The following is a 115,343-nucleotide window of genomic DNA, read 5'->3' as shown; positions in this document are numbered from 1 at the left end:
TACAGCCCTTTGGCACTAAAAACTGCGGACGTTCACCCGCAGCTAAGTCCAGCCCTAGCTGAGCTGTCGTCAACACGCCGTGCTCATCAATCATATAAATCGTTAATGACTCACCAGCATGGAAATACCACATTTCATCTGCAGTTAAACGATGAAAGTTCGACACCTCACCAGTACGTAATAAGAAATAAATGCTGGTCCAAAGTGCACGAGTGTCGTCAAAGTTTTGCTCTGAACGATAAGAAGAGCGGAAATAACCACCTTCAACATGCTGCTCTAACTCAAGATGTTCAATAAAATATTCAGCAGTTTGCATTGCAACGACCTTTTATACCGTTAGTTGGTTGTTCTATGTAGGGAATAAAACACTAATTTTACGGCAAATTAGCGACAATGAATGCGACTACGCTTAAATAATTCATCACGCTACTGTTATAGCTGCAACTATAAGCAAAAAATGTCTCTGTAGGAAAATAAAAAGCCAGAGCTATTTGCTCTGGCTTTAAGAGAGGTAATCCACTATCGCTATCGATTACTTGTTACGACGTCTAAAGAAAGCAAACGGTGCTAACACTAAAGCCAACCATGACATGCTACCGCCTGATGAGCCACCAGACTCCGGCTCAACAGGTGGTTGAGGCGCACTACCTTCACCGTTAATGGTGACAGTAACTTGCGCACTAACCTCCTCATCACCATCAGAAACCGTATAGCTAAATGTTTCTGTTGCTGTTTGGCCGTCATACAAATCATTAAATTGACCGTTAGGGCTATATGTCACTGTGCCATCGCTATTATTGACTACACTTCCTTTAATTGAACCGCTATCAATCGCTGTAACAGTTAATTGGTCGCCATCAATATCAGTATCGTTACCAATTACATCAATAGATACATCTGTTGATTTATCGGTCTCAGCTGTGTCAGCCTGAGCTTCTGGAGCGGTATTGGTTCCCACTACCGTAATGGTCACATCTGCACTGCTAACAGCACCTAACTCATCAACAATCGAATAAGTAAATGATTCTGTTTCTGTTTCATCTCGAGTTAACTCTGCAAATTGACCATTTGGATCATAACTGAAACTGCCATCACCATTGTCGGTCAATGTCCCTTTTAATGATTGCTGGAAGCCGCTAATGCTCAGGCTATGACCATCAGCATCACTGTCGTTACTCAGTGGTGTGAATGTTACGGTTTGATCTTCTGCAACAGATACCGTATCGGCATTAGCCGTTGGAGTCGTATTGACCTTAACCGTAATATCTATTTGCCCAGCAACAAAAGCGCCTTTGTTATCTGTCACTAAGTAAGTGAAACTATCAACAATACTTGAACCTTCAGCTTCATTATTAAATGCAGTACCCGGATCATAGGTTAGCGTATCACCATTTTGGCTCACCGAGCCTCTTAACCCTGAAGTATCAATGCTTTCGATAACTAAGCTGTCACCATCTGCATCCGTATCATTAAGCAACGGAGAAATATTAACGGTTTGTCCAACCCAAACTGAAGCGGCATCGGTATTAACTACCGGTGCATTGTTAGGTGGTACGTCAGTATTCAATGGCTCACCCGCACTAATACGGTAGCCACCAAACGTTGCAGCCGCATCTTCGTGCTTCACTTCAACAAAAATACTAGAGTCTAGATCTGCAGCCGCGATCTTATAGAATAAATAGTCAGTAGCTGACGGGTCTGTTGCTACAGTAATGTTTTCAACTATTTTGGTCGTTTCATCCGCTTTATAGATAGTCAATTGTGGCAACATATCTAGACTTAAGTCAGAAACACGAACGACTAAATCTTGCGTAGTATCAACATTAATAACCTGATACATATCAATATCGGCAGCATTATCGATAGCGCCATCAATACCTAAATTGTCAGCGGCTAAATCAACAGCATCTTGGAAGGTGTCGTTATTATCAGAGTTAGGTACATCCGTTACCACTAGTGAAGTCTTAGCAATACGGACAAAGTTTTCATCAATTGTCGGTAAGGCCTCTTCAACAGGCTCTGAACCATCGATCGCAGGTGTGAGTAGACCGGTACTGGTATATTGAGCTGTGTTACTTGCGTTATCAACCTTCACTTCAACTTGATAAATACCGTTTGCCGCATAAGGTGCAATCGCTGAGTAGATGCCATCTCCGGCCACCGCATCGCCATTAAGACCATCGTCTAACATTGGTAAATCAGACTGCTGATAATTAGGCGAAGTAATCGTCGCAACGACGTTAGCCCCAGTAATCAACTTATCTTTGGTCAACGCTGTCGTTAAAATCATTGGGCTTGGATACGCTACGGCATTACCAGCAAATCCTTCAACCGAAACCGTATAACTCCCCTCTAAGCTAGGTTCAGCAATAACGTTCACGCTTGCATCAACATTGTAAGCGCCTGTGCTATTAACCATCTCTAGTTGCCACTCGCCATATCCTGCGGTGGTGATCACGCTGTTCGGTACATTGACATTACAAGACTGGGTGTAGCCCACTTGATTACAATCAAAGGTCACCCCAGTAACCACTCCACCTTGGGGATCTTTTAGATTAAAAGTTAAGTCATTAGTATTGCCATTATGGTTTACAAAAATACTGATATTGTCTAAACCTGAGTCAATAGCAATGCTTTCTACTACAGTGCTGCCACTGGTAATTGCCTGAGATGACGAGATGATATTTTGGTTATCGGTCGCTATCGCATTAGCCTGCAAAAACGCATCTGTAATTTCTGCTAACGTGGTTGGTGACGAGAAATATTTACCACCTGTCGAGTTCGCTAAAGTGAGTAATGGCCCCGTTGGCGAAGCTGAGCCATAACCAAAGCTAAAAATTGGCACATTAGCATTTTGATAAGCAGCAATAACGCTGGATTCTGTATTACTTGAGCTATTGTCATCACCATCCGCTAATACAAATACAACGCCTGGAGCGCCGCTAGCTGAGTTAGTTTGGTAAGTTTCAAGGTTATCAAGCGCCAACTGACTGCCGTCATAAAGCGCTGTCAAACCATTAGCGCGAATGGCATCAATGCTATTTTTTATGGCTGGCTTTACGCTTGTGTCAGCATCAGGGATTTTTTGAATAGCAAAATCTTGCGTTGCTACATTAGAAAACGATACTAAACCGATTGCAGTTGTTCCTTCTGCCACTGCATCAACAAGGGTTCTAGCGGCTTGCTTAGCATTAGTTATTGGTGAACCACCCATACTACCTGAACGATCGATAACAACCTGCATATCAATGTCACCCTCAACCCAAACATAATCGAGCTGATCACGACAGGTCGCCTGCAAGTTTGGTAACTCCTCTTTAACAGGCGTTGCAGCGTCTGGAGCATTAGCAGCTAACGTCGTGAATCGAGTTCGATTAGGCTGAGCAGTTTTACGACCTGATTTAGGGTCATTGCTGGTGTCTTGTAACATCACTTCCCAGGCGCTTTTACCGTACACTCGCCCTTGCGCTGTTCGTGCTACATCACCAATATTGTTCGACGTTGAATGGTTAAGCCATTTCATATCGCCATTTTTAGCTTGCCATTGATTGCTCATGATAGAATCAGTGGCAACATCTGTACTTACAGGGCTACTGGTTCCACCAGAGGCTGAGTTGCCCTTATATTCATCAAACACACCATAAGCATAGTGCCCCCACTCATGTGCTAAGGTATAACCGGCACCAATAGGATCTTGCAGCATGTCATGATCATTTCCAGGGCCAGCGCCATTAGGGAACACATCGCCAAACCAAATATGCATACCATTAGCACCAAAACCGGAAGCGTTAGCGCGAGGCCATTCCCTTTCCCCCCAGATAATATCTGACTTTGAACGATGCTTATTCTGTCTAAATATGCTGACCTTACCTAGCTTATGTTCACCATTTGATTGCTCACAAATACCATCAGCAAAATGACCTAAGATTTCTTCATACTTCTGCTGCTCAGCCCCTTCTGGGTTATTATGCAGAGAAATAGTGATATCAAAGACAGCTTTTGTTGAATCATTCGTGCTGGCTTGAGTTGTTTGTAACTGCGCCGCTGGCACTATCTTCTTAACGTAATCCACAGATTCTGTATTAACGCGTGAAAGCCAACTATTTGCAGCCATAGCTGATGTTGAACCTAAAGCTAGACCTATGCATAAGGCGCTTTTACTCAAAGTAAATTGCTGTTTCATTCTATATCCTTTTAGAAAGTAACAATAATTGAAAGGTATGTTCTCCTTCACTCACAATCAGCTGTTTCTTACGTTGGAGTTGCAACATAAGCTCAGGAAATTGCGCACCAAATAGTGATAATGAAGTAAATTGGAATAAGCGCTCAAAGAGCTGATTACCAAGTAACATGACATCCGCTGGTAAATCAGAATGAACTTTCAAAACGATTACACCCGGTTCAATCGAAAATACCTTGTGTGCTTTGGCTAACACTGGGAAATCAACTGAACTCACGTTGCAATGGTTTACTTGTTGTCCTGTAACTTGATAGCGATATGCCACGCCTAAGTTGGCATTATTAATGGAGGCATGATCAAGACAGGGAACATTAAGAGGAACAAGCAGAGTCGATTGATGCGACAAAATGACCTGTTCAGAATCGAAATAAATTAACTCTGAATACTGATTATCTCGCTCAATCACAATTTGTGTTGTGTAGTAGCGTTTTATGTCTAATGGTGAATTATATAAATATACCACTTTCGCAAATGCAGCACTGCTTAAAGCAAAGCTTAACCAACATAAAACAGTAACAAATACTTTTCTCATCCTTGAAAGCTCATAAAATCATGTTACAAACAAAATAATAACAAACGCACAAGGTCCTTAACAAGCTTTAAATCAAACCTCTGTAAAAGATGATCTAAAACAACTGTATTTAAAGCAAAAATCTAAAGCCTTACTCCCTTATTTAATATTTAGATAAAATATAAAAAGCACAAAGCTGTAGTTAAAGAATCAGTTTCATGGTTAAAAAAAACATGAAAAACAAACATAAAACTATACTTTTAGGCTATTGGACTCAAAAATTGCATGAAAAGGGATAAAAGGATTGAATGCAATATACGCACAAGGGAAAAGTGTCTATTTTCAGAAGCTAAATCAATCCATTGATTTACAAATAGCGATTTTAAGCTCAATACCGATTTAAGGGCATAAACTTTTTAACGCCTTTGAAGCACGCATGAAGACTTATTTATTGTGCCTATCATCGATTTCATGGCTAAAGTTTGCTTGGAAAGTGCATCAAACTAGCAATTTCACCAATCAAACAATCCCCAGCCAAAAGATTGCTTTATGAAACCTCCATCCCGGCTCGTCCCCTCATTAACAGCCAATTACATTACGACAAGATCTGTTAGTTAAATTAATAAACCAAGCACATACACTCCACTAAAAACAACTAAAACTCCTAGTGATGTCTACCTAAGTTGAGTACATACAATGGCGTTAAATAGTGAGTGGTTTAGCCCTGAAACCTTCTCGCCGTTTACCAGCTTAAAACATGCATCACGCTTTTTTGGAGGTACTATGAACAGATCAATCTTGCCTATCGCACTTATTATCGGTTTATCAGGAGGCGTGCTTGCAAATAGTTCCCAACCCGATCCTTCCGATCTCACGGCTGTTAACTCATTTGCCTACGGCACAGTCGACAATGAAGGCAAGTTCAACAGCATGGTTGGCGTCGCGGGAGCTTACTCTGAAGGCAATAACTTTATGGGTCTAGTCGAGCACGCTGTAGCCACCAAAAACAATGAGTTTGGCCAAAAGGCGCAAAACTCGCGCCTACGCTACTTTCAAGTTTTAGACACTAATAGCAGATTACTACCGCAAACAGGCTTTTCAGTTGACTACATGAAGGGCTGGAAGAGTTCAGGTGACGATATCGGCACTGATATCGTTGCTGTTGGCGCTATCGCAAAAATGACTACGCCTTGGGAAGCCATTTCACTCTACCCGAATGTCGCGTATGTAAAAGGCGAAGCTTACCAAAGTTCAGCTAATCGTCTTGATTTAAGTGGTTATCAACTCAACCTGTTTGGATCTATTTCCCTTGGCGATCTTGGTAAATACCTGATAATTCAGCCTCAATTTATGCATCTTGATGGTGAACCTAACAATAGCTCAAGCGGTGAAAAGCTTTCAGCTAATATTTTTAAGGTAAAAACCGGCTTTGGCATGCCAATCAGTGAAAGCGGTCGATGGTGGGCAGAACTGAGTCATACCTATACTCGCAGCGACAGCCAGATAAACATTACAGGCACATCCATCAATGCAACGGATAATGACAATAAGTTTGAATTCGGGATCTCTTACTACTTTTAAGCAACTATCTAAAATAGGTATTAAAGATCAGCGCCCTATTTCCTCCCGTGGTAACAGCAGATACAGATACCTAAAAAACATGCATAAAAATGAGGGCGTTAACATGTTAACGCCCTCATTCCTTGAAGCCTTTAATCATTAGAGCTGAGTTGGCAAGCCTTAGTGCTGGCCTCTAACGCCGTCACGAACCATCTCTTTACCCGTCTCGTATACTTCATCAGTTATCCAACGAGCGTGCAAAAGCTTATGGTTAGCATCAAACACAGCAACAAAATGACGGCCATCTGCATTATTCGTTGCCATACCTACGCCTTCAACACCTTGAAGGCCTAAACCACCGGTTTCAACCGACACTAAAAAGCGTCTTAAATCATCTAGGTTATCGATTACATTCTGGTCGTTACTCATTTTCAAATCTCTTATTGCATTAGCTGCGCATGGCCCATAATTGGCTATGCATTTTATGGAGCGTACTTTACAGATCATAGCGTAAGATTAACAGCGCATCTTACTGCTCACTGAAGTTTAGGTTAACTGATTAAGCTGTTAATTTAAGCAACTACTTATTTAGTCTATTGCTTAGCTCACAATTCATAGCTTATTTTGTTCATTTTCAAAGTGCTCATGTAATACTCCCGCCAATAATGTCCCCTACATAAAAAAGATGGATACACAAAGATGTCTGAGATTAAATTTGCGGTTCTAGGCCAGTTTTTTCATTGCCCAATCAAAGGTGATTTTGAGTACGCAAAAAAAGCGTTAATTCAGGTTGATAATAACGGCACAATCGTATCGGTAATGACTGAAGCAGACGTTGAATTTCAAACTCAAGTCAGCTTTTTTTCAAGTAAAAGTAAGCTTATCGAACTCAGCTCAAGCCAGTATTTAATGCCGGGTATGGTTGATTTACATGTGCATGCACCGCAATTTCCCCAAGCTGGCAAAGGCTTAGACTTACCGCTTTACGATTGGCTACAAGATTATACTTTTCCATTAGAAGCTAAATTTGCTGACATGGATTTTACCAAGCAGATCTATCCAAGCCTAGTGAAGTCTCTGCTTGCTAACGGCACCACCAGCGCGGTGTACTTTGCAACCATTCATAAAGATAGCTCTGTAGAGCTAGCTCGCGAATGTTTAAAACAAGGTCAGCGTGGCTATGTCGGTAAAGTGAATATGGATGAAGCTAGTCAGTGCCCGCCTTTTTATATTGAACACTCAACTGCCGACGCGCTCAAAGACACAGAGCTATTCATTCAAGAGGTGATTGGCCTTGAGGGCAACCAACATCAGTTAGTGTCCCCCGTATTAACGCCACGCTTTGTACCAAGTTGCACTAGCGAAATGCTACAAGGCTTAGGCGAGCTTGCGCAAAAATACCAATGTCATGTACAAACCCACTGCTCTGAAAGTGACTGGGCACGTGATTACAGCCAGCAGATGTATGGCAAAACCGACGCAGAGATCTATCGTGATTTTGGCCTAATGACCAAAAGAACCATACTTGCGCACTCGATTTTCTTGACTGCTGCTGATCACGCAATCATTAAAGAAACCGGCGCCAGTATTGCCCACTGCCCGCTATCAAACATGTACTTTGCCAATGCAGCGATGCAGACCCGCGAGATTTTAGATAACGATTTAAAATGCGGCCTAGGCAGTGATTTAGCTGGCGCGCCAATCCCATCAATCTTCCACACTTGCCTAGATGCAGTCAATCACTCTCGCGTACGTGAAGACGGTACTTCAACTTACCTAGCAGCCGATAATCGCGGCGAAAGTGGCAGTCGTATCTCGTTCCTAGAGTCTTACTGGATGGCGACAGTCGGAGGCGGTAAGGCGATTGATGCCAAAGTAGGTTTGTTCCAAGTCGGCTATGAGTTTGATGCGCTAGTTGTTGATACTGCCGTTAGCGATAGTAATATCTTTATTATTGAAGAAATGGACAGCGATAAAGACAAGCTAGAAAAAATCATTACCCTTAATAATCGCCAAAACATCAGCAAGGTGTGGGTAAAAGGCCAGTTGGTAGTTAACAAATAAAACGCTTTTTATACTAACGAGTGTTTTATTATTCATAAAAAAAAGAAGGGCTTGCCCTTCTTTATTTATATTTCGATCTCCTACACAAAAAAGCCCACGATTAACATGAGACCTCCAGCTAAAATACTATATAAAGCTGGCGTCTTTAATTGTGGAAGTTGTAAGGTTATCACCACCCCACTGATAATACTAAAGCTCAAACTTGCCGCAAAAAGAACCGAAAACCATTTAAAGAATTGCCCTGCAAAACCTTTATGCACTATGAGTAATTGCAATAGTAAGTCATGCTCTTTCACCACAAGTTTTGCTGTATCGCCTGCATCAGGTTTAATTAAAATAACTTCTTGGCGAAAGCCATACCAGTCGTGATTACCATTTTCAAAATAGTAATCCTCTGGTAATGCTTTATGCGATTTATCTAACAAAAAACGGTTAACCAATGGCAGCGCTAACGCTTCGGTCTCAGGCCAACCGTCAGTTAAGGTTACTGAGTATTCATATTCCTTGTTAACGTCACCCTTTATATCAAACATATATAGTGTACCGGTAACTATATAAACTAGGGTTATCGGTAAGAAAAAACAGGCCAAATAAGCATGCAATTTCATCCATAATAATCTTGTCTTTGCTTTCATACTCGCCCCTTAAAGCAAAACGGTAAGCAATAGACATGCTTACCGTTGCTATTTTGAACTATTGTTTGCTCATCGCTGTTATAATGCGACTTTAAAACTGATAGCCGAGTGAAATACGAATATCACGACCCGCTTCATATAATCCTGCAACACCATCCCAGCCAGCAATGTGGTTGTAGTCTCCCACACTTGAATGATCTCTATATTGCTCATCAAATAGGTTTTGAACTGCTAGATTGATATTTAACGTTTCGTCATAAAAAGGGAGCCACTGTACGTATATATCGTGTACTTGATAACTTGGCTTATCGATGAATTGCGTCTGATCTATCCAACCAATTTCTACCCCACGCTGTAAAACCTCAATATCGTTTAACGAGCTAACATAATTAGCATTCCAGCCCATTTGAATGTTATCTGTAAGGGTATAATTAATATTTAATCCGAAGGTGTCGCCACGAGCATTAGCTAAGCCAATGTGCTCATAACCTTCAACGGTTTGTCCATTGAGTTCAGCATCATTATTGCTATAGCTGGCTTGTACGCGCCAATCTTCATAAGCAAATACGCCTCGTAATTCAAAACCTTTGGTTTCTAGCGTTCCGATATTTTCAAAATAAACGCCACGTCCAAGCTGATCGTAAATAACATTGTCGATATCAGACTGATAAACCGTTGCAGTTATTTGCCAATACTCATCATGGTAAGTTAAGCCAACCTCAGTGTTATCAACCTCCTCAGCTTTTAAATCTGGGTCAATTGAAGTCCAGCCAGGCGCTTGCTCTAAAGTAAAGGCATCTCCAACCTCTTTACCACGCATCGCTTGTGCATAACCAGCAGTTAAGCGCCAGTTCTCATGTAAGTCATAATTTAAGCCAATATTACCACTCACCCCGTCGCTATCAGTCGCACCAGTGTAGGTAACTTGCTCAAGAGAGTACTCGTCATAACGCAGGCCAAAACTCAACAATAATTGATTTGCAACTTGCCAATGATCTTGAATATAGATGCCTTTAACTTCGCCCTCTTCTTTGAACTTGCCAACCAATGGATCCCAAGCCCAGTCCTGCCAGACATCAGCTGGTGCTAGATACTGACTACTTACCTCATCTTTACGGTACTCAATACCATAGGTCAAAGCATGTTGCCCCAGTTGGCTAAGATTTCGAATATCAAACCCATAAGTGGTCATGTCAGCACCATATTTACCCCACCGGTCAAAACGGTCTTGCTCTACTGACGATTGAGTGTGATATAACGTGGTTTCTAAATTAACATAGTCGTTAGCTAACCATTGGTGGTTAACCACAAAGGTTTCACGCTCGGCATCCATTGGATAAAGTGTGTCCCCCTCTAGTGTTGGCCAATTTGGTCTAGCACCAAACTCTCCTTGCTCATTTCTATTCTCATAACTCATTGTCAAGCTTTGGTTGTCAGTCAGTTCGCCATTAAGCTTAACAAAACCTAACTTTTGCTTGGCAGAGGTGCCATAAAGTTCATTTCCATCACCATCCTCCATGTTGTTGCGATCAACATACACGTATGAACCTAGCAGACCCCAAGAATCAGTTAAACGACCATAAAATGTGCCACTACCTTTGTAACCATCGTTACTTAAGTAACCTGCTTTTAAACTGCCGCCAAAACGCTCATCAGAGTCGAGTAAGTCATCTATATTTTTAGTTTTAAAGCGAATAGCGCCACCAATGGCGCCAGCTCCGCTGGTTGCTTCCCCCGCCCCAGCTTGTACTTCAACTTCTTTCAGTAACTCAGGTTCAATTGCCACACGGCCAATATGATGAAATAGTGTGCCCGTTTGTGGTGCACCATCTACAGTGACATTAAATAAGGTATCTTCTAAACCGCGGATATATACTTTTTGGGCAATACCAAGTGAGCCACCAACAGATACTGATGGCACAAAACGGAAGATATCAGCCAAATCGTTTGCCTGATATTTTTCTAATTCTTCAGGGGTGATTTCAGTATTAGTTGTTTGCCCAACGACAACAACTGACTCAATGTCATCAAAATGCGTCGTAGAATCATCGGTATCAGCGGCATAAGCATTGCCAGCCCAAAGTGCTAAGCTGAGAGACACAACCAAAGGGTGGAGTTTTTTTCCTGACAGGTAGGGAGCCATAATTTATCCATAACGAGCCTAATTCGTAGTGAGAATTATTATCATATAGAGGTAAAAAAACAGCTCTTTTACAATTGTTACATTTACCGTCTTATTTAGACTGCTATTTAGGAATAATAATCGTCATGCGCAGGCCTACTACTTTGCCATTAATACACTCATTTTCAGCGTTAATTTGACCGCCTATTGCTGCAAGCTGTCTTTTGGCTAACGCTAGCCCTAAACCAAAACTACTTCCATCAGCTGTGCGTGATTTATCAACTCGAAAAAAAGGACTAAAGATTGCCGTTAGATACTGCTCAGGTACCCCCGGGCCTTGGTCAACAATATCAATCTGATAAGAACCGATCACAGCTTTCATCGTCACCCTAACCGCTTGCTGTGTTGGGGTGTAGCGCAATGCATTACGTAATACATTCTCTATCGCTTGACCTGCGGCGCGGTGGTTAGATGCTTCTACTATTGCACTATTTGGTAAATCGCTAATGAGCTGTCGGTCTGGAAACTCAAATTTGGCATCCTCAATTAACACATCTAATAGGTCTACTAGCTCAAGTGTCTCTTGGTTCAATCGCGGTTGCTCATTCTCAAGCCATGCGAGAATTAAGGTATCTTCAACGAGCCGCCGTATATGCTTCGACTCCCGGCTAATTCGATCTAGCACAGTAACGGCCACTTCGCCTTCTTTAACGCCTTCAAGGGCGATATCGAGCCGGGTTAAAGGAGTACGTAATTCATGGGATAAGTCGGCGATCAACTGCCGTTGACTGATAATTTGCTCGCCAATCCGCTGTGCCATATTGTCAAATGTCTGCGCCAGATCTGAAAACTCATCGCTACGATTGCCCATTAATGCTTTAGCACTGATATCGAACTGCCCTCGACTAAACTGGCCCGTTGCTAGTTGCAGTTGCAGCAAGGGCTTCATTATGTGGCGGTATAAAACAAAAGACAGTAAGGCCAATAAGATAGCCGGTAGAATAATCTGGAAGGTGATTTCAACTTGACGCCAGTTGTCCCCGGGGCGCATACGATTGGGTAATTGAATTAAGAAACTCACCTGTTGATTAGCAAAAGGTAACTCCATTATCGGATTTTCAGCAAAGTAGAGATGAACTTTCCAATCAACACTTCGGCCCAAGTTATAACCTTGACTAAACCTATTATTAAGTTCATCACCCGCTATAGGATTAACCTGATAACTGGCTACCGCAACCCAAGTATTTTCTTGCTGCTTTAACTCGCTCAACCATTGTTCTAAGTCTGCTTTATCGCCATTTCTATATAGGTTTTCCGCCGCTTTCCCCCAAGCCTTTAATGTTTGCTGATCTTCATAAGCTAATAAACTCATCCCCTCTTCAGTGCGTGACATAAATAGACTAATCACATAAAAAAGTGCCACTACACCAGTGGCAATGATCAAACATAATTTCCAAAAAAGTTTACGACTCATATTAAGCAATAACCTTTTCCGTGACTGGTTTGCAGACGCTCTCCAGACCAGTTTGCTTGAGTTAACTTACGCCTGACTCGACTTAGATGCATATCAAGGCTTCGATCATAAGCACCTATATTACGGTTAAGCACCCGTTGATAAAGGTAGGCCTTACTGAGCACTTCACCTCTGTGCTGTAGCAACTCCCATAATAATTTGAATTGAATTGGGGTAAACTCAAGTGATTGACCTGCGACGCTAACACTTTGAGCCCGGCTGTTTAATGATAAAGTATCTACCGATAACTCTTGTGTTTGAAAAGGTGGTTCTTGAGAGTAACTACGACGTAAAATAGCCTCGATACGTAAAATCAATTCTGCCGTACTAAATGGTTTAGCTACATAGTCGTCAGCACCTTGGCTAAAGCCTTGTACTCGTTCTTGTTCAGCTCCTTTGGCTGTCACCATAATGACCGGAGTTTGGCAGTTTTTCCGCAGTATTTTTAACAACGAGAATCCATCGCGAACTGGTAACATCACATCCAGTAAGATCAGCTGATACCTGCCCGTTGCCGCTTGTAACAGGCCTTGCTCGCCATCAAAACACTGTTCAACACCATAGCCCTTTTGTTGCAACATCACAGTGAGTTGATCATTTAAAACCCTATCATCTTCAACGACCAGTATATTAACCATTGCCATAACAAATTATTCACCAACGCAAAACAAAATGCTCAGTGTAATTTGTTGACGAGATCATTCAACTATCTTTACTTTTCTCGCAAACCATCAATGACACAAGCACCCAAAAATGAAAAAGGCTCAGAAGCATGCTTCTGAGCCTTTCGGTCTATCTATTTTTAGCCCTATAGACTAATGCCCATCAACAAAGGCAAACTTAATGATAAACAGCAATGCCACAATCGCCACTCCTGGGTGGATTTCACGCCAACGGTTAGTACCCGCTTTTAGCACGCAGTAAGTAATAAAGCCTGCCGCAACACCTTCGGTAATCGAGAAAGTAAACGGCATCATCACTGCTGTAATAAATGCTGGAGCAGACTCTGTTAGATCTTTACCGTCAATTTTAGCCAGCTCTGATGACATCAAAATGCCCACATAAACCAAGGCACCAGCAACTGCATAGCCGGGAACCATTGCCGCCAATGGCGAGAAGAAAATCACTAAAATAAACAATAGACCCGTTACAATCGCCGCTAGACCAGTACGACCACCAGCCGCAACACCTGCCGAGCTTTCAATGTAAGCAGTAACTGTTGATGTCCCCATATAAGCACCAACAACAGAAGTAGCAGAGTCCGTCATTAAGGCTTGTTTCATACGAGGGAAACGGCCACGCTTGTCAGTAAAACCACACTTCTCGGTCACACCAATCATAGTGCCTGAGCTATCAAATAAGCTCACAAGCGCAAATGAGAAAATAACGCCCATTAATGCCACATCAAGTGAACCCGCTAAGTCTAGCTCACCAAAGGTGTTACTAATACTTGGCGGCATAGAAACAATGCCTGTGTACTCAATATCGCCCATCAAAGCCGCAATCGCTGTTACAACTGCAATTGAAACCAACACAGCAGAATGAATACCACGTGATGCCAAAATAACAATAATAAAGAAACCTAATGCGCCTAATACGCACTCCAGTGAGCTTAAGTCACCCACAGTGATCATCGTTGCCGGACTTGCGACCACAATGCCCGCATTACTAAAGCCAACCATAGCGATAAGTAAACCAATACCGCTTGGAATACCAATACGTAAACACTTTGGAATGTTAGTTAAAATCCAAGAGCGGATCCCCAGCAACGACACGATAGCAAAACACACAGCCCCCCAAAAAATGGTGCCCATGCCTATTTGCCAGCTTACGCCCATGCCAACGACCACAGAAAAAGCAAAAAATGCGTTTAAGCCCATTGCTGGTGCTAATGCGATAGGCAAGTTAGCAATTAGCCCCATAGCGATACAGCCTATTGCACTGATCATACAGGTCACCACAAATACCTCACTGGCATCCATACCTGCTGCAGACAAAATCTGTGGGTTTACAAAAACGATATACACCATAGTCATAAAGGTAGTGATACCTGCAATGACCTCAGTCGACACACTGGTATTGTGGCTCGATAGTTTAAAAAAGCGCTCAAACAGACCTGATTTAACAGCTGCTGCGCTTGAGTTTTCTGCACTATTTGCAGCTTTTACATCGCTGTGCGGTGTATTACTTGGCGTACTCATAACTAGACTATTTCCATCTTAACTTCACTATTGCCACAGCAAAAATGGCTTATTTATCGCCATTTTTACGTTTGCGGCGCGCGCACATAGTCCCCAGAACAGTTGTTCTGAAGATAACGATTAAACAATTTCGATTTAGGTTCACGAAAGGGGCGTTATTGTAGTGCAGCCAAAGGGAGAAACATGAGTGATTCTGATCACATATCTATCTATTAGGCATATTAAGTTCACTCTTTAACTAAATAAATGCGCAACCTCTAAACTAGCTCGATATTTAATCTAAATGTTCGCGCTTATGCTCCGTAAAACAAAACACTCATCACAAAATGAAAATATATGGCATTGCCCGCTTAATTTCTGACGCCCTGAACTGAATATATAGGGAGGAGAAAAATAAAAGGTGAATTTAATGGCTTAAAAATCAGATTTATACCTCCAGTAGTACAGATTATATTTTTGTTTATTAAAGTGATTGAGAACAATAAAAATGACAACAAAGTTTGCTCGAAAATTTGCGATTGAAAAATTACAACAAGTACCAGTCTGGTGGGAAGAACTACTCATTAGGCTAAAGCCAAGTGGTGAGGAGCTCGGAGATACAGGACTTAGGCTAGCTGTACGCGATGGCTATCTCAACTTTTATCATCAAGGTCAAGCGATTGCAAAAGTAGGGTTCACTCAAAATAACCTGCTGCGCTCAGAACAACATGTAAAGTATGTATTTGAAAGCGCGACTAGCCAGAAATACACAAAGTTAGTCGGGGATAGCAATTGCATCACCAATCCAGACAATAATAAAGAATTTGCCCAATATCTCGGCAGTGAAACATTAGATTTATGGATAGCACGTTCGAAGAAACACAAGGGTGAAGAAAAAACCTTCGTAGAACAAGTTGTAGCCGCGAATGAAAATATTATAGACATGGAAATGGGCTTACCTGGTTCAGGCTTCCGCATTGACCTTGTAACTATTGAAGAAGACCAAGGGCAAGCTAAAATCGTTCTTTGGGAAGCAAAATTAACATCTGACACACGCTGTCGCTCAAGCATAGACCAACCTGAAGTTATTAATCAGGTTAGCAAATATCGAGCGTTTTTAACTGAAGAAAAAAACCAATTAGAAGTGATTAATGCTTATATTACTGCTTGTAAAGTTCAAACACATATTTGTCAGCTTGCCGGCAAACAGGTATCTAAAACCATTGAAGCTGTAGCCAAAGGTACATTACAGCTTGGTTTAGACACTGAGCCAAGGTTACTCTTTTTACATAATCCCAAAAACACTCAAAAAGATAGCTGGTTACCTCATCAGCAAAAACTTATTGATAACCAAATTAAGCTACAAGTCATGACTGCCGATAGCCATCGAACGCTTCTTTCGGCTGCTGAGCTAGAACAGTATCAAGCAAACCAACATCTGAATAATACTCAGATTCAGACCTCGATAACGATATTGCGCGGAGCCGATACTATTGGCGGTAGCTGCATTAAAATCAATCACGGTAATGACGCTATCGTATTAGATTATGGCGCGCCAATTATGGATAACGCAGGAGCATCAATTGATCCTGAATATATTGCTGAAGCATCAATTAGCAACGGGATCTTATTAGATATTCAACAACAAGATCTCAACCCGCCCCTAGCCTACATTTTATCTCATGCCCATCCCGACCATTATGGTTTGCTTGATACTTTACCTAACGATGCAAAGATCTACCTTTCTAATGGAAGCTATTCGATGATGCATATAGGCAACGTATTTTACCCTCAAGCGCTTAGATTTAATCAACTTGAGCGCTGCTCGCAATATTCACCGGGTAAACCATTCCAGATAGGACCATTCAAAATTACGGCTTATATGATGGACCATTCAGCATTTGGCGCGTGCGGCTTGCTTGTAGAAGTAAATAATAAACAAATCTTTTATAGCGGCGACTTTCGTGGCCACGGCCGTAAAGCCAAAGTAAATGACTATCTATATGCAAATGTAAACCAACCAGATGTCATGCTACTTGAAGGCACCACGCTAGATGATAGACACTCGCAACAATTCCCAACAGAATCGAGCGTTGAAGAAGAGTTTGTTCGTCTACTTTCACAAGAAAAGCGCCCAGCTTTCGTTAGCGCCTCTGGAAGTAACATAGATAGATTAGTCAGTTTATATAACGCTACAAAGCGTACAGGAAAAAAGCTGGTTATCGACCTTTACCAGCTATACTTACTCGATGCATTGAAAAAACATGCTCCAGGATTGCCTCCTCATAAGGACGATCATCTTAAAGTGATATTTCCTTATTCACAGCGCCAAGCAATAGAACAACAATTTGGCACGGATTTTCTTAAATATAGCAATCGCCATATTAACTTAGATAAGTTAACAGGCAGCGATTACGTATTTCGAATTTCAACATCACAAATGCCAAAGTTTATTGATCACTTTATTAAGCAAGATATTCAGCCACAACTTATTTACTCAATGTGGCTAGGCTACAAGGAAAAACAACCCAGCTTTAATTTGATGGAAGCAAAGTATCAATTGAAATGGCAATACGCTCACACCAGTGGACACGCCTACACAACTCATTTAAAAGCGTTTGCTGACTCAATAGACGCTAAATGCTTAGTGCCTGTGCACACTCTGCATCCTGAAAAATTTGTTGAGTACTTTAATAATGTAAAAGTCCTCAGCAATAACCAAAAGTTAAATATCTAACAAGTTTACCTAAGGTCGCTATGTTGGCAGGTTGGTTAGCATAGCGAGCCTCTCTAAATACAAAGTAGTTATTGAGATGATACCAGCCAAATGCTAGTGTCAGCCTCGAGCTTGTTTATATCCAAGGAACCAAAATGCTGAAAAAACTCCTCGCCAGTGTCGGTATTGGCAAAGCAACTGTTGATACTATTTTACTTGATGAACATTTACGTGCAGGCGACAGTTTCGCAATCGAAGTTGTCATTAAAGGCGGTGATGTTGAGCAGCAACTCAATGGACTGGAATTTGCCATTATGGCTGAAGCTAAAGCAGAGCAGCAAGTTGGCGATGAAGAAGTCAAATATAACAAAAGTATGGTACTGCAAAGCTGGCAACCAAGTTTAAATGTCACCATCCAACCGGGCGAAACAATAAAACATCAGTTCACTTTAGATCTACACCCAGAAGTGCCGGCTACCAGTCTATTTGGCCAACGTATTGCTAAAGTGTGGTTGCAAACGGGTTTAGATATTAAAAATGGTATCGATGGTAGCGACAAAGATCCGCTAATCATTGTGCCTTCAAACACTCAACTGGCTGTATTAGAATTTATTGAGAACAGCGGCTACCGTTTATTTAAGTCAGACATTGAAGCAGGTTTCGTACGTGGCCGAGATTTCAGCTCACACCTACCTTGTTATCAAGAGTATGAATTCAAACCTGAGTCTCGTTCTTTCTTTGGCGCTAGAGAGCTAGAAGTAACTTTTGTTGATAACGGCGCAGAAACAGGTGTTTTGATAGAAATTGATCGCGCATTTTCTGGTGATGGTTATCATAGCGTTTCAATTCCAAATCACTGTGATGACGTTGCTAGTGTGCGGCCCTATATTGAAAGATTACTGAGTTAATACCAATTGCTATAAATGCCCCCAAGAAGCCAGCACTCAGCGCTGGCTTTTTTGGATGAATATCTCCTGAACCAACAAAACCTGTTCAAAATTCAACCACCCAAAGCATATATATTTAGATTTTGCGCAGCGCAGCATATTTCACTAAATCCTTACCGAGTCTACCTCTCAACACCATAAAACCTGCTAGCCAGTTCAAATATAAATAAAGATTAATCTGATTTGACCATTTTTTGGTCTACAAGAGATATCCCACAGATAAATAAGTATGGCAGTATAGCTCACCCCCAAATAGGCATGACAATATAAAAATACCTCAACAAAAATAAAAACTTAGTAACAAAAACAAGGTTTTTTTATAACGCCTTTATCTATTTTGCTAGGAGTCATATGAATACAGTTTTTACTATTGGCGAACTAGAGTCGTTTCTAGTCGCGATTTTAGTGCTATTTATTGGCCATATGGTCAATCGCTATATTCCTATTTTAAAAAAATATAACATTCCCGAACCCATTGTTGGCGGGCTAATTATTGCAGCCGTGATCACTGCCCTGCACTTTAACAACATTACCGTTGCCTTTAGTTTGTCGATGCAAAACACCTTGATGCTGATGTTCTTCAGTACCGTAGGCTTAGCGGCAAATTATAAGCTTCTGCTGAAAGGTGGCAGTAAAGTATTTATTTTCTTAGGTGTCGCCTCACTGTTTATCGTGATCCAAAATATCGTTGGTGTCAGCTTAGCCAACCTATTAGGGCTTGAGTCCTTTATGGGATTAATCGCAGGTTCGATTACCCTATCGGGTGGGCATGGCACAGGTGCTGCTTGGGCTGATACCTTCCAAACAGAGTACGGAATTAGCACCCTTGAGTTTGCAATGGCGGCGGCAACATTTGGTTTAGTGATGGGCGGTATTATCGGTGGTCCTGTGGCCCAGCGCCTCATTAATAAAAATAACCTAGTTTCTAGCTATGGTATTGGCGGTAATCACCATACCGACCATCCTGATCTGGTTACTTATGATCAACTTGAAGAAGACAGAGTTACCGCGAAAAGTGTATTAGAAGTCCTATTTATTATGCTTTTATGTGTAGCCGGCGCTAAATGGACCAGCGCTTTAATTGAGATGGTCGGCGCAAGCTGGTTGAAAATGCCAGAGTTTGTTTACGCCCTGTTTATTGGTGTCATCATTACTAACTTCACCGAGCTGTCTCGTAGCTACAAAATTAACAGTGAATGTGTTGATGTGCTGGGTTCAGTTTCGCTGGCGCTGTTTTTATCTATGGCGCTCATGAACCTTAAACTATGGGAAATTTTTGACCTTGCTATCCCACTGTTAATCATCTTAATGATACAAACCGTGGTACTGGCGCTATTTGCCTACTTCGTGACATTCAAGATCATGGGCAGTAATTACGATGCCGCAGTTATGGCTGGTGGTCACTGTGGCTTTGGTTTAGGTGCGACACCAACAGCTGTAATGAACATGGGCGCTTTGGTTTCTAGAACTGGTCCATCGCCACAAGCCTTTATGGTTGTACCGATTGTAGGTGCCTTCTTTGTCGATATCGTTAACGCAATTATCCTAAAAGGTTTTATGATCTTTGTTGGTTAACCCAGATTATATAAGTAAAAAGCCAGCTAATTTAGCTGGCTTTTTTTATCTATTTTTATGCTGCTTTAGCAAGTTCTATCTTAGCCTGCTCAGCCTTAGCATAGCGCCTAGAGAGCTTTATATAGGTAATCAAAGACAGAAAAATAACTCCACCGCCAATCAGCTTTTGCAGCTCTAATGTTTCCCCCAGCACACTAATACTGAGCAATAAGGTCCAAACTGGCTCTAAAATCATTAATAATGCTGCGGTTTCCATGCTGACTTTATACTGGCCCATGGTTTGCAATAGATAACGCACAGAGGTCGCAGCAACGGTTGAAATCACAAACCACACAAGCAATTGATTAGAAAATTGCACCGCATCTGGCTCTGTATACAGGGTATATAACAAGCCCACTAAACCCACGACAAATAACTGCAAGCAGATAGATACTAAAGGCTTAAGCTTGCCGCTAATACGCTTATTCATCACAAAGTGTACCGACAATAATGCCGATGCAAGCAAGAACAATAACTGGCTCGACTCCATCTTCCAGCCATGAGTTAAGCTCATTAACATCATACCGCTAACACTTAATGGCAGTGCAACCCAAAAAGCCCGATTGGGCTTTACTTGAAACAGTAGCCAAGCGGTCAACGGTGCAATAATCATTGCAAGGCTCATGATAAATGCCCCCTCTGATAAGCCATCACTTATCGAGACCGCATAAATCCAAACCTGTAATGCCAAACCTAAAAATACCCCAACTCCGCAAGCTGATAACACTTGCTTGAAAGTGAGTTTAAGCAAACTTTTGTAGCAAAAAGGCACTAAAATCAGACTCGCGAGTATGAATCGGCTCGCAATAAACATTTCTCCTGCCATTGACTGTACAACCACTTTTGAGGCAATCCAGCCCATAGCCGCCAACAAGGTAGCGACAAAAAGATACAACACTCCGCGCATTCTGAGCACTCTTGAAAAGGAGGTGGATACGTTATTTTGATATGAAGAGAAGTAACAACATCAAAATAGACAGCATGAAAACAACATAGCAATCCACATGGGATTGCTATTGCTATAACTGACTATTTTAAATTAGGAGGCGCAACTAATGCTACTGATTATATTCACTGTAATCCGTTAAGCCTTTTTCGCCACCACCAAACAAGGTGGCTGGCTCATGAGCCGCAAGCGGTAAACCATGTTCAATACGGTAAGGTAAATCAGGGTTTGCTACAAATGGGCGACCAAAGCCAATCATATCTGCTAAACCATCAGCGACAGTTTGCGCCGCTTTATCTGCATCATATTTGCCAGCATAAATCAGTACCCCATCAAACGCTGCTCGTACTGCATGTTTAAATGCCTCAGGCGTTTCTGGTGCATCGTCCCAGTCCACTTCAGCAAGGTGTAAATAAACAATGTTATGTTTGTTCAGTAATGCCGCTGCTGCGGTATAAGTCTGCTCAGGCGTTGCATCTACAGTGCCATTGAGTGAGGTAAAAGGTGCTAAACGCACACCCACTTTATCGCTACCAATTGCATCAACCAAAGCACTAACCACTTCATCTAAAAAGCGTAAACGATTTTCGATACTGCCGCCGTACTCATCTGTGCGATTATTGGCTTCAGAATCAATAAACTGGTTAACTAGATAGCCGTTCGCAGCGTGGAGCTCAATACCATCAAAACCCGCCTCAACTGCATTTAATGCCGCTTGACGGTACTGACCAATCACCATGTTGATATCAGCTTTAGTCATTTCGCGCGGTTCAACGACTTCAACAAAACCCGGCTCATCGCTGCCATTATCGATAAATACTTTTACGCCTTCAGCTTTTAAAGCTGATGATGAAATTGGCTGTTCACCTCCAATATTATCTGGGTGAGTGACGCGGCCAACGTGCCACAACTGCGCAAAGATAACCCCACCTTTCGCATGTACAGCGTCAGTGGTTTTCTTCCAGCCTGCAATTTGTGATGCACTGTAAATTCCTGGTGTCCACGCATAGCCTTGGCCCATTGGCGAAATTTGAGTACCTTCGGCAACAATGAGACCTGCCGATGCACGCTGAGCATAATAAGTTGCCATCATGTCGTTAGCTTCATTACCCGGTTGAGTTGCACGTGAGCGCGTCATTGGTGGCATAACGATACGATTATTTAGTGTGTGGCGACCTAATTGTACTGGTTGAAATAATGCATTTTTCATTTTCAATTCCTCTTTGCTTCTACTCAGCCTAAAAGAACATAAGCCTGCTGTTAGCAGCTGAGTAGGAAAAAATATTGATGTGGGTAATGAACTCGTAACGATAAAGTATCGCAATCAACTAGCTAAGTTGGATCAGCTCAATTTGATAGCCATCAGGATCGGTAATAAAAGCAATATGAGTTGAGCCGCCTTTTACTGGGCCGGGTTCACGTGTCACGTTGCCACCAAGCGTTTTAATCTTGTTGCAAGCCGCATATATATCGTCAACACCTAGCGCTATATGACCAAAGGCACTGCCTTTATCATAACTGTTTGTATCCCAGTTATGGGTTAATTCAATGGTAGTGCCGCCCGCTTCAAAACCAACAAACACTAAGGTGTAGCGGTACTCGGTATTATCTGTTCTCTCAAGTACCTGCATACCCAGTACTTTGGTGTAAAACTCAATTGATTTGTCTAAATCAGCAACACGCAGCATAGTGTGTAGAAACTTCATAATCAGCCCCGATCTAAAATTCGCCATTATCGCTAATGCTCATGCAATCTGCTCATTAGCAACCAATCTATGTTCGCCATAGTAAGCCAATTAGATTGAGATAAATAATTATGATATTTTCTTATTATAATAATTTTTTGTTATTACAATTCATATAACTCGTAATGCGACGAACAAAAAAGCGAACCCTAAGGTTCGCCTTTTGATGATCACTGCTGCAAACTAAATTAGCTGACTCGCTGCCTACTAGCGCACAAGCCTATATTACTTAGCTGCCGCTTTTGCACGAGCACCATGCAACTTCTTGTAGCTTTCAATTAAACGTAAGTGTGGCTCAATACCTTCTAGCGCCATGCTCGTTTTGGTTAAGCCATAAAAACGCACTTCGCCGCTGACTGAGCCGACTACGTTTTGCATCACTTCCTCACCAAACATACGCTTGAAGTTATAGATGAAGTGCTCAAGATCTAGCTCCTCATCTAGCTCAACTTCAAGTACTGCGCTAATTGCTTGGTAGAACAAGCCGCGCTGTACCGTGTTGTCGTTGTATTGTAAAAAGTCACCCACTAGCTCTAGTGCTTCTTCTGCTGCGCCTAATGCTAGATAGATTAAGATCTTAAGCTCAATAATCGTTAGCTGACCCCATACTGTGTTTTCATCAAACACGATACCTATCAAGGTGCGAATATCGGTATAGTTATCTAGCTGACTTTCTTCTAAACGATTAACCAGATCCACTAACTCTTCATCAGATAATGAGTGTAGATTTAGAATATCTTCACGGTAATCAAGCGCTTTATTGGTGTTATCCCAAATCAAGTCATCAACTGGGTACACTTCAGAGAAATCTGGCACTAACATACGACAGGCTGATGCGCCTAGTTGGTCAAACTCGGCGGTATAAACCTCTTTGCCTAAATCAGCCAAAATCGCAAATAAACTATCAGCCTCTTCTGCGCTAGTACCTGAGAAATCCCACTCGCAGAATTCATAATCAGCATTGTTACTAAAGAAGCGCCATGAGATCACGCCTGTTGAATCAATGAAGTGATCAACAAAGTTTTCAGGTTCGGTCACAGCCATACTGTTAAAGGTCGGCTTTGGCACATCGTTTAAACCTTCAAAGCTACGGCCTTGCAATAGCTCGGTTAAGCTACGCTCTAATGCCACTTCAAAACTTGGATGGGCGCCAAATGAAGCAAAAACACCGCCAGTTTTCGGGTTCATCAATGTCACACACATCACAGGGAACTGACCGCCTAATGATGCATCTTTTACCACAACAGGGAAGCCTTGCTCTTCAAGACCATTAATACCCGCTAAAATGCTTGGGTACTTTTCAAGCACACTCATTGGCACTTCAGGCAGGACAATTTCTTGTTCGATAATTTGGCGTTTAATCGCGCGCTCAAAGATCTCCGATAAGCATTGAACCTGTGCTTCTTGGATGTTGTTACCCGCGCTCATACCATTACTTAAGAACAAGTTCTCAATTAGGTTTGATGGGAAGTAAACCGTTTCACCGTCTGAGTGACGGGTATAAGGAATGCTACAGATCCCACGGTCGATATTGCCAGAGTTAGTATCAATGAGGTTTGAACCCGCAAGCTCGCCATCTGGGTTGTAGATCTCAAGACAGTATTCATCAAGAATACCTGCAGGCAGAGAGTCATCGTCGGTTAACGCAAACCACTTTTCATTTGGGTAATGCACAAACTCACTATTAGCAATCTCTTCACCGAAGAACTGATCATTGTAGAAGAAGTTACAGTTTAAACGCTCGATAAACTCGCCCAATGCTGAACATAGTGCACTCTCTTTAGTCGCACCTTTACCATTGGTGAAACACATAGGTGATGCCGCATCACGAATATGTAGTGACCACACGTTTGGCACGATATTACGCCACGATGAGATCTCAATCTTCATACCAAGATCGGCAAGCATGCCAGTCATATTGGCTATGGTTTGCTCAAGTGGTAAGTCTTTGCCCAGAATAAAGGTACTGCTATCACTGTCGCTTTGTCCCATTAGCATTGCATTGGCGTCAGCATCTAGGTTTTCAACGGTTTCAATCTTAAATTCAGGACCTGTTTGTACCACTTTTTTCACGGTACAACGCTCGATTGAACGTAAGATACCTTGACGATCTTTATCAGAAATATCGTCTGGTAACTCTACGTTAATTTGGAAGATCTGATTATAGCGATCTTCTGGGTCGACGATATTGTTTTGCGACAGGCGAATATTCTCGGTCGAGATATCACGCGCTTTACAATACACCTTAATAAAGTAGGCCGCACACAAAGCCGATGACGCTAAGAAGTAATCGAAAGGACTTGGCGCTGAACCATCACCTTTATAGCGAATAGGCTGGTCGGCCGTAACGGTGAAGTCGTCAAACTTGGCTTCGAGTCTCAAGTTGTCGAGAAAGTTAACTTTGATTTCCATTGAATATGATTTCCACTTAATAGCGAGCGTCGCCCTTGGCTCAAAACGAGCCCTAAGGCCAGATAAACTTAATCAGGGAATTATCGGTGTTTTTGGCGCATTAGTCTTGGGTTAATTACACAAAAGCTCAGATTGGCCATAATGAAATGTAATAGCCGCCAGTCTAAATAGAACCAAGACGGCTACTGTAGAAAGGCCTAGCTTATTGATTCTTATCGGCTTCGCGTTTAACTAAGATAAAAGTCAGGTACATTTTAGTCGGCAGAGACAACACCATACCAAAGGCTACGCACACAGCGCTGATAATAATGCCTTTGACGCCCATAGCTTCAACAGTCTCATTAAAGTTATGTAGATAAATACCAGTAAGAATTAAACAAATACCCATACTGATACAGGTTTTAAGAATTAAGATGAGCTTTTTATCTGTAACTTGACTCTCTGACATTCACGCAGCTCCTTGCAATCAGCCTCTTGTCTTCAGCCTTTTAAACTGAACAATGTATGATTATGGAGCCATGGTGTTTTTTATACTGACCTAAGTCAAATTCAATTAAGCTAACGCTAATAAAGCCTGTATTGCCAAGCACTTTACGATGTATAAGCTAAGCTCAATGACCATCTACCGGAAGCGTAACTAGCGCTTTATCAGGTTTAGCATAACCCAAGCGCGCTAGGCGGCGAGTTTGATGGTAGCTATCAAGACCAGATACAGCCACTGAAGCTAACGCTTCAATATCTACATAGCCATCAGCTTTTAGCGCTGAGTCGGCGACAAAAATGCTAGTGATTTCACCAATCACTAACGTCGTGCCATTAATTGCTAACGGCAAAACCTCTCGCAGCTCAAGTGAGAATTTAAGCTGACTTTGAGCAACAAAAGGCGCCTCAATGCCGTCAACAAACTCCGCCGATAACCCCACTTTATCGAACTCAGACACTTCTGCGGCGTAACGTGCTGAAGTCTGATGTGCCTGACGATAGATATCAGCTGACACATGGTTAATGGTATAGCAGCCCATCTGTTCAATATTACTTAAGGTGTCGCGCGGCACACTATCAGGGCGAATAACCATACCCATCAATGCAGGGCTGGCACCGAGATGAAAACACGAGCTAACTATCGCCAGATTGTTATGCCCATCTTCACTTACGGTCGCGACTAAATTAGCGCTTTTAAATCCGGATAAACTATTAATTAAGCGTGCGCGCACACGTTGTTCCATCTGTTCAATATCGTCAACGCTGATATGTTTCATTATTTTATATCCCTACAAATTCTCTATATTGTTAAGCAAGTATTGCGCTCGCTGTAAAATCAATTGTTGTGTTTGCTCTGGCTTTTTCAACCAATTGGCGTAAACCATTCGCGTGCGCGGATTGCTTCTGAAATCCTCAAGATGCCGCTGCATAAAGTGCCAATACAAGGCATTTAAAGGACATGCATTTTCACTATGGGTCTGCTTCACCTTGTAGTGACAGTCGCTGCAATAATCACTCATTTTGTTGATATAGTTACCGCTCGCTGCATAGGCTTTAGAGCCCACAATACCGCCATCTGCAAACTGGCTCATACCGCGAGTATTGGGCATTTCAACCCATTCGATGGCATCGATATAAATCCCGAGATACCAAGCATCAACTTCATCAGGATTGATCCCTGCAATTAAGCAAAAATTACCAGTGACCATTAAGCGCTGAATATGGTGAGCGTAAGCGTAATCAAGTGACTGTTTGATGGCGTGCTGCATGCAGCTCATCTTGGTATCGCCATGCCAAAACCAACTTGGCAATTGACGCTCAGCCGCAAGATGATTCAGTCTGGCGTACTCAGGCATGTTGGCCCAGTACACGCCTCTTATAAACTCGCGCCAGCCCAAAATCTGTCGTACAAAACCCTCAATTTGCGCCAAGCTAATTGCGCCATCCGCCTGCTGATAACTCGCTATAGCTGTGTCGATAACATGTTGCGGACTGAGTATTTTGGCATTGAGCGCAAACGACAATCTTGAGTGGTACAAAGACCACTGCTTGTTATGCTGCGCTTGACTTTGCTCTGACTCGAGCGCTAATTGGCCGTTTGTACACTGGTTTGATGGAGCTAGTTTGCCGGTCATGGCATCTTGAAAGCGTCCAAAGTTAGCTAAACAGTGACGACAAAAGTATTGCAGCAATTCATTAGCTTGATGACGTGTGATAGGCCACAGTAGCGAACTATAAGCAAGGCCAATGGTTTTAATATTATGACGCTCAAGACGCGTTAAGATATCGCTGACATCGTTGCTGAAAAGCAGTGGCGCAGGCACAAACTCAAAATCAGCTACTTTAAGCTTTTGCCGATTATCAGCATCATAGTTCCATTGCCCCCCCGCTGGAGCATCTCCCTGCATTAACAGATTAAAGCGGCGGCGCATTTTGCGATAAAAATGCTCTAAGCGATGTTTTTTGCCTTTAGAAAAATAATCCTTAAGCTCGGCGTCTGATAAATAAAAATGCTCAGTTTCAAAGGCCATAACAGCAATAGAAAGCTGACAACAAAACCGTGATAGCTGCAGCCGTAATCGATACTCGTCGGGTAGCTGATAGTGAAACTCGCGAACCTGATATTGACTCATTAAGCCAGTTAACAAAGCAGGTAAATCTTGATATTTTGCGGTGTCATCTAAAGTTAACTGCAACACCCTGTGCCCAGCATTACGCAAGGCGATGGCAAATGCCTGCATCGCGGCAAAAAATGCGCATACTTTTTGCACATGATGTTTTACATAATCTGTTTCTTGTTTTAGCTCAACGAGCACATACAAGGTGTCATTATCTTGCTGTTGATACCAAGTATGTGCAGCATTGAGTTGATCGCCCAATATCAAGCGCAATCTTTTAGCAGGCTGCAGCTCACTCATGCCCTCTCCTTATCAGGCTCAGTGTTAATCGCTCTATTTTTCTGACCAGCACAGCGCTTAGAGCAATACTTAACTTGCTCCCAATCTTTGCGCCACTTTTTACGCCAATTAAACAGCCGTAAGCACACCACACATACTTTTGACTTAAGTTTTGCATGACTCAATTACGCCTCCGATTTAACAAGTGATATTTCAATTGCTATACCAATCAGACGCATCAACAGAATCTAACACTTGGCTGCAATCTTGCTCTCCCTGCCAAAACGCAATAAATTCCCCAGCAGGATCATATATCTCTGTTTGTTTTTGTAGATTAAAATGGCGACCGCCACGAGGATCAGCACCAACGCCAGCAATGTATTGCCAGTTGCCCCAATTTGATGCCACATCATAATCGACCAACTGCTGCTCAAAATAGGCGGCGCCATAACGCCAATCAAGACCTAGTTCATTAACAAAACAGCTTGCAACAATCTGCCTGGCTCTATTAGACATATAACCCGTCGCATTAAGCTGTTTCATACAAGCGTTGACCAACGGATATGGGGTACAGCCATTGCACCATTTGTTAAAACGCTCAGGAAAATAACTGGTTAACGGCGCTGTAGTAGCCAGCCCTTTAAACTGAAACAGTACTTTGCCTATACGCTGTGCCAACCAATGAAAGTACTCACGCCAAAGCAACTCAAACCCTATCCAATAACTTGACTCACTTGCACCTTGCTCTAATTCAAAATGTTTAAGTGCGCTCCATATTTGCCGAGCAGACAAATTTCCATGAGCAAGGTAAGGACTAAATTTGGTGGAAGTGTCAAAGCCAGCTAATGCATTACGAGTCGCTTTATAAGTATGTGGAAGTGCGGTTAAAAAATACTGAGTTAAATGCGCTTGCGCCGCTTGCTCGCCCGCTTTCAACAGGCTGCTCTGGTCAAGCTGCAAAGTTATATTCTTGGTATTTTCAAGTAACCAACTATGACTCACTTTAAACTGGGTTGATAAATCAGACAGTGCAATAGATTGCGGTAATACCGCAGGCCAAATATCTTGGGGAACATCCACAGTTAACAGAGATCTCTCGAGCTGGCGACGAAATTGAGAAAAGCTGTTAAAAACCTCGCCAAGAGAATAGATTTGTTGCTCAGAAAACAGGTTATTGCCCCAACTAGAAACAAACTCAACCTCAGTCGTTATCGCCGCCTGCTGGCATTGTCGTTCGAGTCGTCGCCAACATGCTTGAGCGTCATGATCTGCATATTGGTTGTATCCAACTAAACTAAAGTTTTGCTCTGCAATTAGCGTAGACAGTACGTTAAATGGATCGCCATATAAGATCTGTAACTGCAGACCATTTACTTGTAGCTGGCGCTGAAGATTAAACAGAGATTGAATGATGAAACTGAGTCGAAACTTGCCTAATGATGGCTGGTGGTAACGTTTAGCAATAAACTCTTGCGGATTAAAAATATAAACTAGAGCAAGTGAATCAGCCCGCTCAAGCACATGTTTAAGCGCAGGGTTATCAGCTAATCTAAGATCATTGGTGAAGCAAAAAAGTGCTTTTTTATGTTGAGACATTCTCTGCCTCCAGATAACAACTTGTATGCAAAAATACGCACAAACTGCAGCTAAGGTTCACCTTTTACTGCTAGCCTTAAACTACACAATTGGTTGCAGCTTATGAATGTTATCTTTGATTAAGCTGCCTAAAGCGTTGCTCGATAAGTGCATTGAAGTCGTTGTAGGTAAGGCGCTTTTGGTAGTCATAGGCAAAACGACCATGAAAAAATAGCGTCATCACCAGATCTTGGTAGCCCAAATAACAGGTATAGCCATCTACATCATGCCAAGCACTCAAACCATCAAGATAGTATTTTCCATCTCGATTGATCCCCTTTGTCAGCACATGATTAAATACCACTAAGTGTTTCGATAAAGACATAAAAAACTCACTATCAGCTAAATGAAAGAGCACAAGCTTTTGCTGAGCAAAAACTGAGTTAAACCTTGATACGTTGACAACAACGAACAAGTTTAAACAAAGCCACTCAAGTTAAGTTTTTCTGCCAAAAATTAGAGTCCAGCGAGATTGGCGTAATGAAACGAGTTAATCGAATCAACAAAACAATCACAAAAAGAATGAACAACTAACAAACAGAATTAGACAAAATAAAACCCCAGCAAACAATGTTAAAATCACAACAAACAGAGATTTATATCGCCAAATTAAAAGTTGGCAGCAATTATGTTTATTAGTGTTGATTTAGATCAATAAGCCCCTAGCGCTTTTCGGGTCATATAAAGGTGAGCTTGATCACACGCGTGCATTCTTTGTCTCAAGCCAAGCTCACACAAATAATAATGAAACCTAAATATAGATAAAGGTACCCTATGGAACTCCTACCAAATTGTTATACCGACTTATGTGTAAATGGAAAATGGTTTCACTATGATCACGGTGAAAGCTCAGTATTCATGCTTAACGGTAGCAAGCCACTCACATTTGAACTGGCATCGTTACCAACGACTGAAGATGAACTAGAACAGCACCTATCGCATATTGCTAGCAACTTAATCTAAGAGCCTATCAAGCTTGATAGCATTAGATGAATTTACCTGCGTCAACTTGAAATATTAGGCCTACACAGGCCTATTTATACCAATTAGTATAAAGATTTGGTCGCTCAGCAAGAATTTAACGGCACTGAGTAGCTCAACTTCCTATATTAATTAGTTCACTTCAGAGTTAGGCCTTTGGCTGAAAGTGCTGGTTTAGCTTGCTCAGCAACGGCATCACTAGATATGAAATTATCACCACTATCACTGCTACATTCGCCGCGACTTGTAACCACATATCCTCAGGTAAATGGGGGTTCATCCATTTCGGTATAAAGTAAACCAACGGCACTAACACTAAATAATTAATAAGGGCTATAACATGACGGTTTGGCTGTTTCATATAAGGCTCCTGTAAGCTTATAGGGGGCGCTAAATAGCCGCGACTTAAGCGTTGTTATGCCTAACGACAATTAACTCCGCTTGAGTATTTGCGATCAGGTTAACTTGCTCTGTTCTTATTAAGTCACCGTCTTTAGCTTGGTAAGTCTGTTCGTTATCACTAAGCTCTATTTGACCAGCGGTAACATAAATTAAGCTTTGTTGTTGGAAGTCGAGTGACTCGCCTTTATCTAATCTGGCAATATCAATGACGGTTTTGCTATCAAACGTTGCCGTTTGCGCCTTATCACCACCATAGATCCGGGTTATCCCCTGAGGCTTGAGTACATAATGCTTATAGCCCGCAGCTTGACCAGCCTCATCAGGTAACACCCAAAGCTGTAATAAACGATTTTGATTATTGTCAGGATTAATTTCATTATGAGAAAACCCCTCGCCTCCAGCTCGTTGTACCTGAACCTCTCCAGCCACGAGATCTTGGCCATGCTCTAACGAACCTTGGTGCTTAACCCGCCCGCTCATCATCACCGAGATCACGTCAATCTCATGATGGGAGTGCATCTGGGTTTCACCGAATGGCTTATAAACTGCATCAGCAAGAAACACAAAGTTACCTAAGCCTTCTGCGGTATGAGATGGCTTACGCTCACCAAAAACACGTGTGTCTGTGATGAGTCTATGCTCAATTAAACCTGCGAAACCACCTAAAGGAATTGAATCTCTGTTTAGTACTTCCATGTTATACCACCTTAATTTAATTAATATTTATACTGTTTTTCTGCGTTAAATAAATAATAAGCTGGCTGAATTGTTTGATAAATAGTGATAAGTTGGTATCACTATTTCATTTATAACAACAATATAATGAGTTATGACTTAAACGATATGTTGGCTTTTTTGCAGGTAGTTGAAAGCGGTAGTTTTACCTTAGCCGCAGATCAGCTTGGGATCCCAAAAGCTAATTTAAGCCGCAAAGTCTCGCGTTTAGAGACTGGATTAGGTATCACCTTGCTTGAACGCTCTACTCGTTCGCAACATTTAACCGAAGCGGGTAAACGATTTTTAGTACACTGCAAACGTGTACACGAGGAACGGGAACTTGCTACCGCCTCAGTATCAGAGTTATTGCATCAGTATAAAGGTGACTTAAAAATTGGTGCATCCATTGCCACTGGTCAGCAAGTGTTACGACCGGCTCTGACAAGCTTTATGCGTCAGTATCCAGAACTAAACCTGCAACTGAGTTTGATAAATCGACGAGTCGATTTCATCGAAGAGGGTTTTGATGTGGTGATCCGTATTGGTCAGCTAGACGACTCAAATTTAATTGCCAAAAAACTTGGTCATATTCGCCGCCACTTCTATGCAAGCCCAAAATACTTAGCCAATAATACTCAACTAATTGATCTTGCTTCACTGGCAGAACATCAATTATTAGTTATCAATCCAACCAATAATGATCCACGTCTAGCTGTGATTTCAGATAAGGGAGAGCAGCAGCTTATTAAGCAAAAGCCACGCTTACTTGTTAATGACTATGCCATGCTCGAACAGGCTATCATTGATGGTTTAGGCGTAGGAGTATTACCAGACTACCTATGCAAAACAGCCATCGAGACAGGAAAACTTGTGCAAGTACTACCGCAATGGGGGTTAAAAGGTGTTGATGTTTATGCGCTATACCCTAAAAGTCGCGGCAAAATCCCTAAAGTTAAAGCATTTATTGAATTTGTAACTAAGCTCTATGCCGATACGCTAAGGCCTATCAGTTCAAGTTAGTACTCGCTGGCTACCAAGAGTCAGCTGCAAATCTAGCGGCTCTGGCCTCGCTCAAACTGCACTCTGTCAAATGCATTAGCTCTGCCAAGGTAATATTGGGGTTTGCTGAGATTAAACGAGTTAACTTTGCTGGTAGCGGCTCTAACTTATCTGCGTGAGTAAGCAGCGCGGTATCGATTTTTTTAATTAGATAGCTCAATTTATCTGGGTTGAACGTTAGCTTATCTGCAGCATTGATCTGCGAAGAGTTTAAGCATGATGCCTTCAGCTGTGCGCTAAGTTGCTGCACTGCAAACGGCACTCCAGTTAACGCCCAGTTGCGCGAACGACGCACACGCTTTAACTCACAGTGACAATGCTTAGCTAGGCATTGCGCATATTTTATCGGCTCACGCCCTACTCTGTGGATCAATGAAGGCAGTGCAATACTAATGTTGTCGCTCATTGTTTACCTGCCATAGATATAAGTTCAAACTAGCTACACACTTGGTTACGGCCTTTCTTCTTAGCCTTATACAAGGCTTGATCTGAACGCTTCATGGTTTGCTCAAAAGTCTCACCATTTTCATGCTCAGCAACCCCTATGGATATAGTAACACTAACGGTTTTATATTGATTGCGGCTCTGCTCTTTGCTTCGTGTTGCTCTAGACTGTGTCTTACGTTTTTCATCACGCAGCACAATATCATAATCCTCAACCGCTTCTCGCACAGCTTCAAGATGCGCTAATACCGCAGACACATCTTTTCGGGAAAAGATGATAGTGAACTCCTCACCACCATATCGAAAGGCTTTGCCACCGCCACGAACTGCAGCGATCTTGCTAGCAACCAGTTTTAATACTTGATCACCAACATCATGACCATAGGTATCGTTAAACTTCTTAAAGTGATCAATATCGACCATAGCAACACTGTACTTGCGCCCTAACGACAGCACTAAATTGAATAATGCTCGGCGCGATGCCAGCCCAGTTAACTCGTCTCGATAAGCTAAGAAATAAGAGTCACTCAGTACCGTTAATATATACAGCGCAGCCAGTAGGGTCATTGATACTGATAGTGTCACTAACTCAGGTGCAAGAAAGTGTGCTCCCCATAAAACCAAACTAATAAAGATTGAGGTATGAACTAAGTTTGCTCGCCATAAGCTAAGGATCCAAACTAATGAGACGCACAAATACAAAGGCAATAACACTCGAAAGTTAATCTGGCCATTCGCGGGCAAATAGTCATTCAACTGCTGTTGGTACTCGGCATTAAACCACACCCAGGCAAACCCAGCAGCCATACACAAAGTAATGCCAACTAAGCGCACAAAAAAGTGCGGAGACCATACGCCCCTATCTTTGATAAAGGCAAACCAGCTGATCACTAAACCACCGCCTAGCAGTATTTGTTGCCAATATTGTTGCTGTTCTGCGCCGCTGGCAAGTTTGGTGCTGTAGAAATAGTATCCCAGTAGCAATAGCGCCAAATACCCTAGGCGGCTGCGATTAAACTGCAATGCGATAATGATGGCTGCACTCAACAGCCAATAGGGAAGTTGATCGATGATCTGCTGCCACTGCTGCAAATTCACTTGATAGAAAGAGATGGCTCCCAATGCTCCAGCCACAAACAAAACCGGCAACAGGAAATAGCGACAACTATGGTAAAAAGCAGACAAAGTAGACCTCAATATAAACCGAATTAAATGCATAACACCGCATAGCAGTGCTAAATATTCAGCTCAACACCCCTTGTCGATTTTGGGATGAGTTAACAGCAGTAATTTGTAACCCTATAGTAAGACGACATTTTTAGCACAAGATGAAATGCAGTTCACTATAAGTCGCGATTTATAGTAAATAATTGCTAGCAGGTGATAACCGCTAAAGCCTTGATATAAATGTCAGCTAAGGAGTTTTCACTTCTGCCTACAAGCAGCTAACCTTAATGTCATTCGCCGTATTATTAACGATTGGCTTTGCCTGTAGGAGTTATGGTGAAAATCACTCTGCTCATATTGCTACTTCTCAGCTTATTTCTATGCACGATACCTTGCTTGGCTAACACTAGTTTTGAATTGGCTTACGGAGTTGTTCCTACGAAAAAAAGTAGCATGCAGCAAGGTGATAGCTGGCGGCTATCTTATGCACAAGATCTCACTCATTTTGATGAGTTTTTACAGCGGTATAATTTAGATTTAAGGCTGGAAGCCTCTATGCAACGCTGGCAAGGCATTAACAACCGTCATAATCATGTCGTCAGTATTAATCCAATATTCCAGTATTTGTGGGACAGCCAACCTATATCAATATTTATTGAGTTCGGCATTGGTGCGGCCTATTTTGAGAATAGTCATTACCTCGACCGTAACTTAGGTTCACATTGGCTATTTGAAGATAAATTAGCCATAGGCGTAGTGCTCAGTAATAAGCACCGTATCGGGCTATTTATCATGCACTACTCTAATGCCGACCTCGCAAGCCATAATGACGGAGCTGACTCGATAGGCTTAAGCTATGGTTACATCTGGTAACTGATGATCTGTAAGTATTCCTGATAAACAAAAATGCCCTTGGCTAAGTGCGTAACTCCTATGCTCCAAGGGCATATTTCACTAAAAACTTACTGGCCTAATAGTTGCGCTGGTGCCTGATAGCTAATGTGCTGGTGGAATCGCACAATGAGATCTTCCCGAGATTTGTCAAACTCAAACTCAGAGATAAAGCCTTTCAAGGCTTCCTCAACTCGATTTAAATAGCGACCTAAGCCACCATCTTTCGAGTCTTTAACTTCTGCGGCAATAGTAAAGCTAACCATATCCACTAGGCGACTACCGTCCCAATGACGCACATATTGCTGCTCTTCCACATGAGGATCGAAGCCCAGCATTTGCACTTCATCAGTACCATCAACTTGGTCATATTTGCTATTACGGATCAATGGCGTCAAACCATTAGCAACCATAGCAACCTGCTTTAGCTGTTTAGCACTAGTGGCTGCAATAAAGCTATCTTCAAGTTTTTGATATAAAGGTGTGAAATCATCGGTATCGGCTGCGAGAAGCGCATTTTTCAGCTTACGTCCTAATGGTAGTTTCACCGTAACATAACAAAGTGAACCATGGCCTTCAGGTAACGGACACTCTCGAGCTTGGTAGCGATTGCTGATTGAGCGTAGCTTGTAACCGTAGCTTTCTTTATTGCCTTTCGCTTTAGCAAATAGGTCATAGGAAAGGTGCTGATGATCGCGGATCTTAACTTTAAGTTCTTTCTCCGGTAATAACGGCATCAGCGTTGATAAAAATGACTGCACCTTAATGTGGAAGTTTGCCGAATTACTGCGAATATCTTCGCCTGTCGCCAAAAATACGATTCTTATCTTACGGGCGCGATAGTCATCTTTTGTATGAAGTGTTTGGGCTTCATGAAACTTAGGATTATAGAAAAAAATAATCTGTTCAGCTGTCGGAAAGGCATAGGCTTCAGTATGAAAACGCACAACAGGAAGTTTATCGTTAGTGATCACATGAACATTATTAAGCTCATGCTGCTCTGCCAACTTAAAAATAGTGCGGCTTAAGGTTTGATAACAAGTTTTATAATCAGGGTAATGTGCTAAAAGAGCATCGGTTACTAGTATTTCTGCAGTGATATATTGATTACTGCGCACATCTTTAGGGATATATACTTTTTGCAGATGATTGAGGGCCATAAATACTCCTTGTAATAATTTACCTTGCATAGCTGACGCCCATTCTAGCGACCCACTATGACAAAAATCCTACGATACAACTCGCTTTTTTCTACTGGCTATATAGTACCCTTTGAATATGATTTGATTCTTAAATCCTTAATAAAAATAGGTGAATTAGTTAATTTTTAGCGCAGATGAATATCAATGAGAACAGGGGAAAACGACTGCTAAAAAAACAAAACCAGCAGCGAAAACAAGCAGTGTTTAATACAGAGCTCAACAGTGACAGCACGAGGAAGTCACTAATGAGCTCTAAAGTCGAAATTACTGGTTTTTAAGCAACACGAAAACGACGAATAATGTCAGATAAGTTAGTCGCTAGCTGACTTAATTCATGACTTGATTGCGATACTTGACTCGTCCCGTCACTGACTCGACTCGCAGCATCACTGATATTAATAATGTTTAAGCTTAGCTCTTCTGTTACTGCTGTTTGCTGCTCTGTCGCGCTGGCAACTTGAATAGCCATATCGTTGATTTGGGTAATCGCCATATTAATATCGGTAATAGCAACACTGGCGCTGTTTGCTTGCTCAACACTTTGCTTCATTTTATCTCGGCTCGAACTCATCGCATTCACTGCGCTTTGCGAGCGATTTTGTAACAGCTCAATAGTCGCCTTAATTTCATGAGCAGAACTTTGTGTACGGCTAGCTAAGGTACGAACCTCATCGGCAACCACAGCAAAACCACGGCCTTGCTCACCGGCTCGCGCCGCTTCAATAGCTGCATTTAATGCCAACAAATTAGTTTGATCAGTAATATCAGAGATCACTTCAACAATAACCGCTATCGAATCTGTGTCTTGCTGCAATTGCGCAATCACCTCACTGACCGCAGTGATTTCCGCTTCAGACTCATTAATCGCCTGCATTGTATTAGCCACCACTCGGCTGCCACTATCAGCAGCATTAACCGCAAGCAGAGCTTGCTCGGCAGTTTGGTTAGTATTACGCGCAATTTCGGTAATTGACGTTTGCAACTCAGTCATAGCCGTAGCGACTTGATCGACCTCATGTTGCTGCTGACCGACACCGTTAGCGGACTCACTAGCAATAGTGCTTACCTCTTCCACGGCAGCAGCTAGCTGAATCGATGCGGCACTAATTTGGGCAATCATATCCTGAAGTTGATTGCGCATCAGTAACAGCTCTGTCGCCATTTCATTAAACTCACGGCTATTAAATTGAGTCATGTCGATTGTCGCAGTGAGATCGCCCGCAGCTATGGTTGATAATGCGGCTTTGGTTGCATGCAGTGGTGAAAGTATACGTTTTAACAAAAAGATAGCTGAGCTGACTAATGCAAATATAAAGATAACTGCAACAATAATAGTGCTGTTATTTAATGAGATCATCGCCTTATCTGCTGCGCTCTTAGCTGCCATAACTTTAGCTGCTTGCTGCTTCATCAGCGCAAAAATAGCTTGCTCAACATTATTATAAATATGCCAAGCTTCCATCGAACTTAGCATCTGCCCTGCTGCTTCTGCACCTTGGTTACTATCACTACTTAGAAATTGTTTATGCAAACTGGCAAACTTGGCTATCGCTGGCTTTAGCTGATTAATCTGCCCCAGTGTTTCGCTACCAACAGTTTGTTGAGCCTTAACAATAATCTCATCAATATCGACTATCTGCTGATCAAGATAGTCACGGGATTCCTGACTCATAGGTGAGTTTTGTACGCGACGTAAGCTATAACCTAATTGCTCACGACGTAAACCAGATACCTTATTGAGTAACTGAGAGAGCTGCTCACTGGTTTGGTTCTCATGCTCTAAAGTATATATTTGTGCTTCTAGCTGCTTAGTGTGGTACTTGATAATCCCAAGAGACACAGCAAATATCATTAATAAACTGCTAAAAATAGTGATTAGTAATTGCTTGATGGAAATATTAGACATACTAAAACCGGTCGCGCCAATATTGGCATTTTAAAAAGGCTGAAATAGTATCAACTCAGGCAATATAAACTGTGACCAAACAAAGATAATTGCAGTATTAACATCTACAATTAGATCATTTCAAAGTTAATCATTTCCTACTTAACTAAAAACATAAATAGTTAATTTATATGTTATTAGCATACTTCTAGTAAATAGCTAAATTAGCTAATTCAACAAGACTTAATTAGTGGCAGATAAAAATAGAAATGCCTGCAATTAGCTCTCTGCACTCAATACTCTCAACGTAAACATACGCTGAGCGATTAAATCTTTACACTAATTGGTATAAAGCAATTACAAATTAAACCTATCAGTTTTACGGTTCTAATTGGCAGGGTGATGGGCATAAACCAAGGCTTGGGTTGATTTGCTGATCGCCCAAAGCTCTATCTTTTAGCTTAGTTAAATCACCCTTTATTTCTCCTCGATCTAGTCGATAAGGCACCACAGATTGCCATTGGCCTTGATTATTTCGCTCGGCAAAAACAAATTTAAAAGCTAAATTGCCATACATACCTAAGCGTAGATCTGTCACCAGCAACTGTTCTGCTTGCTGCTCAAAACGGATAAAACCATGAGTAAATGTCGCTAATGCCTGTAACAATTGTGGCTCATTTTCAAATGGCCAATGGCCACGTTGCTGCGCAATAAATTCAACTAGCGGCTTGTTATCAAGTACCGATGCCAACCCTTCCCAATATCGGTCACCGTCGATCACCACAATTCGCCACAACAAGGTATTAAAAGGCGTTGGCGTAATAAATACCTTGTCATCTGCGATACCTAAAGCATTGAGACTCGCTAAAGCACGCTGCTCTACATACACTTTTGCCGCTAAACTCCAGCTTAAATAAACAGATGAAATACACAGAGCGATTACGCAATAACGAGCTAACGACGCTTTACGCACCATTCCTATCCCCAATGCAATTAACAGCGGCAAAGTGTACAAAGGATCAATGATAAATATGCTCGACAACGAGAAGTAGCCAGCTATTGGCCATAATAATTGCGTGCCGTAACTGGTAAATGTATCAAGTAAAGGATGAGTAATTAAACATGCAGCCACCAGCAACCAAAGCCGAGCAAAAGACCAATCAGCTAAAGGCTTAAGTCGTTGCACTAAGCCCGCTAATATTAAAGAGAATGGCAATAAGATAAGTAATGAATGAGAAAATCCACGATGTTTAACGGTATTACTAATATCGTCACCGTAATCAATGAATACGTCTAAATCGGGCAAAGTACCAAGCAACGCACCAGCTAGCAATACTTTGCCATTACAGCGCTTTCCAGCAATTGCTCCCGCAACGGTCGCGCCAAGCGCCGCTTGAGTTATTGAATCCACAGCTTATCTCTTATTATTGTTGTTGAGTTACGCTTACATTAAGCCAAACAACAACCTTGTCTGCAACTGTTGGCTATTGCGCTACTGGGCGGCTAAAGCGGTACCGGCTCGCATGAGTGTTTAGCAACTTAGCATGGGTAAAATTATCAAGTTGATGAGCTGTTATTAAGGCTCTTAAGTTGTCAACATAGGCCTGACCACGGCTGGAATAATCAATTAAACCTTGGGTTAACTCATAACCTGATAGCTTATTTTTTTGACGCAAAACTTGTCTAAGTTGTCGCAGCTCACTGTAGGCTCTGGTGGTATTTAAATTATGGATATAGCTAGCAGTGCTTTGAAAAAGATTATCAAAAGCCGCCACTTTAACTTTACCATTCGGTGTAGTGAGAAACTTGCCGCCATGTTCAGACAGGTGTTCGCCATATAGATTATTACCAGCAACCGCAAAATAACTTGTCCCCCAACCACTTTCATCTATCGCTTGTGCCAACACCATACCACTAGGGATAACATCAACACGCAACAACAAAGTATTTATGGCATCATCAAGTTGCGCCTTTTGCTCTGCAGCAGAGCCTTGTAAGCTGTTATTTTGACTTAGCTCTGACTTAACAGCGTAATTTGCCAGTAGATCAGCAAACCATTTACGCTCAACTTGAGTCCACTGCTGCCAAGGTGTTGTAGACAAAGCCATTAGCCTTTGCCTTATCTGCAATATTTGCTGGTTAACGGCTTTAATCGTGGGTAATAACAAGCGAATAAACACCGACACCTTTTGCGCAACAGGCAGTGAATTTAAATCTGCAGGCAGATTTTCAACATAAATACGAGGCAGAAGCAGGCTATCTTCCGATAATTGATAGCCTTGCTTGGCAAATACAGCCTCAAGCTCTTTAGCGGAACCTAATGTAGTCACAGCAACATACTCAGAAGCTTGCGACATCTGTTTTGGCGGTAACGGCAGCCTCTGCTCAGGCGCTACATCTGCCCAAGCAAACGAAAGCGGGCTACTCATTAATAGCACTGCGGCTAAAGTTTTAATAAAAGACATCAATTCACCAATCACTTATTTGCTATTTGCTATTTGCTATTTGCTATTTGCTATTTGCTATTTGCCAAGGCTAACATGGATAACCCTATGCAATCACAGAAACAAAAAAGGCCGCTATTGCGACCTTTTAATTCTACATTGAGCTTACTTATAAAAAGCTTCAATGGTGCCTTTGATTGTCATCATCAGCGGTTGACCACGACGGTCAAGCGCTTTGTGAGATGGGACTTTTACCCAACCTTCACTGATGCAGTACTCTTCAACATCAAAGCGCTCTTTGCCGTTCACTTTAATACCGATATCGAACTCAAAAATCGCCTCAACATGGTGCGGGCTGCGCGGGTTAACTGAAAGGCGATCAGGTAAAGCTGGTTGTGCTGTAGTGTCAGACATAATTCTGGCCTATAGTAAAAAGGGCTATAAATAAAAAGTGCGCTATTGTAGGCAATACGCGACCTATGCTCAAGCTAAGAAATACATACGGCTTAGCAAATGATAACGTCATCCCAATGTGCGCCACTTAGCAAACTTGAAATACAGGCGCTAGCTAAGTAGTGCCCTCAATTGCTATTATCGGGATCACTAATTAACAATGTTAAACCATTAACTCACCTATCGCATCATATGGATAAATACCTCGAAAAATACGCAGTTGCTACCAAATCACTTTGCAACTCGTTTACCCAGCAAAACGCCTATATAGCACCTTTAGTTGCTGAAGATGTTGCTGCGTTAAAAACCATTGGCATGGATCCAAATATTTGGCGATTTGCACGATTTCCAAAAGATACAACCGATGCATTTGATAGCTATTTTGCTCGGGTATTGAGTGACAGTGACTGCCTGTTATTCACCGTAAAGTGTGGTTCAAGCCATGATGTTATCGGCTTTACCCGCCTTAAAAACATTGATGTTGTTGCAAAGAAAGCAGAAATTGGTACATGGCTTACGGGCGCTTATCAAGGTAAAGGGCTTAATCGCTTTATTAAACTGCAATTACTCGCCGTTGCCTTCGAGGTTTTACAACTTGATGAAGTCTACTGCTATGTTAGTGAAGATAATCAACCATCGATTAAGAGCCTACTGAAATTTGGCTTTGAAGTTGATGCAAGTAAACAACGTTTATCGCCGACTCGTAAATCAACTAAAGAGATCCCGCAGCACTATATCTTTATTACTGCAGCCAACTTTGCCACAGCCTCAAAGGCGGATAAGTAACTCCTCAAGTTGGTCTGTTCCACCAGTGGAACTAGGCCAACTAAAATAAAAATGTGACCAAGACAACACCCCGAAAAATCTAATCCAAACCCAAGGCTAAATATCTGACTTTTACTTATAAAACATTGACTTGTTTTTAATGAGCCATTAGTATCCGCCCCCAGCAAAAAACGGCCCGCTAGGGCACTTCCTATCTTTGTTTTTTGCCTTATCAGCTGATCTCGGTCAGTTGTTTCTCTATTTTTATAAAGTGAGAGACAACGACTTTTGAGAACAGCATGACCACAACAGTAACTCCCCATACCAACACAAGCTCTTGGCAGAACAAAGCGATTATCAGTGTCGCGTTTTTAATGGCCATGACCTCAGTAGGCCCTGGCTTTTTAACCCAGACTGCAGTATTTACCAATATCTATAAGGTTGATATGGCTTTTCCGGTTTTCGCCTCTATGTTTATCACTTTTGCCATTGTGATGAACCTATGGCGTATTGTCGGGGTATCAGGTCTTCGTATTCAAGATATCGCCAATAAAATTGCACCAGGGGCTGGGTATTTTATTGGAATATTGCTCGCTCTTGGTGCTGTCGCCTTTAACTTTGGTAACGTCAGTGGTGCAGCTCTAGGTTTAAATGTGCTGACAGGAATTGATACCACTTGGGGGGCTTTATTTACCGGTGTTGTCGGCTGCTTACTATTTGTGGTTCACAATGCATCCAAACGCATGGATCAGATGGCGCGCTACTTAGGTCTATTGATGATAATACTTATCGCTTATGTCGCTATGACAAGCCTGCCGCCTATGAGAGCAACATTAACGGCAGCGGTAATGCCAATGGATATTGGCAGCCTAATATTGCCGACACTCACCATAGTGGGTGGCGCTGTAGGTGGTTACTATACAGGCGCGCAAAGACTGGTTGATATTGGGTTACAAGGACAAAATAACATTAGCGCAATTAAATCTGCTGCATGGGCAGGGATCTCAATCGCAGTAGTGATCCGGGTTCTACTATTCTTAGCCGTATTTGGTGTTATTGCCGCTGGCGGTGTTTTAGATCCTAACAACCCAGCTGCCGATGCTTTCAAACAGGGTGCAGGCGAATTAGGTTACTTTATCTTTGGTTTAGTGCTATTCGTGGCCTCAATCACCTCAGTTGTGGGTAACTCTTATATGGCAGTATCGCTGGTAAAAACCTTATTCCCGGCCATTGAGCGTCATGAAAAAGCCTGTTGTATTGGCTTTATTGTTATTACCAGTGTCGGCACAATTTTAATGGACATGCCAATTCTGCTGTTAATGCTAGCAGGCTTAGTTAATAGCTTAATATTACCTATCGTACTGGCGTTTATGCTGGCCGCAACTCGTCGCCAAGACATTATTGGCGACTATAAGCATCCACTTTATTTATCCGTTATGGGCGTGCTCGTTGTATTGGGAATGGGCGTGGCAAGTTTCAGTAACGTCGGTAACTTCATCGCTAAATTTATTGCTAGCTAATTTTCAACAGCTGATAACTCTGGCGCGGAGTCATTCTAACCGCGCCTCTATCTACTTAATCGCACTAATGCCGCCTATAAAAGCTACACAGCCTTAACCCATCAATCAATTACTCCCCACCAAACACCGATGACAGCATAAAATGCTGCAACCAACATATTTGATTAACTCATAAACTAAAGTACTAGGCATAAACCAAGTATTACACCTGTATTGTTAACCCTGTTCACGTTAAAATGCGCAACAAAAGTAAAACCAAAATTTAACACATTGCGCATTACCCACCTCTATAGAAGTAATGATGTATAGCCCAAAGACCATTTAGCGCCCCAAGGAGTCGAGAAGTACCATGAAAGTCAGCCAGATAATTTTAGCCATCATCGCCTGGGGACTTGCTACTCCAGCCTTTGCAGCCGATGCAGGATTAGACCTCACCCAGTCAGGTGTTGGCTATGCAGCATTAATCATCTTTTTTCTGGCTTATTGCTTAGTCATGGGAGAAGAGTACTTACAGTTACGTAAATCTAAACCTGTATTACTCGCCGCGGGAATCATCTGGCTAATGATAGGCTTTGCCTATCAACAGCAAGGGCAAATTGAGGTAGCAAAGCAAGCGTTGGAGCACAACTTACTCGAGTATTCTGAATTATTGTTATTCTTACTCGTCGCTATGACCTATATCAGCGCTATGGAGGAAAGACGCCTATTTGACAGCCTGCAGGCGTGGATGGTCAGTAAAGGCTTTAACTTTAGAACTCTATTTTGGCTAACGGGCTTCCTGTCTTTTGTTATTTCACCAATTGCTGACAACCTCACTACCGCGCTGCTAATGTGCGCTGTAGTAATGAAGGTTGGCGGTGATAACTTAAAGTTCATCAATATTGCCTGTATTAATATTGTCGTTGCAGCCAATGCTGGCGGCGCCTTTAGTCCTTTTGGTGACATCACTACCTTGATGGTATGGCAAGCAGGTTTAGTCAGTTTTATCGAGTTTAGCGATCTGCTTATCCCATCTATGGTTAACTATATTATTCCTGCTGTCATCATGTCGTTTTTTGTACCAAAAACTAAGCCAAACTGTGCCAATGAAAAGGTCGAACTAAAACGTGGCGCTAAGCGCATTATGGCTTTGTTCATCTTCACCATTGCGACTGCTGTTAGCTTCCACGCATTAGTACACTTCCCACCGGTTATCGGCATGATGATGGGCTTAGGCTACTTGCAGTTCTTTGGCTTTTACCTACGCAAAACTCTGCCACGTTCACTAGAAAGAAAGAAAGCGGTAGCTATGGCTAATAAAGATGAAGCAGCCCTAAAACGTTTAGGCTCTGTTGTGCCATTTGACGTATTTAAACGTGTATCACACGCAGAGTGGGACACCTTACTGTTTTTCTACGGCGTAGTAATGTGTGTTGGTGGCCTAAGTTTATTGGGTTACTTAGGCATGGTATCTGATGTGATGTACAACCAATGGGACCCTGTTTGGGCTAACGTCATGGTCGGCATTCTCTCAGCAATTGTCGATAATATTCCTGTGATGTTTGCGGTACTCACCATGCAACCAGAGCTCAGCTTAGGCAACTGGTTATTGGTAACCTTAACCGCTGGCGTTGGCGGCAGCATGCTATCTATCGGCTCTGCGGCAGGTGTGGCACTTATGGGCGCCGCCCACGGTAAGTACACCTTCTTTGGTCACCTCAAGTGGATGCCGGTTATCGCTCTAGGTTATGCGGCAAGTATTGCTTGCCACCTATGGTTAAACGGTGATTTGTTCTAATCATCGACTTTGGAAACAAACAAAAAAGCTCGGCCTAAGCCGAGCTTTTATCAGCCCTTCTCATTCGTAAATATCCCTCTCACTCAAAGCTTTAAACTCATACAACCAACTAGCTCGATATCGCTTTACTGTGGCATATCTTTAGCATGCATTTGTAAATATTTCAGTAAGGTCCGCTCTTCTGTCGGTGTGAGTGAGTTATAAACCTTCATCGACTTTAATGTGTCTATCCACTGATTTGCAGATAAAAATTCTGGAGCAGTTACAGCATGACAAGCACTACATGTTTCGTTATACATACCTTTCGCATATTGCCAAATAGACTCCATATTCGGCTGTAGATAGCTCTGTGTGATCCAAGCTGTTATTTCAACTTGTTGCCATTGCATCCCTGTAAGCGGATCGACCTTTTCCTGAATAAGCTTCTCCGTTGCTTTAGCGGACTCTTTCAACTTAGCAACATTGATAAACTTGCCAAGCTCTTGGTTAATAATGCCACTTTGGGCAGACTTTTCATGCCAGCCAACAAGTTTAACCTGCAGCATGTTATTTTTAGTTGCTAGCACTGTTACACCAGATGCAGGCAAGAGTATTCCTTCAATGGAGCTATGCTCATTCGCGTCACTATAGAGCTTTTTCTCAGTTAATGTGTAAAGTGTGGTGGCTGACGGCGCGATAGCCGAATTGGCTTTTAACTGTGTAAACACTTCATGAAACTTCTCACTCACAATAGGCAATTGATGCGCGATACCTTTATGGCATTCAATACAGTTCATGTTTTTCGCTGCTGCGCCTGTCATAGCTGCAGCTGCAGCAGGTGATTGCTTAGCATGATCCATGGCATCATAAGTGTGACAACTTTTACAGGGCGCAGAGTTAGTGTCTGCCATCATTTTCCAAACATCTTCTGCCATCTTTTGCCTGTGCTGCTCAAACTTTAACGGCGTATCGATATCACCAGAAATATACTCGCTATAGATATCACCTAATCCGCCAATCTTAGCTTTAAGAAAGTCTATCGGATTATCTTCCGGAATATGGCAATCACGACACTCAGCTCTAACTCCTGCCGCATTTTTAAAATGAATACTATTTTTATATTCGTTGTAATTCTCATCCATTGAGTGACAGGAAACACAAAACTCAGTCGAAGAGCTATATTCAATCGACTCATGAAATACAAATACACTAACAAGAGTCATTACAACAGCAACCAGTGCAATAGTAAAAACAGAGTACTTCGTACTAGGTTTTGTAAAAAAATGCCAAGCTCTCTTCATATTGAAATTCCATTGTTAATCCGTGTCAGCTTTTTATCTTGAACTACAATAATGATAGTTAAAGTTTAAAAAACAGACACAAGAATCCCCGGTTAGCTGACTAATGCCTTATTCGCACAGTCATGATTTAAGAGAGACTAAAGCGGGTTTGTATGCACTTGAATTGGGAATAGAACATGGCACTATCAAGACGTAACTTTTTAAAAGCATCATTAGCTTCAGCTTTCGCAGCCCAAGGGCTGACTTTATTCCCCGCGAGCAAAGTCTTTGCTGATGATACTCAAGTTATTCATCATGCCTCTCATTATGGCCCATTCAAAGCCATTGTTAAAAATGGCAAACTCATTGGAATTCAACCCATCAATGATATTGATGAATTTCCTACAGAGATGCTAACTAAAGGTATTTTAGGCCGAACCTATAGCGACACTCGTGTTATGTATCCTATGGTGCGTAAATCCTTTTATGACAATCCATTAGGCGACCACAAACCACACCTGCGTGGTAAAGAGCCTTTTGTACGAGTTGATTGGAAAACAGCTATTGCACTCACCTCATACGCCATCGCAAAAACTATTCAAGAACACGGTAATGAAGCTATTTTTAGCTCTTCATACGGAGGATGGTCACATTCAGGGCTAATGAGGCCACAAACTTTACAAGGACGATTCTTTAATCTTATCGGGGGACAAAGCAGCTGCAGCGGGGATTATTCAGCTGGTGCATCAGAAGTGATTTTACCCCACATAATTGGCGACTTAGAAGTTTACTCACCTCAGACGGCTTGGGAGGTTATCGAGCATAATACTCAAGTCTTTATCTTTGTCGGTTGCGACCCTTTTAAGACCAATCGTATTGAGTTTACCGTTGCAGATCATCAAATGCATCAGCATTGGCTAGCCTTTGCTAAAAAGGGCATCAAGTTTATCTCTATCAACCCGCAGAAAACCTATTCAGATGCTCAACTCGGTAGCGATGTGATCCATATACGCCCCGGCACAGATACAGCCCTATTTACGGCCATGTCCTATCACTTATATAGCAGCAACCAACATGATCAAGCCTACATAGATAAATACACAGTAGGCTTTGATAAATACCTTGCCTACTTAGACGGTAGTGAAGACGGCATAAAGAAAACTCCGGAGTGGGCTGCAGCTATTACAGGGTTAACCAGTAAACAAATTATTGAACTGGCCGAACTGATGGTAACCAAGCGTACTCAAATTGCTGCGGGCTGGTCATTGCAGCGAGCCGACCATGGCGAGATGATCCACTGGGCAATCATTAACTTCACAGCCATGGCGGGTAAAATTGGTAAACCTGGAGTGGGGTGCGGCTTCAGCTGGCATTATGGCTGTGGCGGGATGCCTCAATCTGGTATGCGCATGCCTATCGGGTTATCACAAGGCCGAAATCCGGTCTCCAAGACGGTTCCCGTGGTGTTAATTTCAGAAATGCTCAATAACCCTGGTAAAGCCTTTAGCCGTGACGGCAGCCCAAAAACTTTCCCCGATACTAAGTTAATTTATAATTCTGGCAATAACTTAATGTCCCATCAACAGAACACCAATGAATTAATTAAAGCCTTAGAAAAAGTCGATACAGTAATTTGCCAAGATCCATGGTGGTGCGCCTCTTCTCGCTATGCCGATATCGTACTCCCCTCAACCACAACGCTTGAGCGTAACGACATAAGTTCTGGTGGCACCTATAGCAATAATAAAATTTACGCGATGAAGCAGGTGATTGAACCTGTGGGCGAAAGCTTAGATGACTATGAAATTTTCTCACGACTTGCATTTATGTTTAATGTGCATGACCAGTACACTGGCGGCAAAACCATGATGGAGCATTTGCGTCACTCCTATGAAAACTCCGACGGCCCCGATGACTTTGATACCTTCTGGAATAACGGCATCAGCCATTTAGCTACGCCAAAAACGGCGGATGCTTATGTTCGGCATGCTGAATTCTATCAAGACCCTAACAAGCACCCTCTACACACACCTTCTGGCAAAATTGAACTGTATAGCTCAACGATTGACGCCTTTAACATCGCAGATTGTCCCGGCATGCCGAAATGGATGGCTCCCTTTGAGTGGCTAGGCAATGCAAAAGATGGACAAGTTCAAGTGCTCAGCCCACACCCTTGGATGCGACTTCATTCACAAATGGCTAATACGGAAGTCAATTCTAATGAGTCATTAACAGGTCGACAAATCGCCATGCTCAATGCTGCAGACGCAAAAGAAAGGCGCATTAAAGAGGGCGATATTATCGAGGTATATAATGATCGCGGTACCACTCTGTGTGGAGCAAAAATCATCGCCGATTGCATGCCTGGAGTGATTTACATTCATGAAGGAGCTTGGTTACAGCTTGATGATAAAGGCCGCTGTAACTCAGGCTCCATCAATATGCTCACCTCAAGCAAGCCTTGTAGTGGCCTTAGTCAAGCGACAAGTGCTAATACTTGCTTAGCGTATTTCAAAAAATGTACCGACCCATTATCAGAAAATCTTGCTTATACTCCCCCAAAAATAATAACCGCCCAAAATCCAATTGATGTATGGAGCCTCCAGCTTGGCACACGCCTTAAAGCGGTTAGCGGTAATAAAAAAGGTACCCAGTCAAAAGGTGAAACACTCTTCTATGGTAGCTGTAGCTTATGTCATGCCTCACCACACCCAGATGAGTACACCATTAATCAATGGAAAGGGATCACCAAAAGTATGTTTCCACGCTCAGGACTCAATGCAGCCGATCAAAAACTGGTGCTGGAGTTTTTAAATAAACACGCTAAGAAGTAGCAATTGCCATCCCATTAAACAAAAAAGCTCGGCCTAAGCCGAGCTTTTATTATTAGCTCTCAGTATTAAAACTGTAGATAAAGATTAGCGGGTTAGATAACACTGAATAAACTGGGTTATTGCCACCATATCGGCAACCGCAATAAACTCATCAGTGGTATGAACTTTAGCCATACCGGTAGATAAGTTCACCGTTTTTAAGCCATTAGCGTTAAAGATATTGGCATCAGATCCGCCCCCCGTAGGCTTAGTCACGGCATCAATACCTATTGCGGCAAAAGTGTCTTTGATTGCTAACACATGCGCGTCATCATCTGCGATATGGTAGGCGTTGTAAGAGCGAGTCGACTCGATTTCGATACTGGCGCCATGCTTAGCGGCTGCAGCTTCAAAGGTCGACACCATATGATTAACTTGCTTTGCTAACTTGTCGTCGTTAAGTGAGCGAGCTTCGGCTTCTAAGTAGAGCTCTGGCATCACAATATTCGTTGCTTGACCACCCGTTACCACACCAATGTTCGCGGTAGTTTCATCATCAATGCGGCTAAGTTGCATATTGCTGATAGCATCCGCGGCAACCGTTAATGCGCTGATCCCTGCTTCTGGCTCAAGTCCTGCGTGAGCAGGTTTGCCTTTAATGGTTACCTTTAGGCTTTGCTGACCAGGTGCAGTGGTAATGATAGTGCCAATAGGCCCACCAGAATCAAGTACGATTGCTTGTTTAGACTCTATCTTACTTATGTCGAAATTTTTAGCGCCATGCATACCGCGCTCTTCATAAACAGTAAACGCCACTTCAAGGGTTTTGTGGGCTTGGCCGCTCTCTTGAATACTGCGCACCGCTTCCATTACCGCAGCAATACCAGATTTATCATCACCACCTAAAATGGTATCGCCTTTTGAGCGGATAATACCGTCTTCAATAATTGGCTCAATATTATTACCAGGAGTAACCGTATCCATATGGCTACTAAAAGCAATACTACCCGGTAATGATCCTGCTAATTTGCCATAAATATTAAAACCATTGGTAATATCACCCGGTACTTCCAGCTTAGTGATCTCAAAACCTAGCTGACCTAGCTGCTCAGTAAGCGTCTCTGCAACGGCTTTTTCATTACCAGATTCACTGTCAATTTTGACCAGTGAGATAAACTGTTCAACGAGTCTTTGTTGATTGATATTTGTCATCTGTGTGCGACTTTTGTTATGCAAAATAGGTGGTCATCATAAACCTAAGCCCTAGGCGGGATCGCGGGGCTATATCAAAGAAACGCAACAAATCGCAGCAAAATCGAAACCTAAAAGCACCTTAGATAGCTTATATATTGATTTATCATTGTTCTGCATAGAGAATAACGACTAGTTAAGCGGTTTATTCAATGATATAGATTTAGGAGATTCAATTCGATGATGACAAAGTGGGCAACACGTTTTTTACAGATGGCTGAGCTCGTTGCATCTTGGAGTAAAGATCCATCAACTCAGGTAGGTGCGGTGATCACCGAAAACAATCGTATCGTTTCCCTTGGGTTCAATGGTTACCCTCACGGCGTGTCTGATAGTGCCGAAACCGATAACCGCGAAATGAAGCTACTCAAAACTCTACACGCTGAAGAAAACGCAATTCTTTATGCTAAGCGTGATTTAAGCAGTTGCGAGATCTGGGTAACCCACTTCCCTTGCCCTAACTGCGCCGCAAAAATCATCCAAACTGGTTTAAGCACTGTTCATAGCCCAATGCCAAGCGCAGATTTTCAATCGCGCTGGGGTGATAAAATTAAGATCAGCGAAGATATGTTTAACCAAGCAGGCGTTAAAATTGATTGGATGCAGGCTTAGTCATTTAGCAATACAGTAAGATAACTTACAAGATTGTAACTGGGTGGCTAAATAGTCATTTGGCCACCCACAATATCAAGATTTACTGAGCAATGCTCAACGCATCAAAAGGTTGACCAGGTGGATTCGAATACATGGTGCGCAATACTCTTTCAGCATTATTGTTAAATGCTGCGCCATCACCAAATCCATCAAAGTGATTACTCATACCAAGCGCGTGCGCTAACTCGTGAAGAGTTACCTCATTACTGGCAACATTTGTACAACTTGTTTCAGGTGTAGCGCTGCCACTGTCTAGGTTAATCCAGCTAAACGTGTTCCCTACAGGTTGATTGATACCATAATCTAAACCCACACTGTGATTGACAATGCTGTTCATCATTGGACCAGTCGATACTGTACCTGAACTGCACTCATCTAAAGCTGTGCCTTGACTCCAGATAAAGCCCCATTTAGTCTCAACACTAGAATAATCAATATTGTAGATATTGCTAATATCTAGATTGATCACGCCTTTTCTATCAAATAGCTTATAACCGACTAATTCCTCTGCCTTATTCATTGCATAAGTAAAACGTGGGTCTTCGCTATTTAGAAAATATACCGGAATAAGTTCACCTTCACGCCAGCGAGTTAAATTTGGATTTTCGTCTGGCTCACTGCCATCTTCAAAACAATACAAGCTATTACAAGTAGCCCATGTCAGATCCATCTGTCCCCAAGCATTAGAAACATTTTGAGAACATAAACCGCCTTCAGCTAAATTTGTACACTTAACGGTTTCAGCAATGATTGAATCCGATAAAGGGGAGTCGCTGTCACTACCGCCACAACCAACTAAAACAGCACTACCGAAAATCAATGGGAGTAAAGATTTCATGAAGTCAAAATTCCTAAACTTATCAAAAGACACTTCAATGCCCACCTAAAAACAATAATTAGGTGTAAGCTACTAAATTAAAGAAAGAAAACTTTGAAATTATATGATGTAAATCAATGAAACATTCTAACTAAATAAGATTAATTATAAGCTTGTCACATATTATTTATTAAGTTAGCACAAACCTGTTCAATAATTGATTTCTATATACTTATTTTCATATATTTAATTTAATAACGTTACAATTATTAATCAATTAATAGTATTGCCATAAGGCTGTCACTAAGTTTGGAGAAAGATAATGAGTGAGTACTTTTTTGCCGTTGAGAACATGAACATTCCTTTTTATGACTTTCCCGACGAGTTCTCCGGCACAGTACCGACCAATATGTTCACTCAGCCAGCACAACCTGTCCCCTTAGTCATAAAATTTACCGGTGATGATGTAAATCAACTGGCAGATATCTTTTTAGTACCAGGACTGAGTATTAAGCAGTCGTTATTCCAACAATTAGAATTTAACGATATCTATGCCACAAACTGGGTTCAAGTAAACTTGTTTGATCAAGGCCAGCACCTTTATCAGATGCTACAAGTTGAAAACGAGATAAAAGCTATCGATCGCGAGCAAAGTGAATTCGACTTTTATGATGAGTTCAATGGCGGTGAGTTTATTTCAGGAATGAACAAGCTAGTATTAAACCAAGACCTGTTACAGCAAATACCACTGCAACAACGACTTATTTTTCGTGATATCGGCTGGAAAGACCAACTGTTTTTCCATAAAAGTATTGTTGACGCAATTATGCAGCACCAACCAAAGGGGATAGAGTTTATTGCTGCTGATGGCTATAACGAATTTGGCTAACCCATCTGTCACCTGCTCTTTATTCTGCAACAAAAAAGCCCCGTTAATAACGGGGCTTACTGTTTTGGGACAAACGATTAATTAGAACTGCGCTTTAACCCAAACCATGCGGTGGTCTGAAGAAACATCTTTGCCATTACCATACTTACCGATACGCTTATCGTTAAATAGCATACGCCCGTCTTGGTAAGAAGCTTGCCAGTAAACACCTGAATCAACGATGTTTAGTGACGCTGAAGGAATAGCGTGGTCAGCGTTTATACCGCCATATGGATTATGGAATTCAGCAGTAATCCGATTCGGATATGGGTGAGCTGAATTACGATCAGCAGCATACTCCGCAGCGCCGTAACTAGTTGGGTACAAGTCACCGTTAGTCACGTTTTGGTTAACTACAGGGTCTGCATGCAATGCTGCCATCACTTCAGTAAAGCCGTCACCTGCGCCAGTAGCCGCATCAAGGTTTTGGTCGCCAACAATAACAAAGTGTGCACCGTCTTTTAGTGCGCCCTTGTTACCGGCGTCGTCATAAAAATCTTGAGCATTGGTTACATAGTTATGCCAGAACTCAACTTCAGCTGCATTTTGCAGCTTGTTCTTACCGGTATCAAATACTGGTGGTGTTGGGTGAGACATAAGAATGTGGATGGTTTCAGTACCGTCTTTCGTCGGCACTAAAATAGGTGCGTCAACATGGTTTTTAGAAGACAGTGTCATTTGCTGCCATTCTTCATCTGTATACCAGTTTTCACCGTCTAGTAGTGGGTTCTCAGCACCTTCAAGATCTTTCCATTTAAAGTTTTGGAAAGTACGAGTGTTCTTAGTATCGATTTCATACTTAGACATTAACGCGAATGCGTAGCGACCATGGTATTCACCATGACCCCAAGAGTCACCAGCATACGCAGGAGTGCCGATGTCTTCTTTAGTTGCGATATAGCCATCGTTGTTTAAGTCAAAACCACTAAGCAAACCTGTGTTAGTACCATAGCTTTCAGCAAATGGGTATTCGATTGGTTCTAGGTTAGCTTCACCACCCGCACCATCAAGACTTTGTGCAACTGAAAGGTAGTTTTCTTGGAAGCCTTTAAGTGCTGATAAATCTTCACCAGTACCATCGTTGTTGTATTCACCCATCATTAACACATCTGGGCGAGTCTTTTGGATAATAGCAGCCACGTTACGAATTTGAATCACTTTTTCAGCGGTTGCTTTATCAGCATCTTCCATCGCATCGCGATCTTCTAGGTAAGCTTCAACTAACGTAGTTTGCTCTGCAGAGGTCAGTGCCATTTCAGCAACTAAGTCTTCAAAGGTAAGGCGATCAAAAGAAAGGTTATAAGTGGCAATTTTTACTTCAGTATGGTCTACATACTTTACATCGTCATCATTACAACCGGTAAGAAGTGCAACACCTACAGCCAAAGCTGCAGCAGTTTTTAATAGTTTCATATATGACCCATCTTTAATTATTTATTATATGTAGCCCAATTAATTTGAGCTTAGGGCGGAGTCTATACAGGTGTATAAGAAAAGAAAGTACTGTCATGCCTTTTTGTGACCACCGACATAAATGGTTACATCTAAAAACCAGAACCAAACAAAATCAAACAGTTTGATAACAACTGGAAGGGTTAGATAGTGAGTCTACACTTTGGGTTATTTCGTGTTCACAAATGGTTAAGTTTCGGTACAGCATACTGCCGCTATATTGATTGTCAGATTAGGATGATTAAGCCGAGGTGATAGATGATGCAACTACCCCGAAAATTAGCGCAAAAAGCAAAATTACTCGCTACATTGACCTGTGGCTTAATGCTGTCATTTAATCCCGCCTTCGGCTCAAGCAATACCGCGGTTACCGCTAAACTGGTAAAGTCTAAAGCACAAGACAACTTATTAATTTGCCAATATCAAACCGTCTCAGCGAGTCATTTTCAGGTGTTTGATAAACTACTCGACAATGAGCATACCTGTCCAAGTAACCTATTAGTCGCCCCGGAGCCTATGGTTAGCCAAGCAGAAGCAGCTCAGCTCAAGCAGCTTTTCTCTCAGCAATACGAATCGCATCTACCTCACTAAAATAACCTTACTCCACTGGCTTACAGCCTTGATTTATAGCAATCAAGGCTCCATTGATATTCAATTTGTAATGCCATTTATTGCAGCATTATTCACTTTACAACTCTCTCAATAACGGCTTGAACCAACTAAAGCAATGGCTTGATTATTTATACTCTTGATTTATAAGTCATTCTGTTAGGTTATAGTATTTTCGTTAACTCTAATTTACACCTAAAAAAGCCAACATCAAATCTACTAGAATTATCCCACTTAAACAGTTGTTCCCACTAAAATAACCTGCCATCACTGAATCTTTACTCTAATCGTAGCTAAATGTTTACGCTATTTTTCGCATTCACAAAAAATAACCCTACAAAAGCTAAGTTATTGATATTTAGTTTGACTGCAGCAATTTCTCACGCTTAGTTATATGCAAGTAATGTGAATAATTAATTACTCACATTGCTTGTAAGACATGTAAATACACGGCTCCTGTTACGTGTTAAGTTGTCGCGTTTTCACAGCGAGCTTCACACAATGTGAAGGTACACAATGAAAACAATAAATAAACAAAAACTCCCGCTGGTATCAGCATTTACCCTCAGTCTTGTCGCTACAGCAGTGAGCGCTCAAGTGCAAACCTTGCCGGAACCAAGCGTTGACCAAAATCAGGCGCAGCGCTTTATTGTGCAGATGACAGATCGCAGTATCTTGAGCTTGCAGCAATCAAAGTTATCGCCAGCAGCGATTACTCAGGCAAAGGTTAATTTAATGCAAAACACAGCCGCTTCAATCAGTGCTGATGTTGTTCTATCACTGCCCGAGGTCAATTCAATGGCCGTTATGCTCGATACTGAGCAATATAAAAGTTTGTCTAATAACCCAAATGTTGCTTTGATTGAGGTTGACCCGAAACGATACTTAATGGCAGAGACATCTCCCTACGGTATTGGCATGGTGCAAGCTAATTTGGTCTCTGATAGCCAAACAGCTAATCGTAAAGTATGTATCACAGATACTGGTTACGATTTAGGTCACGTCGATTTACCAAGCTCAGGTGTGACTGGCGATGATGGTTACGGTAGCAATAACACCGGCAATTGGTATAACGATGGCAATGGTCACGGTACCCATGTGGCAGGCACCATCGCCGCAATTGGCGGCAATAATCAAGGTGTAGTTGGGGTCAATCCATCAGGATTGGTTGGCTTACATATCGTTAAAGTCTTCAACGACAGTGGCAGTTGGGCTTATGGCTCTGACTTAGTTGCTGCAGTTAATCAATGTGTAAATGCCGGAGCTGATATCATTAGTATGAGTTTAGGCGGTGGTGGCTCATCGTCAGCTGAGCGTCAAGCATTTGCCAACGCAGCAAATCAAGGTGTACTCAGTATCGCTGCCGCAGGTAACGACGGTAACAGCAAAATGTCATACCCGGCTTCCTATGACGAAGTTATGTCTGTCGCAGCTGTAGACAGTTCTGGCAATAAGGCCTCATTCTCTCAATATAACTCCCAAGTCGAAATTGCGGCACCTGGTGTTGATGTGAATTCAACATGGAATGATGGCGGCTATAAAGCTATCAGCGGCACCTCAATGGCCACACCACATGTAGCAGGTGTTGCAGCACTGGTGTGGAGCCATTTTCCTAGCTGCTCTCCAACAGAGATCCGCGCAGCACTCAATGCTACAGCTGAAGATCGCGGCAGTAGCGGCCGTGATACCTCCTACGGCTATGGTATTGTCAAAGCTAAAGCTGCTTACGATTACCTGCAAAACAGCAGTTGTGGCGGTGGTAGTGTTGAAGATAGCGCTCCAACAGCGAACTTTAATATTTCAGTCAATGGCAGTACTGTTAGCTTTACTGATGCTTCCACCGATGACAAAGGTATTAGCAGTTACTATTGGGATTTTGGCGATCAAACCAGCTCAACTCAAGCAAATCCAGTGCACACTTACAACAGCAATGGTGACTTTAATGTCAGCCTAACAGTGACTGACACGGCTAACCAAAGTAATACTCGTTCAACTAGCGTCACTATTGGTAGTAATGGTGGTAATGGCTGTGATGGCGTCAACGCTTGGGATGCAGCAACCGCTTACTCAATCGGCGATCTTGTTTCCTATAATTCAGGAAAATATGAAGCCACTTGGTGGTCAACTGGCGCTCGCCCTGATGTTTATACCAATGTGTGGGCAGACCGAGGCCAGTGTAGCGGAAGCGGCGAAACCCCAAATCAGCCACCAGTTGCTAGCTTTACTGCATCTGTTTCTGGTTTAACAGTAAGTTTCTCTAGTCAGGCCGCTGATGACAACGCTGTCGTGAAGCATGCATGGCAGTTTGGTGATGGTGCTACCTCTAATCAAACCAATCCAGTACACACGTTTAGTACTGCTGGAAACTACCAAGTCAGCTTAACCGTTGAAGATGCTCAAGGTCTAAGCCACACCCAAGTGCAAACAATTACAGTGAATGACGCGGTTCAAGGTTGTAGCGGCTTAAGTAATTGGTCAGCAGATACAGCTTATACGGCTGGAGCACAAGTGGCTTACAACAATGTGAAATACACAGCTAATTGGTGGACTCGAAACCAAAACCCTGAGCAAAACTCAGGACAATGGGCGGTGTGGAGTAACAACGGACGTTGTAACTAAATCTCTATCTCAACTCAAACATTGGCTATAACGCAATGCGCATAATAGCCAATAAAAGCTCAGACTGGTGCTACTAGTCTGAGCTTTTCTATCCTGCTAAGAAAAGGCTGTAGAAGACAATGCTAAATCAATTAAGTACCACATAACCACGATTAGTCATGCAGTTCTTGATCACCATATTTTGCTCATTCGTATAAGCCGCTTGATTATTGCGTCTCTCTCTACCTTTAGACAGTACGCCTACACCTAAACCAATTGCTGCGCCTTGTTTGGCACCATCAGTACCTGATCCTCCGGCTATCGCCTTACCTGCCGAGCCAATTGCCGCGCCTTTTGCTGCACTGCCTATGGCACTGCCTTCAGTTTGCTGTTTTTGTACTTGTGTTGATAACTCAGTACATTGGTGCAAATCATATACATAGTCTTTCTCGTCTACACCCGTCTTATCAACGATAATATTGGCAAATACACTCATTGGCGCGAACAATACACTTAACAGTAATAAATGACGTTTCATTAATTTTCCTCTCTGTGCAGACCATAAGCTTCAAAGTTAAGTTTAGCTAAAAGCTGCGTACCTAATGTCAAACTTGTTGCAGTAATAATAGCCAACCTAAGCTGTCTGTTAGATGAACAGAAATTAATTTAAGCAGAAATTGAAACCTTATTTTTATCGCGGTGACATTCCAAATATATCTCTAGCAAAAACATGCTTTATCTAACGAGTTCACCAAGTGTTTGAACGCCCTCTAGGCCCTGCATTTAAACACTACGCATTACACGTGAGTTATGCCCGAACTAAGCTTCTTAAAAACTGATAAGGCATAAAAAAGGCAGCATATTTGCTGCCTTTCACTCTGTTTAGCTTAGCTGTCGATTTACAGCGATAATCTCAATAGGTCATGCTCAGCGGCCACAGCGTTAGCCACGGCAAGCAACCTAGTTTTAATTTCCCGTTCTATACCTGTGCCACTTTTAAGTAAATCATCAACTGCAATATAGGCTTCGGTGTGCAAAGTCTTTGCTTCAAACAGATAAGCATAACCACCAGCAACAACCCAACTTGAGCTATCCGTCTCTTTCATTTGCTGAGCCATGGCATCAGTTAAACTGCGGACTAAACTAAAATTAAATTGCAAAACATGTGCTTCATTGCTGTACCAATCAGCTTTTAATGCCTGAAAGTTGAGCCACATTTCAAGCTCAGCAAGTAACGGCTTCAAAGAGTCTGAAAAGTTACCCGCTGCGCTAATTGTCATTGGAAATTGCTGCATGGGATGCTTATCCTTGGTTATCTATAACCATATAAAGTTGAACACTCACCACGATAAAGTAGAAGTTAATCTTGGCAAAAAATATACCTCAGTTGCTGCCAGTCACTATTATCGCCATGCAGTGCCTTGCTCGGAATACTGAATATACAGCTACCATAATCGCAATAAAGATAACTTAAAATGGCAATATGCTCCGCAGGTAAGTAGGGTTGTTCAATACAGGAGCCATCTTGGTTAAACACAAGCTGAGTCCGCTCCGATACCTGTGGCATTAAGCCACTATCATAATCACAATCGGTATAAAGCTCAGGATCAATTACAGTCCCGATATTCTCTAGCGCTAACGCTATTTGCTCAGGATCATCAGGCAGCTGTTTATATGGCCGCCAACATAATGGATAAGCTCCCGCTTTACGACATTCAATACCAAAGTTTGATGGGGCAAACATATCACCTATCATCACTTTATCAGTCGCTTCTTGCCAATCAAGAGCTTGTAATTCAGCGTCGCTCCAGTATATCGCTTGGCACTGTCCTTGCGGCTCTTCGCCATCTTCAGGCTGCGGCATATAAACCTGTAACAAGCCTGCTGTTGGTAAGCGATGATTAAGTAAATCAGGCTCGGTATTATTCAACTCTGAAAAGTTGATTTGGCAAACAAACTTCAAGCTAGGATCTGACTGAATAAGCTCAAGTTGTTTTAAGTTAGCGCTGTCAATGTCAGGCGTAGCGCTTGGTAACCAAGGCGCACCTGTTATTCGACTTTGAAACGGATTGTCATACTCTGCCGCGAGCATATGAAAACCAACATTTAGCTCATTAAATTGCGCTTCTAACAAAGCAAGCTGTTGTAGCTCTTGTTGTTTGTCGGCAAATGCCTGCTGATAATATTGGCAATTCGATTGGAATGGATTAGTGAGTTCTGCGGCTTCAAGTTTTGCCAATAGCATTAAATAAGGCTCTGCTAAACGTTGTTTTTCAGCAAGTTCACTCATATCACACCAAACTGATGGCATTAGTTCATCTAATTTGTCCATCATATTGTTGGCTTTAGTGAGCTGAAAACACCCTGCAGGTAAATCGAGATCATAAGGGTAAAGGTAAGCTTCTTTATTCACCGTAAACTGCGGCAAATTTAACAGCCATGCCACAGCTGCCGTACTTGGAAACGGCTTAGCCAAAATATACCCTAATGCTGTGCGCCCATTAGCATCTAGCTCATGCAGATCTTGCCCTTTATCAAGCAAGTGCTGCAATGCCGGCTGATACTCAGCAAAATGCTGATCTGACTTTATTTTTTTGAACAGCCAAAACCACTCTTTTAACATACCAATCCTTGAACTGCCGTTAATTGTGCTAGCCTAAATGAAGCTTTATAAACATTCACAATAGGCGACGGTTGCACCTTCTTGCTTAATAACTTCATCACCTTGGATCACCAAGCCAAAGCCGTGTTCTTCATCCCAAGCACACTCAAAAATAATACCAAGCGTATCTTTTTCAGGGTTTAGCAACACAAAAGCAGACACTTGCATTAGCTTAAAAATATCACCGGCGCGCATATCAGCTTCTGTCACTTCACCAACAAGAGTGGGGTAAGACTCCTCTTCGTCAAACACATCCAAGAACTCTGACTCTTCAAGCAATTCTTGGTAGTGCTGCTGAACATAATCGCAGACGATGGCATAAATACGCTTTTGGTTATCAAAAAACCATTGGCCTAAGCTGTCAGCTAGGCTTAAATCCTCTTGAGTGAGAAAGCCTATGTTGCCGTAGGCTTTAAAATCATGCCAAGCATTAAGATCGGTTGTTGCTTCATGAAACTCTGCACCCGGTTTCCAAGTAATATTGACTTCTTTCATCATGAGCTCGCAAAAATATGGATTATATTCAAAGTGATGCCACATTAATGTGGCGTCATGGTAGAAATCAATACTTATCTAAAACCCTTTACTTTATATGGCTACTTTTTATGCAACACTTTAACCCTAAACCGATTGATTTTGGCGTTTGCTATTTACGCTTATAGCAACTTACACTGAGTAGCATAAACTGCGACAAACTTAATAACGATGTAAGGAAGTTTTATGTCTCATCCCTATGATTTATTCACATTGGATAACGGTGCCAAGTTAATTTTCACTCCATGTCCGGGCACTAAAGATGCGAGCCTTACTGAGGCAGTTGCCAGCTTAAAACAAGCCGGTGCTACGGCTGTGATTTCGACGGTTACCGCAGAGGAAATGATTAAGTTAAATGTGCCGACCTTGGGTAGCGAAATCCAAATCCAAGAGCTAGCTTGGTTTGCACTGCCGATTGAAGATGACTGTGCACCAGCAGCTGATTTCGATGCGGCATTTGCCAATGCTAAGCAACAAATTTTGTCGCTGATAGCAGACAAAAATACCGTTGCGATTCATTGTCGCGGGGGCTCTGGCCGCACAGGCCTAGTAGCAGCTATTATCATGTTAGAACTCGGACAACCTTGGCCAGAGATTAAATCACGTATTCAGGCTTTACGCCCCAAAGCCTTAGTTGTGCAAGCGCACCTCGATTATCTTGCCAAGCATTACTCTATAAACTAAAGCTCAGCCTTATGGGCATCTTATGAAGTATTAAGATGCCCATCAATTTCTTGACGCAATACATCTTAAGATAAATCAATTGCTTTATTCTCAACGCTTAAAGCTCAAAAAATCCACAGCGCAAAATCTCTTAGCTAGATGATTCATTTGTTTAAACACTTAACGATTTATTAAATTAGCGTTTTAAAAACTACGTTAAAACCGAAAGTTAATAAAACTTTCATTGCTAATATACGCTATTTATAAACATCTTCCTTGCATGCAACCACGAGTCAACACACATCTCTAGCCTCAGCACAAACAGTGAATTCAAGCCGGCAACACAAAGTCAAAATTCCGACTTAAGTCAATAACTTAACACAATTAAACTAGTTTGATTCTTATTTATTCTATCGAGCTTTAAGTCATTAAAAACTGAGTGTATTGCAGGTCTCTAGCTGATATCTTCGCCGTGAATGTGTTTCCTATATTAGCTATTCATATGGCTATTTATCCAGCGTGTTTAATGATGTCTTTAGCGCTATAGGTAACGCATTTTTTATCTATCACAAATTGAGTTGTTATACCGAGCTAACAATTAGCAGCAAGTTATAACTCTCATCTTGAATAATTAATCCACCTATCGACTCCGATAAGTGAATAAAAGAAGAACTAAGCCTTGATAAAAATAAATAAAATAACTGTCGCATTGACCAGTGTTATGTTCAGTGGCTACTTGTATGCCGCCGACGCAACACTAACATCGAATATCATTACTTTTGTTCCGGGAGAAACAAAAGTTCAAAATGGCGATATGGTTGCTTTTAATGGCGAATGCTTTATTGCCAAAAACAATCCGGGTGTTTGGGAAACACCACAAGCTGGCTCATGGTTTTGGGACGCGAGCGAGTGCTCGGGTGATCCAGCACCTGAACCAGAGCCCGATCCTGAGCCTGAACCGGGTGAAATCATCGCTTTCATTCCAGGACAGACCAAGGTTAACAATGGCGATATCGTCTCTTACGCCAACCAGTGCTTTATTGCCAAGAACAATCCAGGCGTATGGGAAACACCAAGCGCTGATTCATGGTTTTGGACGCTAACTGAATGTTCAAGCGAACCGGGTGAGCCTGAACCGACAGAAGTTGCTATTTTATCCCCTGTCGCCGGTCAAGTACTCACTCTTGATACTGCAACCACGATCCAAGCCAAGGTAGTTGGTAAGCTAGCAGCCAAAGTTGAGTTTTGGGTAAACAACCAAAAGCTAGCGCAACAAGCTGTTAGTTCAAACCAAACCTTGTACTCACATAACTGGACACCGACTGCAGCGGGTAGCGCGACGGTTAAGATCTTTGTATTCGATAAAAACAACCAAAAAATCGAACAACAATCTGTTGCTGTGACCGTAAAAGATGAGACAGAAGAAGACTTTACTGCACCAGCAGTAAGATTCATTGCCCCTAACAATGGCGCAATTTTTGATGAAACAGACACAGTTGCTATTTCAGTTAATGCCACCGACGTTGATGACGACTTAACTAAACTGGTCATTAAAGCTAACAACGCGCAGATCTGTTCGTTTAATGCAACCAATGCAGCGACTTATGCCTGTAACTGGCAGCCTACTCAAGCAGGCAGAGTTAACCTAAAAGCCATTGCTAGCGATGCAGAAGGACTTTCTTCAACGGTGAGTGTAAATATCACAGTTGAAGCGGAACAAGAGTTCACCGCGCCAGAGGTAAAATTCATCACCCCTAGTCATGGTGCAAGCTTTTATGACACCGAAAGCGTTGCGATTTCTGTTAATGCCACCGATGTTGATGACGACTTAGCAACACTGGTGATTAAAGCCAATAATAAACAGATCTGCTCATTTGATGCGGCTCAAAGCCAAGTATTTAGCTGTCATTGGCAACCAACGCAGCTAGGTAGCATCGGGCTAAAAGCGATTGCTACTGATGCTGAAGGCCTTAGTGCTACCAGCAATGTCAGTATCAGCATTAAAGAAGAGATTATCGATCCACCAGTTACGCCACCAGGTGGACTGTGTGCTGACTTTAATGTTTACCCAGACTGGCCCCGTGGCGACCATGCAGCTGGTGGCGACATAGTGGTGCATAACAATATCGCCTACTCTGCAGTTTACTGGACCCAAACCGTTCCAGGAAGCGACGGTTCATGGGCGCTACACTTAAACTGTGATGGTACCGAGCCGGGCACTGCACCGCTACTTTCGCTACCTAATCCAATGGATCCGGTACGCCTTGAAGTTGCAGGTTGGCCAAATACTTTAGTGGTAGCAAGTCCTTCAACAACACCCCCGGTAAGTTTGCGTTTTGAAACCAGCAACAGCGCTGATATTAAAGATGTAAACAAGTTAACAGCCAGCTTTGTATCGATCATGGAGCAAGCTGCACAAGTTGAGGCTGCATCAATCATTATCAGCAGCGACCTGCTTGATAAAGCGACTCAAGATAACGCACTAGCAACCAGTGCAATTGCAGTTAAAGATGCGCTAATTAAGGCGATGGATATCACCGGCAACCGTATTGATCTTGATGAGATCAACGCACTGAGCAACGATCTAAAAGGCTGGGCGCAAGCGCATCAGCTAATTATTGCTACGCTTGCTCCACAAGCGACTTACGGTTGGTCATTAACCATTGGTGATTTTGCTTTCGATGCTCACTCAGGTCGCCAATCAGTTTGGGATGAAGCGTCGGTATTTACCGCTGATCTACTCAACAAACTTGAGCTATACAAAGCTGATGCAGCCAACAAGGCGGACTTTGTTGCTTTCACCAAATCGGCAGCTACTCAGGCGCTATCAAGCGAGCAATGGCACAACGCATTAGAGTACGTTAAGCAAGTCACTGACTTTGTCGATACCCCAGCAATGCTAAACCAGATCCCTACAACGCAAGCTGCAAATTACTTTATGGGTGACCACACAAGTAAACCGCAACTGCGTAAGGCAGCATTCAGCAACGTATTTGCCATTTTGTTTAACCAAGACTCTGAGCAGTTAAGCAGTAAAATTGAGCAATACCAAACTGCAAAAATGCCGCTGTACTATGTGGGTGAAACCACTGAAAGCGGCAATCTAACAGTGATTGAAGCTTTAAACCGTGAATTAGCCGATGCTGAAGATGCGATGAACAACAGCGCATTCCTGTACGAGACGCCACAATCACAGTGGATCCCGTCAACGGTTTATAAATGGGCTGACTTTATGGATGGCCTAAATGCCATGCATAACATAGGTGTTGCGGGTAATAAGTTCTGGCTACTTGATGAAAATGCAGATGATGCAACCAACATCAAATATGCCAAAGTCGCTATTGCCGCTTTCTTAGCACAAAGTATGCAAGAAACCATTCGCTACAATGCCTGTGACGAAAACAACTGGTCAGAAATCAAATATGGCGCACCAGCCGACTACCCAATGTCGGCAAGTTGTGGTCAGCTAGGGCAAAAATATGCTGACTACGGTGTTAACCCAGATTCAGGTTTAGATCATGCTTACTCTTGTCCACGTGATAACAAGATGGAAGTCAGCGCGTTAACCCATGCGAAGTGGTACGGTGCTCCTGCGCCAGTATTCGCTGCACCTGATGCGGTACTGGAAGAACGCGGTTTACTGGTTAACGGCAGTGTTGGTCGCTGGACTAACAATGGCCATTGTAATGATGTACCGAGCGCAGTAGATACCTCAAAGCAAGTGTGGGAACGTGACGAATGTAAGGTTTACGTTGACCAAAAAGCCGGTAAGTTTATTTGGGACGGCAGCAGCCAAGAAAGTGTTGAAGGTTGTGGTTGGTGGGGCCGTGGTGTAATTCAAACCACAGGTCGCCAAAACTTCGGTACCCTAAACCACTACTTAGGTCGTTCACACGTAGACCCAGCCACCATTGGCCAAACCATTGATGGTGTAACAGTTGAAGCACCACCAGCAAATCCACTCTATGCCGAGCTAGATTTCTGTTCAAACCCAGGGTTAATTTGTAGCTCTGAAGAGAACCGTGAAATCAAGTGGATTGCAGGTCTGTTCTACTGGGTCACCTCAGTACAGGCTTACCCAGATGAAAGCGGCCAATACGGTAACTGGAACTACCACAACGAACTGAAAAAGTATGTTGAAGGTGGTATGAAAGGCACTGAATTTATTGATGATGTATCAGGTATCGTTAACCGCGGTTGCCCAGCCCTAACCTGTTCAACTGGTGAAGTGCACAACGTTAAAGAGCGTCGTGAAAACTTTAAGTTGGTACTTGAGCAACTTGGTTTAACACCACAATAAGCTCAATTTCCATAGTTAAAATTAAAGCCAGTTTGCATAAGCAGACTGGCTTTTTTATCGGCGGTGTTACTCGCTTTTAGCCTTCTCACAAGAGTCACTGCGACAAAGTGAGTAATTACGCCAATGTGCAGCGACTAGAAATAAGCTTGCTGCTAGTGTTGCCAGTTTCTCACCGACTTCACCCAAAAAGTCATGACCATAAATCGCGCTAACGCTCAGCCCCACAATACCCACAACAGCCAATGCTAACACCTTAGTGTCTTTATGGTTTGAGCAGCCCATTAACACCGCAATCGAGCTAGTTGGGATCACCAGCCACACCATCAGCATATGATAGAAATGATCACCAACAGGCAGAGCGAGTAACGAAGGAAATAACACCAATAATAATGGCGTAGCGATACAGTGTAGTGCACATAATGCAGAGCCGGTAATAGCAAGACGGTCGAGTAAAAGTTGTGCAGGCTTATTCATATCCATTCCTAAGGTTTGTGACAATTACTACTCACAATAAAAGTGAGCCCATAATGCAGCGTCAATAACCTACCACCAAACAATATTAGCAAACAATTAATTAATGCATTTATAGCAGAAATTTACATACTCGAATGCTAATCAACGTCTCTAAACCATTGCAATAAAAATAAATCTCACCCACAAAGTTAAATTAAGTTTAATTTAACACAAATAAATTAAACTTAATTTAATTCAGCGCGAAATTAAACCTCCCAGAGAGCTACTATTTAGGAACATGAGATGAGACGTCATACATTGTTATTTGCATTATTTACAACAAGTTTAGTTGCCTGCAGTAGCTCTGATGAAAGTGGTACGCTACCAGAGCAACCCGAACACCTACCTGAGCCTCCAGCAGAGACTGTTCCCCCAACTGATGATACTCCAGACTGGGGAATAGGCACTGAGTGCCATCAATGGCATATCATTGAACAAGCAGAGCAAGATGGAAAAACTATCTGGAGCTTTAAAAATAATTTGGGCGTTCCTTTCAATGCCTGTAGTGATGACCTTATAGAGGTTCATCAAAACCAAGATGGCACCATTGCAAAAGCTGTCTATGAAAACCACAGCTACCCAGGCAGTAAAATGAGAGCTGAAGTAGATTTTGATGTCAGCCTTTATGATGAGCACCCTTTGAACTACCGCTTAAGTACTTTTAATAGTAAAGCAAGCTGTCTACAAAGCATTAATAATATAGAAGTTTATTTCAATACATGGATACGCATTGAGCCATCACACTACCCAAGCTGCATCACAGATGATAACCAAATGGAGTTCCTATTAGATTGGGATGAAACAAAAGCCAAACAAATGCCCTATTTTTACCGCCAAAACAATGTCAAGCTTGCTTTAGATATTTCGACCGGACAGCAATAACGACTATTAACAAAATAAAGCTATAGGCTACCTCGCCCTATAGCTTTATTTGTATAATAAAACTGAACTAATATAGTCGTATAAATAACAAATGACTAAAGAGTGCACTATGAGGCCTAGACCGACACAAGAAGAGATTCTGACGGTATTAATCACAGCAACAAACAATTATAGCCCTAAGATAAAGAAAACAGATCTAGCAGAAAGGATCGGCGTCTCTTTTCCTACTCTAACGAAACTGTATAGCAATAATGCCGAACTTACTCTAAATACTTTTTGGGCTTGGTGCGATGTAGTAAGAATTGAACCTGAAGATGTTTATTTTAAGGCTCGTACCGATAAAATGCTCAATCACGACCCTGCCGATCTCCTAGTTGGAGAAATACTACAAAGACTCCCTCCAGAGTTAAAATCTAGCGCAAGACAACTATTAATCGACATCGCGAAAGCTTTTAATCAACAACCATAGCCAGCGATGTACATGACTACGAGTACAACATTAACTTTCCGCCTTTAATACCTCTGCTAATATTTATAAGTCATCGTAGAAATCTTGTTCTTCTTGGGCACTGGCAAAACCCGGGCTAACGCGAGGCTCACCCAACCGTAGCTGACGTGCTTGCCCTTTTTCGAGGCACTCTCTTCTAAAAGCTGAGTGCGAACTGCGACTATAAGTAAAGGTTAAAGCAGTAGTTGGCTGGACAGTTAACAGCTCAGTTTGCAGCTCACTTTTTAACTGCGCAGCTTGCTCGCCCAAACTGCTCCCCATGAATGGTGTCGCATCTACAATTGGCATGACTAAGCCAGCCTCTTGCTCATCCCACTGGTCAGTATTCGGAAAAACTAAGGTTTGAAATAGCGATAACACAGCGTTAAAACCTTGCTCACAGTCTGCATCAATCAGCATAGCTTGCTCTGAGAAACGGCCTTTAACTTGCGCAACAAAGGACTGATATTGTTCAGGGTGCTGCTGCAGATACTCACCAAGACTTGGCAATACAGGCTCGTCTAAACAGCTATCGTAACTGCAGTAAAAACCTAATCGAGCGGCTGGGTTATCGCAATACACATAGGCTTTAACTAAATCTGCCGACCAGCCCTCTCGCGCCAACAGAGCATGTAAAAAGCACAGATAAAACTGTAGTAGTTGAATATCCCACTCTGGAATAATAAAGCGCGACAATAAGTAACTGTACTTAGGCTTATGCCACGCCAGTAAAAACAGGGCATCAATACCGAATATTGTTTCACTGTCACGCCACATATCGCCGCTATCGTTGAGTCTACGAGCAAAGCCAATCATTGACTCAGCTGTAGCGACAACATCAGCCTCTAATTGAGGAAAGCCAATTGCCAAGGCAAACAGAATGATTTCTGAGATAAAAATCTCGTCACCGTCTTCAATATACTCTTGCTGCCAGCTAGCGTAATCCAATACCGTATTGAGCTGTTCATCGTGCGTGTCGGTATACATGCCAGCAAAGGTTTGCTCATTTAGTAATGGCGCATCACTGACTTGCAAGCGGCGAATATTACCCGCTTGCAGCACTTTGAACTCAACATCAAGATAGGGATAACAATCACCGAAAAGCACATCATTACAATCAAGTAACTGGCGGTATTCACTCAACGCCGCAGCAATGCTTTTAGGATCGGCAGGATCGAACAAAATGACGTTATGCCGTTGCCCATAAGGTACTAGAGGAAGTTTCATTTCTAAGCCTTTTTTATTCTACTGTCAGCGATTATAAATCCTATCGATACTAAAAACGTTGCTTAAATCGAAAACAATCAATAAGACCAAACATAATCCCAGAGCAAACCAGAAACTTCATAGGCAAAAATACAATAACTCAAAAAATAAGCTGCTCTTCAACAGAAGCAAAGCAGGGTCTAGTCTGAAACTCCCCTAAAAAGCAAAACATGAGGCTCATACATATAAGCTGAATAAACTGGCTTTATTCAATTAATTAACAGAACCCTACATTTAACTTTAATGATTATGGAAGACAGCAACATGAATATTTTCAATAAAAACACTTATTTAAATAATACAATTTTTGCTTTAATGTTAGTAAGCGTGCTTTTACCCAGCATAATAGGTAAAGCAGCTTTAGCCGCAATAAAATACGCCCCCCCAACAGAAGCCATCCCAGTTCTTAAGATAACTACTCATAGAACACCTTTGACAGATGAAAATAAGATTTATGCGAATGGCCTCATGCAGTCACCTTTAGCGATTGAATATAAACTGGGGCCTGATTTTATTAACCCCCAATTTTTAATCAAAGAAAGATATACTCATAATTTACTGCCTTTTGATGGCTGGGATGTTGAACATGAGTTCAATAGACTCCCCCACTTTATAAGCAATGTTGGCGGAAAAGTAAGAAAAGGAAAAAATCCCCCTAAACGAACCAACCCTGTCAGGATATTTTATGTGACTAATAATACAGGTCATCCCGATAAGATAGATGTCTGTGTAGAGCTAACGGTTATTAATAAAACCACCCTAAGTGAGATAACTCGTGATACATGCGATAGTAGAGATAAGAAAGATAACGCGGTGACAATCCAAACACTCATACCTACTAAGTATCAGGCGGCAGATTTTTCTTTAACTCAAAAAAATAGTGAAGCAAGAGATAAATTAGGCAAAAAACTTTACATTAGATATTACGAATTAACATCAAAAAACTCAAATAAGTTCACATTAGCAAACCCAAAACGATTAAATATCAGAAAGCCAAACCCCAATGGCGATGTATACTCAATGCCAAGTGTAGCAACAATGCGCGTATCAGAAAACGACCGCCTTTTTTATATTGAAGCTCTTAAAAACGAAGTAAAAAACTATACCCCTCTTTACAGTGTAAAAAATATAACTAACTTCAGATTAAATACTAAAAGCTCCGCAAAAGTTAAACCAATAGTCAAATTTGCAGCTATGTACGGAAAAGAGTTTCCTAACAATGTTTGGCCCTCATCAAAGAAAAGACAATTAGCAAACTCAATGACTATACGAGTAATTGATACATACGGTAACCCTGCCGATTTAAATTTAACCATAAGTAATTGGTACTTATATTTTGGAAACAAACTAATATGGTAGTCATTTGACTTGCAGTGAGGGGAAAACTTACCCTCACTTATCTTGTTCTTCGTAGTCAGCTAAGATGTAAATTACTCAAAAATCAGCAAAAAGCCCCTTTTAACTGTTATTGTAATTATATCTCTATACAAAATAATTTTCTCAATAGCACAGAAAACCCTGCCGAATAGATATTAAACACATATACCTATAGCAATAATAATGACCATTAACAAAACAAGAAAGCTAAGCTTAGCAGTGTAGCTCTATGATTAACCTTCCATATCGCTTATGTGAATATTGAACGCATGTTGTATTTACTAAAAAATACATTAGTGCTAGCTTGTATTTCGAACAGGATGTTTAACTACAGAAATAAGGACATTATCATGAGAAACCATATTCATGTATTAGCCGTTATTTTTTGCTTACTCATGGCTCCTGCATTTGCAGTTACAGCTGAAACAACCAACATTGAGCATATTCAGTTTCACAATGACAATGCTGAAAACCTATTAATAAGCAGTCATCCAAATAACCCTATAAGCTATACAGCTGAAGATACAACCTATATAACCAGTTTGTTTCGTACTATCAGTAAGATCCCAGATCAGCAACAGCGTATAAAAGAAACCGCAGACTTGTTGGCTTTTCTATCACAGAAATACCAGTTATCCACCCAAGCAAACTGGAAAGATCACGTCATAAAAATTCACTACACGACAGCAGATAGCGGCTCGCTACACAGAGTATCTAAAGGCTTAAATAGAAAAGAATTTGATATTTTGCTCAAGCAATTTTTACAACAGGAAAACAATAAAAGCTCAACCATGACAAGCATATAGCTATAACAAGGCTAGAGCTATTGGTACAATTAATAGCGTTGAGATTATGGGCGTACTTTGATGGAGGAACAAAAAGAAAAGCAACCGACCTACTTCGAGCTTGCACTTTAGCCCATAGAGTATTGTCATTGCCTTAATCAATATTCCATTTTATTTCAGAGGATGAGAGTCAACTGATTTCACGCCGCCATTTATACTATTAGTACTCGCCTTTAAAACATAAGTGACATCTGCAGCGACTTCTTGTGTAAAAGCATTGGCGTTTAACCTTGATAAACCTACAAAGTATAAATTATCGGTTTCACTATTTATTATATCAGTGCCAAATAACGAAATAGCATAGCCAACGGATAGCGCATTATAGCCTCTGGTGCCATTTACGATTACTTTTATCGATTCATCATAACCATTGCCCAGCTTTAAGGTAAGGTTATATTTATCAGTGACTCTAGATAAAAACAGGTTAACAAAGCTAAGTTTGTCATCCACACTATTTAATTGATTATAGGTTTGCTTATATCTTTTTACTAAATCTCGGATCTCAGCTCTATTTGAATCTAAAGCCTTGTCATAACTCGATTTAACATCAACACTATGTATATTGTACCTTTCAAGAAACAGTTCTGTATAACCAGTTTTGGTAGTACAAGCATCTATCGCAATATCATACTTTGAAGCACATTCTGAATTAACTTTTTCCTGTGACATTGCATGCTGTGAAAACATACAACCGCTAAGTATAAAAGCGTATATAACGCTATGATTAACCATAACTTTAGTCCCTTTAAATATCACGAATATGTTGTCCTTAACACTCCCTCAAACTAAACAAGCCCCCTTTTCTTGTCAACACTGCAAGAGCTTTATGCTAAATAGCTTTAAAAAAGCCTAGTGAGTGTATTTCTAAGGCGGGACTAATAGGGAAAAGTCACCTCCTACTTCAGCAATACCTGAAGTAGAAGGCAAGTATGGTTTTTGTTATTACCACAGCTTCAGTTGTGGACGAAGCAAGCGGTTCAAGCCATGGATCATTAAAATCATTGACCCTTTAAGCGGACCGTGTAGCGATATAATGTGTCTACGGTAAAGCGATGCGTAAACAAAACGTGCAGGACAGCCCACTAGCTGTAAACCACCGTGGAAGAACGAGAACATATTACCAACAGTATTGAAGTGCGCTAGGTTAACAAAGCTACCTAAATCTTTGTAAACGTAACGATCCAACTTAGCATTCGGATCTTTCAACAAGCGAGTCAGGTTAGTACCTATCATCAATGCTACCTGTCTAGCAGTTTGGCCTCTCGGTGGTAAAAAACTACCGTCTTCTTGGGGAATACTCGCACAATCACCAAAGGTAAAGATCCGATCATCCGACAAAGTACGCCCAGTATCGGCAGCCATCAACTGGTTGGCACGATTAACTTCTAAGCCCAGTGTCGCTAACACTTCTGGCGCTTTAACACCAGCAGCCCAAACAATTAAGTCAGCCTCAATTAACTGGCCATCTTTAGTGGTTAAACCTTGTTTGGTGACTTCGGTCACCATAGTGCTTGTGCTAACCTTAACGCCCAGCTCTAACAATTTATCGTGTACCGATTGGCGAAGATCTGACTTAGGTAACGCAGGCATTACAGAGTCTGATGCTTCGACTATCGTTAAATCTAGTAAGTCTTGCTCTAACTTGTATCCGTATTTACGTAAGGTCTGGGTCATATGATGCAGCTCTGCCGCCATCTCAACACCCGTTGCCCCCGCGCCAACAATAGCCACTTTCATCTTACCTTGGCGCTGACCACTAGCGTGCTGCATAAATTGATCTTGAATACGTTCACGTAGGATCATCGCTTGCTCGGTCAGATCTAGCGTAAAGGCATGCTCTTTCACTCCAGGAATACCGAAGTCATTGCTAATTGCACCAATGCCAATGACCAGATAATCGTAGTCTAGACGACGCTCATCTAAAATCAGGCGACCATCAGCACTATAAAGTGGTGCTAGAATAATTTGTCGATTTTCGCGATCGATGCCGGTTAGTGCACCACGCTGATAAAGGTAGCCTTTATTAGCACCATGTACTTGATAATCAACAGCGTTAGTCCCTTCATCTAAACTACCTGTAGCGAGTTCATGTAAAAGTGGTTTCCAAATATGATGGTTAGCAATATCCACTAATGTGATTTCAGCTTTACCCTTTTTTCCTAGAGTTTTACCCAGTTTGGTGATTAACTCCATACCGCCAGCACCACCGCCGACGACGACTATCTTTTTCATAATTTGCTCCGATTTAAAGCAGCGCTGTTGCTTATATGATTGAATTTAATCACCTATTGCTAACACGCTTGAAAGCTCTCGCTTGTAATTTTTAATCGCCTCTAAGATGACTTAGTGGCTAAGTAATGGTGGGGTTGCAGTCATTTATCTAAGCTAAAATTGGCTATATTTTTGTAGCCGCTGAAAGCCGCTAACAAGCAACAGGCCACCAACGTCCATATTGCGGTGTGTAATAGTTCCTTTGTGTAATAATTACGTTGTGCGCTAATTGCATTGTGTAATAGTTGCGTTGTGCAATGGCGGCGCTAAATTTTAGTTTGATACGGCTGGGGTTTTCATAAGGCCGACTGCGATATAAGCTTAAGTAGGATCACAACCACTTAGCGTGGAAACGTAAATGCGCTTCAATATAGCTAGCAATAAAGTAGTAGCTATGATCGTAACCTAGGTGCTGATTCAGCGTCAGCGGATAACCAGAAGCCTCAGCAGCATTCAGCAATGCTTGCGGTTGTAACTGTTCAGGCAAAAAGTCATCTGACAGACCTTGGTCAACTAACGCAGGTAGTTGCAGTGAACCAGCAGACGCAGCCATTAGCGCGCAACTATCATATTGCTGCCATGCTGTTTTATCGCCACCTAAGTAAGCACTAAATGCTTTTTGGCCCCACGGCACTTGGCTTGGGTTAACAATTGGACTAAATGCTGATACCGAGCGATAACGTTGAGGATTACGCAGCGCAATCATTAACGCACCATGCCCGCCCATGGAATGACCACTAATGGCACGCACATCAGTAACCGGAAACTCTGCTTCAATCAAGGCTGGCAGTTCATTTACCACATAATCGTACATGTGGAAGTGCTTATCCCATGGCGCTTGAGTCGCATTGACATAAAAACCTGCCCCTTGACCCAAATCGTAAGCTTCATCATTAGCAACCTCGTCTCCACGCGGGCTTGTGTCCGGTGCAACGATAGCGATACCTAATTCAGCAGCAATACTCTGAGCCCCCGCTTTTTGCATAAAGTTTTCGTCAGTGCAAGTCAGACCCGATAACCAATACAGCACCGGCACTTTTTGAGTTTCAGCCTGTGGTGGCAGATAAATAGCAAAGCGCATATTACAGTTCAATACAGTGCTGCTGTGCTGATATTGCTTATGCCAGCCGCCAAAGCTTTTGTTGCTAGAAAGATGACTTAACATTGACATAATAACTCCCAGAAAAACTAAGCTGGAACTCGAACCTGCAAGCTCCAGCTTGTGCAATTTGCTTAAGCGATAGAAAACGTCTCAAGCAAATTGCGTTGGTCGCTCAGCTACAACTGCTGAGCAACACCTTTTAATGCTTACTTAGCGGTTCATATGTAGAACGGTACGGATTGACTTACCTTGATGCATAAGTTCGAAGGCTTCATTCACTTCCTGCAAGCTCATGGTATGAGTAATAAAGTCATCCAATTTAAACTCGCCATTCATGTAGCGTTCTACATATTCAGGTAATTCAGAACGACCTTTAACACCACCAAATGCAGAACCTTTCCATACTCGACCAGTAACCAATTGGAATGGACGGGTAGCAATCTCTTGCCCAGCACCAGCAACACCAATAATTACCGACTCGCCCCAACCTTTGTGACAACACTCTAAAGCGCTACGCATCAGGTGCACGTTACCCACACACTCGAACGAGAAGTCCACACCACCGTCAGTCATCTCTACAATCACATCTTGGATTGGCTTATCGTAGTCTTTAGGGTTAACACAATCAGTAGCACCCAATTTACGGGCTAGATCGTATTTTTCAGGGTTGATATCAATCGCAATGATTCGACCAGCACCCGCCATCTGCGCACCGATAATCGCAGACAAACCAATGCCACCTAAACCAAATACAGCAACGGTATCGCCTTTCTTAACATCCGCAGTATTGGTCACCGCGCCCATACCCGTAGTTACACCACAGCCCAGTAGACATACCTCTTCAAGTGGCGCTTCTTTGTTGATCTTTGCAAGTGAGATCTCTGGCAGTACCGTATATTCACTGAAAGTTGAACAACCCATATAGTGGAAAATTTGCTGACCATTAACAGTAAAGCGGGTTGTACCGTCTGGCATCAGACCTTTACCTTGAGTTTCACGGATTTTCTGACACAGGTTAGTTTTACCTGACTTACAGAATTTGCACTCACCACACTCTGGCGTATATAGCGGGATCACGTGGTCACCGACCTGAACGCTAGTCACCCCTTCGCCGATTGACTCAACAATACCGCCACCTTCGTGACCTAAAATTGAAGGAAAGATCCCTTCTGGATCATCACCAGACAAAGTGAAAGCGTCGGTGTGGCAAACACCTGTTGCCATCACTTTTATACGTACTTCACCGGCTTTTGGTGGTGCAACAGTAACAGTTTCTTCTTTCAGCGGCTGACCAGCAGCCCAGGCTACCATTGCTTTACAAGTAATTGGTTGTGCAGTCATTATTCACTTCCTTTAAATTAAATAAGCTCTATAAGATTTGGCATGGGAAGCACTGTGACTCCCCTCTGCAGATGCCGACAATTATATTGGTTAAATTAATAGTGATAATCCCCTATTTAGGTAAATGATTATTACCAAGGTGTAATAGTTATAGCATTTCAGATTTTGCTTAAATTTCTATGATTGAGTATAGGCACTAACCAGAAAGTTTCACAAAGTCATCTAAATTAGTTTTTATTGAAAGAAAAAAAGAGGGTTAAAAAGGTGAGGGTAAGTACACTAAAACCCGGCCAGCGGTATGCGAACTGAAGACTCTAGTCAAAGCTAACTCTAACCAAAGTTAACTCCAGTCAATGAAGACTGGAGTCAATGAATCGAGAGTTCCAAGCTAATGATTGCACTTTTAGGACGGGGCGAACAAAACAAAAACAACCTCCAACTTCAGCAATAGTTAAAGCTTAGTAAGAGGTCTACAAACACGCCATTAACGATGGCTGTCTATGGTTGGTTCCCCTTTAATGTCAATTAAAGAATAAAACAAAGTTAATATTATTATACACTTAAGCTCAGAAGTTAAACGAAAAGAAGCATAACATTCTGCAGACCTAAAGACTTAGCAACACCATTAACCACACTCACCAACCGCCCCTTAATCGCCAGATCTATCCCCACACCAGCTTCAAACAAGTCAGCAACCGCAATAAACGCCGTGGTCTTTAAGCTCGTGCTGTCGTGGCAATAAGCGTAACCATCCTCGACTATCCACTTTTCATTACTAGACGCCGCAGCGTTTCCACTCTTTTCACTAACAGCCAGCCCTTTATCTTCCAAGCACCTAACCAAGGTAAAGTTGAAAACCAAGATACAGGCTTCCTCACAATACCAATCTGCCTTTAAGGCTTGAAAGTTGAGCCACATTTCCAGCCCAAACAATAACGGCTTAAGCGAACTAGAAGAGTTGAGATATAACTATAGAGTTTGCTAGTTCCGACTCTCTATGAAACTAGTACAGATATAGCAGCATAGTGATGCTTAATACTCTCCCCTTGAAGATCACACCAACTTCCCCTCGGAATCTTTCGCTTCTCAGAAAATTTCGTCGGGGCGCTGGGGGATTTCCAAAAGGGGAACAAGCGCTTTTCCCCTTTTGGTCGGGTGTGGGCGAAGCGCCACGACTTTAGTGGCCGTAGGCCATAAAAAGCCCAATAAAAACGCACCACAAAGGGTGCTTTCCAAATAATTGCATTGCTGCCAGTGTAGAGCTTAATCTACAGGGCTCGAAGTGGTTGCCACAACTCTTTCGACTGCTTCAGCGCTGAGAGCAACGAGTAATATTTCACTTTATACGGCCATTGATTTGATGGATGCCAAAAGTCGACAAAGTAATAGCCTTCGGTTTGATACAACCATTCGGCAGACTTTGTTGGTTTACCTAACTTAGGCGCAATTAGTGGGTAGGTCGCACCGCAAATGATCAGATCTGGGTTAATAGCTTTGATTTGTTCAAGTAATAAATCCCAATCACTATCAACATATTTCGATAGATCATCTACCGCAGATGAGCTTTGACCAGCACTCTTTTTGATATTGATAATAGCGCAGCTTTGAAAGGCCTCTTCGACCTTGGGATCTGATTTGTAACCTTCATCAAATGATTGAACTTCACCAGTAACGATAAGCTTATTAATGCCATCAAGCCAGTGCGCTACAGACCACCACATCGGCTTACCTAGTTCTTTTAACGTTTTAGAAGCTAGGTATTCATTTAGCGCCCATTCTTGTTCGGTTTCAGTTGAACTTTCATAAGCCTCTTTCATCAAAAACAGCACTTTAACAGGTGCTTTTTCCCAAAGGTCTTTGTTAAGAATCCCGTCTTCAATGAAAAACTTCTCCTTGTGCAGTTCACGCTTCCGCCATGAAATAAAATCCATTTCTTACTCCTTTATAATTGTGTTCCTTACAATAGGGGTTTTAAAACCTCCTCAGGGTGATAAAAATCAAATTATTTTACTTTTAATCTAAAATTCATACCCTTAAAAACAAAAAAGCGAACCAATCGGTTCGCTTTTTCAATTCTTTAACCACCAGAAACCACCAAACTCACAGTTTCCATAATTGCGTCGCTGGCGAAGCTAATGCTAGGCGAACCGAAGGCTCTAGCCCGGAGTTGACTCCAGTCAATGAGGACTGGAGACGAGGTTCAACGCCGCAGTAGCAAGCCCAAGCAGCAATTATTCGTAGTCAGATACAGGTGCACAACTACACATTAGGTTGCGGTCACCAAACACATCATCAATACGGTTAACCGTTGGCCAGAACTTATTCGCCTTAACCGCTGCAGTTGGGAACACAGCTTCTTCACGGCTATATGGACGCTCATCAAATGCAGGGTCCATAATGTCAGCCATGGTGTGCGGTGCGTTGTGCAGAGGGTTGTTATCCACTGGCCACTCACCTGCTTCTACCTTAGCGATTTCGCCGCGGATAGACACCATTGCCTCGATGAATCTGTCTAGCTCAACTTTAGACTCTGACTCTGTCGGCTCAATCATTAGCGTACCTGCAACAGGGAAGCTCATGGTTGGCGCGTGGAAGCCGTAGTCGTTTAGACGCTTAGCAATATCCATCTCAGTCACGCCAGATGCTTCTTTAAGCGGACGTAAATCAATGATGCACTCGTGCGCTACACGGTCGTTACGGCCTGTGTATAGCACTGGGTAATGGGCTGATAGCTTCTTCATCACGTAGTTAGCGTTTAGTAGCGCCACTTGTGTTGACTGACGTAGGCCTTTTTTACCTAACAGCTTAATGTACATCCAAGTAATTGGCAGAATGCCTGCGCTACCAAATGGTGCTGCAGATACTGCGCCGTTGTTGTCTGACTCTAAACCGTGCTTGATAACACTGTGGCCAGATAGGAACGGAGCAAGGTGCTTTTTAACACCAATTGGGCCCATACCTGGTCCGCCGCCGCCATGTGGAATAGCGAACGTTTTGTGTAGGTTAAGGTGCGATACGTCTGCGCCAATAAAGCCCGGTGATGTTAGGCCAACCTGTGCGTTCATGTTTGCGCCATCAAGGTAAACTTGACCGCCGTGCTGATGTACCACTTCACAGATCTCTGCGATGCTTTCTTCGTATACACCGTGAGTCGATGGGTAAGTCACCATGATGCAAGATAGGTTATCAGCCACTTCAGCCGCTTTCGCACGTAGGTCTTCCATGTCGATGTTACCGGCCTTGTCACAGGCAGTAACCACAATCTTCATGCCTGCAAGCTGCGCCGATGCAGGGTTAGTGCCATGGGCTGATTGCGGGATTAGACACACATTACGGTGCGCGTCGCCGCGAGACTCGTGGTATTGCTTAATTGCTAACAAACCTGCGTATTCACCTTGTGCACCCGAGTTTGGCTGCAGTGATACTGCATCGTAGCCGGTGATTTCAACTAACCATGCTGATAGCTCTTCAAGTAACTGAGCGTAACCTTGCGCTTGCTCTGTTGGGCAGAACGGGTGCATGTTACCAAATTCAGGCCAAGAAACCGGCGCCATCTCAGTTGCCGCGTTTAGCTTCATGGTGCATGAACCAAGAGAAATCATCGAGTGGTTTAGGGCAAGATCTTTGCTTTCTAAACGCTTGATGTAACGCATCATCTCTGTTTCGCTTTGGTAGCGATTAAAGGTTGGGTGCGTCAAAATCGCATCGGTACGTAGTAGTTCAGATGGGATTGACTGGCTGCCGTTAGCAATGATTTCGCTATCAAGTGCAGCAACATCTAGGCCATGGCCTGCGCCAAGGATCACATCAAATAGCTCTGCAACATCACCGCGAGTAGTGGTTTCAGCTAAGCTCAAGCCCACAATACCGTCGTTGTCGATACGTAGGTTTAGGCCAGCTTCTACTGCGCGCGCTTTAACCGCTGCAACATCTAAGCCTTTAATTGAAAGGGTATCAAACCAAGTACTGTTCACTAGCTCTACGCCTTTTGCAGTCAAACCAGCTGCAACGATATCGGTTAGGCGGTGAATGCGCTCTGCAATCGTTTTAAGACCTTGTGGACCATGGAATACTGCATAGAAAGATGCCATGTTGGCCAGCAGCACCTGTGCAGTACAAATGTTTGAGTTCGCTTTTTCGCGGCGAATATGCTGCTCGCGAGTTTGCATTGCCATACGCAGTGCACGGTTGCCACGAGTGTCTTGTGATACACCAATAATACGACCCGGTAGTGAACGCTTGTGCGCATCACGCGTCACAAAGAAAGCAGCGTGTGGACCACCAAAGCCCATTGGTACACCAAAGCGCTGAGAGTTACCAAATACAACGTCTGCGCCCATTGAGCCCGGCGACTTTAGCATGACTAGCGACATGATATCGGCCGCGACTGAAACTAATGCTTTTTTCTCGTGCAGCTTGGCAAATAGCTCGCTGTGATCAACGATTTCACCGTGAACGTTAGTGTATTGGAACAAGGCACCAAATAGCTCGTAGTTAACGGCATCTTCAGCAGGGCCTACGATAACTTCAAAACCAAAACATTCAGCGCGGGTTTTCACTACGTCGATAGTTTGTGGGAATACATCATCAGCGACAAAGTAGATGTTGGCTTTTTTTGCTTTAGATACACGCTTAGACAGAGCCATTGCTTCAGCAGCTGCTGTTGCTTCATCAAGCAGTGACGCAGAAGCTAAGTCTAGACCGGTTAAATCCATCGACATTTGCTGGAAGTTCAAAATCGCTTCAAGACGGCCTTGGGCGATTTCTGGCTGGTATGGTGTGTACGCGGTGTACCAACCCGGATTTTCTAGTACGTTGCGCTGAATAACGCTTGGTACTTCAGTGCCGTGGTAGCCCATACCAATGTAGCTTTTGAATACTTGGTTTTTTTGCGCAATTTTGCGGATATAGGCTAGGCCTTCTGCTTCGCCACATGAATCACCAACCGCTAAGTCACGGTTTAATAAAATAGCACCCGGCACAATCTGTGCGGTTAAATCCTCTAATGACTCAGCGCCAACAAAGTTAAGCATCTCTTGTTGCTGCTCTGCACCTGGGCCAATGTGGCGACGAAGAAATAATTCGTGCTGCTCTAGTTGTGTAAGGGTTTCTGTGGTCATGGGTAACCTAGTTCCTATTTGCCAGTATCCTACCTGTAGGGGGGAGGAGCTACCGGTCTCTTTAGTTTAGAATTCGATTTTTGGCAGTATTTGCTTGTGTAATTTCTGCCTTTTGCTGCTATTTCCCTGACTTTTACAAGGGTATAGCCCATATAACGAACAAAGCCCCACTCAGCGATGAGTTGGGGCTTTGTTAGTCATCGACGCTTATTCTTCGTCGATAACCGCTTGATAACCTTCGGCATCAAGCAAGTTGTCTAGTTCAGCAAGGTCGTTTGGCATCACGCGGAAGAACCAACCGTCACCGAATGCGTCGCTGTTTACTAGCTCTGGAGAATCTTCCAGTGCTTCGTTTACTGCAACAACTTCGCCTGATAGTGGTGCGTAGATATCTGATGCCGCTTTTACAGACTCTGCTACTGCGCAGTCTTCACCCGCGCTAACATCATCGCCTACTTCTGGTAGCTCAACGAACACCATGTCACCCAAAAGCTCTTGAGCGTGCTCACTGATACCGACTGTGTAGCTACCGTCTTCTTCTTTACGGATCCACTCGTGAGAAGAAGCATATTTAAGTTCAGCTGGGATATTGCTCATTGGTCTAAATCCTTATTCGATGTTCTAATTCTGTATTTAATAAGACGTTACACTGACTTGCCTAATAAGGCTTATATCAATTTTTGCACCTTTTTTACATCATAAGTGCAGTGATTTCATCTACTTTTTGACGTTTGCCACATTGATTTAGTTCAACAAGGCAAATCGATTATTTTTACGCTTTATTAAGTGTTAGCTAAAAATAGATGAAATCGTCAATTTTGCTCTATCTTACATGCCACGACTACATTTTATATTCGCGGTATCACAAACGGTTTAAACAAACCTTTTTCTGAGCTAATCAAACTCAGTAGCCATTATATGGTGGGGTTAGCCGATAGTTGCTTTGGATTCTAGGAGAAAGCGCGCAGTTGATAAGCATCAATGAGCACTTTCGACAACGAAGCCAATGCAAATAGCTATAACCCCACCAATATAAACAAGCCTTTTTTCTGAGCTAAATACGCAGCAATTTAGTGCTAATTTTAGGAGCCAGCGCGCAGTTGATAAGCATCAACGAGCACTGGCGACAACAAAGTAGGACTAAATAGCCAGTATTAAGCCAGAAAAATTAGAATGCTTGTTTACCGTTGCGTACAAACGACGGTGCAATAACTTTTACCGGTACACGCTTTTTACGCATTTCTACTTCAGCCACATCACCAATGGTATTAGGTACGCGCGCCATTGCGATTGAATAACCTAATGTTGGTGAGAATGTACCACTAGTAATCGTACCTTGTTGCTCAACACCATCACAATCGGTAAAGAATACCGCCATGCCGTGACGGATAACGCCTTTAGCATCCATGATTAAGCCTACAAGCTTGTCTGTGCCTTCTGCTTTAATCTTTTCTAGCGCTTGGCGACCGTTAAAGTCACGATCACTTGGCTCCCATGCAACTGTCCAGCCCATGTTAGCGGCGAGTGGGTTCACGCTTTCGTCCATATCTAGGCCGTAAAGGTTCATGCCAGCTTCTAGACGTAGTGTGTCACGTGCACCTAAGCCACATGGGCGAATGCCTGCTTCTAGGAATGCTTGCCATAGTGCTTCGGCCTCAGCTTCTGGCACGATAACTTCATAGCCAGTTTCACCTGTGTAACCGGTAGTGGCAATAAACAGTGAACCAGACTGCACACCAAAGAATGGCTTCATGCCTTCAACTGCTGCATTTTGCTCTGCATTGAATACTGTTGCTGCTTTTGCTTTAGCGTTAGGGCCTTGTACCGCGATCATCGCCAGCTCTGGACGCTCAGTCACTTCAACACTAAAGCCTTGAACTTGTTCGTTGATCCACGCGAGATCTTTTTCGCGGGTAGCTGAGTTAACCACAATGCGGTACTCAGTATCTGATAGGTAATAAGTAATAAGGTCGTCGATTACGCCGCCGTTATGGTCAAGCATACCGCCGTAAAGCGCCTTACCTGGCACTTTAAGTTTAGCGACATCGTTGGCTAGCAACTTACGTAAAAAGGCACAAGCGTCATCACCAATCACATCAACCACTGTCATGTGAGATACGTCGAACATACCTGCGTCTTGACGAACCGCGTGGTGCTCTTCGATTTGTGAACCATAGTTAAGTGGCATATCCCAACCGTGGAAGTCTACCATCTTACCGTTTGATTCTAGATGCTTGTTAAAAAGTACAGTTTTGTTAGCCATTTTTATCCCTTCTTTGGGGTCTTTTAGTCTGCTGCTGATGCCGGCACATATAGGCTGTGCTTGTGTAAGGTAGTGGCACCAGATTTATGTCCTCGCATTAAAATGCGGCGAAATTATACCTTGAGTCGTCACTTTGTATACAAAAGAATTTTCTAATCCGAACAGTTTTGGCATTAGTTTTTCTTATTGCAAAATTGTTAAAACAACCACAAACATTCAACCTAGCTAAAAGCAAAATAAACAAATACATGAAATAAAAGGCTTATTTAGCTGTACATGAAATTTGATCATGATTAATTTTGGTTACGACGACAAAGCTTAGGCAGGTTGTTCTTGTTACCTAGCGCCTGTTGAATAAACAGTGTTTTCAATGGCGCAAAATTGTCGACGAAATTTAAGCCAATATCACGGATCGCTTTGGTCACCGGATTAGTACCTTGGAATAAGCGCTTAAAGCCTTCCATTGCGGTGATCATTTCTAGTGCTTCCGCTTTACGCCAGCGCTCTAAATCGCGTAGGTGTTTGTAGTCACCAATGTCTTTACCTTGCTGTTTTAGCTCGCTCACCGCTTCAACAATGGCCGCAGCATCAAGGAAGCCTAAGTTAACCCCTTGGCCTGCTAACGGGTGGATCGTATGTGCCGCATCGCCAGCCAATACTAAACGTGGTCGTGCAAAGTGACGCGCATATCGCATACGTAACGGGAACGACTGACGATCACTTTCTAGGCTGCACATACCTAAACGGCCATCAAAAGCAGCGGTTAATGCACGCTCAAAGGCAACGTTATCTAGTGCTAACAATTGCTCAGCTTTTTGTGGTGACACTGACCAAACAATCGAGCTGAGGTTAGTTTCATACAACGGCAGAAACGCTAATGGCCCTTCGGCGTCGAATACTTGTCTGGCGGTTTCGCCATGAGGTAACTCGGTACGGATAGTGGCGACTATCGCATGGTGGTTATAGTCCCAGAATGTCATTGGGATTTTACATTGCTCGCGTACCCAAGAGTTGGCACCATCGGCAGCAACCACTAATGCCGCGCTCACATTGTCGCCATTATCTAAGGTTAACCATGCTTCGCGTTCGCCAAAGGCAATCCGCTCTAAACGGGTGTTTTCAATATAAGTCAGCTCGCTTAGCTCACCTGCTCGCTCGGCCAACGCAAAAGCAATGGCGTCATTTTCGATAATCGAACCTAAATGAGTTTCACTCAGTGAGTGGGCGTCAAAATCAATTTTACCTAGGCTGTCTTTGTCCCAAACTTGCATCTTTTGGTAAGGGCTCACTCTCGATGCAGCCAAGTATGGCCAAGCACCTAAGTTGGTGATCAGTTGTTGACTGGCCTTGTTAATCGCGCTCACCCTAAGTTTAGGTGCACCCGATACAGCTTGAGTTTGTCCGGCATCAATCACCACGACTTTAATGCCTTCCATCGCTAAACCTATGGCTGTGGCAAGGCCTACCATGCCTCCACCAACAACTGCGACATCATAAGTTTGTGTGCTTAACATCTTTTACCCTTACTCAAAAATGGCGAATTACGCCAACACATGCTTTTGATCTGACTAACAAGCGTTATTGTGCATGCTTACTGTTAATTTGACTTTAAATACGGTGAATTGGCTGCTGACGATTAACCTTTATGCCAACCCATCGCTCGGCGCGCCACCGGTGCCTTTAATGGTGGAAACCATGACAACAAGCGTAAGCCTAGGTTACGCCCTATCACCAGCGGCCAGTAATCATTTGAAAAGCCACGTACTAAGAATTCGATATTGTTCATGGTGCTTTGTCTGTCGGCTTTGCGCCGTTCAAGATAGGCATGAGTCACTACCGCACTGCCAATATCATGCCCTTCAGGGTTAGTAAGTACTTGCTTTAGTACATCTAGCACACATACCACATCACGTAGACCTAAGTTAAAACCTTGGCCTGCAATTGGGTGTAGCGTTTGCGCAGCATTGCCTAAAAAGATAGTACGCTGATATATCGGTCTTGCCATGTACGACAACATTAACGGATAACTGAAACGTTCACCGACATCGGTAAAACGCCCTGCTCGATAACCAAAAGCCTGCTGCAGCTCGCTAATAAACTCTGCTTTAGGCGCCTTTAATAAACGCTCGGCATTAGTCGGATCTAACGCCCACACCATAGATAAACGTGACTCACCTTGGCTGGTTGCCATTGGCAACAAGGCCAGTGGGCCAGTTTGGGTAAAGCGTTCATAAGCCCAGCCGTGATGCGGTTGCTCTACTTGAATATTGGCAATAATTGCAGTTTGATTAAAGTCGACTTGTTCAAGCGGCTGTTTAAAAGCTTGACGTACTTTAGAGTTAACCCCATCAGCCGCAATAAGTAATTTAGCTGCGATCTGTTGCCCATCATCTAACGTCAATAGCTGTGAATCTATGCCTGCAACAACATTTTGTAACTTAGCCGGACAATAAAGTGCCACATCACTTTGTTCAAGTAGGCTAAATAACTTTTTACCCACCGCCTCCAGTTCAACCACTTTTCCAAGATAAGGCAGGTGAAATGACTCGCGATTAAGCTCTGTCATACCAAAATTACCGCGCTCGGAGATATGGATATTGTGAATAGGCTCAGCCAGCGGATCTAAATGCTGCCACAAGCCCAACTGTTTAAGTTCAAAAATAGAACCATGAGAAATAGCAATTGAACGGGCGTCAAAGCCGGGATGCTCGCGACTTGGCTTGTGTGCTTCAATCAGGGCAATTGTTATTGGCTTACTGCCAGCCTGCTGCTTTGCCAGCTCAGCTAAGCCAAGCGCTAAGGTTGCCCCCGCCATCGCACCGCCAACAATGGCGATATCGACATGATTAATTTCTGTGGTACTTGCTACATCAGCGTGTTGGTTAAGGTTCGCCATGCAATGTATTGTCCAATAACAAAATAAGTTAGCTGTTGCTGATACAAAAACCGCCATGCAGCAACAGCGATGGCGGTAATTAATTCAAACTGGTGTTAGTGCATTACACCCACGTCAATAGGCTCGTTGTCATCAACTTCAGGGCCAAATTCCGCATAGCACATTAATGCTGCCATGCGAGTGAACTCCATCAGTTCAATCAATGCTGCTTCTGATTCTTCATCTTCGGCAACATCAAATTCAACTTGGGCGATTTCAGATAAGTCTTGGATCACTTCACGCACATCTAAAGGCGCTTGATTTAATTTAGGCTGAATAATCGCAATGCCGGTTAAAAAGCTCTGTACCCAAAGCGATAACGCTTCAACACGTTTAGACAGCGACTCTTCTTCTTGTGGTAGCATAGGGCTAAAGCCAAAGTCGGTATCTGACAAACGAGTTACTGCATCTTCGTACAGATCATTAATCAGACTTTGTAGCTCTTTTGGCAGTGCTTGGCCGTCGTTCATCAGCTCAAGTAGAGGCTGAGTCCAACCTGAAGGTTTTTGCTCTACACCACCGCAGATCAATCCGACCAGTGCGCCGTGAACTTCAACTGGGTGCTGACCAACTTCAGCGTCATTAAGTGCTGCGAGTAATTTATCCATCTGCAACGTAGGTAGGCTAGCCATAAAGAGTTTCCAATCACAAAATTTACTGACTTCATGCTAGCAGAAGTGCGGGTGCCGACCAAGAGTCGGCGCCATAAAGTCGGCAAAACTTTGTGCTATAAACCACAAATGCTGCATTCCTAAGCAAACAGAACCATGACCGCATGGCAAACATACTTAACTTAAACTGAGTTGAGACTTAATATTAGCCTGTGATTGACTAAGAAAAGCCCTTAACCGCTCTATGTTTGTACGCCAATGGCGATCTAAACAACAATTAATCTAAACTGCGCGAGTTTGCGCGTTTATCGTGTTGCACTTTAGCATTGAGACCGATATAGTCCGCTAAAGTACATGGTTAAAGGATTCTTTTCGAAATGAGTAGCAAGGCGATTGATATCACTCTTTTGGGTCGTACCTACTCTATTGCTTGTCCTGAGGGGCGAGAAGCTGCGCTTAGGCATGTGGCTAATAATCTCGAAAAGCAATTAACCTCGCTTAAAGCACGTACTAACAATATTAGCCGTGAAGAAATTGCCATTATGGCAGCATTGAATATCGGTTATGAGCTGTTAGAAGAACAGCAAAAGAATCAAGAATATATTAAGCAAATGGATGAAAAAATCGGTTTGCTGCAGTCAACACTTGAAGTCGCGCTGGTTGATCGCGCTACAAAAGCTGACTAAAAATAGCTATAATCGCAGTTGCTTTATTAGCACTGAAAACAGTTTTATCGTAAGCCCATTTTAGTCACCCGACTGGTTTACGAACACAAGTTTTGTTCCCTGGGGTATTCGCTAGCTGGTAATGTCCCTGTGCCGATACTTACAAACCCAGGGTGAATGTTTTACTGACATTGTGCAAGCTCGGCTCGTATCGAGAAGCCTTAGGAGGTACTCATTTACCCGCCTTGAACCTACGGTTCAAGGGCTACACCGGCGGTCGGTATTCCGGGGAACATCTAACTTTTACATTAAGCCATCTCAACCGAGGTGGCTTTTTTGTACCTAAGTATTGGTTACACCGACCTGCCGGACTTTCTATGAACAGACTGCGGGGAACATCTAATTACAAAACCACTTTGTTGATGACAGAGTGGTTTTTTTGTACCTACGCATTGGTTATACCGACCTGTCGGACTCTCAGTCAAAACATTGAGGGGAACATCTAATTACAAAACCATCGTTAGCAATAATGATGGTTTTTTTGTATCTACGCATAAGATATACCGACCTGTCGGACTCTCAGCCAAAACATTGAGGGGAACATCTAACTTTTACATTAAGCCATCTCAACCGAGGTGGCTTTTTTGTACCTAAGTATTGGTTACACCGACCTGCCGGACTTTCTATGAACAGACTGCGGGGAACATCTAATTACAAAACCACTTTGTTGATGACAGAGTGGTTTTTTTGTACCTACGCATTGGTTATACCGACCTGTCGGACTCTCAGTCAAAACATTGAGGGGAACATCTAATTACAAAACCATCGTTAGCAATAATGATGGTTTTTTTGTATCTACGCATAAGATGTACCGACCTGTCGGACTTTCTATGAACAGACTGCGGGGAACACCTAATTACAAAGCCACTTTGTTGATGACAGAGTGGCTTTTTTGTATCTAAGTATTGGTTATACCGACCTGTCGGACTCTTGATAAAAAAGTTGTTTTACTCGGCAGAAGCTAGCCTTAATCAACATCGACAAATCAACATAGACAGCTCAACAACCTAAAACGGTATAAAGTCAGCTACAGCAATATGGTTCTGTCAAAATATCAAACACAATATCTTGGATCTGACGCTCACTGTTCCTCTCTTCTTTACAGTAAAAATAGACAGCATTGACTAGAGATATTTTCAGCTCAGGTATTTTACCTGTGTATAGCTTCCAGCTATTCAAACTCTCTCTAATTTTTCTTTCAGGTGTTATTGCAATGTGGTTAGCAAGATCACTATTTAGCCTATTACAATCATAACTTTGCTTTACATCATACGGGATCGCAAATAAATGGAAGCTCACGCTATAGACAAGTAAGTTTATTAGTACTTTTCCCATTGTCAGCCCCTAAACAATTACACTTAAAAAGTGAGAGCATGTAATAACGTATTAAATGTTCTCAAAAAATATATTTGCTTATTGTGAGTATCGACTTGATGAGCAGCACTTTACAATGGCGCTAATTACTTGATATTGAGTCAGATTTGCCTAGTTAGTATTCTGTCCCCCCTGTTTAACAGCGATTAACTAACAGACAATTTATAACTAATCCCTGTAGCCAATATATTGATAAATAGTAATTTTTTACAGTTACCCTCTTTGCATACACCACATTATGTAAAATTTGCATACAAAACCCTCGCCGTTACTTTGACGCACTATGGGTTACACTCTTTGTGCTTTCGGGCTGAAAATAGACGCCATTCCACCTCCCATCTGGCAAAGGCAAAAACATTCACGCTGCACTTAGCCATTTACCGAACGATATGATTCTTAATGACAAGAATAGAAGTTAACTAACCTTTGAAAATACTTTTATATTAGAAACTTAAGTTTAGTATTTTAGTCTAGACGCTAAACTTTCTCGATACTCTGCTTGTTCCAAAATATCAAAAACAATATCTTTAACCTGACGCTCAGCATTTCTTTCCTCCTCACACAAAATGTAAACGACGTTGACTAGTGGTATTTCTAAGGCTGGGATCTCCCCTCTATGCTCTTCCCAATTGTTCAGACTTGTTCTAATTTCCCTCTCAGGTGCTGTAGCAAGCTGATTCTCAAGGTGACCATTTAAACTTTCGCAGTCATAGCCCCGATTTACACCATATGGAGTCGCATACAAGTTAAAACTCAAGTAATAAAAAATAACAAGTAATAGTATTCTTTTCATAAAAGTCCTCTATCGTAATGAAGTAAAACAAGTAGACACTCAACATAAATTCGAACGGTATAATCACATCGCGTATGAATAACGAACAACCACAAGACTACACAGGTGTATACCTGCCAGACAATATCTTGCTTTTATTCTTTTGAAGAAGGTCACACACTCTAGCCAAATTACTGACGAAATTGATTATTTTGACAGTTATCCTCTATGCATATGTCACATTATGTAAAATTTGCATAGCTCAAAATTAATTCAATCTTAATTTTATCAATCGCTTACGTTAAAACGCCTTATAAGCAGCGTTGTACTGAAGCTTCATTTCGAGTATAAAGCTCGAATAATTAATAACTTGTGTTTTAGGGACTATGACAAGTTGCATACAAAACCCTCGCCGTTACTTTGCGGTACTACTTATTACACTCTTAGCGCTTTCTGGTTGTAAATCGACGCCATCAGCCCCTCCGGCACCGGCAAAAATCATTCCTGCGGCACTTAGCCATTTACCAAGCGACGTCAAAGTCGATGGCCAAGACATGCTTGATATTCAGCTAGCTTTAGCTGATCGCAACTTGTATATGGCGGAAAACGGCCACATTAAAATGATATCAATTAAGCAGTGTCCGCTTGATATTTCGGCTCACCGTGGTGATTTTCGTTATCCGGAAAGTAGCAGTACTGCAATTGCAGCTGCACTTATCGATAACTACAACAGTGTTGAAATTGATGTCATGCAGCTTAAAGACGGCACTTGGGTTAATCACCACGATAGCCAAACTGGCCGCGCTACGGTTTATTACACTGGTGAGCGCTTTAAACTTGAACGTATGAGCCGTAAGCAATATGCCAATTTAAAGTTGCGTGCTAAGGGCTCAAATGAGCTTTTAGACATCCGCCCTATTACGGCTTATGAGGCTTTTACCGCCTTTGCAGCTTACCGAGGCGCTGGCCAACTGCTCAACGTAGAAATAAAGTCTGAGGCCAATGGACAAGAGCTAGCTGAACTGGACAATATGCTACGCCATACCGTAGGCATAGGTGGCTATTATTTTTCGTCGTCAGACATGGATATGCTTGAAAAACTGCGTGGGATTAATCCTTATACCTACCTAGGATTTGTACAAGGAGCACACCCAACCAGCGTCGATAAAGTCGCAGCCGATCTGCGCCGTGGTGCACGTAACGACGACTACTACCAAGACAATCAGAATATTATCGAATTTGCAGGCAAGTATGGCACCAAGCGCTATCGCTCGCGTTATAAAAACTACGCTTCATCTGCTGGGATCAAAAAGATCAACGATAAATTAGGCAGTAACTCAGGCTTACATTTAGATATTCGTAGTTTTATGCAAAACCCAAGCGTGTTAAATAGTGCTCATCGCTACGGTATGAAAGTGTATAGCTACAGTATCAATGGCACTGACTATCACCAATCACAGCTTACACGCTTGTCTAAAGCGAAACTGCCTGATGGCGTAATTGTCGATAATACTCCCTATAAAATTTGCCAAAAACTATTTAAGGCTGCGATCCCTAAAAAGCGCTATCAACCACTGACTGCGGCTGGCAAATATATTGCTTCACTGCCAAGTGATGCTGACTTTGACCGCCTCAATGAAATGCTGGGTTATCAACAAGAAGGCTATTATATCTCGTTAAATTCTGGCCTTAAGTCTATTGCAAGTGCCAAGACTAAAACCCAAAAAGCCACCCGTAAGATCGCTAACACTGATGCCTTTGGTTTTCCAATCATTGTTGATGAAGAGATCGATACAACTAACAGCAAAACCATTATTTTAACCCTACCAAGTAGCAACAATGACTGATAGAAAAAACAGCCCATTTGCCACCGGCTTACTCAAATCTGCACCAACCCAAACAAAAATGGCTGCTGCAGAAAAAGAGTTACAGAAGGTAAAAAAACAGCAGCAATCAAGCGCGGCTAAGCAGCAAAAACAACAAAAAGTCGAGCAACAAATCGCCACCACGGGGAAACCATTTTGGTGGTTGATGACGATGTTCGTCTGCTCTGTGATTTATCTATTTCCAGAAGCGGTATTTAATGCCGCATTAACTGAGGTGGCTGGCGGGCGTAACTCTAGTCATGAAGATCTACGTGCTGTTGAGTTATTTGGCCGTACCATTAGTGGTATTGGTGTAACCTTATTGCTGGCTGACATGTTATTAAGCGGCAGACGCGTTGCTAAAGTGGGTCGCGCTTTAGGCTATTTTTGCTTAATTGCCATCATAGTGTGGCCAACAGTATTTTTTGGTCAAAAGTGGTTAGTTGACCGTTTTATTATTGATGCATCTAGCGCAGCCGAGCGCCAACAGGCCTATATCTCACAAGTGTTGCGCAGCGCCTTAATTGAGAAATCAATTCAGTTTGAAGGTATTCATTACGATCCAGATACGGATCATAGCGGCACAGAAAAAACCTTTCTGTCGGTATTTGGTGGCCTAGTGTATGCCGATGACAAGCTAGTTGATGATCTGTCGCAGAAAAAGCGCATGATCATGGAAAAGTTTGTTCGCGATAGAGCCATGTCTAATTTTGCTAGCCACTATCAGGACTACGACAACTTCCGACAAACCCTGCGCGGAAAGTACCAAGAGTATGCCAACGGCTCTGCCAAATATAATCGAGCAATCGACAGTTCTCCTGAACGCGCCGATGAATATTGGTTAGATACCCAAAACCAAATTAAACAAGGTTGGGAAAAGTACCAAAAAGGTGTCACCGCCTATGAAGCCCGAGTTGAATCACGCGCGCAAAAAATTGCACCAAAGATTTATGACTACTTCGAGCGTCGCAGTAAATGCGGGGAGAGAAAAAAAGGCAGCAGTCGTGACCGCTGTTATGAACGCTTACAAGAGAACTACGACCGCGAAATCAAAAAGCTAAGCGTCCCTTATATTCCAGCTAATGATTGGTTAATTCGTGAAGAGGTGACCACCACAGAGAACGTCGGTAATTCTATTATTGCCGGTGTGATGACTTTTGGTCTTTTCACCGCGATGCAAGCGGTTGATGCCGCAACGGGCGGCGATGCGGGCTTTAAAGACCACCGTATGGTCTATACCAATGACGTCAATCATTATAAAAATGTGTTGATGGTAAAAATGGAACCTGACTTTATCAAAGAATCTGGCGGCTACCCGTTAGGTATTAACTCTTTGCATACGTTTAGAGTACATGAGTTAACCAGTGTAAAGGTCAACAAGAAGCTTAAACAAAAAGGCTTAAGTTTACCTACCACTTGGTCTATTACCGATCGATTAACTTTTGACAAAGCTGTTGCCAGCAAAGTCCGCCAGCAAGCTGATATTGAATGGCGTAAAAACATGCGCGCAAAAAATATGGATATGCCACCAAACCTAAATTGGTCGCGGTTCCAGCGTCATCATGAAATTCAGCAACGCATTGCTAAGCGCATGGGTGAGTTATATGTTAGCCCAACCCTAGCTGACTGGAATAATCGCCAATTCAAAAAGTATATTATTGAGCCAAATATTCAACGTAAGACCACTGAATACCTGAATATTTTAGAAGCTCAGCAAGCTGAGTTTGCTAATGGTGGTGTGTTTGAGTCGACTGGAAAATCTGCGCTACGCGCAACCATTATTCCGCCTATATCTATGTCAATTAGCTTGGCGCTAGTGCTATTAACCGTGCTTAAACTGCCAATGAAGCTACTAGAGCTTATACAAGCTAAACAGGCTAAACCTAAGGATAGCAAGGCAAATAAACCTTATCTAAAACCGGCAATCACAGTGAGCTTAATCGCAGCGATTTTTGTCGTGCCTTTATCTGTAGGTGGCAACAAATACACCATGGAAGACTCGGCCATGAACTACTTCTTCGAACAAATGGAGAAGAATGATTCAGCCAGTATTTCATACGCCTTAAAATGGTTGTTGGTCACTCAGCCGCTAGTGCAACCAATAGGCGCATCTATCGATAACGCCTTGAGCATGACCCAAGGATTCCATGCGATCAGTGGGCCGCTAGACCGATTCGATCTAGCCGTTTTACCGGAACACGATGAGGTGGTAACGGCGAAATCCACAACCGCAAAACCAAGCCTAAAGCTGCCATTAACCATTAACACTAATGTGAATAATGCCAGAATTTCGGTGATGAATATTAAGCCTAAATACAAGGCTGGCATGCAACTTCCTCCGGGTGGCTATGACATCAAAGTCAGTGCACCTGGTTATCAAGCTGTGCGCCAATGGGTGTATTTAAAAGCGGATCAAACCCAATTTACTATCAACCTTTAACCTGTGATTTTATAGGATACATCACATGAGCAAATTGCAGCAGTTTCAAGATTTTATTAGAAGCAATGGCGAAGAAATTACGGGCGTGAGTGTACCAGTCGTTCTCAGTAACGAGCAGGCCAAAAATGCACAACTAAAATTCAAGTTTGGCTGGCGAATCGAGATTGGCGTAAGTCGTCATACCCATGGCGGTAGCCGTCCATCTGGTATTTATTGTGGTAGCTCATCTCAAGCAAGTTCTGATGCCCACAGAGCGGCTGAAGAATATGTGAGTGGCCGCGACCCACTGTTCAATGAACGCTTTTTAAAGATCCTTAAACCTGATGTTTCTGAGAAGTTCTTGATCAAAAACACCAGTTTACGCTCGGCACCAAATGCTTACGTCGGCGGAGATACTTGTAGTAACTGTCGTGGCTCTGGCTGCGTAAGATGTAGTAGCTGTAATGGCCGTGGTAAACAAGATTGCTACTCTTGTGGTGGTCGTGGCCGTATCAGTGTCAGTAAATACGACAGCTACAGTGAACGTACCGTTTACACCACAGAATCATGCTCAAGCTGTTGGGGTAGCGGTAATCGCACATGTAATAGCTGTTCAGGCAGCGGTAACGTCACTTGCGGCACTTGTTCTGGTAGCGGTATGTTGTACTGTAGCTTCACTATTGATGGTGATGCTAAGCGCAGCACTAAGTGGTACTACACCAATAACGACTACCATGAATGGACTGGCGAATTCGTTAAGCGCACAGGACTAAACGTAGTGCATTGCCTTAACAATATCACCGAGATTGATGTTGAAGGCGATCTTGATGGTTGTACCTTTGTTTACGGTTTTACCGCAGTATTACCAACACTGCAATTTACTGGCACGATTGACAAAGTCGACACTAAAATGTGCTTCGCTGGTAAGCAGTATCTTACTCACGACGCCGGCGGAATTTACGACCCTGCTGTGTGGCAAATAGCGCAAAAGCTAGGGGCTGGCAGCAAAAGTGATGACGTTAAAGCACTGGCAACACCTGCGGTTAAAGACATTATTGAGGCCAAAGAAACCAAGAGCCGTATCGCGTTACTTGACGAAAACTGGGTTTCTAGTGATATCAAAGATGCTGTGGGTGCCAATTACGACAGCTTAGTTGGCCAGCTTAAGAAGGATAGCATCAAAGGCATTATCCCTAAGATGATGGCGGCATTAGCCAAGTACACTTACTTATTCTTTACCTTAGCAATTTTGATTGCGTTGTTCTTTCCAGAGTTTGCTAAAGATGCGCCGGGTAGAATGGGGATCATGGAGTATCCACAATGGGTTATTGCAGTTCTCACTGCCGACTTTGCCCTATTTGGTATCCATCCTTTGGCTAATTACGCTATGGCGTTAGGCTTATTTATTGCTAGCTATCAATTGGTTAAACGTTGTTATTGGAAAAATATCGGTAAAGCAAAAACTTATGCTTTGGCATTAGGCATAACTTTACTGTTACCTCATATTTGCCTGAGCTTATATTACAATACACAGAACGCAATGTACTTAGGGCCTTCATTCGCTGAGGGCTTAGCTGGCGGTGCGATTTTTGTTGGCTTATATCTACTGGTTTTAGGTGTGAGCTGGCCGAAGAAATGGTACTTCAAGCCGTTAGGTCTCATTGCTGCAGTTGCGCTATATCTCGCGATTCAGTTTGTATTTGCCATGCTTAATGGTGCAATGGGAACTGTACCTGCTGATGAAAACTACTTTAGAGGATTAGGCCAAATTATCGGCTCAGCGCTAATCTACATTAAGTATAATTTTGTTGAGATTGGTTTATTAGCAGTGTTGTTCAGTTACTTCTTAACCCGCCGCCGTTTTTGGCTTAATGCCAAAACAGCTGTAGCAGACTACAACAGCCCAGTTTTGCTTAAGTCGATGAATATGGAACGCTAGTTACTATAGCCGTGGGATATTGACGTTACTACTTGTAACACTTAAAAGCAGGCCAATTACATTATGAAGGCCTGCTTTTTTTATCTATAAACTTCGAGTCAATCTTTACTGAAAAACAAATAAAGGTAATACGCCGTGTAACCCAAAGTCACTACGCTCACTATCCCCCACTCATACCACGCAATCTGTTGCCCTACCAATAGTTCATACCCCACGTTACACCAGAGCACGAATATCAAGATCATTGGAGAAAGAGCACCTGCCAACACAAAAACCCCCTAAATGATTTATTAGCAAATAATTCGGCTCACCTAACTACGCCCAAAATTTACTAAATTTTTTCCTCACACTATTCGCAGCCTCATTTGCCACCAAAGTTACATCATTCCCAGCATCGTAAACTTTATTGCTAACATGATTTATAACCTCACTAACAGCTTGGTTTTGGGCGCACTTGTTAAACTCTTTTGCACCAAAATGTTTACCTATAGAAGCCCCTGCAGCAGCCCCAACAACCGTTCCAGGCCCAGATACAATAGACCCCATAACAGCCCCAACTTTAGCTCCCATCAAAGCCCCACCAACCGAGCCTGCAATTTCTGCTTTCTTTGCCTCTGCACTGTTATTTTTACCTGAGATAATGCCTTCTCGTAAGTTTCGATCTACTTCAGAATTAAAGCCATCGACGTAACCTAATCCTTCACGCCATTTCGCCATAGCCACAATGAGCAACTCAGGTTCATAGCCTCTATTAAGCAATTCACTAAATATACCTAGAACAATATCCATACCAAATGTTTGATACATATTGCGTAACTCTATATAAATTGGGTCATCAGCCAATTGGGCTCCTACAGAATCTCGAACAAACTTCCCGAGCGGATTTATCATTGAGCCTACAACTCCAGCCACATCAGCTGTTAGTGAGGTTCGATCCCTTTCAATGATCCCCTCAACAAAACTACAACCTTGCTTGAACTGCTTATCATTAAGCATAATAAACTGGTGTATATTGGTGCCCAGTTCTATACACACTGCTTCGCATAGACTCTGCGGCCCAATAACTATCTGCTCAACAAGGTCACTTTCTGACATCGCCAAAACATTTCTAAGGTGCAAATCTAAAATAGTAAATGCTTCTGCTTCTATTCGTTGAATTTGATCCATTGTTATCTCTTCCGACCGCCACATAACCAACTGAAGATAAAGGTAATTTGAAAACTAGTTATTCATAAAGTTAAGAATTGAATCCGTTAAATTGTCATTTGCTTCAAAATCACCAATATAACTTGCTTCTAAACCACCTTGGTTATCATAGTGATTAACACCAAATGCAGTATCAACGGTATGGCCTGAGAACTGTCCGTTAGCATTATACCGATCAACACCTCCAAACACATTTGGACGTGTAAAGCCATCGAACTGTCCGTTAGAGTCAAAGTGATTTACACCACCAAATACATTCTCTGTATCATGCCCAGCAAAAGCACCATGAGCATCGGTAAATGACACGCTATTCCCCAATGGGTTTGTCATACCATTCCCAATAAAAGAGCCATTTTCAAACATACTGACGCGCCCTGGAAACTGATTGGTTAGCTTTATCATTTTTCACCTCCAACTCAAAAAATAGCCAACAAAGCATACACATGTATACACCATTGTTCAACGATAAATGCCTACTAACCAATAACGACTAACACTTTTGCTAAGATAAGCAAGCCAAGATAAACTGCTTGAGTCTTGATTTGGAACTCGTCTCTTATGCCACAGCAACCACCGCCCCTGTATTCAACGGCTACTCTTATTCAATCTTGTAGAAAAGAGCTTAGACAGCAGATCCGTCAGGCACGGCGCTCTCTCAAAGAAGAACAACAAACTCATTATGCACAAACAGCTGCCAAGCTCGCTGTTGCACACTTATGCCAATTAAAAGCTCGTCGTGTCGCTGTTTATTTAACTAACGATGGTGAGTTAGATACCAAGCCACTTATTGAAGCGCTATGGCAGGCTGGGATTGAGGTGTATTTACCTAGATTGCATCCGTTTAGCGTTGGTAACTTAATATTTTTACGTTACGACCAAACCACCCAATTACAACAGAACTCGCTTAACATTTGGGAGCCAAAGCTGGACATAACCCAAATGATATTAGCCCACGAGCTTGATGTGGTGATCACGCCGTTAGTCGCTTTTGATAAACAAGGAAATCGTATGGGGATGGGCGGCGGCTATTACGACCGCACCTTAGCAAATTGGCAAACGGTAGGCAGACCAATGCCTATAGGTTATGCCCATGATTGCCAGCAAGTTGATTCCCTACCTTGTGAGCATTGGGATGTGCCATTGCCTGTCATAGTGAGCCCCAGTGCAATATATGAATATCACGCTAGAGATTAGCCGCTAGCTGCGGCTACACCTGCCAGTTAATTAACGGCTCACCACGTGCTTGTAACAGCTGGTTAATTTGCGAGAAATGCTGACAACCAAAAAATCCTCGGTAGGCTGATAACGGCGATGGATGTGGCCCGGAAATCACTTTATGCTGCGGCGCATTAATGCCTTTGCCTTTTTTAATTGCATGAGCACCCCAAAGTACAAATATGATAGGTTGTGGCTGCTGGTTTAATAACTCAAGTGCATTGGCAGTAAAGGTTTCCCAACCAGACTTAGCGTGAGAATGCGCCTTCCCCTGCTCAACGGTTAATACCGTATTAAGCATCAATATTCCTTGCTCGGCCCAACGACTTAAATTGCCATGTTGTGGAATAGTAAAGCCATCAATATCGCTAGCAAGCTCTTTATACATATTCACCAACGACGGCGGTGTTTTCACCCCATGTTTTACTGAAAAACATAGGCCATGGGCTTGGTTGGGGCCGTGGTACGGATCTTGACCAATTAGTACCACTCTAACTTTGTCTAAGGGGGTGGCATCAAATGCAGCAAAGACTTGATCCTCTGGCGGATAAATCACTTTGCCCGCAGCGCGCTCAGCACTAACAAATTGCTGCAGGTTTTGAAAGTAATCCTGCTGTTGTTGTTCAGCGATAAAATCAGACCAAGTAGTGACTGTCATTTGTGTTTTCTCAAGATAGCGATAAGTGTTGGCAAACCTAAGCTTGCCCAATAAGGCGCTAGCTTAAAATGTCTGGGCGAGTCTTGCAATCCAGTCGATACAACTGATTTTAACTGGCAATACTTTCGTGGTTAACAACGAGCAAATTATGCTATTTTTTACAACAAAAGCATGAGGTTAACCAAAGCAAGTAACACCTACTTCAACCTTTAACCATTTATATTAAAACTTGTCAGTGGTAATATAGCTGTTTGTTACAATCCTCGGACCATTAAGCCATGCAATTTCCTGCGCCATTTTCTGCAAAACATACTCAACCGCAAGCAGGTTTTACCCTGATTGAACTGGTCGTTGTTATTATTGTTTTGGGAATTTTAGCCGTAATTGCCGCGCCAAAGTTTTTAAACTTGTCTGAGGATGCGCAAGTGGCGCAAGTCAAAAATACTGGCGGTGCGTTTAAATCTGGCATTAACTTAGCTCGCTCAGTTTGGGCGGTAAAAGTGGGCAGTGGCCCAGCCGAAAACTTACCAGTATATGGCGAGTCAGATGATGCTCATGTTGATTTTAATGCTAATGGCTGGCCTGCTCAGCATTACTTTACCGATGATGAACCCTCACCTCAGCTTGATAATGTTGAAGACTGTATCTCGGTGTGGCAAATCATCTTCCAAAACGATGAGCCTACGGTTTCCGATGCTGCTAAAGCAGATGAGACCGACTACAAGGCGACTTATAATTCCCCAGCGGCATGCACTTATCAATACTCAGATAATACCAATTTATCAATCAGTTACGACTCCAATAACGGCAGCGTTGTAGTCGATTCCGATCCAAGCAGCTAATATCTCTCTAAGCTACTGCTAATATTGAATTTAACTATATTGCTAGTTAGGATGGAGCCTAGCACTCGAGAATAGGGACTTGTTCATGCCAAGAAAAAATAAATCTTTAGGTTTTACCCTGATAGAAATGGTGGTGGTCATCATTATCTTAGGGATCTTGGCAATTATCGCTGCGCCCAAATTCATTAATTTAAAGCAAGACGCGCAAATATCTACAGTAGAAGCAACAGGTGCCGCCTTCAAAGGTGGAATTAGCTTGGCTAACGTAAAATGGGCTTCTAAAGGTGGAGCTGGCCCAGTTGATAATTTACAAGTTTTTGGCGATGGCACTAACGGTCAACTGGATATCAACCAGTGGGGCTTTCCTGCACAAAACTACCCACCTTTTGAGTCAAGTCCTCGACTAAATAATGTCAATGATTGCATGTCTGTTTGGCGCACCATAATGCAAGAACCTCCGGTGGTGACTAGCAACCCTAATACTGATAGTGCAGAGTATTTTGCCACCTATATTAGCCCTGACCAATGCCGCTATTTCTATCTGCCAGAGCAAACTATGTCTATCTACTATGATTCACGCGATGGCAGCGTGATCACCGATTCAGATCCCAATAGTTAACAACAAGGGTTCATTAACGCGGCATTTAAGTTAGAATCGAAACACTATCCTAGATAAGAAAGAGCAGAAGCAAGATGTCAGAAGCAAAAAAAGAAACCACTATTTTTGAACTAGCCGATCAATTCATTGCATTGGCAAACGAACTTGCAGGCAAAGAGCAAGATGTTGGTAAAGTTGGCACAGCGATGCGTTTTGCTGCTGCTCGCTTTAATGCTTTTGAAGCAGCCATCAAGTCAACTGATCTTGCAGCTGAAAAAGCTAACGCACTAGCATGGTTTACCGATGAGTACAAAGCCATGCTTGATGACAACCTTGAAGATCATATTAAAAACCCAGTGCAATCTCGTGAAGCAGAGCCTGAGCCTGCGAAAGATGACGCTGTGCAGGTGTTTAACTCTTAAGCTAAATAACCTATTGCTATGATCAAAAACGCCATCATTAATGATGGCGTTTTTTGTTGCTAACAAGCCAAACTTACAGCGTCACTATTACTCTCACCGCCAACAAAATTAGCACCACACCAGAGAGCTTATCGATCAATGCCGATTTTTCTCTCAGCTTTGGCAATACTGCTGAATGAGACAAAATTAATGCAATGAGTGTATACCACAATCCATCAATGATTAGCGGTGTGAGCACAATTAACGCCTTACCTGTCATGTTGTCAGCCACCATCACAAACTGGCTAAACAGCGCTAAAAAGAACAACATGATTTTAGGGTTAAACAGTGAAATAGCTAAACCGTCTCGTGCAGCTGACAGCGCATCAGTTGACTCTCCTGCGGCTAACTTATCAGACATGCCACCTTTAGAGCGCAGCGCTTGGATCCCCATATAAGCAAGATAAAGCGCGCCAATTATCGCAATACCGTTAAATACCATAGGCGCTTGCTTGAGTAATACTGCTAAACCTAGCAATGTAAGCAGTGCATACACACCAATGCCTATTGAGTGTGCCCAAGCACAGATAATCCCTTTGCCGCGACCACCGCCTAAAGTATGGCGCACCACCATAGCCAAACTCGGGCCCGGCGACATGGCGCCCAAGCAGCAAATTGCTAGCAAACCTAGCCAAGCGCTAAATGTCATAATATTCCTTAACTATACTCTAGCCAGCGGCCAGTAAAAATTGGCCATAATATACATGATTGTGCCCCTTGCTGACCAACTCGCTGTGCCACTAAAAGCTTAAAAACAGGTAATACGGGCTCAATTAAACAGCAGCGTTTGCTTTTAGTTATTCAGCAAGTGACTGCCACTCAGGTTATTTTCATTTAACTGATGCACAATAGTGTTAGCGTGGCGTAATGCGGCTCAAAAACAGCATCATTAAATTTCGACAACTAGCAACAGCGATTAGAATAACTTTCGGAGATTAGATGGACACGATTTCAATTAGCATCGCTATATTTTTCACCTTGCTTTGCTTAAGTATTACTTCTCTTATCTGGCTAAAAGTGAAAGGCCGAATTATTCCCAATGGTGTAATCGTGGTCTTAGGCTTTATGGCAATGTGTGTCGGTGGTGTATTTGCATTTATTAACTTCGGCGAAGATTATGACGCCTACAAAAAACTGCATTGGCAAACCCTGACTCCTTCTCAGATCCAACCTTTAGTCGATGAAGGCTACACCGTATTTGTTGATGTAACGGCAGATTGGTGCAACATCTGCTACGCCAACAAAGTCGGGGTTACTCACAGAGAAAAAATTGTTAACGCGCTTGCTGATGACAAAATCATTTTAATGCTCGGCGATTGGACTGAGCCCAATGCTGTTGTAGAAAGCTACATGCGTACCCAAGGCCGTGGCGGCACACCCTACAATAAAATATACGGCCCGGGCGCACCGCAAGGGATTATCCTACCCACTCAGCTGACGATGGAGTCGGTGCTATTAGGCTTACAAAAAGCTAAAGGGTAAAAGTTTTAATAAAATCCCCAATTAAACTCACCTGAGGTCACGAAATAACGTGACCTCATTTTGTTCATTATGACTTTTACGTATACTAAAGTTATTCTCTCTTGTGTATTAGGCTGTTTATGTCAGGCATAAACCTCAAAGACAAAACCAACCATGATAATTTTTTACCTGAAAATCAGTTAATTCTTAATGCGGTAAGCGAAGGGATCTATGGCTTTGATCTTGAGGGCAACGCCGTATTCATTAACCCTGCTGCCGAGCGAATGACAGGTTGGCGTTCAGCCGAGCTATTAGGCAAGAACATCCATGATTGTCATCATCATAGCCACAGTGATGGAAGCCACTACCATAAAGATGATTGTCCTATTTACAACACGTTAAAAGATGGACTGGCTCGTGAAATCTCTCACGAAGTGTTCTGGCGCAAAGATGGCACCAGCTTTCCTGTACATTACACATCGACTGCGGTTTATAAAGATGGCGCCATGATTGGTGTAGTCGCGATATTTCGCGATATTAGTATTCAAAAGCAAACAGAAAAGTCGTTACGCCAAGCGCTAGAGCAGGTTCAGGCATTGTCTGAAAAGCTCTCTTTTGAAAATCAATACTTACAACTTGAGTTAGCCGATCGCACTGGCGATGTTGAGATATCGGGCAGTAGCGAACCTATAAATCAATTAATTCAACAGATTAAGCTGGTATCTAACACAGAAAGTACCGTATTAATCAGTGGCGAAAATGGCACAGGTAAAGAACTAGTTGCTCGTAATTTGCATCGCTTAAGCAACCGCGCTGATAAACCTTTAATTAGCGTCAACTGTGCGGCTTTTTCAAGCGCACTGCTAGAAAGTGAACTATTTGGCCATGAAAAAGGTGCCTACACTGGCGCGACGAGTCGCCGCAAAGGCCGCTTTGAACTTGCCCATCAAGGCACACTATTTTTAGATGAGGTCGCAGAGCTTAGCTTAGAAGCACAATCTAAACTATTACGAGTGATCCAAGAGCAAGAGTTTGAGCGAGTAGGCAGCAGCCAGACGATTAAGGTCGACATACGCCTCATCACCGCAACTCACCACGATTTACGCAAACGGGTTGAGCAAGGCTTGTTTCGAATGGATCTCTACTACCGGTTAAATGTATTCCCTATTGTGGTACCGCCACTAAGAGAACGCTTAAGTGATATTCCTGAATTGGTTAGTCATCTTATTGAAGATCTTAACCGTAAGCTTGGCAAAAAGATCACTCAAGTTAGCCACAAAGGCATGCAAAAGTTAATGCAAAACAGCTGGCCTGGTAATGTGCGGGAACTGCAAAATGTACTCGAACGTGAGATGATTTTAGCCCATGGACCTGTGCTAGAGTTTCGTCAACTCACGCTAACAGAGCCTGTAGAAAGCCACGCTCAAGCGGCAACGGATCAAACCTTACAACAAGTTGAACGTCAACACATCGTTAATATTTTAAAGCAAACTCAGTGGCGGATTTCAGGCAGCAATGGGGCAGCTGCAGTACTAGGGTTACCGCCTAGTACCCTACGTTCAAGAATGAAAAAGCTGGCAATTAGTCGACCAATTTAGTGGGTTATCAATAAGTACTGAGCAAATTACAACCACGGCTAACCCTATCCCGCGCTGCACGCCATCGTATGCTGCACTTCAATTAAGTACAGCGTACGACAATTAAACGCAGCGCATAACGTTTAATAGCCCTCATCCGCCTTTTATAGGCTCTATTCTCTATTACCTCTTCGCTATTATTAGTTATTGTGTGCGGCTGACTCATTACAATCAAAAAACAAGAGTCACGAAATAACGCCAAGTCACGATATATCACCACCCAACTTATACTACAACCCAATAAAAGCCTTTAAAATCAGTAATTAACAAACACTCTATTTTGGCCTAAGCCTTGCTAAGAACCTGATAAGAATATTGTTTGCAGTTACCAGCGTAGCTGTATTTCCAATAATGGTTCACTAGAGAAGTCTTATGCCAAACAAGAACTTAAACAATTTGCTAGACAGTGCCCAAACAGCGCAGCGGTTCATCCCTGTGAAAAACCTATCGCCTGATACATCGAGTGGTAAAATTCATATCCGCGAACAAAAAGGCCAATTACAACAACTTAGAACTGGCATCAATGGCCTTTTTCTAGCGCTGTTCTTTCTGCTGCCCTTTATCTCTTATGAAGGACGCCAAGCGATTTTATTTGATTTAAGTCAGCAGCAATTTATCTTTTTTGGCACCACCTTGTGGCCACAAGACTTCACGATTTTGGCTTGGGTGTTTATTGCCGCAGCATTTTTACTGTTTTTTATCACCGTATTTTGGGGGCGTATTTGGTGTGGTTATCTATGCCCGCAAACAAGCTGGTCGTTTATATATGTCTGGATCGAAACTCGTATTGAAGGCAACCGCAATAAGCGTTATGCATTAGATAAAGCCCCTTGGAGCGCCGACAAACTGAAAAAGCGCCTATTAAAACACATTGCATGGGCTACCATCGCGCTATTTACCGGCTGCGGATTCATTGCCTACTTTGTGCCTGCGCGCGATTTATATCTGGATATTTTTAGCTTTGGTGCCAGCTTTTGGGTAACTGCTTGGGTATGGTTTTTTGCCATATGCACCTATCTTAATGCTGGTTGGATGCGTGAGCAGATGTGTCTACATTGCTGCCCTTATGCGCGTTTTCAATCGGCAATGTTTGATGCTAATACTAAAACTGTTACTTATGACGCCAGCCGCGGCGAAACTCGTGGCCCACGTAAGCGTAATGAGCCTAGCTCACTCGGTGACTGTGTAGACTGTAACTTATGTGTTGAAGTTTGCCCTACTGGCATAGATATTCGTAATGGCCTGCAATATGAGTGTATTAACTGCGGTGCCTGCGTTGATGCCTGTAACCAAACCATGAATAAGTTTGGTTACCCTGCAAACCTTATCAGCTATACCAGTGAAAACTCGCTTGCAGGAAAAGCAGAGCCTTTTTATGAATCATACAAATTTTTGGCATACGGCATTGCTGCGCTAATTATGGTCAGTGTGATAGCTGTGGACATTTACAATCGCAATAGCATCGAGCTCAATGTATTACGCGACAGACAAAGCCTGTATCGTGAAACTGTTGATGACAATATTGAGAACAGTTTTACCCTAAAAATCCGTAATAAAACCCAACAAACACGGCTTTACCGGATCTATGTTTCAGGCAGTAATGCCTACCAATTAGTGGGGGAAGTCAACTTAACCATTAAGCCAGGAGAGCAGTTAGATTACCCAGTTACGGTATTAGCAAAGCCAGAGCTGTTAGCTGGTACTCGCAATGAAATTACCTTCACCGTTGCCGAGCAGCATAACTATAGCCAGATCTCTCAACAATCGAGCTTTTTTGCACCGATTTAACTTTTAAAAGAAAGAACTAGGTCGCTTCGCTGCGAGGGACGACTTCGTCCAGCTAGGAATATCAAAAGCCTGACGGGCTAAAGCACAACCTACAAAGTAAAATTAAAACCGCTTTCCCGTCTTTGCTTTTCCTAGGTCCTAGGTCCTAGGTCCTAGGTCCTAGGTTTTAGGTTTTAGGTTTTAGGTCCTAGGTTTAGGTCCTTTCTTTGGCTTCCCTTGCTCGTATACCTTCCGACTCTATATCTAATTTCAACCTAGCCCATTGACCTTTGCCCATAAATCACACTAATCTAAACACCTGTTTGATTTTATAATAACCATAACGATTAATCATGAACATTGTATAAAGGGGACTTTAATGGCTTACGATTCAGACTCAACCCTCGACCTCTCTCGCTACGCATCACTTATCGATCTGATTGAACTTGCCAGTGCCCGCTACGGCGATAAAGCCGCTTACTCCTGTTTAGGTAAAGAAACCAGTTTTAACGAGATTAATGAATACTCACGCCAATTTGCCGCTTACCTACAACAAGAAACCAACTTAGTTCAGGGCGATAGAATTGCTATTCAGCTCCCCAACATCACCCAATTTGTAATCGCCGCTTATGGCGCGATAAAGGCAGGCATGGTGTTAGTTAACACTAATCCTTTATACACCCAACGTGAATTAATCCATCAGTTTAATGACTCTGGCGCGAAGGCCTTAGTCGTACTATCTGACTTATTGCCGACTTTAACTGAAGTGGTCGAACAGACGCCTATTGAAACCGTCATTTCTACCCATGCAATGGACTTAATTACGCCGCAACCCCAGCCTGAAGTGCCATTTGCCACAGTGACATTTAACGATGTGTTAGCACAGGGTAGCAAACATGATTATGTCCCCGTGATCAGTGTGCTCGGACAGATCGCCGCATTGCAATACACCGGTGGAACCACTGGGCTCTCAAAAGGTGCCATGCTGACTCACGGTAACTTAATTGCTAACGCCATGCAGATAAAATCACGCCTAGGTAGCAAAATTGTCGAAGGCGAAGAGATCTTTGTCGCCCCCCTACCTGTGTACCATATCTATGCCTTTATGGTGAATTTAGTGCTTTATTACGAGCGTGGCGGCTGCTCGGTACTTATTCCAAACCCAAGGGATATTTCAGGTTTAATCGCCACCCTTGGTCAATATCCATTTACTGGCTTTGCTGGGTTAAACACCTTGTTTGTGGGCTTGTGCCACCAGCCTGCATTTCAAGCGCTGGATTTTAGTCATTTAAAAGTGACCATTTCAGGGGGAACTGCGCTGACACAAGCTGCTGCCTCGATTTGGCAGCAAACGACCGGCTGCACCATTTCAGAAGGTTACGGGTTATCCGAAACCTCTCCAGTGGTATCGCTCAACTCTCCGGGGCTTGAACAACTCGGCACTATTGGTAAGCCAGTGATTGCTACTCAAGTAAAAATTCTCGATATGGACGATAACGAAGTCGCTATCGGCGAGACTGGCGAACTAGCAGTATTTGGTCCGCAAGTGATGCTAGGTTATTGGAATAATCAAGCTGAAACCGACAAAGTCATGACCCAAGATGGCTACTTTAAAACCGGCGATATCGCCATTGCGACCGAAGATGGTTTCCATAAAATTGTCGACCGTAAAAAAGACATGATTATCGTCTCAGGCTTTAACGTTTATCCTAATGAGGTAGAAGATGTACTTGCCAATCATGACAGCATTTTAGAGTGTGCAGTCGTTGGAGTCAGCGATGAACGCAGTGGTGAAGCAGTCAAAGCGGTAATCGTATTAACTGATCCCAATAGTGATACCGCGAAAGCCCAAGCTGATATTGAGCAATATTGCCGCGAGCAACTTACCGCTTATAAAGTGCCAAAGATTATCGAGTTTGTTAATGCCTTGCCAAAGTCGACCGTCGGCAAGATTTTAAGACGCGAGCTGCGTAATACCAACTAGTAAAATATCCCTAATATAAAAGGAGCCAATGGCTCCTTTTATAATTTATAACAGTTGATTGAGCTAACTTTGCGCTACCCAAATAATCTGCTCAGTCGCAAAGCCAAGTTTTTTAGCTTGCTCAATAAACTGCTGCTTTAGCGCGTCATCAACGGTCGGAGTACGCGATAAAAACCACAAATATTCACGGTTGTAACTGGTGATAAAAGCATATTGATAATCTTGATTATCAAGTTCATACACCACATAAGCACCATAAAATGGACCGAAGAAAGATACTTTTAGATGGCCAATATCTGGGCTATCAACAAAATAAGCTTTGCCCTCTGCTTCATCCCAAGCCTGCTCTGCAACAGAAAAGCCACGGTTAACCACTTTTACACCACCATCATTGCGCATCGAATAGGTGGCGGTAACTTGATTCAAGCCACGCTCAAAGCTGTGATCTAATCTTGCTATTTCATACCAAGTCCCTAAGTAGCGCGGTAACTCAAAGCCTTTAACCGGCTCAATACCGTTTGGCAAGCTGGTACAGGCCGATAACAATAATAAACATGCAATAGTGATTAAGCGCATAGCGTTTCTCTCTTATTGTGATGAAATACATAGGCTAAGATTGAGTAAACTCATAAACCTATGCTTAATACCAATTGGTATAACTATACGCTTAAGATGCTGTTTTAGTTTACTCTTATTTGTCATCGGTTAATAACTGCAAACTGGCAAACTCTCTATATAACTCACTGCTTTGCATTAATTCAGCATGAGTGCCGCTGCCTACCACTTGGCCTTTATCTAATACTAAAATGCGGTCGGCATTGATCACCGTTGCCAGCCTGTGGGCAATAATCAAAGTCGTTTTACCTACCATTAAACTATCGAGCGCCTGCTTAACCTTTTGCTCACTAACGGCATCGAGTGCACTGGTTGCTTCATCTAATAACAAAATAGGTCTATCTGCTAAAATTGCGCGAGCAATAGCAATCCGCTGTTTTTGCCCACCAGACAAACGTACGCCGCGTTCGCCTAAATAGGTTTGATAACCGTCACTAAACTCTGTAATAAACTCATCGGCTTTAGCAGCAATACAAGCTTGCTTTACATCGTCTTCGCTGGCTTCAATGCGACCATAACGCACATTTTCAAGCACGCTTGTGGCAAAAATAACTGACTCTTGCGGCACTAATGCATACTGCTGTCGCAAAGTTTGTGGGCTGAGTTTGGCAATATCAACGCCATCAAGCTCAATGGAACCGCTATCAAGTACATAAAAGCGTTGTAGCAATTCAAACAAGGTACTTTTACCCGCACCACTCGCACCAACCAGTGCTACGCGCTCGCCGGGGTTGATATGGATATTTAAACCGCGAATAACTTCGTTATTATTAGCAACGCTTGCATGGCTGTTATCTGGCTCAGGGCTCTCTACTGGCTCTGGGCTGTGAATTGGCTCAGGGCTGTCTACTAGCTCAAGGCTGTTCCCATCAGAAAGCTCTGTTGCTCGGCTGGTGTCATCGAATTTGCTATAACTAAAACGTACGTCTTTAAGCTCAAGCTCGCCGCGTACCGCTGATGTTAACTTAAGCGGATTTTCAACAATAGGGATATCAATTGGTGTTTCAATTAGCTCTATTAAACGTTCGGTTGCGCCTGCTGCGCGCTGAATTTCGCCAATGACTTCACTAATGGTTGCCACTGAGCCTGCCACCATCACGGCATAGAACATAAAGGCAGACAGCTCACCGGCAGTTATCGCCCCGCTCATTACATCGTGCGCACCAACCCAAACAACTACCGCAATAGCTAGAATACTTAAAAACATCACTAGCGAAATAAGAATTGAGCGATACTTTATTCGCCCTTTTGCAGCATCCATTACCGCTTCGACACGATGATTAAACAGCGCACGGTCTTGCTCTTCATGGCAATAGGCTTGCACAGTGTGGATCTCATGTAGCGTTTCATCTACGTAAGCCCCTAAATCCCCGACCTTGTCTTGGCTTTTGCGGCTCAAATCACGCACTTTACGACCAAAAAAGAATATCGGCCCCAACACCATTGGCACCGCGAGTAATACTAAGCCTGTCATTTTAAAGCTAGTGATCGCCATCATTACTATGCCACCAATCACTGTTACGCCGGCACGCAGTGCCATCGACAAACTTGAACCCACCACAGATTGCAGTAACGTTGAGTCGGCAGTAAATCGCGAAATCACCTCTCCGGTTCTTAGCTTGGCGTAAAATCCGGGGGAAAGTTTTAATAAGTGGTCATAGACTTTTAATCTAATATCGGCACTGACTCGCTCGCCTAACCAAGTCATTAAATAGAATCGACAAAATATCGCGCTGCTGCTTAGCGCTGTGATAGCAATAACCAACATGATTATTTCATTGAGGCGTGAACCATTATCTTTTAAGAATCCTTCATCGACCATAAGCCTTACCCCTTGGCCTAAAGACAGCCAAGCGAGCGAACCGATGAACAAAAAGATAATCGCGGTGATAACTTTGCCGCGGTAGGGTTTTAAAAACGCACCAATCCAAGGTAATACGGCACGTTTACTCACGTGGGGTTGAACAGGCTTAGCCCGTTCCGCCATAGACTTTGCAGCTTGCGGCTGACCCTTAGCCACTGAAGAAGCGTTTTGATCCAATGCAATATCCTTAACCACTAAGGTTAAAATGAAAACAACAGCAGAATAACAAAACCCGCGCAAGGCGGGCATTGTTTATTGAATTTTTACTGAATCAGTAAAACAGACAGCGGCTTAGCTCGCGTTTTCTGCAAGCTCAGCTTTTGGTGTGCCATGGTGACCATCACGCTTCCAATCAACATCTAATAGCTCAGCTCCCGATAAACTAAATGCTTGGCCAAACCCCTTCACATAAAGGCCATGATGTGGGTTTAACTTAAACAGATTGAAATCGCCTAAGCCAGCTAAGTTATCAATCATTTCACCAAAACGCTTAGATAACGCTGCAACGCCTTTAGTAAAGGTTTCACTGTCGCGATCAACTAACTCTGCAGTCGCGTCAAAGGTTAAACGCTTACGCGCAAATACACTTTTAGCCTCTGACTCATCTTCTAATAGCATTACAGATAAATCTTTAGATTGTTTGAGGTTAGTACCATGACGTGCAAGTTCACTTACTAGTATATAAAAACCATCATCGGCTAAAGCAAAAGGTGCATAACTTGCATTAGGCACACCATCTGCATCTTTGGTTGCCAATTGCAACGTTGAGCGCTCAGCTTTAAACGCTTCAATCTCTGGCAGTAATTTATCTCGTAGTCTTTGCTCTTTATCGTTAGTCATTGCTCTACTCTCTTATTCTAAATACTTATTTAATTTTGCGTTCCACTTAGGCATAAAAGCCTAAGTTCTTTATGCCACCTCTGAGTTAACGCTTTGCTTTAACTCAGTAAAGCGCGCAACTTGCTCAGGTAATAAAACACGCTTTTTGTCGCGGCCAAGATAGACTTTAAATACCACTTCACCCTGTGGGCCAAAGAAGTTAATTGAATGGCTTTCAGTGCCTCTAAATGGCTTACTTATCAAGGCTATTGCGCTAATAACATCTAACTTCAAATGGCCATGCAGACCATCACCTTTAGTGATCAAGTTGTAATATCCGTGAGCGTACTTACCTTTTGGAAAGCTACCTTTAAACTCAAAAATACTGCCTGATGCCGAGACAATCGTGGTCATATTGCCCCACTCAGGTAACTCTTCTAGCAGGGCGTCTTTTTGCTCCAATGGCAGTATTGCCACTTGCTCTGCAGGCAAAGCTGATACGACTTCAAACTCGCTAATATTAAGTTCTTCGGCAATCTGACTAGGCATAGCTGCAGGATTGGCTTGTAAGTGCTGACGAATTTGTTCAACTGAAACTGACATGGAATATCTCCAATTAACTAAAGACTAATTAATTTAACGACAAAGAGGTCAATTCACTTGATGACGCGTGAATTGACCTCGGTTTAATTTAGCTTGCTAAATTCACCAATAACATGGCTCAAATTAGAAGCTATAGCGCGCTGACAACTTGAAGTTCCTGCCTTGTTCATACAAGGTTTGCCACGCTTGGCGATATTCCTCATCACCGATATTTTCAACTGCAAAATCAACTCGTAAACCTTCAAATGTGCCCATGGCTGGTTCCCATGCCACGTATACATCCCAAAGCTTGTATGAGTCATATTGGTTTAAATTGTCTACCGGAAGCTGATCTTGTTCAGCTACATAGCTAAAGCGCGTACCCAGCTTCATATCACCTTCCATAATGGCTTGTGACAGATCGATAGCGAGTTTCTTAGCTGGAATATTAGATAGGTATTCGCCAGTTGCTTTGTCTTTACCTTCCGTTTGACCGTAGTTCACTGTTAGGCGAGTTTGCTCATAACGATAACGAGTACTGAACTCAAAGCCGGTTAACTTAGCTTCATCAACGTTATTCCAAGAGGTGGTTTGCTCAAATCCAGGGATCCCCATTAATGGGTCTGAAACTGACTGTTCAATAAAATCATCAACGTCATTTCTGAACACGTTTAGCGTGATAGCAAGCTCGTCATTACCCGCAAGATTAGCAAAACGAAGATCCGCTTTAATCTCTTTGTTTTCAGCTTGCTCAGCTTTCAAATCTGGGTTGATTTCGAAGGTATTACACAGGCCATTTGGCAAAAAGCCAGGGATTGCAGGAATGCAGTAATGGGTACCTGTTGAATACATCTCTTCCATGCTTGGTGCGCGGAATGCTTGATCATAACGTGCACTTAATGTTAGCCAGTCAGTGGTTTGCCACACTAAACCAACAGAGGGTGAAAACGCATTATCATCTGAAGATTGATTGAGGTTATTACTCTCATTTTTGAACGCGTCATAACGTACTGCGGCATCAACAGCTAAGCTGTCTGTCAATTCGATATCTGCGCGTGTATAAGCACCCCAGACAGTAGTTTCACCATCAATATCATCAGGACGTTCGCCGGCTTGGCCACTATCATCACGTACGGTTTTGATTGAATCTTTATAGCCATCAACACCGTATGTTAGTACCGTATTGCCCAGTGTTGAGCTGTTATTTAAGCTAAAACCTAAGGTTTCATACTCTGTAGTATCAAACTTGTTTTTAGTCACGCGATCTTCATCGTAATTCGTGCCGTTCCAGTAGAGTGTGGCGTTTAAATCGAGTAACGCATTATCTGTTGGGCTTAAGCTGTAATCTAAAGTCACATTTTGATCTTCAGTTTTACGCTTAACCAGTGGTACAGAACTCCCCACATTAGTCGCCGGATTACTTGGCACTAGCTCGTCAATATTTGAAAAGCGCGCAGATAACTGTAAGCGTTGGTCATCAGTTGGCTCCCAACCAAATTTCGCTAAACCGCTTGTACCTTCTGAAGCACTGTTTTCAAGCGTTTGATCATTACCAATTTTGATGTTGTTGCTATCGTAGTAACTGCCGTTAACCAACCAATCAACACTACCTGCAGAGTCTGTTTCTGATAATCCGTAAATCGCACCGCTGGTTTTAATGCGATCACCATTTGATTCATAACCTTGCTTTAAGTAGCCACCAAAAGTGTCATCTTCTTCTAAAAAGTCAGCAGCAGACTTGGTATTTTGTGCCACCACACCACCAATTGCGCCACTGCCCCATAAACTACTCGCAGGGCCACGCACGACTTCTACTGAGCTCAGTAACTCAGGGTCCATAAAGTAAGTACCACGATGACCGGAATTTGTGTTTTGACGTGCACCATCAATTGTTTGCAGCACGCGTTGACCACCTAAACCTCGAATTTCAACACCTTGAGAGGATGCACGCGGACCATTGCTAACATTGATGTTAGCTTCATTTTTAAGCGCCTGCGCTACCGATGATGGTTGTGACTCTTGCAACTGCTCTTCATCTACCACAGCAACACTGCGGCTTGTTTCAGATGCTTTTTCGCTTACGCGAGTAGCCGTAACCAGTACTTCATCAAACTCGGTAACTTGCTGCTCATTGGCTTGCTGCGTTTGTGCTGCATATGCACTAGAGCTAAGAGCCATCGCAATTGCGATTACAACAGGCTTCTTGATCATTATTTCAATCCTCAAGGTCAGTATGGATAGCGTCTCGTTTTACCTCGATACAGTTCATCAGAGACAAAAACCAAAGTTAAAAACGCGACTGCCATTTTTTATTTTTTGCACTGTACCTGAGATTGAATAATGGATCAAATGAAAATCATTATCATTTGCGATCTCATTCAAGCTGGTATATCTTAAGGGGAGTTAAAAAGAAGATGCGAACCTAACTAATTGTAAAGAATGTAAATAAGCTTCTTACCTTAAAATCATCAACAGTTTGATTAGTTTAAGGTTAACTAGTTGGGCGCTACTTTCGGTTCATTTTCCAGACTTTGTTGGTAAGAGATTTCGGCATGACACCTAAACGTTATTTTGCTTTTGGTTGTTTAACAGTGTTAATCCAAGGTGCAGTTTTAGCTTCACAGAATTCAGAAGCAGAACTGTCAATGAATGCTGGTAGCGCAATGGGCTCAAATAATGCCGTTAGCGTGTCTATCGCTATGCAGGCTAGCCAAGCTGCACAGCCTGCCCCCACAACACCAGAACCAATAAAAGTACCTAAAAAACAAGTTGAAAAGCCCGCTGCTAAAGCTGAACCTGTAAAACCAACACCGAAAAAAACCAAGTCAACTAAGGTCAACACTCCGCCTAAGGCAACTCAAATTGCTAAGCAACAACCTCAGCAAGAGACCAAGCCTATCAACCAGCCAACAGCTGAAGACACGATTGCAAAAGAAGTTGACCAGACAACATCAGAGTTAGCGCAAGCTCAGTCGCACGATCAAGCACAACTTGATGCAAAACAGGGCGTGACTCAGCAATCAATCACGCTTTCAAGACCGACCTTTGCTGTGCCACCAAGTCAGCCTCACTATCCCAAAAAAGCCCGTAAACGCGGCTTTCAAGGGACGGCGACTATTGAGGTGATGTTCAACCAACTTGGCGAGCAATTATCACTAACTTTAGTTGACAGTTCAGGCTATAGCTTGCTCGACAAAGCAGCGCTAAATGCAGTGGAGAAATGGCAATTTGCAGCGCCATCACCACAGACAGCCTATGCATATACCGTGAGGGTCCCAGTGAAATTTGCACTGAACTAAAGTTGCAAACCGTTATTTTACAAAGAGCTAAGCAAGGCTAAAAAGCCAATTAAAAATTGGGGTTATCGGGAATGTAATACCCAGAGCAAATTTCGCTCAACAGCAAGCTGCGTTTAAGGGACAACGCAACAAACACATTTTATATAAACCGTTAATGCGATAGGTAAGTATCGTCAAGGAAACACCATGTCTCAGCCCTTATATCAGCAACTCATCGAGCAACTAGGCTACCTTGCTTGGCCGCTATTTATCTGCGCTTTTA

At 42.6% G+C, this 115,343-nt stretch carries 96 protein-coding genes and 1 other RNA gene (2 of these 97 only partly in view); 37 read left to right on the top strand and 60 right to left on the bottom strand.

Going from position 1 to position 115,343, the window contains the following annotated elements:
* From L884_RS0104210 to L884_RS0104200, 3 genes are all read right to left on the bottom strand, one after another.
* Window positions 1-316 carry the 5' portion of a cupin domain-containing protein gene (locus tag L884_RS0104210; protein ID WP_028766317.1) on the bottom strand. It extends 170 nt beyond the left edge of the window, so only the first 316 of its 486 coding nucleotides appear in the window; its start codon is at window positions 314-316; its stop codon lies off the left edge, out of view.
* Between the two features lie 216 nt (window positions 317-532).
* On the bottom strand, window positions 533-4,183 hold the full coding sequence (locus L884_RS0104205; RefSeq protein ID WP_028766316.1) for an Ig-like domain-containing protein: 3,651 nt from the start codon (window positions 4,181-4,183) through the stop codon (window positions 533-535).
* Window position 4,184: 1 nt separating this feature from the next.
* Entirely contained in the window at window positions 4,185-4,772 is a 588-nt protein-coding gene (locus L884_RS0104200) for a hypothetical protein (protein ID WP_028766315.1), read from the bottom strand.
* A 762-nt stretch (window positions 4,773-5,534) separates the two neighbouring features.
* On the opposite strand from L884_RS0104200, the gene L884_RS0104195 reads away from it, so the two are divergent.
* Window positions 5,535-6,332: a hypothetical protein gene (locus L884_RS0104195; RefSeq protein ID WP_028766314.1), complete on the top strand. Its 798-nt coding sequence runs from the start codon at window positions 5,535-5,537 to the stop codon at window positions 6,330-6,332.
* Between the two features lie 159 nt (window positions 6,333-6,491).
* On the opposite strand, the gene L884_RS0104190 is transcribed toward L884_RS0104195, so the two are convergent.
* Window positions 6,492-6,740 (bottom strand): hypothetical protein, encoded by a 249-nt coding sequence (locus tag L884_RS0104190; protein ID WP_028766313.1) that lies wholly within the window; start codon window positions 6,738-6,740, stop codon window positions 6,492-6,494.
* A gap of 270 nt (window positions 6,741-7,010) precedes the next feature.
* On the opposite strand from L884_RS0104190, the gene guaD reads away from it, so the two are divergent.
* Complete coding sequence (gene guaD / locus L884_RS0104185) at window positions 7,011-8,375, top strand: guanine deaminase (protein WP_028766312.1); 1,365 nt, start codon at window positions 7,011-7,013, stop codon at window positions 8,373-8,375.
* 80 nt (window positions 8,376-8,455) lie between these two features.
* Here guaD and L884_RS0104180 read toward each other — a convergent pair whose 3' ends face one another.
* The 5 genes from L884_RS0104180 to L884_RS0104160 all read right to left on the bottom strand — a co-directional run bounded on the left by L884_RS0104180 (window position 8,456) and on the right by L884_RS0104160 (window position 14,759).
* Window positions 8,456-9,010: a hypothetical protein gene (locus L884_RS0104180; RefSeq protein ID WP_028766311.1), complete on the bottom strand. Its 555-nt coding sequence runs from the start codon at window positions 9,008-9,010 to the stop codon at window positions 8,456-8,458.
* Between the two features lie 91 nt (window positions 9,011-9,101).
* Window positions 9,102-11,153: a TonB-dependent receptor gene (locus L884_RS0104175; RefSeq protein WP_028766310.1), complete on the bottom strand. Its 2,052-nt coding sequence runs from the start codon at window positions 11,151-11,153 to the stop codon at window positions 9,102-9,104.
* A 103-nt stretch (window positions 11,154-11,256) separates the two neighbouring features.
* Entirely contained in the window at window positions 11,257-12,606 is a 1,350-nt protein-coding gene (locus L884_RS0104170) for a sensor histidine kinase (protein WP_028766309.1), read from the bottom strand.
* Window positions 12,603-13,289, bottom strand: a complete 687-nt coding sequence (locus tag L884_RS0104165; RefSeq protein ID WP_028766308.1) for a response regulator transcription factor — start codon at window positions 13,287-13,289, stop codon at window positions 12,603-12,605. The genes L884_RS0104170 and L884_RS0104165 overlap by 4 nt, the downstream gene beginning before the upstream one ends.
* A gap of 171 nt (window positions 13,290-13,460) precedes the next feature.
* Entirely contained in the window at window positions 13,461-14,759 is a 1,299-nt protein-coding gene (locus L884_RS0104160; protein WP_156925653.1) for an NCS2 family permease, read from the bottom strand.
* Window positions 14,760-15,333: 574 nt separating this feature from the next.
* Here L884_RS0104160 and L884_RS23270 point away from each other — a divergent pair.
* From L884_RS23270 to gltS, 3 genes are all read left to right on the top strand, one after another.
* The gene (locus L884_RS23270; protein ID WP_245603060.1) at window positions 15,334-17,562 is read left to right on the top strand and encodes an MBL fold metallo-hydrolase; all 2,229 of its coding nucleotides are present in this window, start codon (window positions 15,334-15,336) and stop codon (window positions 17,560-17,562) included.
* A 134-nt stretch (window positions 17,563-17,696) separates the two neighbouring features.
* Window positions 17,697-18,449, top strand: coding sequence for a sporulation protein (locus L884_RS0104145; protein WP_028766306.1), 753 nt, complete (start codon window positions 17,697-17,699; stop codon window positions 18,447-18,449).
* Window positions 18,450-18,839: 390 nt separating this feature from the next.
* Window positions 18,840-20,063, top strand: coding sequence for a sodium/glutamate symporter (gene gltS / locus L884_RS0104140; protein WP_028766305.1), 1,224 nt, complete (start codon window positions 18,840-18,842; stop codon window positions 20,061-20,063).
* A gap of 55 nt (window positions 20,064-20,118) precedes the next feature.
* On the opposite strand, the gene L884_RS21710 is transcribed toward gltS, so the two are convergent.
* From L884_RS21710 to L884_RS0104090, 10 genes are all read right to left on the bottom strand, one after another.
* Complete coding sequence (locus tag L884_RS21710; RefSeq protein ID WP_037410312.1) at window positions 20,119-21,009, bottom strand: DMT family transporter; 891 nt, start codon at window positions 21,007-21,009, stop codon at window positions 20,119-20,121.
* A 151-nt stretch (window positions 21,010-21,160) separates the two neighbouring features.
* Window positions 21,161-22,258 carry an alkene reductase gene (locus tag L884_RS0104130; RefSeq protein WP_028766304.1) on the bottom strand — a complete coding sequence of 366 codons (1,098 nt, stop codon included), beginning with the start codon at window positions 22,256-22,258 and terminating at the stop codon, window positions 21,161-21,163.
* A gap of 118 nt (window positions 22,259-22,376) precedes the next feature.
* Window positions 22,377-22,754, bottom strand: a complete 378-nt coding sequence (gene gloA / locus L884_RS0104125) for a lactoylglutathione lyase (protein ID WP_028766303.1) — start codon at window positions 22,752-22,754, stop codon at window positions 22,377-22,379.
* 264 nt (window positions 22,755-23,018) lie between these two features.
* Complete coding sequence (locus tag L884_RS0104120) at window positions 23,019-25,205, bottom strand: OsmC domain/YcaO domain-containing protein (protein WP_028766302.1); 2,187 nt, start codon at window positions 25,203-25,205, stop codon at window positions 23,019-23,021.
* A gap of 202 nt (window positions 25,206-25,407) precedes the next feature.
* Entirely contained in the window at window positions 25,408-25,653 is a 246-nt protein-coding gene (locus L884_RS0104115) for a hypothetical protein (protein ID WP_028766301.1), read from the bottom strand.
* Between the two features lie 163 nt (window positions 25,654-25,816).
* Window positions 25,817-26,464, bottom strand: coding sequence for a flavin reductase family protein (locus L884_RS0104110; RefSeq protein WP_028766300.1), 648 nt, complete (start codon window positions 26,462-26,464; stop codon window positions 25,817-25,819).
* Window positions 26,465-26,476: 12 nt separating this feature from the next.
* A complete protein-coding gene (locus tag L884_RS0104105; protein WP_028766299.1) occupies window positions 26,477-28,105 on the bottom strand; it encodes a cryptochrome/photolyase family protein in 1,629 nt (542 codons plus the stop codon).
* Complete coding sequence (locus tag L884_RS22770) at window positions 28,102-28,269, bottom strand: DUF2256 domain-containing protein (RefSeq protein ID WP_037410311.1); 168 nt, start codon at window positions 28,267-28,269, stop codon at window positions 28,102-28,104. Before L884_RS22770 ends, L884_RS0104105 begins: the two co-directional genes overlap by 4 nt.
* A gap of 28 nt (window positions 28,270-28,297) precedes the next feature.
* Complete coding sequence (locus L884_RS0104095; protein ID WP_028766298.1) at window positions 28,298-29,680, bottom strand: DASH family cryptochrome; 1,383 nt, start codon at window positions 29,678-29,680, stop codon at window positions 28,298-28,300.
* A 109-nt stretch (window positions 29,681-29,789) separates the two neighbouring features.
* The gene (locus L884_RS0104090) at window positions 29,790-30,044 is read right to left on the bottom strand and encodes a DUF3081 family protein (RefSeq protein WP_028766297.1); all 255 of its coding nucleotides are present in this window, start codon (window positions 30,042-30,044) and stop codon (window positions 29,790-29,792) included.
* A 449-nt stretch (window positions 30,045-30,493) separates the two neighbouring features.
* Here L884_RS0104090 and L884_RS0104085 point away from each other — a divergent pair, with 449 nt between their 5' ends.
* A complete protein-coding gene (locus tag L884_RS0104085; RefSeq protein WP_028766296.1) occupies window positions 30,494-30,682 on the top strand; it encodes a hypothetical protein in 189 nt (62 codons plus the stop codon).
* 166 nt (window positions 30,683-30,848) lie between these two features.
* On the opposite strand, the gene L884_RS0104080 is transcribed toward L884_RS0104085, so the two are convergent.
* Complete coding sequence (locus L884_RS0104080; protein WP_028766295.1) at window positions 30,849-31,061, bottom strand: hypothetical protein; 213 nt, start codon at window positions 31,059-31,061, stop codon at window positions 30,849-30,851.
* Between the two features lie 44 nt (window positions 31,062-31,105).
* Window positions 31,106-31,798 carry a pirin family protein gene (locus L884_RS0104075; protein WP_028766294.1) on the bottom strand — a complete coding sequence of 231 codons (693 nt, stop codon included), beginning with the start codon at window positions 31,796-31,798 and terminating at the stop codon, window positions 31,106-31,108.
* Window positions 31,799-31,924: 126 nt separating this feature from the next.
* Between L884_RS0104075 and L884_RS0104070 the strand changes: the two genes are divergently transcribed.
* On the top strand, window positions 31,925-32,839 hold the full coding sequence (locus L884_RS0104070) for a LysR family transcriptional regulator (protein WP_028766293.1): 915 nt from the start codon (window positions 31,925-31,927) through the stop codon (window positions 32,837-32,839).
* A 10-nt stretch (window positions 32,840-32,849) separates the two neighbouring features.
* On the opposite strand, the gene L884_RS0104065 is transcribed toward L884_RS0104070, so the two are convergent.
* Window positions 32,850-33,284: a ribosome recycling factor family protein gene (locus tag L884_RS0104065; protein WP_028766292.1), complete on the bottom strand. Its 435-nt coding sequence runs from the start codon at window positions 33,282-33,284 to the stop codon at window positions 32,850-32,852.
* Between the two features lie 29 nt (window positions 33,285-33,313).
* On the bottom strand, window positions 33,314-34,507 hold the full coding sequence (locus tag L884_RS0104060; protein ID WP_028766291.1) for a GGDEF domain-containing protein: 1,194 nt from the start codon (window positions 34,505-34,507) through the stop codon (window positions 33,314-33,316).
* A 435-nt stretch (window positions 34,508-34,942) separates the two neighbouring features.
* On the opposite strand from L884_RS0104060, the gene L884_RS0104055 reads away from it, so the two are divergent.
* The gene (locus tag L884_RS0104055) at window positions 34,943-35,362 is read left to right on the top strand and encodes an acyloxyacyl hydrolase (RefSeq protein WP_051435530.1); all 420 of its coding nucleotides are present in this window, start codon (window positions 34,943-34,945) and stop codon (window positions 35,360-35,362) included.
* A gap of 89 nt (window positions 35,363-35,451) precedes the next feature.
* Here the strand turns inward: L884_RS0104055 and L884_RS0104050 are convergent, their stop codons facing one another.
* From L884_RS0104050 to L884_RS0104025, 5 genes are all read right to left on the bottom strand, one after another.
* Entirely contained in the window at window positions 35,452-36,540 is a 1,089-nt protein-coding gene (locus tag L884_RS0104050) for a DUF3083 family protein (RefSeq protein WP_028766289.1), read from the bottom strand.
* Window positions 36,541-36,856: 316 nt separating this feature from the next.
* Window positions 36,857-38,488, bottom strand: coding sequence for a methyl-accepting chemotaxis protein (locus L884_RS0104040; protein ID WP_028766288.1), 1,632 nt, complete (start codon window positions 38,486-38,488; stop codon window positions 36,857-36,859).
* A gap of 358 nt (window positions 38,489-38,846) precedes the next feature.
* Window positions 38,847-39,878: a metal-dependent hydrolase gene (locus L884_RS21700; protein WP_051435529.1), complete on the bottom strand. Its 1,032-nt coding sequence runs from the start codon at window positions 39,876-39,878 to the stop codon at window positions 38,847-38,849.
* A gap of 73 nt (window positions 39,879-39,951) precedes the next feature.
* Window positions 39,952-40,932 (bottom strand): glucosaminidase domain-containing protein, encoded by a 981-nt coding sequence (locus L884_RS0104030; protein ID WP_028766287.1) that lies wholly within the window; start codon window positions 40,930-40,932, stop codon window positions 39,952-39,954.
* 144 nt (window positions 40,933-41,076) lie between these two features.
* Window positions 41,077-41,325, bottom strand: coding sequence for a DUF3297 family protein (locus L884_RS0104025; RefSeq protein ID WP_028766286.1), 249 nt, complete (start codon window positions 41,323-41,325; stop codon window positions 41,077-41,079).
* Between the two features lie 231 nt (window positions 41,326-41,556).
* On the opposite strand from L884_RS0104025, the gene L884_RS0104020 reads away from it, so the two are divergent.
* From L884_RS0104020 to nhaD, 3 genes are all read left to right on the top strand, one after another.
* Window positions 41,557-42,150: a GNAT family N-acetyltransferase gene (locus L884_RS0104020; protein ID WP_028766285.1), complete on the top strand. Its 594-nt coding sequence runs from the start codon at window positions 41,557-41,559 to the stop codon at window positions 42,148-42,150.
* A 278-nt stretch (window positions 42,151-42,428) separates the two neighbouring features.
* Window positions 42,429-43,649 (top strand): NRAMP family divalent metal transporter, encoded by a 1,221-nt coding sequence (locus tag L884_RS0104015; RefSeq protein ID WP_028766284.1) that lies wholly within the window; start codon window positions 42,429-42,431, stop codon window positions 43,647-43,649.
* A gap of 349 nt (window positions 43,650-43,998) precedes the next feature.
* The gene (nhaD, locus tag L884_RS0104010) at window positions 43,999-45,426 is read left to right on the top strand and encodes a sodium:proton antiporter NhaD (RefSeq protein WP_028766283.1); all 1,428 of its coding nucleotides are present in this window, start codon (window positions 43,999-44,001) and stop codon (window positions 45,424-45,426) included.
* A 125-nt stretch (window positions 45,427-45,551) separates the two neighbouring features.
* On the opposite strand, the gene L884_RS0104005 is transcribed toward nhaD, so the two are convergent.
* Window positions 45,552-46,706, bottom strand: coding sequence for a NapC/NirT family cytochrome c (locus L884_RS0104005; RefSeq protein ID WP_028766282.1), 1,155 nt, complete (start codon window positions 46,704-46,706; stop codon window positions 45,552-45,554).
* Between the two features lie 176 nt (window positions 46,707-46,882).
* On the opposite strand from L884_RS0104005, the gene L884_RS0104000 reads away from it, so the two are divergent.
* Complete coding sequence (locus L884_RS0104000; RefSeq protein ID WP_028766281.1) at window positions 46,883-49,519, top strand: molybdopterin-dependent oxidoreductase; 2,637 nt, start codon at window positions 46,883-46,885, stop codon at window positions 49,517-49,519.
* Between the two features lie 84 nt (window positions 49,520-49,603).
* Here L884_RS0104000 and L884_RS0103995 read toward each other — a convergent pair whose 3' ends face one another.
* Window positions 49,604-50,710 carry a M20/M25/M40 family metallo-hydrolase gene (locus tag L884_RS0103995; protein ID WP_028766280.1) on the bottom strand — a complete coding sequence of 369 codons (1,107 nt, stop codon included), beginning with the start codon at window positions 50,708-50,710 and terminating at the stop codon, window positions 49,604-49,606.
* 219 nt (window positions 50,711-50,929) lie between these two features.
* Between L884_RS0103995 and L884_RS0103990 the strand changes: the two genes are divergently transcribed.
* Complete coding sequence (locus L884_RS0103990) at window positions 50,930-51,361, top strand: dCMP deaminase family protein (RefSeq protein ID WP_028766279.1); 432 nt, start codon at window positions 50,930-50,932, stop codon at window positions 51,359-51,361.
* Between the two features lie 82 nt (window positions 51,362-51,443).
* Here the strand turns inward: L884_RS0103990 and L884_RS0103985 are convergent, their stop codons facing one another.
* Complete coding sequence (locus tag L884_RS0103985; RefSeq protein WP_028766278.1) at window positions 51,444-52,241, bottom strand: hypothetical protein; 798 nt, start codon at window positions 52,239-52,241, stop codon at window positions 51,444-51,446.
* A gap of 301 nt (window positions 52,242-52,542) precedes the next feature.
* Between L884_RS0103985 and L884_RS0103980 the strand changes: the two genes are divergently transcribed.
* On the top strand, window positions 52,543-53,109 hold the full coding sequence (locus L884_RS0103980; RefSeq protein ID WP_028766277.1) for an imm11 family protein: 567 nt from the start codon (window positions 52,543-52,545) through the stop codon (window positions 53,107-53,109).
* A gap of 81 nt (window positions 53,110-53,190) precedes the next feature.
* On the opposite strand, the gene L884_RS0103975 is transcribed toward L884_RS0103980, so the two are convergent.
* Entirely contained in the window at window positions 53,191-54,561 is a 1,371-nt protein-coding gene (locus tag L884_RS0103975) for an endonuclease/exonuclease/phosphatase family protein (protein ID WP_028766276.1), read from the bottom strand.
* 297 nt (window positions 54,562-54,858) lie between these two features.
* Between L884_RS0103975 and L884_RS0103970 the strand changes: the two genes are divergently transcribed.
* Both L884_RS0103970 and L884_RS0103965 read left to right on the top strand, forming a co-directional pair.
* On the top strand, window positions 54,859-55,191 hold the full coding sequence (locus L884_RS0103970) for a hypothetical protein (RefSeq protein ID WP_028766275.1): 333 nt from the start codon (window positions 54,859-54,861) through the stop codon (window positions 55,189-55,191).
* Window positions 55,192-55,725: 534 nt separating this feature from the next.
* A complete protein-coding gene (locus tag L884_RS0103965; RefSeq protein WP_028766274.1) occupies window positions 55,726-57,828 on the top strand; it encodes a S8 family serine peptidase in 2,103 nt (700 codons plus the stop codon).
* A gap of 127 nt (window positions 57,829-57,955) precedes the next feature.
* Here L884_RS0103965 and L884_RS0103960 read toward each other — a convergent pair whose 3' ends face one another.
* The 4 genes from L884_RS0103960 to L884_RS0103945 form a co-directional block, all read right to left on the bottom strand.
* Window positions 57,956-58,345, bottom strand: a complete 390-nt coding sequence (locus tag L884_RS0103960; protein WP_028766273.1) for a glycine zipper family protein — start codon at window positions 58,343-58,345, stop codon at window positions 57,956-57,958.
* Window positions 58,346-58,706: 361 nt separating this feature from the next.
* Complete coding sequence (locus tag L884_RS0103955; protein ID WP_028766272.1) at window positions 58,707-59,102, bottom strand: hypothetical protein; 396 nt, start codon at window positions 59,100-59,102, stop codon at window positions 58,707-58,709.
* 65 nt (window positions 59,103-59,167) lie between these two features.
* Window positions 59,168-60,430, bottom strand: coding sequence for a DUF1963 domain-containing protein (locus L884_RS0103950; protein WP_028766271.1), 1,263 nt, complete (start codon window positions 60,428-60,430; stop codon window positions 59,168-59,170).
* Between the two features lie 45 nt (window positions 60,431-60,475).
* A complete protein-coding gene (locus tag L884_RS0103945; protein ID WP_245603058.1) occupies window positions 60,476-60,967 on the bottom strand; it encodes a DUF6985 domain-containing protein in 492 nt (163 codons plus the stop codon).
* 222 nt (window positions 60,968-61,189) lie between these two features.
* Here L884_RS0103945 and L884_RS0103935 point away from each other — a divergent pair, with 222 nt between their 5' ends.
* Together L884_RS0103935 and L884_RS0103930 are read left to right on the top strand one after the other, a co-directional pair.
* Window positions 61,190-61,687, top strand: a complete 498-nt coding sequence (locus L884_RS0103935; RefSeq protein ID WP_028766269.1) for a phosphatase domain-containing protein — start codon at window positions 61,190-61,192, stop codon at window positions 61,685-61,687.
* A gap of 658 nt (window positions 61,688-62,345) precedes the next feature.
* Window positions 62,346-65,966 carry an Ig-like domain-containing protein gene (locus L884_RS0103930; protein WP_028766268.1) on the top strand — a complete coding sequence of 1,207 codons (3,621 nt, stop codon included), beginning with the start codon at window positions 62,346-62,348 and terminating at the stop codon, window positions 65,964-65,966.
* 66 nt (window positions 65,967-66,032) lie between these two features.
* On the opposite strand, the gene L884_RS0103925 is transcribed toward L884_RS0103930, so the two are convergent.
* Window positions 66,033-66,440: a MerC domain-containing protein gene (locus tag L884_RS0103925; RefSeq protein WP_028766267.1), complete on the bottom strand. Its 408-nt coding sequence runs from the start codon at window positions 66,438-66,440 to the stop codon at window positions 66,033-66,035.
* 282 nt (window positions 66,441-66,722) lie between these two features.
* On the opposite strand from L884_RS0103925, the gene L884_RS0103920 reads away from it, so the two are divergent.
* Both L884_RS0103920 and L884_RS0103915 read left to right on the top strand, forming a co-directional pair.
* Window positions 66,723-67,361 carry a hypothetical protein gene (locus L884_RS0103920; RefSeq protein WP_028766266.1) on the top strand — a complete coding sequence of 213 codons (639 nt, stop codon included), beginning with the start codon at window positions 66,723-66,725 and terminating at the stop codon, window positions 67,359-67,361.
* A gap of 109 nt (window positions 67,362-67,470) precedes the next feature.
* Window positions 67,471-67,830, top strand: coding sequence for a helix-turn-helix domain-containing protein (locus L884_RS0103915; protein WP_028766265.1), 360 nt, complete (start codon window positions 67,471-67,473; stop codon window positions 67,828-67,830).
* Between the two features lie 63 nt (window positions 67,831-67,893).
* On the opposite strand, the gene L884_RS0103910 is transcribed toward L884_RS0103915, so the two are convergent.
* Window positions 67,894-69,075 carry a hypothetical protein gene (locus L884_RS0103910; RefSeq protein ID WP_028766264.1) on the bottom strand — a complete coding sequence of 394 codons (1,182 nt, stop codon included), beginning with the start codon at window positions 69,073-69,075 and terminating at the stop codon, window positions 67,894-67,896.
* A gap of 303 nt (window positions 69,076-69,378) precedes the next feature.
* Here L884_RS0103910 and L884_RS0103905 point away from each other — a divergent pair, with 303 nt between their 5' ends.
* Together L884_RS0103905 and L884_RS0103900 are read left to right on the top strand one after the other, a co-directional pair.
* Entirely contained in the window at window positions 69,379-70,473 is a 1,095-nt protein-coding gene (locus tag L884_RS0103905) for a hypothetical protein (RefSeq protein WP_028766263.1), read from the top strand.
* A 368-nt stretch (window positions 70,474-70,841) separates the two neighbouring features.
* The gene (locus tag L884_RS0103900; protein ID WP_028766262.1) at window positions 70,842-71,297 is read left to right on the top strand and encodes a hypothetical protein; all 456 of its coding nucleotides are present in this window, start codon (window positions 70,842-70,844) and stop codon (window positions 71,295-71,297) included.
* Between the two features lie 150 nt (window positions 71,298-71,447).
* Here the strand turns inward: L884_RS0103900 and L884_RS0103895 are convergent, their stop codons facing one another.
* The 12 genes from L884_RS0103895 to L884_RS0103840 all read right to left on the bottom strand — a co-directional run bounded on the left by L884_RS0103895 (window position 71,448) and on the right by L884_RS0103840 (window position 87,000).
* Window positions 71,448-72,068 (bottom strand): hypothetical protein, encoded by a 621-nt coding sequence (locus tag L884_RS0103895; protein ID WP_028766261.1) that lies wholly within the window; start codon window positions 72,066-72,068, stop codon window positions 71,448-71,450.
* Between the two features lie 210 nt (window positions 72,069-72,278).
* On the bottom strand, window positions 72,279-73,568 hold the full coding sequence (locus L884_RS0103890) for an NAD(P)/FAD-dependent oxidoreductase (protein ID WP_028766260.1): 1,290 nt from the start codon (window positions 73,566-73,568) through the stop codon (window positions 72,279-72,281).
* 370 nt (window positions 73,569-73,938) lie between these two features.
* Window positions 73,939-74,778, bottom strand: a complete 840-nt coding sequence (gene fghA / locus L884_RS0103885) for an S-formylglutathione hydrolase (protein ID WP_281171823.1) — start codon at window positions 74,776-74,778, stop codon at window positions 73,939-73,941.
* Window positions 74,779-74,919: 141 nt separating this feature from the next.
* The gene (locus tag L884_RS0103880; protein WP_028766258.1) at window positions 74,920-76,050 is read right to left on the bottom strand and encodes an S-(hydroxymethyl)glutathione dehydrogenase/class III alcohol dehydrogenase; all 1,131 of its coding nucleotides are present in this window, start codon (window positions 76,048-76,050) and stop codon (window positions 74,920-74,922) included.
* Window positions 76,051-76,623: 573 nt separating this feature from the next.
* On the bottom strand, window positions 76,624-76,968 hold the full coding sequence (locus L884_RS21695; protein WP_245603057.1) for a hypothetical protein: 345 nt from the start codon (window positions 76,966-76,968) through the stop codon (window positions 76,624-76,626).
* A 350-nt stretch (window positions 76,969-77,318) separates the two neighbouring features.
* Window positions 77,319-77,981, bottom strand: coding sequence for a hypothetical protein (locus L884_RS0103870; RefSeq protein WP_028766257.1), 663 nt, complete (start codon window positions 77,979-77,981; stop codon window positions 77,319-77,321).
* A 300-nt stretch (window positions 77,982-78,281) separates the two neighbouring features.
* Window positions 78,282-81,170 (bottom strand): aminomethyl-transferring glycine dehydrogenase, encoded by a 2,889-nt coding sequence (gene gcvP / locus L884_RS0103865; protein WP_028766256.1) that lies wholly within the window; start codon window positions 81,168-81,170, stop codon window positions 78,282-78,284.
* Between the two features lie 207 nt (window positions 81,171-81,377).
* Window positions 81,378-81,767 carry a glycine cleavage system protein GcvH gene (gene gcvH, locus L884_RS0103860; RefSeq protein WP_028766255.1) on the bottom strand — a complete coding sequence of 130 codons (390 nt, stop codon included), beginning with the start codon at window positions 81,765-81,767 and terminating at the stop codon, window positions 81,378-81,380.
* A gap of 571 nt (window positions 81,768-82,338) precedes the next feature.
* Window positions 82,339-83,433, bottom strand: coding sequence for a glycine cleavage system aminomethyltransferase GcvT (gene gcvT / locus L884_RS0103855; protein WP_028766254.1), 1,095 nt, complete (start codon window positions 83,431-83,433; stop codon window positions 82,339-82,341).
* A 293-nt stretch (window positions 83,434-83,726) separates the two neighbouring features.
* Window positions 83,727-84,947: an FAD-dependent oxidoreductase gene (locus tag L884_RS0103850; RefSeq protein ID WP_028766253.1), complete on the bottom strand. Its 1,221-nt coding sequence runs from the start codon at window positions 84,945-84,947 to the stop codon at window positions 83,727-83,729.
* A gap of 122 nt (window positions 84,948-85,069) precedes the next feature.
* Window positions 85,070-86,329 (bottom strand): 2-octaprenyl-6-methoxyphenyl hydroxylase, encoded by a 1,260-nt coding sequence (gene ubiH, locus L884_RS0103845; RefSeq protein ID WP_051435528.1) that lies wholly within the window; start codon window positions 86,327-86,329, stop codon window positions 85,070-85,072.
* 95 nt (window positions 86,330-86,424) lie between these two features.
* A complete protein-coding gene (locus L884_RS0103840) occupies window positions 86,425-87,000 on the bottom strand; it encodes a UPF0149 family protein (protein ID WP_028766251.1) in 576 nt (191 codons plus the stop codon).
* A gap of 356 nt (window positions 87,001-87,356) precedes the next feature.
* Here L884_RS0103840 and L884_RS0103835 point away from each other — a divergent pair, with 356 nt between their 5' ends.
* Window positions 87,357-87,665 carry a cell division protein ZapA gene (locus L884_RS0103835; RefSeq protein ID WP_028766250.1) on the top strand — a complete coding sequence of 103 codons (309 nt, stop codon included), beginning with the start codon at window positions 87,357-87,359 and terminating at the stop codon, window positions 87,663-87,665.
* 93 nt (window positions 87,666-87,758) lie between these two features.
* Window positions 87,759-87,940: non-coding RNA, 6S RNA (gene ssrS / locus L884_RS22765), on the top strand.
* Window positions 87,941-89,535: 1,595 nt separating this feature from the next.
* On the opposite strand, the gene L884_RS0103825 is transcribed toward ssrS, so the two are convergent.
* The gene (locus tag L884_RS0103825; RefSeq protein ID WP_028766248.1) at window positions 89,536-89,871 is read right to left on the bottom strand and encodes a hypothetical protein; all 336 of its coding nucleotides are present in this window, start codon (window positions 89,869-89,871) and stop codon (window positions 89,536-89,538) included.
* 365 nt (window positions 89,872-90,236) lie between these two features.
* Between L884_RS0103825 and L884_RS0103820 the strand changes: the two genes are divergently transcribed.
* From L884_RS0103820 to L884_RS0103810, 3 genes are read left to right on the top strand one after another with little or no spacing between them, the layout of a single operon-like run.
* Window positions 90,237-91,697: a glycerophosphodiester phosphodiesterase family protein gene (locus tag L884_RS0103820; RefSeq protein WP_028766247.1), complete on the top strand. Its 1,461-nt coding sequence runs from the start codon at window positions 90,237-90,239 to the stop codon at window positions 91,695-91,697.
* The gene (locus L884_RS0103815; protein WP_028766246.1) at window positions 91,690-94,155 is read left to right on the top strand and encodes a PEGA domain-containing protein; all 2,466 of its coding nucleotides are present in this window, start codon (window positions 91,690-91,692) and stop codon (window positions 94,153-94,155) included. The genes L884_RS0103820 and L884_RS0103815 overlap by 8 nt, the downstream gene beginning before the upstream one ends.
* A gap of 25 nt (window positions 94,156-94,180) precedes the next feature.
* Window positions 94,181-96,073, top strand: coding sequence for a DnaJ-like cysteine-rich domain-containing protein (locus tag L884_RS0103810; protein ID WP_028766245.1), 1,893 nt, complete (start codon window positions 94,181-94,183; stop codon window positions 96,071-96,073).
* 315 nt (window positions 96,074-96,388) lie between these two features.
* Here L884_RS0103810 and L884_RS0103800 read toward each other — a convergent pair whose 3' ends face one another.
* Together L884_RS0103800 and L884_RS22595 are read right to left on the bottom strand one after the other, a co-directional pair.
* Window positions 96,389-97,240 (bottom strand): glycine zipper domain-containing protein, encoded by an 852-nt coding sequence (locus L884_RS0103800; RefSeq protein WP_028766244.1) that lies wholly within the window; start codon window positions 97,238-97,240, stop codon window positions 96,389-96,391.
* A gap of 54 nt (window positions 97,241-97,294) precedes the next feature.
* A complete protein-coding gene (locus tag L884_RS22595; RefSeq protein ID WP_051435527.1) occupies window positions 97,295-97,681 on the bottom strand; it encodes a hypothetical protein in 387 nt (128 codons plus the stop codon).
* Window positions 97,682-97,837: 156 nt separating this feature from the next.
* Between L884_RS22595 and L884_RS0103790 the strand changes: the two genes are divergently transcribed.
* Complete coding sequence (locus L884_RS0103790; RefSeq protein WP_028766243.1) at window positions 97,838-98,473, top strand: 5-formyltetrahydrofolate cyclo-ligase; 636 nt, start codon at window positions 97,838-97,840, stop codon at window positions 98,471-98,473.
* Between the two features lie 13 nt (window positions 98,474-98,486).
* Here L884_RS0103790 and ung read toward each other — a convergent pair whose 3' ends face one another.
* A complete protein-coding gene (ung, locus tag L884_RS0103785; RefSeq protein WP_028766242.1) occupies window positions 98,487-99,152 on the bottom strand; it encodes a uracil-DNA glycosylase in 666 nt (221 codons plus the stop codon).
* A gap of 278 nt (window positions 99,153-99,430) precedes the next feature.
* Here ung and L884_RS0103780 point away from each other — a divergent pair, with 278 nt between their 5' ends.
* The 3 genes from L884_RS0103780 (at window position 99,431) to L884_RS0103770 (ending at window position 101,014) form a co-directional block, all read left to right on the top strand.
* Entirely contained in the window at window positions 99,431-99,994 is a 564-nt protein-coding gene (locus L884_RS0103780; protein WP_028766241.1) for a pilus assembly FimT family protein, read from the top strand.
* A gap of 85 nt (window positions 99,995-100,079) precedes the next feature.
* A complete protein-coding gene (locus L884_RS0103775) occupies window positions 100,080-100,613 on the top strand; it encodes a prepilin-type N-terminal cleavage/methylation domain-containing protein (protein WP_028766240.1) in 534 nt (177 codons plus the stop codon).
* 74 nt (window positions 100,614-100,687) lie between these two features.
* Entirely contained in the window at window positions 100,688-101,014 is a 327-nt protein-coding gene (locus L884_RS0103770) for a DUF3144 domain-containing protein (RefSeq protein WP_028766239.1), read from the top strand.
* A 73-nt stretch (window positions 101,015-101,087) separates the two neighbouring features.
* Here the strand turns inward: L884_RS0103770 and L884_RS0103765 are convergent, their stop codons facing one another.
* The gene (locus tag L884_RS0103765) at window positions 101,088-101,702 is read right to left on the bottom strand and encodes a LysE family translocator (protein WP_028766238.1); all 615 of its coding nucleotides are present in this window, start codon (window positions 101,700-101,702) and stop codon (window positions 101,088-101,090) included.
* Window positions 101,703-101,992: 290 nt separating this feature from the next.
* Here L884_RS0103765 and L884_RS0103760 point away from each other — a divergent pair, with 290 nt between their 5' ends.
* From L884_RS0103760 to L884_RS0103745, 4 genes are all read left to right on the top strand, one after another.
* On the top strand, window positions 101,993-102,535 hold the full coding sequence (locus L884_RS0103760; RefSeq protein WP_028766237.1) for a thioredoxin family protein: 543 nt from the start codon (window positions 101,993-101,995) through the stop codon (window positions 102,533-102,535).
* 119 nt (window positions 102,536-102,654) lie between these two features.
* Window positions 102,655-104,112 (top strand): sigma-54 interaction domain-containing protein, encoded by a 1,458-nt coding sequence (locus tag L884_RS0103755; protein WP_037410307.1) that lies wholly within the window; start codon window positions 102,655-102,657, stop codon window positions 104,110-104,112.
* A gap of 411 nt (window positions 104,113-104,523) precedes the next feature.
* The gene (gene ccoG, locus L884_RS0103750; protein ID WP_028766235.1) at window positions 104,524-105,939 is read left to right on the top strand and encodes a cytochrome c oxidase accessory protein CcoG; all 1,416 of its coding nucleotides are present in this window, start codon (window positions 104,524-104,526) and stop codon (window positions 105,937-105,939) included.
* Window positions 105,940-106,297: 358 nt separating this feature from the next.
* Window positions 106,298-107,902, top strand: a complete 1,605-nt coding sequence (locus tag L884_RS0103745) for an AMP-binding protein (RefSeq protein WP_028766234.1) — start codon at window positions 106,298-106,300, stop codon at window positions 107,900-107,902.
* A 63-nt stretch (window positions 107,903-107,965) separates the two neighbouring features.
* On the opposite strand, the gene L884_RS0103740 is transcribed toward L884_RS0103745, so the two are convergent.
* The 5 genes from L884_RS0103740 to L884_RS0103720 form a co-directional block, all read right to left on the bottom strand.
* Entirely contained in the window at window positions 107,966-108,478 is a 513-nt protein-coding gene (locus L884_RS0103740) for a lipocalin family protein (RefSeq protein WP_028766233.1), read from the bottom strand.
* Window positions 108,479-108,593: 115 nt separating this feature from the next.
* Window positions 108,594-110,504, bottom strand: a complete 1,911-nt coding sequence (locus tag L884_RS0103735; RefSeq protein WP_156925652.1) for an ABC transporter transmembrane domain-containing protein — start codon at window positions 110,502-110,504, stop codon at window positions 108,594-108,596.
* A 168-nt stretch (window positions 110,505-110,672) separates the two neighbouring features.
* Window positions 110,673-111,221: a heme utilization protein HutZ gene (gene hutZ / locus L884_RS0103730; RefSeq protein WP_028766231.1), complete on the bottom strand. Its 549-nt coding sequence runs from the start codon at window positions 111,219-111,221 to the stop codon at window positions 110,673-110,675.
* Between the two features lie 69 nt (window positions 111,222-111,290).
* Window positions 111,291-111,803: a heme utilization cystosolic carrier protein HutX gene (gene hutX, locus L884_RS0103725; protein ID WP_028766230.1), complete on the bottom strand. Its 513-nt coding sequence runs from the start codon at window positions 111,801-111,803 to the stop codon at window positions 111,291-111,293.
* 123 nt (window positions 111,804-111,926) lie between these two features.
* Window positions 111,927-113,960, bottom strand: a complete 2,034-nt coding sequence (locus tag L884_RS0103720; RefSeq protein ID WP_425423471.1) for a TonB-dependent hemoglobin/transferrin/lactoferrin family receptor — start codon at window positions 113,958-113,960, stop codon at window positions 111,927-111,929.
* Between the two features lie 374 nt (window positions 113,961-114,334).
* Between L884_RS0103720 and L884_RS0103715 the strand changes: the two genes are divergently transcribed.
* A complete protein-coding gene (locus tag L884_RS0103715; protein WP_028766228.1) occupies window positions 114,335-115,081 on the top strand; it encodes an energy transducer TonB in 747 nt (248 codons plus the stop codon).
* Between the two features lie 186 nt (window positions 115,082-115,267).
* Window positions 115,268-115,343, top strand: partial view of a MotA/TolQ/ExbB proton channel family protein gene (locus tag L884_RS0103710; protein WP_028766227.1) — the beginning only. The gene runs 680 nt beyond the window's last position; the window shows 76 of its 756 coding nt (coding positions 1-76); the start codon lies at window positions 115,268-115,270; its stop codon lies off the right edge, out of view.

This window comes from Shewanella fidelis ATCC BAA-318 (assembly GCF_000518605.1).
Classification (GTDB): domain Bacteria; phylum Pseudomonadota; class Gammaproteobacteria; order Enterobacterales; family Shewanellaceae; genus Shewanella; species Shewanella fidelis.
The sequence above is the reverse complement of the archived record's forward strand: the minus strand, read 5'-3'. Positions and strand labels throughout refer to the sequence as shown.

Bases quoted from the DNA above. Each gene is read 5' to 3' on its own strand.
- L884_RS0103800 (WP_028766244.1), bottom strand. From the start codon at position 97,240: ATGGATCAAATTCAACGAATAGAAGCAGAAGCATTTACTATTTTAGAT.
- L884_RS23270 (WP_245603060.1), top strand. From the start codon at position 15,334: ATGACAACAAAGTTTGCTCGAAAATTTGCGATTGAAAAATTACAACAA.
- L884_RS21695 (WP_245603057.1), bottom strand. From the start codon at position 76,968: ATGTGGCTCAACTTTCAAGCCTTAAAGGCAGATTGGTATTGTGAGGAA.
- L884_RS0103980 (WP_028766277.1), top strand. From the start codon at position 52,543: ATGAGTGAGTACTTTTTTGCCGTTGAGAACATGAACATTCCTTTTTAT.
- L884_RS0103870 (WP_028766257.1), bottom strand. From the start codon at position 77,981: ATGGATTTTATTTCATGGCGGAAGCGTGAACTGCACAAGGAGAAGTTT.
- L884_RS0103735 (WP_156925652.1), bottom strand. From the start codon at position 110,504: ATGGCGGAACGGGCTAAGCCTGTTCAACCCCACGTGAGTAAACGTGCC.
- L884_RS0103935 (WP_028766269.1), top strand. From the start codon at position 61,190: ATGTCTCATCCCTATGATTTATTCACATTGGATAACGGTGCCAAGTTA.
- ccoG (WP_028766235.1), top strand. From the start codon at position 104,524: ATGCCAAACAAGAACTTAAACAATTTGCTAGACAGTGCCCAAACAGCG.
- L884_RS0104175 (WP_028766310.1), bottom strand. From the start codon at position 11,153: ATGGCTCCCTACCTGTCAGGAAAAAAACTCCACCCTTTGGTTGTGTCT.
- nhaD (WP_028766283.1), top strand. From the start codon at position 43,999: ATGAAAGTCAGCCAGATAATTTTAGCCATCATCGCCTGGGGACTTGCT.
- L884_RS0103975 (WP_028766276.1), bottom strand. From the start codon at position 54,561: ATGAAACTATTAAAAACTGCTGCAGCTTTGGCTGTAGGTGTTGCACTT.
- L884_RS0103770 (WP_028766239.1), top strand. From the start codon at position 100,688: ATGTCAGAAGCAAAAAAAGAAACCACTATTTTTGAACTAGCCGATCAA.
- L884_RS0103720 (WP_425423471.1), bottom strand. From the start codon at position 113,960: ATGGCTCTTAGCTCTAGTGCATATGCAGCACAAACGCAGCAAGCCAAT.
- L884_RS0103915 (WP_028766265.1), top strand. From the start codon at position 67,471: ATGAGGCCTAGACCGACACAAGAAGAGATTCTGACGGTATTAATCACA.
- L884_RS0103760 (WP_028766237.1), top strand. From the start codon at position 101,993: ATGGACACGATTTCAATTAGCATCGCTATATTTTTCACCTTGCTTTGC.
- L884_RS0103920 (WP_028766266.1), top strand. From the start codon at position 66,723: ATGAGACGTCATACATTGTTATTTGCATTATTTACAACAAGTTTAGTT.
- L884_RS0103780 (WP_028766241.1), top strand. From the start codon at position 99,431: ATGCAATTTCCTGCGCCATTTTCTGCAAAACATACTCAACCGCAAGCA.
- L884_RS0104025 (WP_028766286.1), bottom strand. From the start codon at position 41,325: ATGTCTGACACTACAGCACAACCAGCTTTACCTGATCGCCTTTCAGTT.
- L884_RS0103775 (WP_028766240.1), top strand. From the start codon at position 100,080: ATGCCAAGAAAAAATAAATCTTTAGGTTTTACCCTGATAGAAATGGTG.
- gloA (WP_028766303.1), bottom strand. From the start codon at position 22,754: ATGAAGTTTCTACACACTATGCTGCGTGTTGCTGATTTAGACAAATCA.
- L884_RS0103895 (WP_028766261.1), bottom strand. From the start codon at position 72,068: ATGGTTAATCATAGCGTTATATACGCTTTTATACTTAGCGGTTGTATG.
- L884_RS0103990 (WP_028766279.1), top strand. From the start codon at position 50,930: ATGATGACAAAGTGGGCAACACGTTTTTTACAGATGGCTGAGCTCGTT.
- L884_RS0104005 (WP_028766282.1), bottom strand. From the start codon at position 46,706: ATGAAGAGAGCTTGGCATTTTTTTACAAAACCTAGTACGAAGTACTCT.
- gltS (WP_028766305.1), top strand. From the start codon at position 18,840: ATGAATACAGTTTTTACTATTGGCGAACTAGAGTCGTTTCTAGTCGCG.
- L884_RS0104110 (WP_028766300.1), bottom strand. From the start codon at position 26,464: ATGAAACATATCAGCGTTGACGATATTGAACAGATGGAACAACGTGTG.
- ung (WP_028766242.1), bottom strand. From the start codon at position 99,152: ATGACAGTCACTACTTGGTCTGATTTTATCGCTGAACAACAACAGCAG.
- L884_RS0104040 (WP_028766288.1), bottom strand. From the start codon at position 38,488: ATGTCTAATATTTCCATCAAGCAATTACTAATCACTATTTTTAGCAGT.
- L884_RS0104030 (WP_028766287.1), bottom strand. From the start codon at position 40,932: ATGTCTTTTATTAAAACTTTAGCCGCAGTGCTATTAATGAGTAGCCCG.
- L884_RS0103955 (WP_028766272.1), bottom strand. From the start codon at position 59,102: ATGCAGCAATTTCCAATGACAATTAGCGCAGCGGGTAACTTTTCAGAC.
- L884_RS0103910 (WP_028766264.1), bottom strand. From the start codon at position 69,075: ATGAAACTTCCTCTAGTACCTTATGGGCAACGGCATAACGTCATTTTG.
- L884_RS0104090 (WP_028766297.1), bottom strand. From the start codon at position 30,044: ATGTCTTTATCGAAACACTTAGTGGTATTTAATCATGTGCTGACAAAG.
- L884_RS0103970 (WP_028766275.1), top strand. From the start codon at position 54,859: ATGATGCAACTACCCCGAAAATTAGCGCAAAAAGCAAAATTACTCGCT.
- L884_RS22595 (WP_051435527.1), bottom strand. From the start codon at position 97,681: ATGATAAAGCTAACCAATCAGTTTCCAGGGCGCGTCAGTATGTTTGAA.
- L884_RS0104075 (WP_028766294.1), bottom strand. From the start codon at position 31,798: ATGGAAGTACTAAACAGAGATTCAATTCCTTTAGGTGGTTTCGCAGGT.
- L884_RS0103715 (WP_028766228.1), top strand. From the start codon at position 114,335: ATGACACCTAAACGTTATTTTGCTTTTGGTTGTTTAACAGTGTTAATC.
- L884_RS0103825 (WP_028766248.1), bottom strand. From the start codon at position 89,871: ATGAAAAGAATACTATTACTTGTTATTTTTTATTACTTGAGTTTTAAC.
- L884_RS0103985 (WP_028766278.1), bottom strand. From the start codon at position 52,241: ATGAAATCTTTACTCCCATTGATTTTCGGTAGTGCTGTTTTAGTTGGT.
- L884_RS0104070 (WP_028766293.1), top strand. From the start codon at position 31,925: ATGAGTTATGACTTAAACGATATGTTGGCTTTTTTGCAGGTAGTTGAA.
- L884_RS0103925 (WP_028766267.1), bottom strand. From the start codon at position 66,440: ATGAATAAGCCTGCACAACTTTTACTCGACCGTCTTGCTATTACCGGC.
- L884_RS0104205 (WP_028766316.1), bottom strand. From the start codon at position 4,183: ATGAAACAGCAATTTACTTTGAGTAAAAGCGCCTTATGCATAGGTCTA.
- L884_RS0103965 (WP_028766274.1), top strand. From the start codon at position 55,726: ATGAAAACAATAAATAAACAAAAACTCCCGCTGGTATCAGCATTTACC.
- L884_RS0104095 (WP_028766298.1), bottom strand. From the start codon at position 29,680: ATGTCTCAACATAAAAAAGCACTTTTTTGCTTCACCAATGATCTTAGA.
- L884_RS0104000 (WP_028766281.1), top strand. From the start codon at position 46,883: ATGGCACTATCAAGACGTAACTTTTTAAAAGCATCATTAGCTTCAGCT.
- L884_RS0103810 (WP_028766245.1), top strand. From the start codon at position 94,181: ATGAGCAAATTGCAGCAGTTTCAAGATTTTATTAGAAGCAATGGCGAA.
- L884_RS0103995 (WP_028766280.1), bottom strand. From the start codon at position 50,710: ATGACAAATATCAATCAACAAAGACTCGTTGAACAGTTTATCTCACTG.
- L884_RS0104145 (WP_028766306.1), top strand. From the start codon at position 17,697: ATGCTGAAAAAACTCCTCGCCAGTGTCGGTATTGGCAAAGCAACTGTT.
- L884_RS0104180 (WP_028766311.1), bottom strand. From the start codon at position 9,010: ATGAAAGCAAAGACAAGATTATTATGGATGAAATTGCATGCTTATTTG.
- fghA (WP_281171823.1), bottom strand. From the start codon at position 74,778: ATGTCAATGTTAAGTCATCTTTCTAGCAACAAAAGCTTTGGCGGCTGG.
- L884_RS0104085 (WP_028766296.1), top strand. From the start codon at position 30,494: ATGGAACTCCTACCAAATTGTTATACCGACTTATGTGTAAATGGAAAA.
- L884_RS0104065 (WP_028766292.1), bottom strand. From the start codon at position 33,284: ATGAGCGACAACATTAGTATTGCACTGCCTTCATTGATCCACAGAGTA.
- L884_RS21710 (WP_037410312.1), bottom strand. From the start codon at position 21,009: ATGCGCGGAGTGTTGTATCTTTTTGTCGCTACCTTGTTGGCGGCTATG.
- L884_RS0103755 (WP_037410307.1), top strand. From the start codon at position 102,655: ATGTCAGGCATAAACCTCAAAGACAAAACCAACCATGATAATTTTTTA.
- L884_RS0103880 (WP_028766258.1), bottom strand. From the start codon at position 76,050: ATGACTGCACAACCAATTACTTGTAAAGCAATGGTAGCCTGGGCTGCT.
- L884_RS0103820 (WP_028766247.1), top strand. From the start codon at position 90,237: ATGACAAGTTGCATACAAAACCCTCGCCGTTACTTTGCGGTACTACTT.
- L884_RS0103900 (WP_028766262.1), top strand. From the start codon at position 70,842: ATGAGAAACCATATTCATGTATTAGCCGTTATTTTTTGCTTACTCATG.
- L884_RS0103835 (WP_028766250.1), top strand. From the start codon at position 87,357: ATGAGTAGCAAGGCGATTGATATCACTCTTTTGGGTCGTACCTACTCT.
- L884_RS0104200 (WP_028766315.1), bottom strand. From the start codon at position 4,772: ATGAGAAAAGTATTTGTTACTGTTTTATGTTGGTTAAGCTTTGCTTTA.
- L884_RS0103960 (WP_028766273.1), bottom strand. From the start codon at position 58,345: ATGAAACGTCATTTATTACTGTTAAGTGTATTGTTCGCGCCAATGAGT.
- L884_RS0104195 (WP_028766314.1), top strand. From the start codon at position 5,535: ATGAACAGATCAATCTTGCCTATCGCACTTATTATCGGTTTATCAGGA.
- L884_RS0104055 (WP_051435530.1), top strand. From the start codon at position 34,943: ATGCAGCAAGGTGATAGCTGGCGGCTATCTTATGCACAAGATCTCACT.
- L884_RS0104020 (WP_028766285.1), top strand. From the start codon at position 41,557: ATGGATAAATACCTCGAAAAATACGCAGTTGCTACCAAATCACTTTGC.
- gcvH (WP_028766255.1), bottom strand. From the start codon at position 81,767: ATGAGCAATATCCCAGCTGAACTTAAATATGCTTCTTCTCACGAGTGG.
- L884_RS0104130 (WP_028766304.1), bottom strand. From the start codon at position 22,258: ATGAAAAATGCATTATTTCAACCAGTACAATTAGGTCGCCACACACTA.
- L884_RS0103745 (WP_028766234.1), top strand. From the start codon at position 106,298: ATGGCTTACGATTCAGACTCAACCCTCGACCTCTCTCGCTACGCATCA.
- L884_RS0103950 (WP_028766271.1), bottom strand. From the start codon at position 60,430: ATGTTAAAAGAGTGGTTTTGGCTGTTCAAAAAAATAAAGTCAGATCAG.
- L884_RS0104120 (WP_028766302.1), bottom strand. From the start codon at position 25,205: ATGGAAATCAAAGTTAACTTTCTCGACAACTTGAGACTCGAAGCCAAG.
- L884_RS0104105 (WP_028766299.1), bottom strand. From the start codon at position 28,105: ATGAGTGAGCTGCAGCCTGCTAAAAGATTGCGCTTGATATTGGGCGAT.
- L884_RS0104165 (WP_028766308.1), bottom strand. From the start codon at position 13,289: ATGGCAATGGTTAATATACTGGTCGTTGAAGATGATAGGGTTTTAAAT.
- L884_RS0104050 (WP_028766289.1), bottom strand. From the start codon at position 36,540: ATGGCCCTCAATCATCTGCAAAAAGTATATATCCCTAAAGATGTGCGC.
- L884_RS0104190 (WP_028766313.1), bottom strand. From the start codon at position 6,740: ATGAGTAACGACCAGAATGTAATCGATAACCTAGATGATTTAAGACGC.
- L884_RS0104080 (WP_028766295.1), bottom strand. From the start codon at position 31,061: ATGAAACAGCCAAACCGTCATGTTATAGCCCTTATTAATTATTTAGTG.
- L884_RS0104170 (WP_028766309.1), bottom strand. From the start codon at position 12,606: ATGAGTCGTAAACTTTTTTGGAAATTATGTTTGATCATTGCCACTGGT.
- L884_RS0103945 (WP_245603058.1), bottom strand. From the start codon at position 60,967: ATGATGAAAGAAGTCAATATTACTTGGAAACCGGGTGCAGAGTTTCAT.
- L884_RS0103815 (WP_028766246.1), top strand. From the start codon at position 91,690: ATGACTGATAGAAAAAACAGCCCATTTGCCACCGGCTTACTCAAATCT.
- L884_RS0103790 (WP_028766243.1), top strand. From the start codon at position 97,838: ATGCCACAGCAACCACCGCCCCTGTATTCAACGGCTACTCTTATTCAA.
- L884_RS0103890 (WP_028766260.1), bottom strand. From the start codon at position 73,568: ATGAAAAAGATAGTCGTCGTCGGCGGTGGTGCTGGCGGTATGGAGTTA.
- L884_RS0104115 (WP_028766301.1), bottom strand. From the start codon at position 25,653: ATGTCAGAGAGTCAAGTTACAGATAAAAAGCTCATCTTAATTCTTAAA.
- L884_RS0103840 (WP_028766251.1), bottom strand. From the start codon at position 87,000: ATGGCTAGCCTACCTACGTTGCAGATGGATAAATTACTCGCAGCACTT.
- L884_RS0104015 (WP_028766284.1), top strand. From the start codon at position 42,429: ATGACCACAACAGTAACTCCCCATACCAACACAAGCTCTTGGCAGAAC.
- L884_RS0103905 (WP_028766263.1), top strand. From the start codon at position 69,379: ATGAATATTTTCAATAAAAACACTTATTTAAATAATACAATTTTTGCT.
- L884_RS0103765 (WP_028766238.1), bottom strand. From the start codon at position 101,702: ATGACATTTAGCGCTTGGCTAGGTTTGCTAGCAATTTGCTGCTTGGGC.
- L884_RS0103740 (WP_028766233.1), bottom strand. From the start codon at position 108,478: ATGCGCTTAATCACTATTGCATGTTTATTATTGTTATCGGCCTGTACC.
- gcvT (WP_028766254.1), bottom strand. From the start codon at position 83,433: ATGGCTAACAAAACTGTACTTTTTAACAAGCATCTAGAATCAAACGGT.
- guaD (WP_028766312.1), top strand. From the start codon at position 7,011: ATGTCTGAGATTAAATTTGCGGTTCTAGGCCAGTTTTTTCATTGCCCA.
- ubiH (WP_051435528.1), bottom strand. From the start codon at position 86,329: ATGGCGAACCTTAACCAACACGCTGATGTAGCAAGTACCACAGAAATT.
- gcvP (WP_028766256.1), bottom strand. From the start codon at position 81,170: ATGACCACAGAAACCCTTACACAACTAGAGCAGCACGAATTATTTCTT.
- L884_RS0103850 (WP_028766253.1), bottom strand. From the start codon at position 84,947: ATGTTAAGCACACAAACTTATGATGTCGCAGTTGTTGGTGGAGGCATG.
- hutZ (WP_028766231.1), bottom strand. From the start codon at position 111,221: ATGACTAACGATAAAGAGCAAAGACTACGAGATAAATTACTGCCAGAG.
- hutX (WP_028766230.1), bottom strand. From the start codon at position 111,803: ATGTCAGTTTCAGTTGAACAAATTCGTCAGCACTTACAAGCCAATCCT.